The 112,401-nt window shown below is 72.8% G+C and carries 103 protein-coding genes, 2 tRNA genes and 1 pseudogene; 43 read left to right on the plus strand and 63 right to left on the minus strand.

The window, feature by feature from the left end:
• Positions 1 to 156: 156 nt before the first annotated feature.
• Positions 157 to 492 carry a hypothetical protein gene (locus tag AC07FV_RS20185; protein ID WP_479088763.1) on the minus strand — a complete coding sequence of 112 codons (336 nt, stop codon included), beginning with the start codon at positions 490 to 492 and terminating at the stop codon, positions 157 to 159.
• Positions 493 to 815: 323 nt separating this feature from the next.
• Between AC07FV_RS20185 and AC07FV_RS20190 the strand changes: the two genes are divergently transcribed.
• Both AC07FV_RS20190 and AC07FV_RS20195 read left to right on the plus strand, forming a co-directional pair.
• Complete coding sequence (locus AC07FV_RS20190; protein ID WP_479018451.1) at positions 816 to 1,826, plus strand: helix-turn-helix transcriptional regulator; 1,011 nt, start codon at positions 816 to 818, stop codon at positions 1,824 to 1,826.
• Positions 1,823 to 2,806, plus strand: a complete 984-nt coding sequence (locus AC07FV_RS20195) for a helix-turn-helix transcriptional regulator (RefSeq protein WP_479088764.1) — start codon at positions 1,823 to 1,825, stop codon at positions 2,804 to 2,806. Before AC07FV_RS20190 ends, AC07FV_RS20195 begins: the two co-directional genes overlap by 4 nt.
• On the opposite strand, the gene AC07FV_RS20200 is transcribed toward AC07FV_RS20195, so the two are convergent.
• The 7 genes from AC07FV_RS20200 to AC07FV_RS20230 form a co-directional block, all read right to left on the minus strand.
• Positions 2,769 to 3,803, minus strand: a complete 1,035-nt coding sequence (locus tag AC07FV_RS20200) for a helix-turn-helix transcriptional regulator (RefSeq protein WP_479088765.1) — start codon at positions 3,801 to 3,803, stop codon at positions 2,769 to 2,771. The two genes, AC07FV_RS20195 and AC07FV_RS20200, sit on opposite strands and share 38 nt — an antisense overlap.
• Positions 3,804 to 4,354: 551 nt before the next feature.
• Positions 4,355 to 5,473 carry a sugar ABC transporter substrate-binding protein gene (locus tag AC07FV_RS20205; protein ID WP_479088766.1) on the minus strand — a complete coding sequence of 373 codons (1,119 nt, stop codon included), beginning with the start codon at positions 5,471 to 5,473 and terminating at the stop codon, positions 4,355 to 4,357.
• Between the two features lie 163 nt (positions 5,474 to 5,636).
• Positions 5,637 to 6,092 (minus strand): heat shock protein transcriptional repressor HspR, encoded by a 456-nt coding sequence (locus AC07FV_RS20210; protein ID WP_356602387.1) that lies wholly within the window; start codon positions 6,090 to 6,092, stop codon positions 5,637 to 5,639.
• A gap of 5 nt (positions 6,093 to 6,097) precedes the next feature.
• The gene (gene dnaJ / locus AC07FV_RS20215; RefSeq protein WP_479088767.1) at positions 6,098 to 7,294 is read right to left on the minus strand and encodes a molecular chaperone DnaJ; all 1,197 of its coding nucleotides are present in this window, start codon (positions 7,292 to 7,294) and stop codon (positions 6,098 to 6,100) included.
• A 33-nt stretch (positions 7,295 to 7,327) separates the two neighbouring features.
• Positions 7,328 to 8,005, minus strand: coding sequence for a nucleotide exchange factor GrpE (gene grpE, locus AC07FV_RS20220; RefSeq protein WP_479088768.1), 678 nt, complete (start codon positions 8,003 to 8,005; stop codon positions 7,328 to 7,330).
• The gene (dnaK, locus tag AC07FV_RS20225; protein WP_356602393.1) at positions 8,002 to 9,858 is read right to left on the minus strand and encodes a molecular chaperone DnaK; all 1,857 of its coding nucleotides are present in this window, start codon (positions 9,856 to 9,858) and stop codon (positions 8,002 to 8,004) included. Before dnaK ends, grpE begins: the two co-directional genes overlap by 4 nt.
• Positions 9,859 to 9,953: 95 nt before the next feature.
• Positions 9,954 to 11,177 (minus strand): MraY family glycosyltransferase, encoded by a 1,224-nt coding sequence (locus tag AC07FV_RS20230; protein ID WP_479088769.1) that lies wholly within the window; start codon positions 11,175 to 11,177, stop codon positions 9,954 to 9,956.
• Positions 11,178 to 11,432: 255 nt separating this feature from the next.
• Here AC07FV_RS20230 and AC07FV_RS20235 point away from each other — a divergent pair, with 255 nt between their 5' ends.
• The 3 genes from AC07FV_RS20235 to AC07FV_RS20245 all read left to right on the plus strand — a co-directional run bounded on the left by AC07FV_RS20235 (position 11,433) and on the right by AC07FV_RS20245 (position 16,377).
• Complete coding sequence (locus tag AC07FV_RS20235; RefSeq protein ID WP_479088770.1) at positions 11,433 to 13,715, plus strand: (Fe-S)-binding protein; 2,283 nt, start codon at positions 11,433 to 11,435, stop codon at positions 13,713 to 13,715.
• Between the two features lie 233 nt (positions 13,716 to 13,948).
• Positions 13,949 to 15,283, plus strand: a complete 1,335-nt coding sequence (locus tag AC07FV_RS20240; protein WP_479088944.1) for an FG-GAP repeat domain-containing protein — start codon at positions 13,949 to 13,951, stop codon at positions 15,281 to 15,283.
• Between the two features lie 83 nt (positions 15,284 to 15,366).
• Positions 15,367 to 16,377, plus strand: a complete 1,011-nt coding sequence (locus AC07FV_RS20245) for a Yip1 family protein (protein WP_384689881.1) — start codon at positions 15,367 to 15,369, stop codon at positions 16,375 to 16,377.
• An 85-nt stretch (positions 16,378 to 16,462) separates the two neighbouring features.
• On the opposite strand, the gene AC07FV_RS20250 is transcribed toward AC07FV_RS20245, so the two are convergent.
• Both AC07FV_RS20250 and dcd read right to left on the minus strand, forming a co-directional pair.
• A complete protein-coding gene (locus AC07FV_RS20250) occupies positions 16,463 to 16,960 on the minus strand; it encodes a phosphoribosyltransferase (protein ID WP_479088771.1) in 498 nt (165 codons plus the stop codon).
• Between the two features lie 13 nt (positions 16,961 to 16,973).
• The gene (gene dcd, locus AC07FV_RS20255; protein ID WP_479088772.1) at positions 16,974 to 17,549 is read right to left on the minus strand and encodes a dCTP deaminase; all 576 of its coding nucleotides are present in this window, start codon (positions 17,547 to 17,549) and stop codon (positions 16,974 to 16,976) included.
• A 513-nt stretch (positions 17,550 to 18,062) separates the two neighbouring features.
• Here dcd and AC07FV_RS20260 point away from each other — a divergent pair.
• A tRNA-Gly gene (locus AC07FV_RS20260) sits at positions 18,063 to 18,136 on the plus strand.
• A 547-nt stretch (positions 18,137 to 18,683) separates the two neighbouring features.
• Here the strand turns inward: AC07FV_RS20260 and AC07FV_RS20265 are convergent.
• From AC07FV_RS20265 to AC07FV_RS20275, 3 genes are read right to left on the minus strand one after another with little or no spacing between them, the layout of a single operon-like run.
• Positions 18,684 to 19,106, minus strand: a complete 423-nt coding sequence (locus AC07FV_RS20265) for an arsenate reductase ArsC (RefSeq protein ID WP_479088773.1) — start codon at positions 19,104 to 19,106, stop codon at positions 18,684 to 18,686.
• Positions 19,099 to 20,199, minus strand: a complete 1,101-nt coding sequence (gene arsB, locus AC07FV_RS20270) for an ACR3 family arsenite efflux transporter (protein WP_479088774.1) — start codon at positions 20,197 to 20,199, stop codon at positions 19,099 to 19,101. Before arsB ends, AC07FV_RS20265 begins: the two co-directional genes overlap by 8 nt.
• Positions 20,196 to 20,603 (minus strand): ArsR/SmtB family transcription factor, encoded by a 408-nt coding sequence (locus tag AC07FV_RS20275; RefSeq protein WP_479088775.1) that lies wholly within the window; start codon positions 20,601 to 20,603, stop codon positions 20,196 to 20,198. Before AC07FV_RS20275 ends, arsB begins: the two co-directional genes overlap by 4 nt.
• Positions 20,604 to 20,682: 79 nt before the next feature.
• On the opposite strand from AC07FV_RS20275, the gene AC07FV_RS20280 reads away from it, so the two are divergent.
• Both AC07FV_RS20280 and AC07FV_RS20285 read left to right on the plus strand, forming a co-directional pair.
• A complete protein-coding gene (locus AC07FV_RS20280) occupies positions 20,683 to 21,153 on the plus strand; it encodes an ArsI/CadI family heavy metal resistance metalloenzyme (protein ID WP_479088776.1) in 471 nt (156 codons plus the stop codon).
• A 405-nt stretch (positions 21,154 to 21,558) separates the two neighbouring features.
• Positions 21,559 to 22,392, plus strand: a complete 834-nt coding sequence (locus AC07FV_RS20285) for a PIG-L family deacetylase (RefSeq protein WP_479088777.1) — start codon at positions 21,559 to 21,561, stop codon at positions 22,390 to 22,392.
• Positions 22,393 to 22,399: 7 nt separating this feature from the next.
• Here the strand turns inward: AC07FV_RS20285 and AC07FV_RS20290 are convergent, their stop codons facing one another.
• Positions 22,400 to 22,984 carry a hypothetical protein gene (locus AC07FV_RS20290; RefSeq protein ID WP_479088778.1) on the minus strand — a complete coding sequence of 195 codons (585 nt, stop codon included), beginning with the start codon at positions 22,982 to 22,984 and terminating at the stop codon, positions 22,400 to 22,402.
• A gap of 236 nt (positions 22,985 to 23,220) precedes the next feature.
• On the opposite strand from AC07FV_RS20290, the gene AC07FV_RS20295 reads away from it, so the two are divergent.
• Positions 23,221 to 23,994, plus strand: a complete 774-nt coding sequence (locus AC07FV_RS20295; RefSeq protein WP_479088779.1) for a polysaccharide deacetylase family protein — start codon at positions 23,221 to 23,223, stop codon at positions 23,992 to 23,994.
• A gap of 28 nt (positions 23,995 to 24,022) precedes the next feature.
• On the opposite strand, the gene AC07FV_RS20300 is transcribed toward AC07FV_RS20295, so the two are convergent.
• Together AC07FV_RS20300 and AC07FV_RS20305 are read right to left on the minus strand one after the other, a co-directional pair.
• A complete protein-coding gene (locus tag AC07FV_RS20300) occupies positions 24,023 to 25,447 on the minus strand; it encodes a phosphatase PAP2 family protein (RefSeq protein WP_479088780.1) in 1,425 nt (474 codons plus the stop codon).
• Between the two features lie 147 nt (positions 25,448 to 25,594).
• Positions 25,595 to 26,227 (minus strand): glyoxalase, encoded by a 633-nt coding sequence (locus AC07FV_RS20305; RefSeq protein ID WP_479088781.1) that lies wholly within the window; start codon positions 26,225 to 26,227, stop codon positions 25,595 to 25,597.
• Positions 26,228 to 26,681: 454 nt separating this feature from the next.
• On the opposite strand from AC07FV_RS20305, the gene AC07FV_RS20310 reads away from it, so the two are divergent.
• The 3 genes from AC07FV_RS20310 to AC07FV_RS20320 all read left to right on the plus strand — a co-directional run bounded on the left by AC07FV_RS20310 (position 26,682) and on the right by AC07FV_RS20320 (position 29,051).
• Entirely contained in the window at positions 26,682 to 26,885 is a 204-nt protein-coding gene (locus AC07FV_RS20310; protein WP_003975209.1) for a cold-shock protein, read from the plus strand.
• Between the two features lie 277 nt (positions 26,886 to 27,162).
• Positions 27,163 to 28,689, plus strand: coding sequence for a DEAD/DEAH box helicase (locus AC07FV_RS20315; protein ID WP_479088782.1), 1,527 nt, complete (start codon positions 27,163 to 27,165; stop codon positions 28,687 to 28,689).
• 47 nt (positions 28,690 to 28,736) lie between these two features.
• On the plus strand, positions 28,737 to 29,051 hold the full coding sequence (locus AC07FV_RS20320; protein WP_356602422.1) for an SCO5918 family protein: 315 nt from the start codon (positions 28,737 to 28,739) through the stop codon (positions 29,049 to 29,051).
• A gap of 113 nt (positions 29,052 to 29,164) precedes the next feature.
• Here AC07FV_RS20320 and AC07FV_RS20325 read toward each other — a convergent pair whose 3' ends face one another.
• The 10 genes from AC07FV_RS20325 to AC07FV_RS20370 form a co-directional block, all read right to left on the minus strand.
• Entirely contained in the window at positions 29,165 to 29,518 is a 354-nt protein-coding gene (locus AC07FV_RS20325) for a DUF952 domain-containing protein (RefSeq protein ID WP_479088783.1), read from the minus strand.
• A complete protein-coding gene (locus AC07FV_RS20330) occupies positions 29,515 to 30,021 on the minus strand; it encodes a hypothetical protein (RefSeq protein WP_479088784.1) in 507 nt (168 codons plus the stop codon). The genes AC07FV_RS20325 and AC07FV_RS20330 overlap by 4 nt, the downstream gene beginning before the upstream one ends.
• Positions 30,005 to 30,496, minus strand: coding sequence for an RNA polymerase sigma factor (locus AC07FV_RS20335; protein ID WP_053134308.1), 492 nt, complete (start codon positions 30,494 to 30,496; stop codon positions 30,005 to 30,007). Before AC07FV_RS20335 ends, AC07FV_RS20330 begins: the two co-directional genes overlap by 17 nt.
• Positions 30,497 to 30,537: 41 nt before the next feature.
• Positions 30,538 to 31,164, minus strand: coding sequence for a class F sortase (locus AC07FV_RS20340; protein WP_479088785.1), 627 nt, complete (start codon positions 31,162 to 31,164; stop codon positions 30,538 to 30,540).
• The gene (locus AC07FV_RS20345) at positions 31,161 to 31,535 is read right to left on the minus strand and encodes a sortase-dependent protein (protein ID WP_479088786.1); all 375 of its coding nucleotides are present in this window, start codon (positions 31,533 to 31,535) and stop codon (positions 31,161 to 31,163) included. Before AC07FV_RS20345 ends, AC07FV_RS20340 begins: the two co-directional genes overlap by 4 nt.
• A gap of 233 nt (positions 31,536 to 31,768) precedes the next feature.
• Entirely contained in the window at positions 31,769 to 31,972 is a 204-nt protein-coding gene (locus tag AC07FV_RS20350) for a cold-shock protein (protein ID WP_003975194.1), read from the minus strand.
• A 235-nt stretch (positions 31,973 to 32,207) separates the two neighbouring features.
• The gene (locus tag AC07FV_RS20355; protein WP_356602432.1) at positions 32,208 to 32,561 is read right to left on the minus strand and encodes a MerR family transcriptional regulator; all 354 of its coding nucleotides are present in this window, start codon (positions 32,559 to 32,561) and stop codon (positions 32,208 to 32,210) included.
• Between the two features lie 154 nt (positions 32,562 to 32,715).
• Entirely contained in the window at positions 32,716 to 33,252 is a 537-nt protein-coding gene (locus AC07FV_RS20360) for a hypothetical protein (protein ID WP_479088787.1), read from the minus strand.
• Between the two features lie 65 nt (positions 33,253 to 33,317).
• Positions 33,318 to 34,340 carry a hemolysin family protein gene (locus tag AC07FV_RS20365; protein WP_479088788.1) on the minus strand — a complete coding sequence of 341 codons (1,023 nt, stop codon included), beginning with the start codon at positions 34,338 to 34,340 and terminating at the stop codon, positions 33,318 to 33,320.
• Positions 34,337 to 35,677 carry a hemolysin family protein gene (locus AC07FV_RS20370; RefSeq protein WP_383647262.1) on the minus strand — a complete coding sequence of 447 codons (1,341 nt, stop codon included), beginning with the start codon at positions 35,675 to 35,677 and terminating at the stop codon, positions 34,337 to 34,339. The genes AC07FV_RS20365 and AC07FV_RS20370 overlap by 4 nt, the downstream gene beginning before the upstream one ends.
• 285 nt (positions 35,678 to 35,962) lie before the next feature.
• On the opposite strand from AC07FV_RS20370, the gene AC07FV_RS20375 reads away from it, so the two are divergent.
• The 3 genes from AC07FV_RS20375 (at position 35,963) to AC07FV_RS20385 (ending at position 37,751) form a co-directional block, all read left to right on the plus strand.
• Complete coding sequence (locus tag AC07FV_RS20375) at positions 35,963 to 36,823, plus strand: sporulation protein (RefSeq protein WP_479088789.1); 861 nt, start codon at positions 35,963 to 35,965, stop codon at positions 36,821 to 36,823.
• 118 nt (positions 36,824 to 36,941) lie between these two features.
• Positions 36,942 to 37,397, plus strand: coding sequence for a tellurite resistance TerB family protein (locus AC07FV_RS20380; protein ID WP_384689814.1), 456 nt, complete (start codon positions 36,942 to 36,944; stop codon positions 37,395 to 37,397).
• Between the two features lie 75 nt (positions 37,398 to 37,472).
• Positions 37,473 to 37,751 carry a twin-arginine translocase TatA/TatE family subunit gene (locus AC07FV_RS20385; RefSeq protein ID WP_479088790.1) on the plus strand — a complete coding sequence of 93 codons (279 nt, stop codon included), beginning with the start codon at positions 37,473 to 37,475 and terminating at the stop codon, positions 37,749 to 37,751.
• A gap of 99 nt (positions 37,752 to 37,850) precedes the next feature.
• Here AC07FV_RS20385 and AC07FV_RS20390 read toward each other — a convergent pair whose 3' ends face one another.
• Entirely contained in the window at positions 37,851 to 38,546 is a 696-nt protein-coding gene (locus tag AC07FV_RS20390) for a TetR/AcrR family transcriptional regulator (protein WP_479088791.1), read from the minus strand.
• Between the two features lie 129 nt (positions 38,547 to 38,675).
• On the opposite strand from AC07FV_RS20390, the pseudogene AC07FV_RS20395 reads away from it, so the two are divergent.
• The 5 genes and pseudogenes from AC07FV_RS20395 to AC07FV_RS20415 form a co-directional block, all read left to right on the plus strand.
• Positions 38,676 to 38,945: pseudogene (locus AC07FV_RS20395) on the plus strand (cytochrome P450); the annotation flags it as partial.
• A gap of 121 nt (positions 38,946 to 39,066) precedes the next feature.
• A complete protein-coding gene (locus tag AC07FV_RS20400; protein WP_391970860.1) occupies positions 39,067 to 39,438 on the plus strand; it encodes a DUF6479 family protein in 372 nt (123 codons plus the stop codon).
• Positions 39,439 to 39,536: 98 nt separating this feature from the next.
• The gene (locus AC07FV_RS20405) at positions 39,537 to 40,514 is read left to right on the plus strand and encodes a nucleoside hydrolase (protein ID WP_479088792.1); all 978 of its coding nucleotides are present in this window, start codon (positions 39,537 to 39,539) and stop codon (positions 40,512 to 40,514) included.
• 112 nt (positions 40,515 to 40,626) lie between these two features.
• The gene (locus AC07FV_RS20410; protein ID WP_479088793.1) at positions 40,627 to 42,297 is read left to right on the plus strand and encodes a glycoside hydrolase family 13 protein; all 1,671 of its coding nucleotides are present in this window, start codon (positions 40,627 to 40,629) and stop codon (positions 42,295 to 42,297) included.
• Between the two features lie 136 nt (positions 42,298 to 42,433).
• Positions 42,434 to 43,225 (plus strand): hypothetical protein, encoded by a 792-nt coding sequence (locus AC07FV_RS20415; protein WP_479088794.1) that lies wholly within the window; start codon positions 42,434 to 42,436, stop codon positions 43,223 to 43,225.
• 54 nt (positions 43,226 to 43,279) lie between these two features.
• Here the strand turns inward: AC07FV_RS20415 and AC07FV_RS20420 are convergent, their stop codons facing one another.
• Entirely contained in the window at positions 43,280 to 43,999 is a 720-nt protein-coding gene (locus AC07FV_RS20420) for a GAF and ANTAR domain-containing protein (RefSeq protein ID WP_479088795.1), read from the minus strand.
• An 81-nt stretch (positions 44,000 to 44,080) separates the two neighbouring features.
• Positions 44,081 to 45,430: a helix-turn-helix domain-containing protein gene (locus AC07FV_RS20425; RefSeq protein ID WP_479088796.1), complete on the minus strand. Its 1,350-nt coding sequence runs from the start codon at positions 45,428 to 45,430 to the stop codon at positions 44,081 to 44,083.
• 113 nt (positions 45,431 to 45,543) lie between these two features.
• Between AC07FV_RS20425 and AC07FV_RS20430 the strand changes: the two genes are divergently transcribed.
• Positions 45,544 to 45,726 (plus strand): hypothetical protein, encoded by a 183-nt coding sequence (locus AC07FV_RS20430; protein WP_479088797.1) that lies wholly within the window; start codon positions 45,544 to 45,546, stop codon positions 45,724 to 45,726.
• A 40-nt stretch (positions 45,727 to 45,766) separates the two neighbouring features.
• On the opposite strand, the gene AC07FV_RS20435 is transcribed toward AC07FV_RS20430, so the two are convergent.
• From AC07FV_RS20435 to AC07FV_RS20455, 5 genes are all read right to left on the minus strand, one after another.
• Positions 45,767 to 47,179: an extracellular solute-binding protein gene (locus tag AC07FV_RS20435; RefSeq protein ID WP_479088798.1), complete on the minus strand. Its 1,413-nt coding sequence runs from the start codon at positions 47,177 to 47,179 to the stop codon at positions 45,767 to 45,769.
• Positions 47,179 to 49,887, minus strand: a complete 2,709-nt coding sequence (locus AC07FV_RS20440) for a substrate-binding domain-containing protein (RefSeq protein WP_479088799.1) — start codon at positions 49,885 to 49,887, stop codon at positions 47,179 to 47,181. The genes AC07FV_RS20435 and AC07FV_RS20440 overlap by 1 nt, the downstream gene beginning before the upstream one ends.
• Before the next feature lie 7 nt (positions 49,888 to 49,894).
• On the minus strand, positions 49,895 to 50,257 hold the full coding sequence (locus tag AC07FV_RS20445) for a hypothetical protein (RefSeq protein WP_479088800.1): 363 nt from the start codon (positions 50,255 to 50,257) through the stop codon (positions 49,895 to 49,897).
• A gap of 137 nt (positions 50,258 to 50,394) precedes the next feature.
• A complete protein-coding gene (locus tag AC07FV_RS20450) occupies positions 50,395 to 51,474 on the minus strand; it encodes a hypothetical protein (RefSeq protein ID WP_479088801.1) in 1,080 nt (359 codons plus the stop codon).
• A 63-nt stretch (positions 51,475 to 51,537) separates the two neighbouring features.
• Positions 51,538 to 52,779 carry a PP2C family protein-serine/threonine phosphatase gene (locus AC07FV_RS20455; RefSeq protein ID WP_479088802.1) on the minus strand — a complete coding sequence of 414 codons (1,242 nt, stop codon included), beginning with the start codon at positions 52,777 to 52,779 and terminating at the stop codon, positions 51,538 to 51,540.
• Positions 52,780 to 52,847: 68 nt separating this feature from the next.
• On the opposite strand from AC07FV_RS20455, the gene AC07FV_RS20460 reads away from it, so the two are divergent.
• The 4 genes from AC07FV_RS20460 to AC07FV_RS20475 all read left to right on the plus strand — a co-directional run bounded on the left by AC07FV_RS20460 (position 52,848) and on the right by AC07FV_RS20475 (position 55,921).
• On the plus strand, positions 52,848 to 53,327 hold the full coding sequence (locus tag AC07FV_RS20460) for a hypothetical protein (RefSeq protein ID WP_361016059.1): 480 nt from the start codon (positions 52,848 to 52,850) through the stop codon (positions 53,325 to 53,327).
• 150 nt (positions 53,328 to 53,477) lie between these two features.
• A complete protein-coding gene (locus AC07FV_RS20465; RefSeq protein WP_479088803.1) occupies positions 53,478 to 54,389 on the plus strand; it encodes a hypothetical protein in 912 nt (303 codons plus the stop codon).
• A 61-nt stretch (positions 54,390 to 54,450) separates the two neighbouring features.
• Positions 54,451 to 54,804, plus strand: a complete 354-nt coding sequence (locus AC07FV_RS20470; RefSeq protein WP_479088804.1) for an ADP-ribosylation/crystallin J1 — start codon at positions 54,451 to 54,453, stop codon at positions 54,802 to 54,804.
• A 109-nt stretch (positions 54,805 to 54,913) separates the two neighbouring features.
• The gene (locus AC07FV_RS20475) at positions 54,914 to 55,921 is read left to right on the plus strand and encodes an endonuclease/exonuclease/phosphatase family protein (protein WP_479088805.1); all 1,008 of its coding nucleotides are present in this window, start codon (positions 54,914 to 54,916) and stop codon (positions 55,919 to 55,921) included.
• A gap of 26 nt (positions 55,922 to 55,947) precedes the next feature.
• Here AC07FV_RS20475 and AC07FV_RS20480 read toward each other — a convergent pair whose 3' ends face one another.
• Positions 55,948 to 58,026, minus strand: coding sequence for a PhoX family protein (locus AC07FV_RS20480; RefSeq protein ID WP_479088806.1), 2,079 nt, complete (start codon positions 58,024 to 58,026; stop codon positions 55,948 to 55,950).
• A gap of 265 nt (positions 58,027 to 58,291) precedes the next feature.
• Between AC07FV_RS20480 and AC07FV_RS20485 the strand changes: the two genes are divergently transcribed.
• The 3 genes from AC07FV_RS20485 (at position 58,292) to AC07FV_RS20495 (ending at position 62,224) form a co-directional block, all read left to right on the plus strand.
• Complete coding sequence (locus AC07FV_RS20485; protein ID WP_479088807.1) at positions 58,292 to 60,031, plus strand: VWA domain-containing protein; 1,740 nt, start codon at positions 58,292 to 58,294, stop codon at positions 60,029 to 60,031.
• A gap of 110 nt (positions 60,032 to 60,141) precedes the next feature.
• Positions 60,142 to 61,758 (plus strand): methionine--tRNA ligase, encoded by a 1,617-nt coding sequence (metG, locus tag AC07FV_RS20490; RefSeq protein WP_479088808.1) that lies wholly within the window; start codon positions 60,142 to 60,144, stop codon positions 61,756 to 61,758.
• A 100-nt stretch (positions 61,759 to 61,858) separates the two neighbouring features.
• Positions 61,859 to 62,224: a PH domain-containing protein gene (locus tag AC07FV_RS20495; RefSeq protein WP_356602496.1), complete on the plus strand. Its 366-nt coding sequence runs from the start codon at positions 61,859 to 61,861 to the stop codon at positions 62,222 to 62,224.
• A gap of 65 nt (positions 62,225 to 62,289) precedes the next feature.
• Here the strand turns inward: AC07FV_RS20495 and aspS are convergent, their stop codons facing one another.
• Positions 62,290 to 64,053, minus strand: coding sequence for an aspartate--tRNA ligase (gene aspS / locus AC07FV_RS20500; protein WP_383650517.1), 1,764 nt, complete (start codon positions 64,051 to 64,053; stop codon positions 62,290 to 62,292).
• Between the two features lie 176 nt (positions 64,054 to 64,229).
• Here aspS and AC07FV_RS20505 point away from each other — a divergent pair, with 176 nt between their 5' ends.
• Positions 64,230 to 66,413, plus strand: a complete 2,184-nt coding sequence (locus tag AC07FV_RS20505) for a SpoIIE family protein phosphatase (protein ID WP_479088809.1) — start codon at positions 64,230 to 64,232, stop codon at positions 66,411 to 66,413.
• On the opposite strand, the gene AC07FV_RS20510 is transcribed toward AC07FV_RS20505, so the two are convergent.
• From AC07FV_RS20510 to AC07FV_RS20520, 3 genes are all read right to left on the minus strand, one after another.
• Entirely contained in the window at positions 66,323 to 67,429 is a 1,107-nt protein-coding gene (locus AC07FV_RS20510; RefSeq protein WP_479088810.1) for an AI-2E family transporter, read from the minus strand. The two genes, AC07FV_RS20505 and AC07FV_RS20510, sit on opposite strands and share 91 nt — an antisense overlap.
• A gap of 101 nt (positions 67,430 to 67,530) precedes the next feature.
• Positions 67,531 to 68,508, minus strand: a complete 978-nt coding sequence (locus tag AC07FV_RS20515; RefSeq protein ID WP_356602504.1) for a pirin family protein — start codon at positions 68,506 to 68,508, stop codon at positions 67,531 to 67,533.
• 142 nt (positions 68,509 to 68,650) lie between these two features.
• Positions 68,651 to 69,118 (minus strand): SseB family protein, encoded by a 468-nt coding sequence (locus AC07FV_RS20520; protein ID WP_479088811.1) that lies wholly within the window; start codon positions 69,116 to 69,118, stop codon positions 68,651 to 68,653.
• Between the two features lie 162 nt (positions 69,119 to 69,280).
• Here AC07FV_RS20520 and AC07FV_RS20525 point away from each other — a divergent pair, with 162 nt between their 5' ends.
• From AC07FV_RS20525 to AC07FV_RS20540, 4 genes are all read left to right on the plus strand, one after another.
• Positions 69,281 to 71,107, plus strand: coding sequence for an acyl-CoA dehydrogenase (locus tag AC07FV_RS20525; RefSeq protein ID WP_383650512.1), 1,827 nt, complete (start codon positions 69,281 to 69,283; stop codon positions 71,105 to 71,107).
• Positions 71,108 to 71,205: 98 nt separating this feature from the next.
• Positions 71,206 to 72,504 carry a M18 family aminopeptidase gene (locus tag AC07FV_RS20530; protein ID WP_479088812.1) on the plus strand — a complete coding sequence of 433 codons (1,299 nt, stop codon included), beginning with the start codon at positions 71,206 to 71,208 and terminating at the stop codon, positions 72,502 to 72,504.
• A gap of 125 nt (positions 72,505 to 72,629) precedes the next feature.
• Positions 72,630 to 72,875 (plus strand): DUF6458 family protein, encoded by a 246-nt coding sequence (locus AC07FV_RS20535; protein ID WP_356602510.1) that lies wholly within the window; start codon positions 72,630 to 72,632, stop codon positions 72,873 to 72,875.
• A 173-nt stretch (positions 72,876 to 73,048) separates the two neighbouring features.
• Complete coding sequence (locus tag AC07FV_RS20540; RefSeq protein WP_479088813.1) at positions 73,049 to 73,576, plus strand: LURP-one-related/scramblase family protein; 528 nt, start codon at positions 73,049 to 73,051, stop codon at positions 73,574 to 73,576.
• A 76-nt stretch (positions 73,577 to 73,652) separates the two neighbouring features.
• Here the strand turns inward: AC07FV_RS20540 and AC07FV_RS20545 are convergent, their stop codons facing one another.
• Positions 73,653 to 74,447: a carbon-nitrogen family hydrolase gene (locus tag AC07FV_RS20545; RefSeq protein WP_479088814.1), complete on the minus strand. Its 795-nt coding sequence runs from the start codon at positions 74,445 to 74,447 to the stop codon at positions 73,653 to 73,655.
• A gap of 182 nt (positions 74,448 to 74,629) precedes the next feature.
• On the opposite strand from AC07FV_RS20545, the gene AC07FV_RS20550 reads away from it, so the two are divergent.
• Positions 74,630 to 75,454, plus strand: coding sequence for a maleylpyruvate isomerase family mycothiol-dependent enzyme (locus AC07FV_RS20550; RefSeq protein ID WP_479088815.1), 825 nt, complete (start codon positions 74,630 to 74,632; stop codon positions 75,452 to 75,454).
• A 68-nt stretch (positions 75,455 to 75,522) separates the two neighbouring features.
• On the opposite strand, the gene AC07FV_RS20555 is transcribed toward AC07FV_RS20550, so the two are convergent.
• Both AC07FV_RS20555 and AC07FV_RS20560 read right to left on the minus strand, forming a co-directional pair.
• The gene (locus AC07FV_RS20555; RefSeq protein WP_479088816.1) at positions 75,523 to 76,821 is read right to left on the minus strand and encodes an MFS transporter; all 1,299 of its coding nucleotides are present in this window, start codon (positions 76,819 to 76,821) and stop codon (positions 75,523 to 75,525) included.
• Positions 76,818 to 77,468, minus strand: coding sequence for a GntR family transcriptional regulator (locus AC07FV_RS20560; RefSeq protein WP_479088817.1), 651 nt, complete (start codon positions 77,466 to 77,468; stop codon positions 76,818 to 76,820). Before AC07FV_RS20560 ends, AC07FV_RS20555 begins: the two co-directional genes overlap by 4 nt.
• Positions 77,469 to 77,686: 218 nt before the next feature.
• Between AC07FV_RS20560 and AC07FV_RS20565 the strand changes: the two genes are divergently transcribed.
• On the plus strand, positions 77,687 to 78,658 hold the full coding sequence (locus tag AC07FV_RS20565; RefSeq protein ID WP_479088818.1) for a D-alanyl-D-alanine carboxypeptidase family protein: 972 nt from the start codon (positions 77,687 to 77,689) through the stop codon (positions 78,656 to 78,658).
• Positions 78,659 to 78,724: 66 nt separating this feature from the next.
• Here the strand turns inward: AC07FV_RS20565 and AC07FV_RS20570 are convergent, their stop codons facing one another.
• The 3 genes from AC07FV_RS20570 to pdhA (AC07FV_RS20580) are packed head-to-tail and all read right to left on the minus strand — an operon-like array spanning position 78,725 to position 82,404.
• On the minus strand, positions 78,725 to 80,173 hold the full coding sequence (locus AC07FV_RS20570) for a dihydrolipoamide acetyltransferase family protein (protein ID WP_479088819.1): 1,449 nt from the start codon (positions 80,171 to 80,173) through the stop codon (positions 78,725 to 78,727).
• A 10-nt stretch (positions 80,174 to 80,183) separates the two neighbouring features.
• Complete coding sequence (locus AC07FV_RS20575; protein WP_479088945.1) at positions 80,184 to 81,149, minus strand: alpha-ketoacid dehydrogenase subunit beta; 966 nt, start codon at positions 81,147 to 81,149, stop codon at positions 80,184 to 80,186.
• A 16-nt stretch (positions 81,150 to 81,165) separates the two neighbouring features.
• Positions 81,166 to 82,404, minus strand: a complete 1,239-nt coding sequence (pdhA, locus tag AC07FV_RS20580; protein ID WP_383650502.1) for a pyruvate dehydrogenase (acetyl-transferring) E1 component subunit alpha — start codon at positions 82,402 to 82,404, stop codon at positions 81,166 to 81,168.
• Between the two features lie 323 nt (positions 82,405 to 82,727).
• Between pdhA (AC07FV_RS20580) and AC07FV_RS20585 the strand changes: the two genes are divergently transcribed.
• Positions 82,728 to 83,384, plus strand: coding sequence for a response regulator (locus AC07FV_RS20585; RefSeq protein WP_479088820.1), 657 nt, complete (start codon positions 82,728 to 82,730; stop codon positions 83,382 to 83,384).
• 120 nt (positions 83,385 to 83,504) lie between these two features.
• Here the strand turns inward: AC07FV_RS20585 and AC07FV_RS20590 are convergent, their stop codons facing one another.
• Positions 83,505 to 85,142: a protein kinase domain-containing protein gene (locus tag AC07FV_RS20590; protein WP_479088821.1), complete on the minus strand. Its 1,638-nt coding sequence runs from the start codon at positions 85,140 to 85,142 to the stop codon at positions 83,505 to 83,507.
• Positions 85,143 to 85,486: 344 nt separating this feature from the next.
• Here AC07FV_RS20590 and AC07FV_RS20595 point away from each other — a divergent pair, with 344 nt between their 5' ends.
• Entirely contained in the window at positions 85,487 to 87,145 is a 1,659-nt protein-coding gene (locus tag AC07FV_RS20595; RefSeq protein WP_479088822.1) for a protein kinase domain-containing protein, read from the plus strand.
• A gap of 74 nt (positions 87,146 to 87,219) precedes the next feature.
• On the opposite strand, the gene AC07FV_RS20600 is transcribed toward AC07FV_RS20595, so the two are convergent.
• Entirely contained in the window at positions 87,220 to 87,762 is a 543-nt protein-coding gene (locus AC07FV_RS20600) for a bacterial proteasome activator family protein (RefSeq protein WP_383650496.1), read from the minus strand.
• Positions 87,763 to 88,592: 830 nt separating this feature from the next.
• On the opposite strand from AC07FV_RS20600, the gene AC07FV_RS20605 reads away from it, so the two are divergent.
• Positions 88,593 to 88,826, plus strand: a complete 234-nt coding sequence (locus AC07FV_RS20605) for a hypothetical protein (RefSeq protein WP_479088823.1) — start codon at positions 88,593 to 88,595, stop codon at positions 88,824 to 88,826.
• 512 nt (positions 88,827 to 89,338) lie between these two features.
• Here the strand turns inward: AC07FV_RS20605 and AC07FV_RS20610 are convergent.
• Entirely contained in the window at positions 89,339 to 90,322 is a 984-nt protein-coding gene (locus tag AC07FV_RS20610) for an NAD(P)H-quinone oxidoreductase (RefSeq protein ID WP_479088824.1), read from the minus strand.
• A 229-nt stretch (positions 90,323 to 90,551) separates the two neighbouring features.
• Here AC07FV_RS20610 and AC07FV_RS20615 point away from each other — a divergent pair, with 229 nt between their 5' ends.
• On the plus strand, positions 90,552 to 91,598 hold the full coding sequence (locus AC07FV_RS20615) for an ATP-binding cassette domain-containing protein (RefSeq protein WP_479088825.1): 1,047 nt from the start codon (positions 90,552 to 90,554) through the stop codon (positions 91,596 to 91,598).
• The gene (locus AC07FV_RS20620; RefSeq protein ID WP_479088826.1) at positions 91,595 to 92,443 is read left to right on the plus strand and encodes an ABC transporter permease; all 849 of its coding nucleotides are present in this window, start codon (positions 91,595 to 91,597) and stop codon (positions 92,441 to 92,443) included. Before AC07FV_RS20615 ends, AC07FV_RS20620 begins: the two co-directional genes overlap by 4 nt.
• Positions 92,444 to 92,470: 27 nt before the next feature.
• On the opposite strand, the gene AC07FV_RS20625 is transcribed toward AC07FV_RS20620, so the two are convergent.
• From AC07FV_RS20625 to pdhA (AC07FV_RS20650), 6 genes are all read right to left on the minus strand, one after another.
• On the minus strand, positions 92,471 to 93,568 hold the full coding sequence (locus AC07FV_RS20625; RefSeq protein WP_356602544.1) for a potassium channel family protein: 1,098 nt from the start codon (positions 93,566 to 93,568) through the stop codon (positions 92,471 to 92,473).
• A complete protein-coding gene (locus AC07FV_RS20630; protein WP_479088827.1) occupies positions 93,565 to 94,980 on the minus strand; it encodes a molybdopterin molybdotransferase MoeA in 1,416 nt (471 codons plus the stop codon). Before AC07FV_RS20630 ends, AC07FV_RS20625 begins: the two co-directional genes overlap by 4 nt.
• Positions 94,980 to 95,945 (minus strand): NTP transferase domain-containing protein, encoded by a 966-nt coding sequence (locus AC07FV_RS20635; RefSeq protein ID WP_479088828.1) that lies wholly within the window; start codon positions 95,943 to 95,945, stop codon positions 94,980 to 94,982. Before AC07FV_RS20635 ends, AC07FV_RS20630 begins: the two co-directional genes overlap by 1 nt.
• Positions 95,946 to 96,025: 80 nt before the next feature.
• Entirely contained in the window at positions 96,026 to 97,459 is a 1,434-nt protein-coding gene (locus AC07FV_RS20640) for a dihydrolipoamide acetyltransferase family protein (protein ID WP_479088829.1), read from the minus strand.
• A complete protein-coding gene (locus AC07FV_RS20645) occupies positions 97,459 to 98,463 on the minus strand; it encodes an alpha-ketoacid dehydrogenase subunit beta (RefSeq protein WP_384689674.1) in 1,005 nt (334 codons plus the stop codon). The genes AC07FV_RS20640 and AC07FV_RS20645 overlap by 1 nt, the downstream gene beginning before the upstream one ends.
• The gene (gene pdhA / locus AC07FV_RS20650; protein ID WP_479088830.1) at positions 98,460 to 99,611 is read right to left on the minus strand and encodes a pyruvate dehydrogenase (acetyl-transferring) E1 component subunit alpha; all 1,152 of its coding nucleotides are present in this window, start codon (positions 99,609 to 99,611) and stop codon (positions 98,460 to 98,462) included. The genes AC07FV_RS20645 and pdhA (AC07FV_RS20650) overlap by 4 nt, the downstream gene beginning before the upstream one ends.
• A gap of 153 nt (positions 99,612 to 99,764) precedes the next feature.
• Here pdhA (AC07FV_RS20650) and AC07FV_RS20655 point away from each other — a divergent pair, with 153 nt between their 5' ends.
• Positions 99,765 to 100,304 carry an Lrp/AsnC family transcriptional regulator gene (locus tag AC07FV_RS20655; RefSeq protein WP_383650478.1) on the plus strand — a complete coding sequence of 180 codons (540 nt, stop codon included), beginning with the start codon at positions 99,765 to 99,767 and terminating at the stop codon, positions 100,302 to 100,304.
• A gap of 183 nt (positions 100,305 to 100,487) precedes the next feature.
• Here AC07FV_RS20655 and AC07FV_RS20660 read toward each other — a convergent pair whose 3' ends face one another.
• Both AC07FV_RS20660 and AC07FV_RS20665 read right to left on the minus strand, forming a co-directional pair.
• Positions 100,488 to 101,090 (minus strand): TetR/AcrR family transcriptional regulator, encoded by a 603-nt coding sequence (locus AC07FV_RS20660; protein ID WP_356602556.1) that lies wholly within the window; start codon positions 101,088 to 101,090, stop codon positions 100,488 to 100,490.
• Positions 101,087 to 102,628, minus strand: a complete 1,542-nt coding sequence (locus tag AC07FV_RS20665; RefSeq protein WP_479088831.1) for a 3-hydroxyacyl-CoA dehydrogenase — start codon at positions 102,626 to 102,628, stop codon at positions 101,087 to 101,089. Before AC07FV_RS20665 ends, AC07FV_RS20660 begins: the two co-directional genes overlap by 4 nt.
• Before the next feature lie 158 nt (positions 102,629 to 102,786).
• Here AC07FV_RS20665 and paaN point away from each other — a divergent pair, with 158 nt between their 5' ends.
• A complete protein-coding gene (gene paaN / locus AC07FV_RS20670; protein WP_479088832.1) occupies positions 102,787 to 104,478 on the plus strand; it encodes a phenylacetic acid degradation protein PaaN in 1,692 nt (563 codons plus the stop codon).
• Here paaN and AC07FV_RS20675 read toward each other — a convergent pair.
• From AC07FV_RS20675 to AC07FV_RS20700, 6 genes are all read right to left on the minus strand, one after another.
• Positions 104,475 to 105,260 carry a TrmH family RNA methyltransferase gene (locus AC07FV_RS20675; RefSeq protein WP_479088833.1) on the minus strand — a complete coding sequence of 262 codons (786 nt, stop codon included), beginning with the start codon at positions 105,258 to 105,260 and terminating at the stop codon, positions 104,475 to 104,477. The two genes, paaN and AC07FV_RS20675, sit on opposite strands and share 4 nt — an antisense overlap.
• On the minus strand, positions 105,257 to 106,567 hold the full coding sequence (locus AC07FV_RS20680; RefSeq protein WP_479088834.1) for an HTTM domain-containing protein: 1,311 nt from the start codon (positions 106,565 to 106,567) through the stop codon (positions 105,257 to 105,259). Before AC07FV_RS20680 ends, AC07FV_RS20675 begins: the two co-directional genes overlap by 4 nt.
• The gene (locus tag AC07FV_RS20685; RefSeq protein WP_479088835.1) at positions 106,564 to 107,505 is read right to left on the minus strand and encodes a DUF5819 family protein; all 942 of its coding nucleotides are present in this window, start codon (positions 107,503 to 107,505) and stop codon (positions 106,564 to 106,566) included. Before AC07FV_RS20685 ends, AC07FV_RS20680 begins: the two co-directional genes overlap by 4 nt.
• A gap of 242 nt (positions 107,506 to 107,747) precedes the next feature.
• Positions 107,748 to 108,077 (minus strand): rhodanese-like domain-containing protein, encoded by a 330-nt coding sequence (locus tag AC07FV_RS20690; protein WP_366766528.1) that lies wholly within the window; start codon positions 108,075 to 108,077, stop codon positions 107,748 to 107,750.
• A gap of 50 nt (positions 108,078 to 108,127) precedes the next feature.
• Positions 108,128 to 108,943, minus strand: coding sequence for a hypothetical protein (locus AC07FV_RS20695; protein WP_479088836.1), 816 nt, complete (start codon positions 108,941 to 108,943; stop codon positions 108,128 to 108,130).
• A 75-nt stretch (positions 108,944 to 109,018) separates the two neighbouring features.
• The gene (locus tag AC07FV_RS20700; RefSeq protein ID WP_479088837.1) at positions 109,019 to 110,452 is read right to left on the minus strand and encodes a DUF2252 domain-containing protein; all 1,434 of its coding nucleotides are present in this window, start codon (positions 110,450 to 110,452) and stop codon (positions 109,019 to 109,021) included.
• 410 nt (positions 110,453 to 110,862) lie between these two features.
• On the opposite strand from AC07FV_RS20700, the gene AC07FV_RS20705 reads away from it, so the two are divergent.
• Positions 110,863 to 111,717, plus strand: a complete 855-nt coding sequence (locus tag AC07FV_RS20705) for a dioxygenase family protein (RefSeq protein ID WP_479088838.1) — start codon at positions 110,863 to 110,865, stop codon at positions 111,715 to 111,717.
• A 95-nt stretch (positions 111,718 to 111,812) separates the two neighbouring features.
• Here the strand turns inward: AC07FV_RS20705 and AC07FV_RS20710 are convergent.
• Positions 111,813 to 111,899: transfer RNA gene (locus AC07FV_RS20710), tRNA-Leu, on the minus strand.
• Between the last annotated feature and the right edge of the window lie 502 nt (positions 111,900 to 112,401).

Here is a 112,401-nt window from a genome sequence, read left to right on the forward strand (position 1 = left end):
CCCCCCCCCCCCCCCCCCCCCCCCCCCCCCCCCCCCCCCCACCCCCCCCCCCCCCCACCCCCCCCCCCCCCCCCCCCCCCCCCCCCCCCCCCCCCCCCCCCCCCCCCGCTGCCGGGGGGAAGCACCTGAGCGATTTGTTACGACGGGGGAATCGCGTCAGGCACTGCGGGGGGTGGCCGAGATGGTCCTCACTTCAGGGTCCTCCGACGACACGAGCCGGTGGTCCCTCTGGTCCAGGTTCACAAAGATCATTCCGTACCGGATGGCACACCGCACGGGCTGCGGAGCACCTCGCGGCCGCCGCAGGCACCGGTACGCCCGCACGTCACCGTCCTCGTCCAGCGTGACGACGACCGGCTCGCCGAAGACGGTCACCATCAGGGAGTCACCGGCGTGGGGGATCGCGGTGACCAGGTCGATGAAGTGCCAGCCGGAGCGGTAGGCGGTGGCCATCTCTCGGCGGAAGGAGCGGTCGTCTGGTGGCGTCGTCATGTCAAGACCACGCACTGTCGTCGGTGACAGCTTCTCCGTCTCCGCCGGCAGGCGAGGCGGTCACCGCTGCCAGTGACCAGGCGCTGTCCGCTCGTGCGTCACCCTTCTCCACGGAGAGGCCACTCAGAGTCCCGAAGGCCGCAACGGCGGAGAAGGCGGCGACAAGCACCGAGCGAAGCATTCTCTTAGACATAGTCGGCTTCGTCCTCACTTGAAGGTCCCTCTTCCCCCGTCGGATAAGACGATGGCTCATTCAGGCACGTCATGGCCACACAATCGGTGCATCATGTTCCTGCACGTTCAGGACCCTGGGGGGTGGAGATTTGACAACAAATCAGACCGAAGCGACACATCCCCACGCTATTACTGAACTGTGCGAGGAGGGTGCGCACCTCTACGCGAACGCCCTGCGGACTGGCCGTATCGCCCGTGGGGAGGCCGAGCACGTCCCCTGCCTGGGAGAGTTCGCTCTCCTCCACCCGGACCCCGACGACGCCAACTGGCTGCTCCCCGTGTCTCCCGCCGTCGCCCTCGCGCGACGGCTGAATCCGATCGAGCACGAGATATCCGAGCGCAGGCGCACGTCGATCGAGCTGGCGGCGGCCTTCGAGCCCTTCATGGCCCTGAGCGCGCAAGGCGCGGCACCGACCCACTCGATCAGCGTGCTGGAGGGCCTCGACCGCATCAACTCCGCTCTCGACCTGGCCACGGACCAGTGCCACAGCGAGATGCTCACGGTCCAGCCGAGTGCACGGCACCCCGAGCGCCGGCTCATCGAAGCCCTGGAGCGCGACCGGACGCTGATCGAGCGCGGGGTGCGCATCCGGACTCTTTACCAGCACACGGCGCGGTACAGCCCCGAGCGCCTGGCCTACGTGGACCAGTTCCCGAACGGGAAGGCCGAGTACCGCACCATCGACGAGCTGGTCGAACGCCTCATCATCTGCGACGAGGCCGTGGCGTTCATCCCCATCAGTGACGACCGCCAGGTTGCCCTGGAGATCCGGCACCCGGGTCTGGTTCGCTACCTCATCAAGGTGTTCGAGTTCATCTGGAGCCGAGCGGTGCCGCTCACCGCCGGTGCCCCCTACGAGACGGCCCCCGACGGCATCACCGACATCCAGCACTCGATCGCCAAGCTCCTCGTGGAGGGACACGTCGACGAGGCCATCGCCAGGCGCCTGGGCATGAACGTGCGCACCTGCCGCGCCCACATCGCGAAGCTGGCGACCGTCCTGGGCAGCGGAAGCCGGGCCCAGCTGGGCTACCTGATAGCGCAGTCGGGGATCCTGGAACAGGATTCTCCCGGCCTCGGCGTGGACAGCCGCCCGTGACCGAGGAGAAGCACCGGCACGGTGACGAGGACCTGTGCGAAGCGGGTATCGGCCTCTACGCCCGCGCGTTGCGTGAGGGCCATGTGGGCAGCGCCGCGGCCACAGCGGCGCCGTGCCTGCTCGACACCGGCCTCCTGCACCCGGCCATCGAGGACCTGGGCCGGCTGGAACCGACCGCGCCGACCGTCGCCCTGCAACGACTGCTGCGCACGTCGGACGACCGCATCGCCCGCGAGCGACGGCGTGGCGAACGCCTCGCGGATGTCTTCGAACCCCTCATGCGCCTCGGTACGCGAGCGGCGACCGGCGAGGACACCACGGCGCTCAGAATCCTCAGCAGCAAGGAACGCACAGGGCAGGCCATCGAGGAAGCCATGGCCGAGGGCGAGCACGAGTTGCTGGCGATTCAGCCCTACGATTCGAAAAGCACCAGGCGCCCCGACATCCTCGAAGACGCCATCAAGCGCGACCAGGCCTTCCTCGACCGCGGCACTCGCATGCGCGCGCTCTACCAGCACACCGCACGCCACACCGCATACCCACAGGCCCGCTACGAGCGACTGACCGGCGACGTGGAGGCCCGCACCCTCGACGAGGTCACGGAGCGCCTCATCGTCGTGGACCGCACCGTCGCCTTCATCCCCGCCAACCAGGACCGCTCCCTCGCCCTCGAAGTCCGCCACCCCGCCCTGATCGCCTACTTCGTCAACACCTTCGACCGGCTCTGGCGCCTCGCCACCCCCATGCACCCCCAGGCCGTGCAGCCACCGACGCTCAACGGCGTCAGCCCCCGCCAACGCGCCATAGCCGCTCTCCTCGTCGAAGGCCACACCGACGCAGCCATAGCCGACCGCCTCGGTATGAACGTCCGCACCGCACGCGTCCACATCGCCAAGCTCGCCGCGACCCTGGGCAGCGACAGCCGGGCCCAGCTCGGCTACCTCATCGGGCGGTCGGGGATTCTCGAGCCGGAGGGATGACGGGGGCCGGCGGCGGCGGGGAGCCGTCCAGGCCCGCCTGGGCGATGCGCACCCCCAGCTGTGTGCGGCTCGTCGCGCCCAGGGTCTCCGAGAGGCGGGCGATGTGGGCGCGGGCGGTGCGGACGCTTATGCCGAGCCGTTCCGCGATCACCGCGTCCTGGTGGCCCTCCGCCAGCAGCGCCGCGATGGACTGCTCGCGGTGCGAGATGCCCTCGATGCCGGTGTCGGGAAGCGGGGCCGTGAGGGGGACCGCGAGGCGCCACAGGCGTTCGAAGACCGTGACCAGGTAGGCGATCAGGGCCGGGTGGCGCAGTTCCAGGGCCACCGTGCGGTCGGTGTTGGCGGGGATGAAGGCGACCGTGCGGTCGAAGAGGATGAGCCGGTCGATGACCTCGTCGAGGGTGCGGGCCTCCACCGTGTCGCCCATCAGCTCCAGATAGGTGAGCAGGCCCTGCCCGTGCCGGGCGACGTGCGTGTACAGGTCCCGCATCCGCACCCCGCGCCCGCGCAGTGCCAGCGCCCGGTGCAGCCCCTCCGACAGCTCGTGCTCGCGCCGGATGCCACCGGGCTGGACGGTGAGCACCTCCGTCGTGCACGCCTGCGTCGCCTCGTCCATGGCGGCCTGGATGCGGGACAGGCCGTCCAGGACCCGGATCGCCGTGCCCTCCGTGCCGGCCGGGGTCTGGAGCTGACGGCCCAGCCCCGCGTACCACTCGAAGGCCTCCACCGCCGAACCCACCCGCCGCTGACTCGCGCTGACCTCGTCGTGGACCCCGCGCAGCAGCCGGGTCATGACCTCCTGCGGGGAGGTGGGCACCAGCCAGTCCATGTCGTCGGGGTCGGGGTGCAGCAGGGCCAGTTCGAGGAGGCAGGGGACCGGCTCGGCGTCCCGGCGGGGCACCCGGCCTCGTCGTACGGCCCGGGAGTACAGGCGATCCCCGGCCGCGCACAGCCGGTCGGCACCGTGTGGATGCTCCTGAGCCCCGTGCCCGGCCATCGCCCATCCCACCCCCGGTTCCGGCACTTTCCGCAGCGCAACTATGCGCGGCCCGGACCGGGTCCGCAACACGGCTCGTCCACTACCGGCAGCGGTATTGCACCAGAATCAGCGCTTACGCACACCCCCCACCTCTCCTCGTTGCAACAAGCTGGAGGTGTCGAAGGAGTGTACGCAGCGTGCATGCTGGGTGACGGCGGGACTGACCGGCCCGTCCGTTGCGTCAGGGCGGCGATGGGGGGACGGAGATCGTGATACGCGTGGGAATTCTCGGCCGGGAACCGCTTGAACGGGCCGACGTCAGACGCGTGTTGGAGGACGACGGCAGGACCCGGGTCGTGGGCGAGGCCTCGGACGCGGCGTCGCCCATGGTGCGTACGACCCGCCTGGACGTACGGGTCAGCAGCCACCGCGACCCGGACGAGGCGCTCGACGTCCTCCGGTCGCCGTACAGCACCGTGCCCGACTCCCAGCCTGCTTCGAGACGATCAGGGGGAAATCCACCTGTCGGGGGGATGTGAGAGGACCCACCCCGAAGAGGGGAGGCCGGACTACTTCAGCCCCATCTCCGCGCAAGCCGCCTCGTACTTGGCCGTGCAGATGTCGGAGACCTTGTAGAAGCCGTCCGCGATGATGGTGCCCTTGATGTTGGCCTGCGTGAGGGCGACCACGGGCACCAGCTGGGCGGGGATGCCCTTGTGGGTGGGGCTGTCGACCTTCTCGCGGGCGAGCGCGTCGAACTGGATGTCCCGGCCCTGGACCCGTGCCACGGCCATCTCCGCGGCGTTCTCCGCCTCCTGCGGGTAGGACTTGTACACGCTCATGTACTGCTCGCCGGTGACGATGCGCTGCACCGCGGCGAGTTCCGCGTCCTGGCCGGTGACCGGGGGCAGGTCGGTGACGCCCGCGGCCTCCAGGGACTTGATGATGCCGCCGGCCATGCCGTCGTTGGCGGAGTAGACGGCGGCGATGTTGTCCTTGCCGATCTTCTGGATCGCCTCGGTCATGTTCGCCTCGGCGTTCTCCGGCTTCCAGTCCGCGGTGTCGAAGGACTGGGCGATCGTCACCTTGCCGTTCAGCTCGGACATCGCGCCCGCCTTGAACTGCTTGGCGTTCGGGTCGGTGGGCGAGCCGTTCATCATGACGATCTTGGCGGAGCTGTCCGCACTGTCGCCGAGCGCCTCCACCAGGGAGCGGCCCTGGACCTCGCCGACCAGCTCGTTGTCGAAGGAGATGTACGCGTCGATCGGGCCCTCGGCCAGGCGGTCGTAGGCGATGACCGGGATACCGGCGTCCTTGGCCTTCTGGACGCTCTCCCCGGCGGCCTTCGCGTCGACCGCGTCCAGGACGATCACGTCGACCTGGTCGTCGATCATCTCCTGCATCTGGTCGGCCTGCTTCGACGCGCTCGCCTCGGCGTTGGCGTACTTGACGTTGCCCTGGTCGCGCGTGAGTTCGGCGACCTTCGCCTTGAAGTAGGGGTAGTCGAAGAGGTCGTAGCGCGTGTTCGCCTTCTCCGGGAGCAGCAGGCCCACGGTGATGTCGTTGCCCTTGGTCGGGCTCGCCTTGTCACTGCTCTCCGACGCACCCAGCACCCCGCAGCCGGCCATCGAGAGGGTCATCACGGACGCTGCCACGGATATGGCGATACGACGGGCACGGCTGTTCACTGCGCTTACCTTCCGACACACGGGCGTTGTGGTGACCCAGGTGAAGGAAGCCAACGCTGTCTTCACTAAATCGTCAAGAAGTACTGGACCAATGAGACAGCAACGTTGCGAACGGGCCCGGAGGCCACTCGACCACCGGGCCCTCGCCGCCTGCGCGAGCCGGTCAGTCCGGGGACTGTCCGTGCCGCTTGGGCCGCCACACCACCAGGGCGCTGGTCTGCTGGACCTCCTGGTAGGGGACCAGGTCACGGCGGTACGACGCGTGCACCGCCGCCTCGCGCTGGCGCATCGCCGTGGCCGCGCCCTCCAGGGCGTCCTGCATCTCGGCCATGCGGGCCTGGAGCGCGGCGACCTGGTTCTCCAGTTCGATGATGCGCTTGATTCCGGCCAGATTGATGCCCTCGTCCTGCGACAACTGCTGCACCTGGCGGAGCAGTTCGATGTCGCGGGCCGAGTAGCGCCGGCCGCGCCCGGCCGTGCGGTCCGGGGAGACCAGGCCGAGGCGGTCGTACTGGCGCAGGGTCTGCGGGTGCAGACCGGAGAGCTGGGCCGCCACCGAGATGACGTAGACCGGGGTGTCCTCGGTCAGTTCATACGGATTGCGTCGACGACCGTCCATTCCCGTCAAGCTCCCTTCGCGGCCTGGAACAGCTCCGCCCGCGGATCCTCCTCCGCGGTCGCCTCGCGATACGCCTCGAGCGCGTCACGAGCCTTCCCCGTCAGGTCCTTCGGAACACTCACCTCCACGGTGACCAGGAGGTCACCGCGGGTGCCGTCCTTGCGGACCGCTCCCTTGCCCCGGGCGCGCATGGTGCGGCCGTTGGGGGTGCCCTCCGGCAGCTTCAGCGTGACCGGCGGCCCGCCCAGGGTCGGGACCCGGACCTCGCCGCCGAGGGCCGCCTCGGCGTACGTCACCGGGACGGTGACCGTGAGGTTGTCGCCCCGGCGGCCGAAGACGGGGTGGTCCTTGACGTGCACGACCACGTACAGGTCGCCCGCCGGTCCGCCCCGCTCGCCCGGTGTGCCCTTGCCGCGCAGCCGGATGCGCTGCCCGTCGGAGACCCCGGCCGGGATGCGGACCTGCATCGTCCGGGAGGACTTGGCCCGTCCGGAGCCCTTGCAGACGTCGCAGGGGTCCTCCGCGATCAGACCGCGGCCCTTGCAGTCGGGGCACGGGTCGGTCAGCGAGAAGCCGCCGCCCGAACCCCGGGCGACCTGCCCGGTGCCGACGCAGGTCGGGCACACGCGGGGTGTGCCGTTCTTGTCGCCGGTGCCCGAACAGGCCTTGCAGGGTGCCTGCGAGGACATCCGCAGCGGGACCGTCGCGCCCTCGATGGCCTCGGTGAAGCTGAGGGTGACCTCGGACTCGATGTCCTGGCCGCGGCGCGGCTGGGTCCGCGTGCCGGTGCCGGGGCCGCCGGCACCGGTGCGGTTGAACAGCCCGCCGAAGACGTCGCCCAGGCCGCCGCCGAAGCCGCCGGCGCCCTGGCTCCCGCCCTGGGCGCCGCCTCCGAAGAGGTCGCCCAGGTCGAAGTTGAAGGTGCCGCCGCCGCCCGCGCCCGGCCCCGGGCGGAAACCGCCGTTGCCGAAGAGGGCGCGGGCCTCGTCGTACTCCTTGCGCTTCTTGGGGTCACCGAGGATGTCGTTGGCCTCGGAGATCTCCTTGAAGCGCTCCTCCGCCTTGACGTTTCCCTTGTTGGCGTCCGGGTGGAACTCGCGGGCGAGCTTCCGGTACGCCTTCTTGATCTCGGCCTCGGTGGCGTCCTTGGGGACGCCGAGGACCTTGTAGTAGTCCTTCTCGATGAAGTCCTTGGTGCTCATCCCCGACGTCCCTCCTTCCTCGTCGTCTCAAGCTCAGCCCTCGTCCGGGCCACCGCTCTCCTTGTTCTCCACGGCGTCGGAGCCTTCCTCGGCCTCGGTGCCCTCCTCGGCCGGCTTGACCGTCTGCGCACCCGGCTGCGGCTCGGCCACGGCCACCCGCGCGGGGCGGATGGTGCGCTCGCCGATCCGGTACCCGGGCTGCAGGATCGCCACGCAGGTCGTCTCGGTGACGTCCGGCGCGTAGGAGTGCATCAGGGCTTCGTGGATCGTCGGGTCGAAGGGCTCGCCCTCCTTGCCGAACTGCTGGAGGCCCAGCTTGGCCACCGTGGTCTCCAGCGACTCCGCGACGGACTTGAAGCCGCCGACCAGTTCGCCGTGTTCCCGGGCGCGACCGATGTCGTCGAGCACGGGAAGCAGCTCGGACAGGAGGTTCGCGACGGCGACCTCCTTGACCGCGACGCGGTCCCGCTCCACCCGGCGGCGGTAGTTCTGGTACTCGGCCTGGAGGCGCTGGAGGTCCGCCGTGCGCTCGTTGAGCGCGGTGCGCACCTGGTCCAGCTGGGCCACCAGGCCCGCGTTCTCGCTCGCGTCCCCGGCCGGGGCCGCGGCCTCCTCCGAAGAGGGGGCGGCGGCCTTCGGCTCGGCGTCGTCAGGGCTGGCGCCGGAGGGGACGTCGGGCTTCTCCTCGAAGCCCGGGGTCTCCTCCGTCACGCGGCACCGTCCTTGCGCTCGTCGTCCACGATCTCGGCGTCGACGACGTCGTCGTCCCCGCCCTTGTCACCGGCCTGGGCACCCTCGCCGGGAGCCTCGCCGCCGGCGGCCTGCGCGCCCTGGGCGTCGGCGTACATCGCCTGGCCCAGCTTCTGCGAGACGGCGGCGACCTTCTCGGTGGCGGTGCGGATCTCGGCGGTGTCCTCGCCCTTGAGCTTCTCCTTCAGCTCGGCGACGGCGCCCTCGACCTCGGTCTTGATCTCGCCGGGGACCTTGTCCTCGTTGTCCTTGAGGAACTTCTCCGTCTGGTAGACGAGCTGCTCGCCCTGGTTGCGGGACTCGGCGGCCTCGCGGCGGGCGTGGTCCTCCTCCGCGTACTTCTCGGCCTCCTGGCGCATCCGGTCGACCTCGTCCTTCGGCAGCGAGGAGCCGCCGGTGACGGTCATCTTCTGCTCCTTGCCCGTGCCCAGGTCCTTCGCGGTCACGTGCATGATGCCGTTGGCGTCGATGTCGAAGGCGACCTCGATCTGCGGGACGCCGCGGGGCGCCGGCGGCAGACCGGTCAGCTCGAACATCCCGAGCTTCTTGTTGTACGCCGCGATCTCGCGCTCGCCCTGGTAGACCTGGATCTGCACGGAGGGCTGGTTGTCCTCGGCGGTGGTGAAGATCTCCGAACGCTTCGTCGGGATCGTCGTGTTCCGCTCGATCAGCTTGGTCATGATGCCGCCCTTGGTCTCGATACCGAGGGACAGCGGGGTGACGTCGAGGAGCAGGACGTCCTTGACCTCGCCCTTGAGGACACCGGCCTGGAGGGCGGCGCCGATGGCGACGACCTCGTCCGGGTTGACGCCCTTGTTGGCGTCCTTGCCGCCGGTCAGCTCCTTGACCAGCTCGGCGACGGCGGGCATGCGGGTGGAGCCACCGACGAGGACGACGTGGTCGATCTCGGACAGCTGGATGCCGGCGTCCTTGATGACGTTGTGGAACGGCGTCTTGCAGCGCTCCAGCAGGTCGGCCGTCAGCTGCTGGAACTGAGCGCGCGTCAGCTTCTCGTCCAGGTGCAGCGGGCCCTCGGCGGAGGCCGTGATGTAGGGGAGGTTGATCGAGGTCTCGGTGGACGAGGACAGCTCGATCTTCGCCTTCTCGGCGGCCTCGCGCAGGCGCTGGAGCGCCATCTTGTCCTTGGAGAGGTCCACGCCGTGGCCGGACTGGAACTGCTTGACCAGGTAGTCGACGACGCGCTGGTCCCAGTCGTCACCACCGAGGTGGTTGTCACCGTTGGTGGCCTTCACCTCGACGACGCCGTCGCCGATCTCCAGCAGCGAGACGTCGAACGTACCGCCACCGAGGTCGAAGACCAGGATGATCTGCTCGTCCTTGTCGAGGCCGTACGCCAGCGCGGCGGCCGTCGGCTCGTTGACGATGCGCAGCACGTTGAGGCCCGCGATCTCACCGGCCTCCTTGGTGGCCTGGCGCTCGGCGTCGTTGAAGTACGCCGGGACGGTGATGACCGCGTCGGTCACCTTCTCGCCCAGGTAGGACTCGGCGTCCCGCTTCAGCTTCTGCAGCACGAAGGCGCTGATCTGCTGCGGGTTGAAGTCCTTGCCGTCCAGGTTGATCTTCCAGTCGGTGCCCATGTGGCGCTTGACCGACCGGATGGTCCTGTCGACGTTCGTGACCGCCTGGCGCTTGGCCACCTCGCCGACCAGCACCTCGCCGTTCTTGGCGAAGGCGACGACGGACGGCGTGGTCCTGGCGCCCTCGGCGTTGGTGATGACGGTGGGCTCGCCGCCCTCCAGAACGCTGACGACGGAGTTAGTCGTGCCCAGGTCGATGCCGACCGCACGTGCCATGGTGAATAACCTCCAGCTGACTTGAGTGGAACAGGCTCAAGTGTGCAGGACGCATTTCGCTGCGTCAACAGAGGTGAGTCGAACAGGCTCAACTCTTATCCGTTCCTTACACGCAACGCCTCGCTGACCTGCGCTTCCTCCGGCCGCCGGGTCTGACGAACCGGGAAAATCGTCCCCCGGGAGGACGCCTCGCCCGGGGCTCCGGTTGCGCCGGGAGACGTCCGAGACCCCTGGGTCTGCGTCGGGCGCCGCCGGGACGGCACGTCCGCCCCCACCCTCCGGGACCCGCCCCCGCCCTCCCGCCGCGCCTCGTGCGGCCGCGCCCGGCGCTCCCCCGGAGCCGGCGTCCCCCGCGCCCCGTACACCCGTACCCGCAACAGCGCCGCCGACCCGGCCGCCGCCCCGACGGCCACCCAGAGCACCGCCACCCGACCGGCCCAGCCGGTGTGCACGAGTACGCCCACGAGCACCCCGCAGAAGGAGGACACCGCGAGCACCACCACCGCACCCTGCGGGGTGAGGCCCAGTCGGCGCAGCCGGTGGGCGAGATGGTCGGGCCCGCCGCGCAGCAGGGGCCGTCCGGCGAGCCGGCGGGAGAGGAGGACGAGGACGGCGTCCACCCCCGCGAGCGCCGTCAGCGCGAACGCCACCCCCGCGCCGGCCAGGGGCTCGTGCCCCGCACGGGTGAACACGGTCGCCCCGGCGAGCAGGAAGCCCGCGAAGAGCGACCCGCAGGCCCCGAGGGTGATCCGCGCGGGGTGCCAGTTGTGCAGCAGGAAGCCGGTCAGCGCGGCGGCCAGGGCGAGCAGCAGCACCGCCAGCCCGTCCATCAGCTCCGCCGCCGCGCAGGCGCCGACCCCGAAGGCGGTCACGACACCCACCGTGCCGGCCACCCCGTCGGCGTGGTCGAGCCCCCGGAAGGCCACGGCGACCACCGTGATCCAGCCCGCCGCGAGCCCCCCGGCCACCGGCCCGGTCTCGCCGTACGGCACCGCGCAGGCCGCCGCGACGGCCGTACCGGCGAGCAGCCACCGCCGCCGCAGCCGCCAGACGTCGGCGGCCAGACCGAGCGCGCCGACGGCGACCCCGGCCGCGAGCAGCCGTCCGACGCCCGAACCGAGCGGCACGACACCCGTCCGGTCCCCCGTCCACGCGACCGCGCCGGTGACGAGGACGACGGCCGCACCGCCCAGCAGGGGCACGGGCCGCTGCCGCCGCCGGTCGACGAGGGCGAGGCGCAGGGCGGGCGCCCTCAGCAGCGCGGCGAGGAGGGCGGCGAGAAGGAAGGAGGCGGTGGCTGCGGCGATCCCATAGAGCACGGGCCCAAGCTATGCCCGAACCAGGTCGAATATCATGATTTGGGACGAATGGCGCGTCCGCGCCCCGAAGCCCGCCCAGCCGCCCCCCGGCCGCACCGGACGCCACCCCCGTGGTCAGGGTTGCCTCAGCGACGCAGATCACCGCACGTCCGACTACAGTGCGGCGCAGGATGGGGGTAGTCTCGAACGGACTGCCTAAGTTACCGCTTAGTAATACCGCCCCCTCGTCACCTCGCAGGCCCGAGGAGCCCCCAAATGCAACTCGCCGCGATCATCGTGTCGCTGGTCCTGATCGTGGTCGGCGTGGCACTGTTCGGCCGCGCCGTCCTCCAGATCGTCAACTACATGCGGCTGGGCCAGCCGGTGCCGGCCGGACTGCGGACCAATGCCCCCGTGGCCCGCACCGTCACCGTGGTCCGGGAGTTCCTCGGCCACACCCGGATGAACCGCTGGGGCATCGTCGGGGTGGCGCACTGGTTCGTGGCGGTGGGCTTCTTCTCGCTGCTGCTGACGATCGTCAACGCGGTCGGCCAGCTCTTCCAGGCCGACTGGATCCTGCCGGTCATCGGCGACTGGGCGCCGTACAACGTCTTCGTCGAGTTCATCGGCACGATGACCGTGCTCGGCATCCTGGTCCTGATCGCGATCCGGCAGCTGAGCAAGCCGAACAAGCCGGGCCGCAAGTCCCGCTTCGCCGGCTCCAACTTCGGCCAGGCGTACTTCGTCGAGGCCGTCATCCTCATCGTCGGCGTCTGCATCTTCATGCTGCACGCGCTGGAGGGCGCCCTCCACCACGTGGACGGCTACGAGGCCTCGTTCTTCATCTCGTACCCGGTCGTCTCCGCACTCGGCGACCTGGACGTCTCCACGCTCCAGAACCTCGTCTACCTCTTCGCCGGCCTGAAGATCGCGACCTCGTTCATCTGGATGATCACGGTCGCCCTCAAGACCGACATGGGCGTGGCCTGGCACCGCTTCCTGGCCTTCCCGAACATCTGGTTCAAGCGCAACGCCGACGGCGACGTCTCGCTCGGCGCCCTGCTGCCGATGACCTCCGGCGGCAAGCCGATCGACTTCACCGACCCCGGTGACGACGACGTCTTCGGCGTCTCCCAGGTCGAGCAGTTCTCCTGGAAGGGCCTGCTGGACTTCTCCACCTGCACCGAGTGCGGCCGCTGCCAGTCGCAGTGCCCCGCGTGGAACACCGGCAAGCCGCTCTCCCCCAAGCTCCTGATCATGTCCCTGCGCGACCACGCGCACGCCAAGGCCCCCTACCTGCTGGCCGGCGGCGGCAAGACCATGGAGGGCGAGGAGAAGGCGTCCGAGGAGCAGCTGAAGGACGTCCCCGCGGCCGCCCTCGCCGAGGCCGAGCGCCCCCTGATCGGCACCCTCGAAGAGAACGGCGTCATCGACCCGGACGTCCTGTGGTCCTGCACCACCTGCGGCGCCTGCGTCGAGCAGTGCCCGGTCGACATCGAGCACGTCGACCACATCGTCGACATGCGCCGCTACCAGGTCATGATCGAGTCGGCGTTCCCGTCCGAGGCGGGCACGATGCTCAAGAACCTGGAGAAGAAGGGCAACCCCTGGGGCCTGGCGAAGAAGCAGCGCCTGGAGTGGCTCAAGGAGCTGGACTTCGAGGTCCCGGTCGTCGGCAAGGACATCGAGGACCTCACCGAGGTCGAGTACCTCTACTGGGTCGGCTGCGCCGGCGCCCTGGAGGACCGCGCCAAGAAGACCACCAAGGCCTTCGCCGAGCTGCTGCACATCGCGGGCGTGAAGTTCGCCATCATGGGCGGCGACGAGAAGTGCACCGGTGACTCGGCACGGCGCCTGGGCAACGAGCCGCTCTTCCAGGAACTGGGCATGGAGAACGTCATGTCCCTCAACGCCGCCTTCGGCGAGGAGATGGACGACGACGGCAAGGTCACCGACGAGTCCCGCAAGCCGAAGTCGGCCAAGAAGATCGTCGCGACCTGCCCGCACTGCCTCAACACCCTGGGCAACGAGTACCCGCAGCTCGGCGGCGACTACGAGGTCATCCACCACACCCAGCTGCTCCAGCACCTCGTCGACGAGGGCAAGCTGCTCCCGGTGACCCCGGTCGAGGGCATCATCACGTACCACGACCCCTGCTACCTGGGCCGGCACAACAAGATCTACACGCCGCCGCGCGAGATCATCGCCGCCGTCCCGGGCGTCCGCAACGAGGAGATGCACCGCCACAAGGAGCGCGGCTTCTGCTGCGGCGCCGGCGGCGCGCGGATGTGGATGGAGGAGCGGATCGGCAAGCGCATCAACAACGAGCGCGTCGACGAGGCCCTGTCGGTCAACCCCGACATCGTCTCCACCGCCTGCCCGTTCTGCCTCGTGATGCTCACCGACTCCGTCAACGGCAAGAAGAACGACGGCAAGGCCAAGGAGTCCATCCAGGTCGTCGACGTCGCCCAGCTCCTGCTGGACTCCGTCAAGACCCCGGCCGACCCGGCGGGCGAGCCGGAGCCGGAGAGCGAGCCGACGCCGGAACCGGTGAAGTAGCCGCCGGCCGCGCATCCTCACGAACGACACCCCCAGGTTCCGTCCGGACCTGGGGGTGTCGCCGTATCTCGAACACGTGCATCATTAGCCGGTCGTTGCCGGAGCCACGTATGCCTACGGCCGAGACCGACGATGCGGGCGGTACGACCGAGACGGTCGATACCCGCGAGACGACCGAGACGGGCTGTACGGGCGAGACGGGCTGTACGGGCGAGACGGGCAAGGCGGACGAGATGGCCGAGACGGACGAGGTGAGCGGTACGGTGCGCGTGCGAAGAAGCACCCTGACCAGCACGACAGCCGCCCTCGGTTGCCTGCTGCTGGCCGCCTGCGGCCAGGGAGGGACGGCACCCACCGCGGAGGACACCGCTCCCACCCCCGTACGCGCCGCCCAGGCCCCCGCCCCCGCCCCGCTCCCCGTCCCGCGCGGCGACGGCAGCGAGGTCCCCGATGACTTCAACGGCGACGGCCACCGCGACCTCGTCCTGGACGACCTCGTCAAGGCGCAGAGCCACGCGGACGACGCCGGCATCGGCATCGTCTACGGCTCCTCGCGCGGACCGGTCCCCGGCACCCGGCAGTTGCTCACCCCGAAGAAGTACGCGGCGCCCACCGACGGGCAGTTGCCGGCCGTCTTCGAGGCCGAGGCGAGCTGCGACCTCGACGGCGACGGCTTCACCGACCTGGTGGTCACCACCGACCCGCCCTACGACGGCCAGGGCCGCCCCCCGGTGCCCCTCCAGCTCCTCTTCGGCTCCCCCTCCGGCCCGGCAGGCCGCGCGGTCCCGCTGACCGTCCCCGAGCGGGCCCGCTACGGCAACGACTGGCCCGAACGCCCGGTGTGCGGCGACTTCGACGGCGACGGCGCCCAGGACCTGGTCCTCCACGCCTCGGCCGGCCGGCTCAGCTACCTGCGCGGCCCCTTCACCCGAGAGGGCGCCCCCAGCGCGGCCGGCGCGCCCCTCGCCTCCCCGGGCGAGGCGCCGACCGGCCCCGCCGCCGACGTGGACCGGGACGGGTACGACGACCTGGTCGTCCGCGCCTCGGCGGGCCCCGGCAAGGCGGCCGTCGTCCTGGGCGGCCCGGCGGGCCCCGCCCGCACCGGCGTAGCCCTCCCCGCCGGCGACGACATCGCCCTGGGCGCCTTCGGCCGCGGCAAGGCACTGGACGCGGCCGTGGGCACCGCGGGCGGCACCGCGATGCGCTACGACCTCCCCACCGCCGCCCGCAGCACCCTCGACCTCCCCGGCTCGACGCTCGACGCCGCCGACTTCGACGGCGACGGCCTGAGCGAGCTGGTCTCCAGCGGCAACGGGGTGCGCATCCTCCCCGGCCGCGCCACGGGCCCCACGACGGCGGGCGCGGTCACGGTGCGGCCCGCGGCGACCGGCACCACGCAGGTGCTGACGACCGGCGACTTCGACGGCGACGACCTGGCGGACCTGGTGGTGCGGACGTACCGCGGCGACACGCAGGACACCGTCGCGGTGTACCGGGGCGCGGAGCGGGGCCTGGTGGCGGCGGAGGCGGCGGTCGCCTTCTCCACGTCGGCGTTCCTGACCCCGTAGGGAACGGACCGTCCGGCCGTACGCGGACGCCGCGGGAGTCCCCGGGGAGCCCTCAGGGAGTTCTCGGGGCTGTCCCGTAAGGGATGTCACAGCTCGGCCGCAAAGGCCGCCCCGAAAGGCCGCGCCCCGCACGTCACTCTCCGGGACCAGGTACGTTCGAAGGCGTGGCTGGATTCAGGATCGGACGCGGCCGGGACAACGGCGCTCCGCACGCGCGACCGCAACGCCCACCGTACGGACAGCAGGCGCCCCAGGGACCGTCGTACGGCGGTCCCGCGACGCCTCGGCAGCCGTACCCGCAGCAGCCGTACGGGGGTGGCGCCCCCGGCGCGGGCGGCTCACCGTGGCCACAGCCGCACGGCGGCGGGCACGGTGAGCCGGAGTACTTCGGCGACGGCGGCCACCCCCAGGGCGGCCCCCACGGGGGACAGCCCCCGTACGACCCGTACGCCGCCAACAACCCGGGCCACACCCAGGCGTTCACCGTCGACGACCCCTACAACCAGGGCGAGACCTACCGCGCCGGCTCCGCCGCGCCGCCCGGCCCGGTCGGCCCCCGCCTGCACTGGAAGGCACTGCTGAAGGGCGTCGTCCTCGCCCCCAACCAGACCTTCCTCCAGATGCGGGACTACGCGATGTGGGCCCCGGCGCTCATCGTGACCTTCCTCTACGGCCTGCTGGCGGTCTTCGGCTTCGACGGCGCCCGCGAGGAGGCCATCAACGCCACCCTCTCGAACGCGGTCCCGATCGTCCTGACCACGGCCGTGGCGATGGTGCTGAGCGCGTTCGTCCTGGGCGTGGTCACCCACACCCTGGCCCGCCAGCTCGGCGGCGACGGAGCCTGGCAGCCCACGGTCGGCCTCTCCATGCTGATCATGTCCCTCACGGACGCCCCGCGCCTGGTCGTCGCGCTCTTCGCCGGCGGCGACGCGCCCTTCGTCCAGATCCTGGGCTGGGCCACCTGGGTCGCGGCCGGCGCCCTGCTGACCCTCATGGTCAGCCGCTCCCACGACCTGCCCTGGCCGAAGGCGCTGGGCGCGTCGGCGATCCAGCTGATCGCCCTGCTGTCGATCGTGAAGCTCGGCACGTTCTAGCGGCCGTCCCCGGCACGCAGAAAGGGCCCGCGGCGCAACGCCGGGGGCCCTTCTCCATGTCCTCACGCACCGCGCGTCCCGACGCTCAGGCGTCGAGCACCTGCCCGGTCCTGCGCACCACCGGCGGTTCCACACTCCACGGGAAGTTGATCCACTCGTCGGTCCGCTTCCACACGTACTCGCACTGGACGAGCGAGTGGGACTTCTCATAGATCACGGCGCTGCGGACCTCGGCGACGGTGTCCAGGCAGAAGTCCCGCACCAGCTTCAGCGTCTTGCCGGTGTCCGCGACGTCGTCCGTGATGAGGACCTTCTTGCGGGAGAAGTCGATGACGTTGGGCACCGGCGCCAGCATGACCGGCATCTCCAGGGTGGTCCCGACCCCGGTGTAGAACTCCACGTTCACGAGGTGGATGTTCTTGCAGTCGAGCGCGTACGCCAGGCCGCCGGCGACGAAGACCCCGCCGCGGGCGATCGACAGCACTATGTCGGGCTCGTAGCCGTCGTCGGCGACGGCCTGAGCCAGCTCGCGCACCGCGACGCCGAACTGCTCGTAGGTCAGGTTCTCCCGTACTTCACTCATGCGCGCGTCCTGCTCATACCTGGGTCCGATGGAAGTTGATGAAGGACCGGGAGGCGGTCGGCCCCCGCTGCCCCTGGTAACGGGACCCGTACCGCTCGCTCCCGTACGGGTGCTCGGCCGGCGACGTGAGCCGGAACAGGCACAGCTGCCCGATCTTCATCCCCGGCCACAGCTTGATCGGCAGGGTCGCGAGATTGCTCAGTTCGAGCGTCACGTGCCCGGAGAACCCCGGGTCGATGAACCCGGCGGTGGAGTGCGTGACCAGCCCGAGCCGCCCCAGCGAGCTCTTCCCCTCCAGCCGCGAGGCGAGGTCGTCGGGCAGCGAGACGACCTCGTACGTGCTGGCCAGCACGAACTCGCCGGGATGCAGGATGAACGGCTCGTCCCCCTCCGGCTCCACGAGCCGGGTCAGATCCGTCTGCTCGACGGAGGGGTCGATGTGCGGGTACCGGTGATTCTCGAACACCCGGAAATAGCGGTCGAGACGTACGTCGATGCTCGACGGCTGCACCATGGAGTCGTCGAAAGGATCGATACGCACCCGCCCGGAATCGATCTCGGCCCGGATGTCCTTGTCTGAGAGAAGCACGCACCGAGGATACGCAAGGCGCGCGGAGCTGCGACAACCGCCGCCGCGCCGCGCGCCCGAACCTCACCCGGGGTGTGTGCTACCGCTTCACCGCACCCACCACCGGCACGGCACTCCGCAGCCGCGCGCACCGCGGACATCGGACGAGCCGACCGGGGCCGAGTCGCTCGGCCTTCTGCATCGGGAACGAAGCGGCGGTGAACACGTGCCCATCGGCACAGCGGAGGACGGTGTGATCCAACAAGTCCTTCAAGTCCCTTCCCCAAGAGCCTCGTCCGGCTGACTACCCTGACGACAAAAGCCACAGTACGGGATCAAAGGAACGACTCTCCAGGCGGCACTCCGGCCCCTCCCGGCTCCTTCGCGGGGGCCCACCGTACGCCCCAACTCCGTCTGCCCGCAGCCGCGTCCCGCACACCTCCACGCACGTCGGCCCCACGGCGCGAACACCGGGGGCCGACGATGGGGTAGAGTGACCGAGCGTCCAGGCACCGACCTCGGTCGGCGTCTTACGCGGGTGTAGTTTAATGGTAGAACATCAGCTTCCCAAGCTGAGAGCGCGAGTTCGATTCTCGTCACCCGCTCCATACAAAAGGCCCAGGTCATCGACCCGGGCCTTTTCTCTGTTCTTGGTGATCACTCGTCGCGTGCATGAAAGCACCTCGATGATGTCCTCCGCCTCCATCACAGCGTCCGCTCCCTGTGTCCAACCACTCCGGGGCATGTCTCACCGGACACCGCACCGTGCGCCACCGATCGGACAGGGATCGTGGTGACGCGATCCTGCGCGTCCAGGCCGCTGGGACCGTCTTCCTCCGCGCCTTGGCTGCCAACTACGCCGTCACGGTGGCAGTTGAGCAAGTCTTCTGGTGGGAGACGGGCTTCGAGAGGCAGGCGTCTCTGGCGCCTCCGGTCAGCCGGGCACGCTTGGCCGCCACGGCCTCGGAGGCCAGGCGCTCCAGTGGTACGGGCCGGCACCCGGCAAATGAACCCAGGAGGGCGGACGTTCGGCTGGGTCGTGGAAGCCTCGGCCACCGGACTGAGCCCCTGCCTTTCCCGGAGAGGGGACCGCTGCACCGCGCCGGTGGCGTCCGCGTCCACCCCGGGGTAGGTCCATACAGCAGAGCGCCGTGCTCACGCTCGGCTCGCCGGGGCGATCTCGTCGATCAGGCCGCGGATGCGCTTCTCGATCTCGTCGCGGATCGGGCGGACCGCTTCGATCCCCTGCCCGGCCGGGTCGGGCAGCTCCCAGTCGAGGTAGCGCTTGCCGGGGAAGACGGGGCAGGTGTCACCGCAGCCCATCGTGATCACGACGTCGGACGCCTGGACGGCTTCGGTCGTGAGCACCTTGGGTACCTCGGCCGCGATGTCGATGTCCACCTCGGCCATGGCCGCGACGACGGCCGGGTTGACGGTGGCGGCGGGGGCGGAGCCGGCGGAGCGGACCTGGACGCGGTCGCCCGCGAGGTGGGTGAGGAAGGCGGCGGCCATCTGCGAGCGTCCGGCGTTGTGGACGCAGACGAACAGGACGGACGAGGCGGCGGCGGTGTCAGGCATGGGCGGTGTCTTCCTGGGGTGCGGGAGTGGCGGCCGGTGCGGGGAAGCAGCGGCGCGCGCGCAGGGCGACGTACACGAGGCCGATCAGCACGGGCACCTCGATGAGGGGGCCCACGACGCCGGCGAGGGCCTGGCCGGAGGAGGCGCCGAAGGTGGCGATGGCGACCGCGATGGCCAGTTCGAAGTTGTTGCCCGCGGCGGTGAAGGCCAGCGTCGTCGCACGGGGGTGGTCGAGGCCGACGGCACGACCGAGGAACATCGATCCGGCCCACATGATCGCGAAGTAGGCCAGCAGCGGCAGGGCGATGCGGGCGACGTCGAAGGGCTGCGAGGTGATGGCTTCGCCCTGCAGGGCGAAGAGGATGACGATCGTGAAGAGCAGGCCGTACAGGGCGAAGGGGCCGACGCGCGGGATGAACTTGGCTTCGTACCAGGTGCGGCCCTTGGTCTTCTCGCCGATGCGGCGGGTGAGGTAGCCGGCTGCGAGCGGGATGCCGAGGAAGACGAGCACGCTCCGGGCGATCTCCCACACCGAGACGTCCAGACCGGTCTGTTCCAGGCCGAGCCGGCCGGGCAGGAACGAGAGGTAGAACCAGCCGAGCGCCGAGAACGCGATGACCTGGAAGACGGAGTTCAGGGCGACCAGGACGGCCGCGGCCTCACGGTGGCCGCAGGCGAGGTCGTTCCAGATGATGACCATGGCGATGCAGCGGGCCAGGCCGACGATGATCAGGCCGGTGCGGTAGGCGGGCAGGTCCGGCAGGAACAGCCAGGCCAGGGCGAACATCAGCGCCGGGCCGATGATCCAGTTGAGCAGCAGAGACAGCAGCAGGAGGCGGCGGTCGCGGGTGACGGTGTCGAGGCGGTCGTAGCGGACCTTGGCCAGCACCGGGTACATCATCACGAGCAGGCCCAGGGCGATCGGCAGGGACACCCCCGTCACGGTCACCTCGGCCAGCGTGTCACCCAGGCCCGGCACCAAGCGGCCCAGGCCCAGCCCGGCAGCCATGGCGGCAAGGATCCAGACGGCGAGGTAGCGGTCCACGAAGGACAGACGCCCCGCTACGTTCTGCTCGGGAGCAGCAGTACTCACGAAGCAGCTCCGGCCGGCGTGCCGCGGTCGGGCAGAGGCGCACCCATGGGGCGGGTCAGGATGCTCGCCAACCGGTCGGTCATCTCCGGGACCAGCCAGTAGTAGACCCAGGTGCCGCGCCGCTCGCAGTCGATGAGACCGGCCTGCCGCAGCAGCTTCAGGTGATGCGAGATCGTCGGCTGGGACAGGTCGAAGGCCGGGGTCAGGTCACAGACGCACACCTCGCCGCCCGACCGTGAGGCGATCATCGACAGCAGCCGCAGCCGCACCGGATCACCCAGTGCCTTGAACACCTTCGCCAGCTCCACGGCCTGGCCCTCGTCCAGGGGAGCGGTCAGCAGCCCCGGGCAGCAGGTCGCGGACTCGTCGGTCCGGCCGAGCACCACCATCTCTTGATTCGACATGCCTCTATGTTGACATCCTTCGATTCAGCGCGCAATGTTGCATCGAAGGACATCGAAACAACCGGATGGGAGCCCTGCCATGTCCCGCGCTCAGCTCGCCCTGCGTGTCAGTGACCTGGAAGCGTCGATCACCTTCTACTCGAAGCTGTTCGGCACCGACCCGGCCAAGCGGCGCGAGGGCTACGCCAACTTCGCCCTCACCGAGCCCCCGCTCAAGCTCGTCCTCATCGAGGGCGAGCCGGGCGAGGAGACCCGACTGGACCACCTCGGCGTCGAGGTCGCGTCCACCGACCAGGTCACCGCGGCCACGAACCGGCTCAAGGACGCCGGCCTGGCCACCTTCGAGGAGAACGACACCTCCTGCTGCTACGCACTCCAGGACAAGGTGTGGGTGCACGGCCCCGGCAAGGAGCCCTGGGAGGTCTACGTCGTGAAGGCCGACGCCGACACCCTCGGCAAGAGCACCGGCCCCCACGCCACCGGCGACGGCTGCTGCACCGGCCAGGCCGCAGAGGAGGCGCCGAGCGCCGCGGGCTGTGCCTGCGGCTGAGGGAGTGCGAGGAAACGGGTGAGAACGGGCCCCGGCTACGGTCGGGGCCTCCTCGCGTCAGCGCGCCCCGCGACAGTCACAGGGCCCTCCGCCGGGCTGGGGCGACTGCGCGGATCAGGCCGGAGTGTCCGTCGCAGATCGGAGGGCATGCCCGAGGTGGGTGACGGCGCGAAGGGCTGCCGCCCTCGCTCGGCGTTCCGCCCGACCGGGCATCATCGCGCCCTCCTGCCCTTCGAGAACCGTCATGGACGGGAACAGGCGGTCCGGGCGGTGCTGTTGCATCGACCGGGGCACCGGCACCGCGGGGCACCAGGCTGCCCGTCGCACCAGGGGCCGGGTGGCAGGGTCGCGGTGTGCCCGCCACGCCAGTGGACCACGACGTATCTCCGCAGGAGGACTGTTTCCATGACCGACCGGCCCTTGACCCTCATGGCTGTGCACGCCCACCCCGACGACGAGGCCACCGGCACCGGAGGGGTCCTCGCGCGGTACGCGGCGGAGGGCATCCGCACGGTGCTCGTGACGTGTACCGACGGCGGTTGCGGGGACGGGCCGGGGGGCGTGAAGCCGGGTGATCCCGGGCATGATCCGGCGGCGGTCGCCTCGATGCGCCGGCGTGAACTCGAGGCGAGCTGCGAGGTGCTGAAGATCAGCGACCTGGAGATGCTGGACTACGCCGACTCCGGGATGATGGGCTGGCCCAGCAACGACGCCCCCGGGTCCTTCTGGCGGACCCCCGTCGAGGAGGGCGCCGCCCGGCTCGCGGAACTCATGCGGCACTACCGACCCGATGTGGTCGTCACCTACGACGAGAACGGCTTCTACGGTCACCCCGACCACATCCAGGCCCACCGCATCACGATGGCGGCGCTGGAGATGACCGGGCTGACGCCGAAGGTGTACTGGACCACGATGCCCCGCTCGGAGATGCGCCGGTTCGGCGAGATCATGCGCGAGATCGACCCCGACATGCCCGAGCCGGACCCCGCCGAGACCGCCGCGATGGCCGAGATCGGTCTCCCCGACGACGAGATCACCACGTGGGTGGACGCCACCGCGTTCAGCGGGCAGAAGTTCGACGCGCTGGCCGCGCACGCCAGTCAGGGCGAGAACATCTTCTTCCTCAGGATGGGCAAGGAGAGGTTCGGCGAGCTGATGGGCACGGAGACCTTCGTGCGGGTCCAGGACGCGACAGGCGCCGCCCTGCCCGAGAACGACCTCTTCGCCGGACTGCGCTGATCCGCACCTAATGGGGTCGCCGCCGGGACCAGAGGGTGAGGTCGCTGCTGGTGGCGACGGCCAGGGTGAGGCCGGAGGGTGAGAACCCGGCGGTACGGAGTTCCGAGTACTCGGAGTGGAAGACGTGCCACCAGGTCTCGCCCGCCGCGCCTCCGCGGGTCCCGCCGGCCGCGGACAGGATGACGCGGTCGTGGGGCCATTCCGGGCTGACGACGTCCAGGGACCAGCCGTCGGGGGTGGTGCGGTGCAGGCCGCCGCCGAAGAGGCCGGCTATGCGGACCTGGGTGCCTCCGATCGGCCCGAGGCCGGGGCAGGAGAGCTCCGGGTGGGCGTCGGGGGTGCTGGTGTCGGGGTCGGGGTCCCGATCGCGGGCGATCTTCTCGCCGGTGACGGCGTCGAAGAGCCCGTGGCCGTCGCTCGAGACGACCATGACGAGGTCGTGGCCGTGGTCGGGGTGGACGGCGAAACCGATGCCGAGCAGGCCGCCGATGGGGGTTCGGCGGTCGAGTACCGGCCGCCACGGCCCCGGGGCCGGCATGACGGGGGCGGCGAGGTAGCGCTCGCGCAGCCGCTGCTGGTACTCGGTGATCAACTCGTCTCCTCGGGGTGACGCGCGTCGAGGTGCGGGCCGCCGGGCGGCGGGGCGCCGTCCGTGGGGCCGACGTTCCTCGACACGCCCTCCAGGGCGCGGGATCGGGTCGTCGCGCGGCTGGTTGTCCGGGTACTTCCCCCAGATTGTCCGTGGTCGGTAACGGACGCATCCTCGGGGGGCCGTCCCTCGTCCTGCCAGGTGGATCGGATGACGGACCGGGTGAAGGCGGGGCGGGCATGGCGCGGCACGGTGGTGGGCGGGGCTGGTACGGCAAGGTGGTCGGGGCGGCGCTCGGGGTGACGGTGCTCGCCGTCGGCGCCTCGGTGTGGACGGCACAGGCCGAGTCCGTGGGGGCCGCGTCCCCGAGGGCGACCGCGTCGGCCACGCCGGGCGGCGGCGTCCGGGCGGTCGACGCGGCCATCGCCCACGCCTCGGACGCGGGGGCGCGCGGCGTGAACATCACCATCGACGACGGTCCCGACCCCGCGTGGACGCCCCAGGTGCTCGACCTGCTGCGCGAGTACGGGGTGAAGGCCACGTTCTGCGTGACGGGGACGCAGGCGCAGGCCCACCCGCAGCTCGTGAAGGACGTGGTCGCGGCCGGGCACCGGCTGTGCGACCACACCGTGTCGCACGACACCACCATGGACCGGAAGCCCGAGGCGTACCAGTCGCGGGAGATCCTCGACGCCGAACGCATGATCATCGAGGCGTCCGGCGGTGTGCGCCCGATGTACTACCGGGCTCCCGGCGGGGCCTTCACCCCGTACAGCCGCAAGCTGGCCGCCTCCCACGGGATGCGTCCGCTGGGCTGGAACGTGGACACCAAGGACTTCGAGCGGCCGGGTGCGGACGCCATCGTCGCCACCGTCGAACGGGAGTTGTCCAACGGTCCGACGCTCCTCTTCCACGACGCGGGCGGCGACCGCTCGCAGACGGTCGAGGCCCTGCGCCGCGTCCTCCCCTGGCTCCGGGACCAGGGCTACTCCTTCGGCTTCCCGGTGCGCTGAGCCCGCGGCGGCCGCCCCGCGGCCGTGGTCACCCGGGCTCGGCCACGGGGACCGCCTTGTCCGGCAGGTCGGCCTGGACCGGGACGAGGGGCGGTTGCGAGCGCTGCGCCGGTACGACGGCCCGCGGCCGCCAGCCCCTGGTGGTCCGAACGTAGCCGAGGACCACCGAGGCCATCGCCAGCAGGAGCAGCGGCCCGAACAGCCACGGGCGCGCGGCCATCTCCGTCGACAGGTAGCGGGACGACAGCAGGAGCGCGGCGAAGACCACCGCCCCGTAGGACACCAGCCGGACCCCCGCGCGGTCCCAGCCCCGGTCGTACGTGCGCAGCGCCACCTCGACGGTGACCGCGAAGACCACACCGGCGACGAGGTCGATGCCGTAGTGGTAGCCGAATCCCAGCGTCGCGGCGAGCGTGGCCACCAGCCAGAACGTTCCTGCGTAGCGGAGGAGCCGCGGGCCTCCGCGGGAGTGGATGAAGATCACGACGGCCCAGGCCGTGTGCAGGCTCGGCATGCAGTTCCGGGGGGTGATCTCGTCGTACGTCATCGACTGCGGGGGACCCGACGGCAGCGGCATGTCCGGCCACAGGAGGGCCACCGCCCACTGCTCGCCGCCGGTGCCGAAGGCTCCGGTGCCGTAGGCGAAGACCGGTCCGACCACCGGGTAGATCATGTAGACGGCCGGTCCGAGGAGACCGATCAGCAGGAAGGTGCGGACCAGGTGGTGCCTCGGGAAGCGGCGCTCGGCGGCCACCCGGCGCAACTGGTACAGGGCGACGACGACCGCGGCCACCGCGAGCTGGGTGTAGACCCAGTCGAGCAGGTGGGCGCCGCCCGGGCCGGCGGCCTCGATGATCCGGCCCGCCAGCCAGGACGGGTCGCCCAGCGCGTGGTCCGCGGTCGCGACGTACTGGTCGAGCACCGCCGGGCGGGTCTTGGACGTGATCAGCAGCCAGGTGTCGCCCGTCTTGCGCCCGGCCACCAGCAGCAGGCCGAGACCCACGCCCTTGAGCAGCAGGAGGCGTTCCGGGCCGGTGCGCCGCGTGACGGCGAGGACCGCGCAGCCCAGCATCACCCACAGCGCGCCGTTGCCGAAGTGCGAGCCCTCGGTCACCTCGGCGTCGGCCGCCCAGCGCACCAGCGCGAAGACGACGTCGACGCCGATCGCGAGACCGGCCGCGAGGAACCGTTGCCGCCAGGTCAGCACCACCATCATCAACGCCATGCTGGCGTAGAGGAGCGGCCCCGACTTGGGGGCGAAGACGACCTCTTTCGCCTGGGTGGTGATCGGTCCCGGCAGGCCGTAGCGACGTGCGGCGATCTCCAGCGCGACCAGGAAACCGAGGGTCACCACACCCGCCGCGGCCCACAGTCCCGCCCGTGACCGAAGCTCAGCAGAAGGCTCGGTTCCGCTGGTTATTCGCGAAAACACCCGTGATGGCATGCGTCTCATTCTTTATTCGTTTTGCTCTTTTTGAGATGAATTATTCCTATTGCGGCTCATGCGCATTCTCCACCCGTGGACCACTTCGGCAGAGAAGACGGAATGATTACATTGCGGGTTCCGGGCGCGTAAGTCGAGGTGAATACGGATTCCCCGTCAGCCGGCGGCCGGCGCCTGCGCCGCGGGCTCCCACACGAAGCCGTCCGGGTCGCTGAACGGGCCGTCGCCGCCGGACAGGACGAGCCGGTGGGAACCGGTGCCCTCGGGGGAGACGCCGGCCACCTTGGCGAGGCCGCGGCGCTTGTACAGGGACAGCTTGACGGCGCCCGTACCCGCGTCGAACTCGACGTACTTGCCGCCGAAGCTCTTCGCCACGGTGAGACCGCGCTCGACGTAGAACCGCTTGACGGCCTTCACGTCCTCGACCCCGAGGAGGAGCACGAGGTCGTCGACGTCCCGGGTGACCGGGCCGGTGTCCTTCTTCGCCGAGGTCGCGATCTGCCAGACCGTGCCGTCCGGGGCGCTCACGACGCCGCCGTATCCCCACAGCGACTTCGAGGCGGGCTTGAGCGCGGTGGCACCGGCGTCCAGGGCGGCGCCCATGAGCGCGTCGACGTTGCCGGGCTGGGACACCACGAGCGACAGCGTGAAGCCGCGGAACCCGGTCGAGGGGGCGTCGGAGGCCCGTACGCGCACCCGTGACGGGTCCAGCCCGAAGGCGTCGGAGTAGAAGCGGGCGGCGGCCCGGGGGTCGGCCACCTCGAGGATGACGGAGTCGATGGCGTTCATGTCCGCGACGTTAGGGGCGGTCGGGCCGCCGGTGCTTCTCGAAAACTGACCGTCCGCGCGTCCGTACGGCCGACGTGGGCTTTGTCTCCCTCGGCCGGTACGCCGTCCGTGGCGCCCTCCCTCCTCCCGGGAGGCGCCGACAGCCGCGCGGGAGGCCGTCCTGCGAGGTCATGACGGTGCGGCGAGCCGGGGCGGGCGGCGATCCTGTGGTCGGTGCGGAGCAATATCTGACGCCATCGCGTGAGAAACCAATGGCACGCCCGGGGAATATTCCTCATCCCGTCCGGTCGGTCCGTGCGGGGCAACTCTATTGCAAGCGACCGGGCGATCACGGCGTGCTAGTGTCGTGGGAAGTTGCAGTTGTGGTTGCCTGAAGGTGTTTTTCCGACGGGGTGATCACGGCGACCGGAGTCCACACAGGGTGAACTCCGAGCACCGTACCGAAGGAGAAAACATGGCTTCCGGCACCGTTAAGTGGTTCAACGCGGAAAAGGGCTTCGGCTTCATCGAGCAGGACGGCGGCGGCCCCGACGTCTTCGCCCACTACTCGAACATCAACGCCCAGGGCTTCCGTGAGCTGCTCGAGGGCCAGAAGGTGACGTTCGACATCGCGCAGGGCCAGAAGGGCCCGACCGCCGAGAACATCACCCCGGCCTGACGCACACCACGCGCACGCGTACTTCGCAGCTGGGGCCCGCACCTTGGGGTGCGGGCCCCAGCTCGCCGCTTTTCCGGGCGCCGAGCGCCCCGCGGGGTTCTGATCTCCGCCCCGCGCATCGCCCCGCGCTCTCGAATTTCCCGTTTCCCTCGTTTCTCCCGGTCCGATCGGCGCCTCACGCCGAGATCGACCGGGGCCGGCTCGTTCTTGCGATTCCCTGCGCTGCTCCTCCGCTGCGGGTCTCCCTTGATACGTGCCATATCAAGGAAGGTTCCGCATGAACCGCGTACGCACCAACGACCGCCGACGCTCGGGTGGCGGCGGCCCCCGCCGTTCCCAGACCTCCGGGCGCCGACCGGCCGCCCCGCAGGGCGAGTTCGCCCTGCCGAAGACCATCACCCCGGCGCTGCCCGCCGTCGAGTCCTTCGCCGAGCTGGACATGCCCGCCCGGCTGCTGGCCGCTCTCGGCGCCGAGGGCGTGACCGCGCCGTTCCCGATCCAGGCGGCCACCCTGCCGAACTCCCTGGCCGGCCGCGACGTGCTCGGCCGCGGCCGCACGGGCTCGGGCAAGACGCTCGCCTTCGGCCTCGCCCTGCTGGCCCGTACGGCCGGCCGGCGCGCCGAGCCGAAGCGGCCGCTCGCCCTCGTCCTGGTGCCCACCCGTGAGCTGGCCCAGCAGGTCACCGACGCGCTCGCCCCGTACGCCCGCTCCGTGGGCCTGCGGTCGGCCACCGTGGTCGGCGGCATGTCGATCGGCAGGCAGGCCGGCGCGCTGCGCGGTGGCGCCGAGGTCGTCGTCGCCACGCCCGGGCGGCTCAAGGACCTCATCGACCGCGGCGACTGCCGCCTGGACGACGTGACCATCACCGTCCTGGACGAGGCCGACCAGATGACCGACATGGGCTTCATGCCCCAGGTCACCGCGCTGCTCGACCAGGTCCAGCCCGACGGCCAGCGGATGCTGTTCTCGGCCACCCTGGACCGCAACGTCGACCGGCTGGTCCGCCGCTACCTGTCGGACCCGGTGGTGCACTCCGTCGACCCGTCGGCCGGTGCCGTCACCACGATGGAGCACCACGTGCTGCACGTGCACGACGAGGACAAGCAGCGCGCGACGGTCGAGATCGCGGCCCGCGACGGCCGGGTGATCATGTTCCTGGACACCAAGCACCGGGTGGACCGGCTCGTGAAGCAGCTGCTGAAGAGCGGCGTGCGCGCGGCCGGCCTGCACGGCGGCAAGTCCCAGCCGCAGCGCACGCGGACCCTCGCCCAGTTCAAGGACGGGCACGTCACGGCGCTGGTGGCGACCAACGTCGCGGCGCGCGGCATCCACGTCGACAACCTCGACCTGGTCGTCAACGTGGACCCGCCCAGCGACCACAAGGACTACCTGCACCGGGGCGGCCGCACCGCCCGCGCCGGCGAGTCCGGCAGCGTCGTCACCCTGGTCACCCCGGACCAGCGGCGCGACATGACCCGGCTGATGGCCTCGGCCGGCATCACCCCGCTGGTCACCCCGATCCGGTCGGGCGAGGACGAGCTGTCCCGCATCACCGGGGCGCAGACGCCGTCCGGTGTCCCGGTCGTCATCACCGCACCGGTCGTGGAGCGCCCCCGGCGTGCCGCGTCCGGCGGGGGTTCCTCGTCCCGTGGCCGGCGCGGCCGCTCCGCGCAGGGCCGCACCGGTCAGGGCACTCCCACGCAGGGCCGCGGCGGCCAGGGTCGCAGCGGCCAGGGCCGGCCCGTCGGCGAGGCCCCGCGCCGCAGGCCGCGGCACCAGTCCGCCGGTGGCTCGGCCGCCTGAACCCCAGCGAACAGCAATCCACGTCCCCTCTCCCCTGTGGAGGCATCATGCGCTGTGTCATCGCCCGGTACCCGTTCGACCTCACCAAGGACGGCGTGCTGGACTCGATGAAGGGCATCACGCCCGAACCCGTCACGGGTGAGTCCGTGACCATCGGCCGCCGCCGCTACCCCGTCAAGCAGGTGGGCGAGGTCGTCACCCGGCAGGACCGCCGCGACTTCTCCGGCGGCGAGGTCACCCGGGCCATGGCGCGCCTCGGGTTCACCTGCCACGCGGCCCCCGACGCCACCCCGGCGCCCGCCGCCACGCCGGTGGAGACCGCGTCCGCGCTGCTCGGCGGCACGACGTCCCCGGACGCCTGAGAGACACCTGAGACACGCCTGAGAAGAGGGCGGGGCCACGAGCGCGAGCTGGTGACCCCGCCCTCTTTCCGTAGGGCCCCGCCCTCTTTCCGCTTTCCGTTTTCCGTTTTCCGTCAGGACAGTTCCGTGGCCCGGCCCTCGTCGTCCCACCGGACGTGCAGCTCGCGCCGGACGGCCTCGCGGTCGAGGGGTCCGAACACGTGCGGGAAGAGGGTGCCGTCGGGCACCCCGGGCGGTGGCGCGGGATCGGCCGCCTCCCAGACGCACCGGGCGGTGAGCCGCCGCTCGTCGAGGGCCAGCGCCAGCAGCGGCCGGGGCGCGCCGCGGTAGAAGGCGTTGACCACGGCGAGCGTGGTCTCCTCGTCGGGCGAGCAGTGGACGAACCCGTCCTCGGCCAGGGAGGCGGGGGCGTACGGCCGGCCGGGATCGGCGGTCCAGTCGGCGAGCGGCACCACGTGATAGATCATCGTCCCGTTGTAGCAGCGGTCCCCTCGCCGGACTCCGACGGGCCGTCGGCCTCCGACGGGGTGGGCGTGGTGCTCGGCGCGGCCGACCGCTCGGTGGGCACGGTGCTCGGCGTGGCCGTCGGCGGCAGTGCCGGGGCGGAGGAGACGGACGCCTCCGGCACGGGACTCCGCGAGGAGTCGCGGGGCGGCGCTGGAGTCGGCGGGGCCGGCGGTGTGGACGCAGCGGGAGGCGGGGCCAGCGGAGCCGTCGGACGGGTGGGCGGCGCGGGAGCGGCCGCCCGGTACAGCGGAAGCACGATCAGGGCGGCGGCAGCGGCGGTCGCGGCGGCACCGGCCGCGGTCCGCAGCAGGCGCCGGCGGGACGCCACCCGGCGGATCGCCTCGTAGCGCCCGGGCGGCGGGCCCAGGCAGTCGGCGCCCGGACGCAGCACGACCAACAGCGGGTCACTCTCCCCCCGTTCGAAGCCCGGCTCGTCCGGGTCGTCGTCAAGGCGTGTGGTCAAGGCTTCTCCTCAGGTGGACGCGGAGCAGTTCGCGGGCCGCGTGCAGGTCGGCCTTGACGGTTCCTTCCTTGCGCCCGGTCAGCACGGACACCTCCCGGATCGGCATGTCAGCGTAGTAGTGCAGGAGGATCGGCACGCGCAGCCGCTCGGGCAGGGACTGCACCAGCATCCGCACCGAGGGGTCGGACTGCTCGGGGTGCGGGCGCACGGCGACCTCCGCGGTGACCCGGCGCACCGCCCGCCGCTCGCGCTCCAGCTTGCGCCAGTGGTCGCGGACCAGGTTGGCGGCGGTGACGTAGAGGAAGCCGCGCGGTTCCTCCACGGACGTCCAGCGGGCCCAGAGCCGGGTGAACGCCTCGGAGGCGATCTCGTGGGCCGTCTCGTCGTCGTCGACGAGCCGGCGGCACCAGCCGGCGAGGCGCGGGTACAGGGCGGCGAACAGTTCGGAAGCCGCCCTGTCACGGGACCGTTTCAACGCTCTCCAGGGTGGTGAGGGGCTGTGGTGCGCACGGTCGGTCAGGAGTGCGCGCCGGAAGCGGGGTTCAGCTCGGCGAAGGCGATCACGTTGTCCCGGTACTCCTCGCCGACGCGTGGTCCGCCGCAGGTGATGAGGCGCAACTCCGGTCCGTCCACGTCCCCGTAGACGTCCCGCGTCGGGAAGTCGGCCTTCGGCACCGTCCGTACGGCGGTGACCGTGAACCCGGCCGTCGTGCCGTTCTCCAGGCGTGCCTCGATCCGGTCACCCCGGTGCAGACGCGCGAGGTGCCGGAAGACGCCGTCCCCGTGGGTGCCGACGGTGACGTGGCCGAGGACGACCGACGGCCCCACCTGACCCGGGGTCGGCGAGTGCCGGTACCAGCCCGCGCGGTCGTCGGCCGTGACCGGCGGGACCTCCACCGTGCCGTCCGCCGCCAGGCCCAGCCGCATCACCGGTGTGTCGACGCCGATCGCCGGGATGCGCAGGCCGACGGGGACCGAACGTTCCAGGGGCCGCGCCTTCTCGCCGGAGGGACGCGCGAGCGGCGCCGTGGTCGCGGAACGGGCGGGCGCGGCCCTCTCGTCGCCCGGCCCGGCGGCGCAGCCCACGAGGAGGACCGCGGCCGGCACGGCGGTGGCGAGGGCGCGCCCGGACCGGATCGTCATGCCCGGGTCGCCGCCCGCCGACGGCGCACGACGAGGAGGACGGCGCCGCCCGCGGCGAGCGCGGCACCGGCGCCCGCGGCGAGCGCCCCGTCGCCGGCTCCGGAGGGGGCCGGTGCGGCGACGCCGGTGTCGGGCGCGCCCTCGGGCACGGTGGAGACCTGGCGGTCGGCCGGTGCCTCGGTCGGCTCGGCCGCCGGGGCCGGTGAGCTGACGGAGGGAGACGGTGCCTCGCTCGGCTCGGTGCGAGGGCTCGGGGTGGCGGACGCGGGGGCGGCGGGGGCCGGGGTGGGGTCGTCGGCGAACGCGGGTGCGGTGCCGGCCAGTACGGCGGTGCACGCCAGGGCCACGGCGGTGAGGATGGTTCGGCGCATCGGGTCGCTCTCTCTCGTCGGATTCCGGGTGCGCGCGGGTCGCGCGGGTGGTGGATCGGACGGAGAGACGAGGCGGCGGCGGGGCGGGTTGCAAAGAAAGGGCAAAGCCGTCCCGCGGAGGGCTGGTGCGGTGCGGGGCACGGGAGCCCGGGCGGGTGACCGCCGCGTCATGACGAAGCAGGGCCCGCACCGTGCGGTGCGGGCCCTGCTCAGTGATGCGTGATGCGCGCGCGTTACGCGGGAACGATGTTCTCCGCCTGCGGGCCCTTCTGGCCCTGCGTGACGTCGAAGTTGACGCGCTGGCCCTCCTGGAGCTCACGGAAGCCCTGGGTGGCGATGTTCGAGTAGTGGGCGAAGACGTCGGCGCCGCCGCCGTCCTGCGCGATGAAACCGAAGCCCTTTTCGGCGTTGAACCACTTCACGGTACCGGAAGCCATGTTTTTTCTCCTAGGCAGTGTTGAGGCCCGCACTTCGCGGGCCTTCACATCGCTGCGGCGATCACCTGCCCGGAAAACCGGTAACACAAATGGCAACCACAACTGCAACTGACGTCCAGCCTAGCACGTAATGAATCGCCACCCCCGGAAATGAAACGCCGGGAGATGCCGGGAGATTCGGCACGGAATGTTTTTCCGGTGTCCGACGCATATCTGTTTCATCGGGGTCAGTTTTTCACTCGTCGCGCCGCTCGGCCTCGCGGCGCAGCTCCTCGTTCATGCGCAGCGCCACCTCCAGGTCGTCCTCCAGGCGGACGATGCGGCAGGCGGCCTCGATGGGCGTTCCCTGGTCCACCAGTTCACGGGCGCGCGCCGCGCGGCGCAGTTGCCGGCGTGAGTAGCGGCGGTGCCCGCCCTGCGAACGCGTCGGACTGACCAGACCCGCCTCACCCAGAGCGCGGAGGAAACCGGGCGTGGCGCCGATCAGCTCGGCCGCCCGGCCCATGGTGTACGCCGGGTACTGGTCGTCGTCGAGCCGGTCGGCGGCCTGCGGCCGACCTGCGGCGTTCAGCCTGCTCTCCGGGGTCATGCAGTGCCTTCCCGCGGACCGCATCGGACACGGGCCGCCGCGGGGGACCGGTTTCCCCCACACCCGAACTCTAGTCGCGCCTGCCGGAAAGCTGCCGCGGCGAACGTACATCCGGGGCGACGTCGGGCCGACCCGGCCGTCCGGGCCCCCCACCTCAGGCGGGGGCGGTCGTCCAGCGGCGGAGCAGCGCCAGGCGCTCGTCGCCGGTCGGGGCGGCCGCGCCGAAGTGGTCACGGCGCCAGGTGAGGAGGTCCTCCACGGAGGTGTCGCCGTCGGCGAGCCGGGTCAGCAGGGTGCGGGAGAGCCGGTACTCGTCCGGGGTGTGGATGCCGCCGGGGGCGGCGGCCAGAACGCTCGCCCCGACCGTGCCGTCGGACTCGGTCACCACCTCGACGGTGAACGCCGGGGGCTGGTCGCCGTCTCCGCTGATCAGCACGAGGGCGGAGTCGAACGCCATGGAGAGCAGGCGTCGTGCGGCGGACCGCACGGCGACGTCCCGTACGCCGATCTCCCGGACCTCGTCCCAGCCCCAGCGGCGGCCGCCCTGTCCGAGTCCCAGGGTCTCGACCCCGTCCTTGGTCAGCCGCACGCCCGGCGCGGTGCCGGTGGGCTCGGCCCCCACGTACACGCAGTCCTCGGTGATCCAGAACAGGCCGACCATGGCCATGAGCGCCTCCCCCAGCGGTGTCACCGGGGGAGACGACCGCGGGCACCCGGGAGTTCCCGGGTGCCCGCGCGTCCTTGGTCCGGGTCAGGTCACGACGTGACCGCGGCCGGGCCCACCAGCTCGGTCAGGACGTCCTCCATCGTCACGAAGCCCAGCACCGCGCCCGTCTCGCCGGTGACCGCCGCCAGGTGGCTGTCCTCGGCGCGCAGTGCGGTGAGGGTGTCGTCCAGCGGGGTGTCGATGCGGACCCGCGTGACGCGGTGCAGCGCCGCGCGCGGGAAGGGCGCCTCGCGGTCGGTGATGCCCAGGGTGTCCTTGATGTGCAGGTAGCCGAGGACGGCGTTGCCCGGGCCGGTCACCGGGAAGCGGGAGAAGCCCGCCTCGGCGGCCAGTCGCTCCAGCTCGGCCGGGGTGACCGTGTGGGTGACCGTACGCATCTTCGGCGCCGGGACCAGGATCTCGCCGACCGGGCGGGTGCCCAGCTCCAGCGCGTCGCGCAGCCGCTCCCCGTCGGCCGGGGAGAGCAGTCCGGCCTCGCTGGCGTCCACCACCATGCGGGCGAGCTGGTCGTCCGTGAAGACGGCGTCGACCTCGTCCTTCGGCTCCACCCGGAGCAGCTTGAGCAGGGTGTTGGCGAAGGCGTTGATGCCGAAGACGAACGGCTTGAGCGCGCGGGTCAGGGCGACCAGCGGCGGGCCGAGGACCATCGCGGTGGTCGCCGGGGCGGCCAGCGCGATGTTCTTCGGGATCATCTCGCCGATGAGCATGTGCAGGTACGTCGCCAGGGCCAGGGCGATCGCGAAGGCGATCGGGTGGACCAGCGCGTGCGGCATGTGCACCGCCTCGAACACCGGCTCCATCAGGTGCGCGATGGCCGGTTCCGCGACCGCGCCGAGCACCAGCGAGGAGACGGTGATGCCCAGCTGGGCGGTGGCCATCATCGCGGAGATGTGTTCCAGGCCCCACAGGGTCATCCGGGCGCGCTTGTCGCCCGTCTTCGCGCGCGGCTCGATCTGGCTGCGGCGTACGGAGATCATGGCGAACTCGGCGCCGACGAAGAACGCGTTGGTCAGCAGGGTCAGCGCGCCGATGAAGAGCTGTACGGCGGTCATCGGGCCACCTCCGGCTCACGGTCGGCCGACGGGACCGGCGCGGGCGCGGTGACCCGGAGGCGGTCGGCGCGGTGGTGGTCGACGTCGAGGACGTCCAGGCGCCAGCCGTCCAGGTCGATGACGTCGCCCTTGGCCGGGATGCGCGCCAGGTGGGTGGCGACCAGGCCGGCCAGGGTCTCGTACGGCCCGTCCGGGGCGGTCAGGCCGATCCGGGCGAGCCGGTCCAGGCGGAGCGAACCGTCGGCCTCCCAGGCCGCGCGGCCGTCCGACTCCGCGGGGGCGGGCAGCAGGTCCGGTATCTCGACCGGGTCGTGCTCGTCGCGGACCTCGCCGACGACCTCCTCCACGATGTCCTCGACGGTCGCGACGCCCGCCGTGCCGCCGTACTCGTCGATGACGACGGCCATGGTGCGGGTGGAGCGCATGCGCTCCAGGAGGCGGTCGGCGGGCAGGCTGTCCGGCACCAGCAGCGGCGCGGTGGCCAGCTCGGTGACGGGGGTGGAGGCGCGCCGGTCCGGCTCCAGGGCCAGCACGTCGCGGATGTGCACGGTGCCGATGACCTCGTCGAGGCTGTCCCGGTAGACCGGGAAGCGGGAGAGGCCGGTGGCGTGCGAGAGGTTCGCGGCGTCGGCGGCGGTGGCGTGGGCCTCCAGCGCCTTGACGTCCACGCGCGGGGTCATGACGTTCTCCGCGGTCAGGTCGCTCAGGTGCAGGGTGCGCACGAACAGCTCGGCGGAGTCCGCCTCCAGGGCGCCCTCGGCGGCCGAGTGCTGGGCGAGGGCGACCAGTTCCTCGGGGCTGCGGGCGGACGCCAGCTCCTCGGCCGGTTCCAGGCCGAAGCGGCGTACGAAGCGGTTCGCCGTGTTGTTCAGGTGCCGGATGAAGGGGCCGAAGGCGGTGGTGAAGCCGCGCTGCGGGCCCGCGACCACCTTCGAGACGGCCAGCGGGCGGGAGATCGCCCAGTTCTTCGGGACCAGCTCGCCGACGACCATCAGGACGACGGTGGACAGGACCACGCCGAGCACGGTCGCCACCGTCGAGGCGGCACCGCCCAGGCCGAGGTCCGTCAGCGGGCCGCGCAGCAGCACGGCGATCGACGGTTCGGCCAGCATGCCGATGACCAGGGAGGTCACGGTGATGCCGAGCTGGGCGCCGGAGAGCTGGAGGGTCAGGGACCGGACGGCCTTCAGGGCGCCGTCGGCACCGCGCTCGCCCGACTCCGCCGCACGCTCCAGGTCACCGCGCTCGACGGTGGTGAGGGAGAACTCGGCGGCGACGAAGACGGCGCAGGCCAGGGTGAGCAGGAGGGCCAGCAGGAGCAGCAGGACCTCGGTCACCGTGCCACCCCGCTTCCCTCACGCGTGTACCGGGGGAACTGCGGGCCGGCCGTGGCACGGCCGGTACTGGGAGGCTCCATTACGGAACGGGACTCCTTAACGGGGTCGGCGGGCGCCGGTACCTGCCGGGCGCCCGAGGGTTCTTCCTCATGGTAAAGGACGAGCAAAGCGTTGAGGAGTCCTCGGACGCCTAAGCTTCTACTCGCCTGTAGAGAACAGTCGGATGCCTCCGGTTGTTCCCCGCACGGACGTTCCCCACACCGATGTGAAGGAGTGCACGCCTCGATGGTGTTCAAGCGGTCACCCGGTCCCCTCGGCGCGGGCGGGCCCACGGCCGTCCCGGTCCTCGATCCGGGCACCGTCCGGCCGGGGGGCGTGCTGTCGGGCCGGGTCGACCTCGTCGGCACCGCCGCCGGCCGGGACGTCGAGCACGTCGCGCTGGAGCTGGTGGCCCACGTCGGGGTCGGGCACGCCGAGGCCGGTGACGGGGACGCGCGCCGGGGCCCCGGGGATGCGGTCGTGTTCGAGCGCCATGTCGTCGGCGGGCCCTTCCGGCCGGCCGCGGGAGAGCGGCGGGGCGTGCCCTTCTCGCTGCCGCTGCCCTGGGAGACGCCGGTCACCGGACCCCACGGCCGGCACCCGGGCGCAGCGCTCGGCGTGCGCGCCGAGCTGGTGGTCGCCGGTGCCGCGGACACGGGGGACCCGGTCCCGCTGGCCGTGGCGCCCCTGCCGGCCCAGGAGGCCGTCCTGGACGCCCTCGGCCGGCTCGGCTTCGACGTGCGCTCCGCCGGTCTGGAGCACGGCCGCGTCGGCGGCACGGGGCAGCGGCTGCCCTTCCGCCAGCGGATCGAGCTGGCCGCACCCCGGGGCCGCGCCGAGATCGAGGAGGTCGAGCTGACCTTCCTCGCGGTGCCCGGCGCCCTGGAGGTGGTGCTGGAGGCGGACCGGCGCGGCGGCGCGGGCTCAGGCGGCCACGACGCCCTCAGCCGGTTCACCGTCCCGCACGACGGGCCGGCCGGGTCGCGGAGCTGGACCGCCCTGGTCGACGGCTGGATCCGGGAGCTGGTCGAGCACCGGGCGTCGTACGACCTCCAGGCCGTGTACGGCCATGGGCCCGGGCAGCCGTCCACGACGCGGACCAGGTGACCCGGCGAGCTGGTAACTTCTACAGACGTGTAGAGGGAACGGATTCGCGGGGGACCGGACTCCCGGGTCCGCACCCCTCCGCCCGCCGATTCCTCCTCCCGACCCGTACGGAGTGCTCATGGCCCTGTGGGACCGCTTCAAGGAGTCCGCGTCGCAGATGCAGACGCAGCTCGTGGCGAAGAAGAACGACCTCAAGAGCGGCGCCTTCCGCGACGCGAGCATGGCGATGTGCGCGCTGGTCGCCGCGGCCGACGGAAGCGTCGACGCGTCGGAGCGGCAGCGGGTGGCCCAGCTGATCTCGACCAACGAGGTGCTGGGGAACTTCCCCGCCGACGATCTGCGCCGCCGCTTCGAGGACTGCCTGGACAAGCTCACCGCCGACTTCGCCTTCGGCAAGGTCGGCGTCCTCCAGGAGATCGCCAAGGCGAAGAAGAAGCCCGCCGAGGCACGGGCGGTGGTGCAGATCGGGATCGTGATCGGCGGCGCCGACGGCGACTTCGACAAGGACGAGCGGGCCGTGGTGCGCGAGGCCTGCTTCGCGCTGGGGCTGCCGCCGCACGAGTTCGACCTCTGACGTGCGCCGGCCGTGCCGTAGATTCCGTGGGGGCCCGCGCCGCGGGCCCGACCGTACGTCCACCAGGGAAGTGCCGTGTTCGGACTGAGCGAGCTCGCGATCATCCTCATCGTCGTCATAGCCGTCCTCGCCGCCAGGAAGCTCCCCGAGCTGACCCGCTCGGCGGGCAGGTCGGCCCGCATCCTCAAGGCCGAGGCCCGGAAGACGAAGGACGGGGAACGGGAGCCGGAGGGGGACCGTGAGGGCCCCCGGGTCATCCGGGGCGAGGCGGTGCGGCGCGAGGACACCGGGGACGGCGGGACCACCGGGGACGGGGGTCCGGCGGCCGGAGAGCGGGGCGCCCCGCGGGGCTGACGGCATCCGCCGGTCCGGCGGCCCGGCGGCACGTCAGCCCATCCGCCGGTCCGCCCTCCTGCTACCCGTCAGCCCGTCAGCCCGTCAGCCGTACGAACCTCACCCGCCGGTCTCCCCGTCGCCGCCCCGGGTGCGGTGCGGGCCCAGTTCCCGCAGGGCGTCGCCGAGTGCGGCGGCGGTGAGTGCCGGTGCGGGCAGGGGGTGCGCGGCCGGCTCGGTGCGCAGCCCGGCGAGGAGCAGGGCGAGGGGGCGGCGCCAGGCGTCCGGGGCCGTCGCGGCGGTCAGGGCGGGGACGGCGCGGCCGAGGGCCGCGAGCGCGAACAGCACGTCCTCGGTGGTGACGTCGGGGCGGACGGTCCCCTCGTCGCGGCAGCGGGACAGCAGCGCGTCCACGGTCCTGCGGTTGTGCTCGTGCACGGCCTCCAGGCTGTCGACGCCCCGCAGCCTCGTGGTCATGAGGTCGTTGGTGCCGCGGTCGGCGGCCAGGGTGGCGAAGACGACCTCCAGGTAGGCGGTGAGGCCCGCCCACGCGTCCGGCGCCTTCCTGGCCCGCTCGCCGGCGTCCGTCGTGCCGGTCAGCGAGTCCCGGAACACGGCGTCCACGAGCGCGGCGCGGGTGGGGAAGTGGCGGTAGAGCGTCGCGTTGCCGACCCCCGCCCGGCGGGCGATCACGTCCAGCGGCGCGTCCAGCCCCTGCTCGGTGAACACCTCGTGGGCCGCCCCCAGCAGAAGCTCCCGGTTGCGCCGCGCGTCGCGTCGCTGCCGGGGAGCCCCGTCGTGTGCGCCGACGGCCATCCTCACGCTCCTGATCCGCTCGATCCACTGGTCCGGTGAACCGGGGACTGCTCCCCGCGCTCCGGGAGGCGATGCTATCGTCGGCCCCACAAACGGGGAGTGGTCCCCGTTTGAAGCGACGGGGAGGCCGCCCTCGCCGCCACCTCCCGCGACCCCCACCACTTTCCCGACCCCGACCGCTTCGACATCGGCCGCCGGGCCGCGGGCCACCTCGGTTTCGGGCACGGTCTCCACCACTGCCTCGGCGCCCCACTGGCCCGCGTCGAAGCCGCCGTCGCCGTACGGTCGCTCCTGCGGCGGCACCCCTCGCTCGCCCCGGCCACCGACCCGGCGACGCTCACCTGGCGCACGGGCACCCTGCTGCGGGGCCTGGCGGAGCTGCCGGTGCGCCTCGGCTGAGACGCACCGGCGGCCGGGATCAGGACGGGTCGCGGCCGGCGGGACCTGAGCACGGCGGAGCCTCGGGGAGCAATCGGGCATTCCTGGCGCTTTATCTCATTTGGGGGTACATAATCAGAACATGAGTACGGCAACGTATGAACTGCTGGCCGCGTCCTCGCACGCGGTGAACATGACGGTGGCCTTCATCGGCGGGCTGGTGATCGTGGGAGCGCTGATCTGGGCCGTACGCATGGGTCTGAGCGTCATGGAGCGAGAACCCGAACGCCCCCACGCCGACGAGCACGGCAAGCTCCCCGAGACCGGCGCCGTCCACGAGGAACGGGAGATGCGGGAGCCGGACGAGATCCCGCTGGCGGCCGACGGGAGCCCGCGGCTCATGCCGTACGAGCTCCACCACTCGGGCAGCCGCCGGGGCGAGGACCAGAACCGCCGACGCTGGCTGCCGGGGTCCAGCGGCGCCTTCGGCAGCGGCGGATCGGGGCACGTGTGAGCCGGGCCGGTGGCGCGGGACCGGACCGGGGGAAGGCGCGGGAGCCCGCGTAGGGTCGCGGGGACCCCCGTCCCCGCCGACCCCGAGGAGCCCCCACCGTGACGACCGACTCCGGCCGGCCGCCCGTCCCGGTGATCGTCGACTGCGACACCGGCATCGACGACGCCCTGGCCCTGCTGCTGGCGGTCCGCCACCCGGGGCTCGACCTGCGCGCGGTCACCTGCGTGGCCGGCAACACGGACGTGGCGGGAGTCGTCCGCAACACCCTGACCGTGCTGGAGCAGGCCGGCGCCCCCGACGTCCCCGTCGCCCGGGGCGCCGGACGGCCGCTGATCGAGGGCGTGCGCACCGCCCGGCACGTGCACGGGCACGACGGCATGGGCGACCTCGGGCTGCCCGCGCCGACGCGCGCCCCGGTCGACCTGGACGCGGTGAGCCTGCTGCGCCGGGAGATCCTCGCCTCCCCCCGGCCGGTGACGCTGATCCCCACCGCCCCGGCGACCAACATCGCGCTGCTGCTGCGCACCCACCCGGAGGTGACCGGCAACATCGAGCGGATCGTGTTCATGGGCGGCGCGGTGGCCACCGGGAACGCCACTCCGGTCGCCGAGTTCAACGTCTGGCACGACCCGGAGGCCGCCGCGATCCTGCTCACCGCCGGGGTGCCGATCACGATGTACGGGCTGGACGTGTTCCAGCGGGTGATCGTCCCGGGGCCGGACGTGCGCCGCCTGCGCGCGAGCGCCGAGCCCGGCACCCGGCTCGCCGGCGAGCTGCTCGCCCACCGCGGTCCGGCCACCGACGAGACGGACCCCGGGGGCGGGCTCGGCGACGCGGGCGCGGTGTGCGCGGTGATCGACCCGGAGGGACTGACCACCCACCGGCTGCCCGTCGAGGTGTCCCTCGCGCCGGGTCCGGCCCGCGGGCAGACCCTCGTCGACCGCCGCGTCCGCCCCGGCGAGTCCGAACTGCACGAGGGCACCCGCGAACAACCCCTGGTGGACGTGGCGTTGGACGTGGACGTGGCGCGGTACGTGGAGCTGTACCTGAGCGCTGTCGAACACAAGGACGAGTGACGAGCAGGGAGGCGCGCGGGAGACGGCGCGTCGCTCCTTCGCGCGGGTTCACTTTTCGGGTGATGTGGACAGACCTGTTCGTGTCGCCCGCACGCATCGCGAAGGAGACCGCGTGACCGTCCGCCCCACCACCAGCACGCCCGACCTGTCGTCCAAGGACCCCAACTGGTGGCGGCAGGCCGTCATCTACCAGGTCTACCCCCGCAGCTTCGCCGACGCCGACGGAGACGGGCTCGGCGACCTGCGCGGCATCACCCAGCGCCTGACCCACCTGGCCGCCCTGGGCGTCGACGCCCTGTGGCTCAGCCCGTTCTACCCCTCCGAACTCGCCGACGGGGGCTACGACGTCGACGACTACCGCGACGTCGACCCGCGCCTGGGCACCCTGGACGACTTCGACGCGATGGCCGCCGAGGCCCACCGGCTGGGCCTCAAGGTCATCGTCGACCTCGTCCCCAACCACACCTCGCACCGGCACGCCTGGTTCCGCGAGGCCCTGGACGCGGGCCCCGGCTCCGCCGCCCGCGACCGGTACGTCTTCCGGGACGGCCGCGGCGAGCACGGGGAGCTGCCGCCCACCGACTGGCAGTCCGTCTTCGGCGGCAGCGCCTGGAAGCGGGTGCCCGACGGGCAGTGGTACCTGCACCTGTTCACCCCCGAGCAGCCCGACCTGAACTGGGACAACGAGCAGATTCGCGCCGACTTCCGCACCACGCTGAAGTTCTGGTGCGACCGCGGGGTGGACGGCTTCCGCGTCGACGTGGCGCACGCGCTGGTCAAGGACCTGGCCGAGCCGCTGCGCGACCTCGGCTCCCCCGAGCTGAGCAGCGAGGCCGCGCTCGCGGAGTTCGCCCCGGGCACCCACCCGTTCTACGACCGCGACGACGTGCACGAGGTGTACCGGGACTGGCGCAAGATCCTGGACGCCTACACCCCGCCCCGGATGGCGGTGGCCGAGGCCTGGGTGCCCGGCGCCCGGCGCGCGCTGTACGCCCGTCCGGACGAGCTGGGGCAGGCCTTCAACTTCGAGTACCTCCAGGGCGGCTGGGACGCGGCCGAGCTGCGCGAGATCATCACCGGCTCGCTGGCCGACGCCCGCGCGGCCGGCGCCTCGGCGACCTGGGTGCTCTCCAACCACGACGTGGTCCGGCACGCCACCCGCCTGGTCCTGCCGCCCGGCACCGACACCGACGCCTGGCTGCTGTCCGGCGGCCACGCACCGGAGGCCGACCGGCGGGCCGGGCTGCGCCGGGGCCGCGCCGCCACGCTGCTGATGCTGGCGCTGCCCGGATCGGCGTACGTCTACCAGGGCGAGGAGCTGGGGCTGCCCGAGGTGGCCGACCTGCCCACCGAGGTGCTCCAGGACCCGATCTGGGAGCAGACCGGGCACGTCCGCAAGGGCCGCGACGGCTGCCGGGTGCCGCTGCCGTGGACGACCGGCGGACCGTCGTACGGCTTCGGCTCGGGCGGGGCGTGGCTGCCGCAGCCCCCGGACTTCGCGTCGTACGCCGTCCAGGCCCAGGACGGGGTGGAGGGCTCGACCCTGGAGCTGTACCGCACGGCGCTGCGCCTGCGCCGCAAGCTGCTCGACGGCGAGGAGCTGACCTGGGCGGACGACGTTCCGCCGGGGGTGCTGCAGTTCGACCGCACGGACACCTGGCGCTGCGTCACCAATCTTTCCGGTACGACGGTCGACCTGCCGGCCGGGGAGGTCCTGCTGAGCAGCGCGCCCCTGGACGGCGGCCGCCTGGGCCCGGACACGACGGTGTGGCTGGGCCGCTAGGCGCTCCCCCGGGCCCGGCCGCCCCCGCCTCACCCGGACGGCCCAGCACGCTGGTGGCGGGGCGGGGGCGGTGGTGCCGTGGAGGGTGCGACCGGTCCCGGAGGGCCGCTCGCCCGGCCCCCCAGGAGGCACGCCCATGCAGCACGCCGCCCGCCCCCCGCTCGCGTGCGCTCTCTCGGCGGCGCTGGCGCTGACGGCGGCCGCCTGCGCCGGCGGCGGGCGGCACGGGGACCGGCCGGCCGGCACCGCGCCGGCGGCCACGCGGTCCCCGGCCGCGCTCCCCTCGCCCTCCGTGCCGCCCGTGCTCACCCCGGGGCAGGCCCGGGAGGCCCTGATCACGGAGGCCGACCTGGGGGAGGCCTGGGAACCCACGCGGGGCGCCGCGACCTGGCGGGACGGGGTCCTCAAGGCCACCACCGAGCGGGCCGACTGCCGGCGGCTGCTGGACGTGCTCTACACCGAGGAGCTGTTCGGCTCCGCCACCGCCGCGCGGGCCGCGGCCGCCCTGGACGACCCGGTGGGCGGGGCCCAGCTGCACTACCGGATCACCTCCCACCGCGCGGCCGACATCGACCGGGCGCTGGCCTGGCTCGGGACGCTGCCGGACGCCTGCGGGCACTTCACGGCACGGCCCGCGCGGGGCGCCGCCCGGGACGTGCGGGTCACCTCCCTGCCCCTGCCGGAGCGGGGGGACGCCCGGCAGGGCCTGCGGGTGACGGTGCGCGTGCCGGCGGCGGACACCGGGGGCGCGGACGCCGCGGGTGCCGTGCTCACCGTGGACCTCGCCGCCGTGCGCGTCGGCGACGACGCCGTCAGCCTCACCAACGGCACCCTCGGCGCACCCGACGACGACGCCACCTGGACGGCCGCCGAGGTCGGGGCCCGGCGGCTGGCGGAGGTCCGGCGGCAGGGGCGGGCGCAGGTCTGAGCACCGCCGCTCCCGGGCGGCGGGTGCCGGGGGCGGGGGGCCGGGGGTTCCGCCCTAGCCGTCGGGGTCGAAGCGGTATCGGTGGGTGGTGATGTCCCGGGCCGCCTCGTATGCGCTGCGGCCCCGGGTGAACGCGTCGGCGCGCAGCCGGGCCAGGGCCTCGTCCGCGCCGACGCCCAGCCGGGCCATGATCATGCCGACGGCCCGGTACACCTCGTCGTGCTCGCCCGCCAGCTCGTCCAGCCAGGCGCCCTCCCCGCACGGCAGCGCCATCAGCGCCGCCGTCATGGCGCCGGCCACCAGGCGTGCCGTGGCCAGCTGCGGGCCGGTCAGCCCGCCGGGGGAGTCGCGGTACAGGTCGAGGGTGCCCAGGCACGCCGAGTCGCTGCCCAGCGGCAGCGCGTAGACCGCCCGGACGCCGACCGCCGTGGCCTGCTGCGCGTAGACGGGCCAGCGGCCGGCGTCGGCGCCGGCCGTCAGGTCACGGGCCAGCACCGGCGCGCCCGACTCGGCGGCGCTCACACACGGCCCGTCCCCCAGCGTGGTCTGGATCTCCGCCAGGTACGACGCCCGGTCGCCCGTGGCACACAGCCGCACCGGCACGCCCGCACTGCGCAACGACGCGCTGGCGCCGCTCACCGGCAGCAGCCCCAGCACCGCCTCGCACAGCCGGCCCGGCACCTCGCCGGGCGGGGCGCCCCGCACGTGTGCGGCGATCACCTCGGCGGCGCCCGAACCGTCCGGGGACCACCATGCTCCGTCACTGGGCCGCACACGCACCGCCTCCTTCGCCCGAAAGCGGCCGGAGACCCGGTTACCCCTGCGTGACCGGGCAAAACCGAGGCCCCGGCCCCGCTACAGGGGCGGCTGGGCGGGGGCCGGCCCGAGCGTGGTCGTGCCGGGTGCCGTGCGGTGCCCGAGGCCGGTGCGGTAGGCGTCGAGGGCCGCCTCGACCCGGCCGGTGCGCCGCAGCAGATCGCCCAGCAGCCGGCACAGGTCGGCCAGGTCGCCGGCGGCGCCCGCGCGCTCCAGCAGGCTGAGGGCGCGGACGTAGTGCTCCTCGGCCGCCTCGGTGTCCCGAGCGTCCTCGGCGATGATGCCGAGCAGCCGGTGCGCGCCCGCGGCGTGCACGGCGCCGCGTTCGGAGGAGAGGTCGTCCAGCACCCCGTGCAGCAGCGCGGCGGCCTCCTCGGACTTGCCGCGCCGGTGCAGTACGTCGGCCAGTTCGACGGCGACCTGGCTGCTGTAGAGGGCGGCGCGGGTGGCGGAGAGCATGCCGAGGGCCTCTCGCATCTCCTCCTCGGCGCGCGGGAGTTCGCCGTTCTGCGCGCAGACGTAGCCGCGCATCCAGTGGCAGTTGGCCAACTCGGTGCTCAGTTGCAGCGTGCGGTACAGCTCGGCGGCCTTGGCCAGCGAGGCGTCGGCCTCCTCCAGCCGGCCCTCGGCGAGCAGGGTGCGGGCGACGGAGCGGTGCATGCGGGCCACCAGCGCCGGGTCGCCGGCCCGCGGCGCGAGGGCGAGGGCCAGCTCGGCGGCCTGGGCGGCGCGCGCGTGCGCGCCCATGTCCATGTACGGGCCGATGGCACTGGCGTAGAGCAGCAGCAGCGCGTCGGGGTCGTGCAGGCCGCCGCGGTTCAGCTCGTCGAGGGTGGACTCCAGCAGGTAGACGGCGTACCGGAGTTCACCGGCGAGGTAGTGGGCGACGGCCCGTCCGCGCAGGGCGGGGACCCGGGCGGGCAGGGGGGCGCCCGCGTCGGTGAGGCACTCCTCGGCCCGTTCGAAGTACTGCCGGGCGCCGACCAGCTCACCGGTCTCCACCGCGCACTCGCCCAGTCCGAGCAGGGCGTCGGCCCGCTCCTCGGGCAGGGCGTACGCCTCGGCCTCGGCGAGCAGCTCGGCGTACTGCCCGGCCGCCTGCTCGGCGCCCCCGCCGGCGAGCGTGCGCCGCGCCTCGGTGAGCCTGAGCCGCAGCCCGGTGACGAGCCGCGCCGGACGCCCGGTGGCCAGCTCCTCGTAGCCGACGCCGAGCCGTTCGGCGAGGTGGCGCAGCGCGTCGTCCGAGGGGCGGACGCGGCCGGCCTCCAGGGTGGAGATGTACGCGGGGGTGTACGCCGGTTCCGCGAGCTGGCGCTGGGTCATCCCCCGCTCGGCCCGCAGCCGCTGCACGCGGCGTCCTATGGTCTCCCGGTCGTCGCGGTCCGCCATGCCAACTCCCCCTGCGGCTCTTGCCGTTCGACTCCGCCGGCTCTAGGTTAAACCGCGGATTAAGCGCGCTTGACCGCGCTCGGCAACATCCCGTACCACCCGCAGAGGACACCGTGCCCGATCGCACACGCACCGCCGGACGCTACGGCAGAGCCCTCGCCGCCGCCGTGGCCGCCATGGCCTGCCTGCTGCTGGCCGCGAACGCCGGACCGGCGGACAACGGGCGCCCGCCGGCCCCCGCGACGGAGCCGGGCACGGTCCCGGTGACGGACTCGCTGGTCACCGTCACCCGCTGAAGCCGGCGTGCCGGCCGGGCCGGTCTTCCGGGGCCGGGGGTCAGTCCGGCAGGGCCCGCCGCAGGGCCTTGGCCAGGCGCCGGGCCAGTTCCGCGTCGCCCGGCGGGTCGTCGGCGAAGAGGTCGTCCAGCGCGGTGGTGAAGGTCTGGGTGAAGGCGCCGTACAGCGGGGTGCGGGGGCGGTGGGCCGCCTCCTGGAGCGCCGGCAGCAGGACCTCTGACGCGTACTCGGGCCGTCCGGCCGCGTCCCGGGGGACGGTGTCGGCGCCCTCCCCGGTGGGGGCCGGCGAGGGGGTCGCGGCGCCCACCGCGCAGGTCACCGCGGAGTCCGTGTACGCCGAGACGCGCGTCGCCGCGAAACCGGCGTCCAGCAGGCAGCGTTCGCTCTCCTTGCCGGTCAGGAACCTGATCAGCTCGGTCGCCTTGTCCGCCCGCCGGGAGGTGGCGGCCACCGCGAGGTTCTGGCCGCCGAGCACGGCCCGGCCCGGCAGCGCGGTCACGCCGAGCCGTTCGCCGTGCCGGTCCTTCGGGAAGGTCTCGTGCAGGGCGGGATACACGTACGGCCAGTGCCGCAGGAAGGCGGTGCGGCCGGCGGCGAAGGCGCCGAGGGAGGCCGCCTCGTCGGAGCCGAAGGCGTCCGGCAGGACGGAGGCCGCCTCGGTGCGGCGGCGCAGCTCGGTGATGCCCTCGGTCAGCTCCTCGACGGTCGCGTCGTAGTGGCCGTCCTCGTCGGTGAGCGTGAAGTCGGGCACCGCCGACGCGAACGCCTCCATGGCGTTGACGGTGCGTCCCTCGTAGGCGGCGAGCTGGGTGGTCCAGCCCTTCTCGTAGCCGTCGGGCCGGTGCTCGTCGAGCGTGGTGATCAGCTTCTTCAGTTCCGGCCACGTCAGACCGGCTTCGAGGTCGGGGCGTTCGACGCCCGCCCGGCGCAGGTGGTCGCGCCGGTAGTAGAGCAGGCCGACGTCGCTGTTGAAGGGCGCGGCGTACACCTCGCCGTCCCAGCGGGCCGTGCCGGCCACGGGCGCGATCACGTCGTCGTCGAGCAGCGTCCCCGGCAGCGGGCTGATCAGGCGCGCCTCGGCGAACTCCGGGACCCAGGTGACGTCGAGGTTGACCACGTCGTAGGCGGCGCTGCCGGACTGGAGGGCGCCGAGCAGCTGGCTGCGCTGCTCGTCGGCGTTGCCGGGGAGTTCGACCAGCCGGGCGCGGTAACCGGTGCCGGCCTTGTCCTGCCCGGCGTTCCACACGTCGATGAGGCGCTGGCGGATGCCGTTCTTGCCGGTGACGTCCCGTCCGCTGGCGACCACGATGTCGCCGGGCACGTCGGCGGTGGGCGTGGCCGCGGGCCCGTTCCCCCCGCTCCCGACGCAGGCGGTCGGCAGGAGCAGGAGCAGCGGGGCCGCCAGGACCGCGAGGCGTCGTCCCGGTGCCCTGGGCAGCCGTCGTCGGAGCATCACGTCTCTCCCGTTCCGATGCGTGCCACCTCGTCGTGCAGGGCCGCGCCGAGGTCGTCGGCGGCGTCCAGGCATCGCCCGCCGCTCGCCCTGGAGATGAGGGCGTCCGGCTTCCCCTCGTCGCAGGCACCGCCCTTGAGGGAGACCATCGCGACCGGCGTCTCGCCCTCGCCGGCGAGGGCGAGGAGGCGCACGAAGCGGTCGCCGGAGGGGCGGCCCGCGTCCTCGTCGTCGGTGACGAAGACGATCAGGCCGGGCCGCTCGTCGTCGGCGCCCCACCGCTCCATGGCGCCGAGCGCGTCCCCGAGCGCCCCCACCGGGTCGGCCGCGGCGTCCCGGACCCGGGCCTCGCGGTCGACGGCGCGTTCGGCGTCCTCGCGGTTGTGCCGGTCGAGGGACAACAGCACGTCGTAGGCGTCCTCGCCCGTGCCCGAGACCGCCCACACGCCGTACTCGTCCTGGTCGCCGAGTCCGCCGAGGGACTGTTTCAGCAGGCCGGGGCCGCCGCTGGCGCCCTCCCACTGGCCGCTCATCGAGCCGGAGCTGTCGAGCAGGAACAGCACGCGGCCGGGGCCGCCCGCGCCCCGGTAGCCCGCCAGGGAGGCCTCCATCGCGTTCCGTCCGGCGGACTCGGTCAGCGGCGACGGTGCCCGCAGGACGGCGGCGGCCACCTCCTCGGTGTCCAGCAGGGCCCGGTCGCCGGTGGGCGCCCGGAAACCGTCCCGGGCGAGGGCGTCCCGGCCGCCCTCGCCGGTGAGCCACCGCCGGAAACCGTCCGCCGCCCGGTCCCGTTCGGCCTCGTCGCGGTCGGCGCCCTGCCAGCGGACGCGGACGAAGAGCGGCTCCAGGCCGGGCACGTCGCCGGGGTACTGCGCCATGCGCGGGGTGCGGCGGGCGCTGTCGCAGCCGACGCCGCTGCGCAGCAGGAACTCGGGGACGAGGGCCGCGGTGCGGTTGTCGACGGCGTCGTCGTCGGGCAGCGCGCACAGCAGCTCGGCGGCGGTCGGGGAGGGCGGCCCGGGCTGGGCCACCCGGGCCTCGGCGCGGCGGGCGTCGGGGGTGCCGGTGGCGCCGGCGCCCCGGTGCAGGCCGATCGTGGCGAGCAGCCCGGTGTCCGTGAACTCGGGGTCGGGGCGGCGCACCTCGGCGTCGTCGCGCCGGTCGCGCAGGTCGTCGATCATCCGGGTGAGCGGGAGTCCGGTGCGCTCCCCGAGCCGGTCGGCGGCGATGTCCTGCGGGACGGCGAGCACGATCGGGGAGTACGCGAAGGGCTCCTCGTCGGGGTCCAGGGCCGCCACGGCGTCGGTGTCCTGCCCCTCGGTGACGCGGGCGGCGTCGGCCGGGGAGCCGGGTATCCACACGTCGGGCTGCGGGCCGACGTCGCGCTGCGGGTTGGTGTCGTCGTCGGAGGGTTCGTGCCAGGCGCGGGTCTGCTTGAGCAGGGCGGTGACCGCGTCGGCGGCGCCCGCGCTGTAGACGGTGATGCCGCTCGAGCGGCAGCCGTCGGCGGTGTTCTCCTCCGAGGTCAGGTACGCCTCGGCGGCGGCCCGGACGGTCGGCTCCAGGTCCGGGTCGGTGAGCACGCGCAGCTCCAGGGGCGGGCGGCAGGCCGAGGGGGCACCGTCCGTGGCGGCGAGACGGTACGAGCCGATGCCGACGACGGTCAGGAACAGCAGCACCGCTGCCCCCGCGACCATCCGCCGCGCCAGGGCCCCGGAGTGCGGTCCGGCCTCGCCGAGACGCCGGAGCAGCCCGCCCACGGCCCCGGCCGCGACCTCGCCCACCACCCGCGGCACACCCGTCAGGCCGGTCCACGTCCGGCGGACGGCCACCGCCCACCACCGCGGCGCGGAGTCGGCGGTCCCGCCACCGCCCGGACCGCCCGGACCACCCGGGCCCGGCGCCTCAGTCGCCGCAATCGCCGCGGTCGCGCCCCCCGGTAACCCCGGGCCGGAAGGGCCTCCCCGCGGCGAGCGGGCCGCGAGGAGCACGTCCTCCCCCGGCTCGGTGCGGCTCTGGGGCTCCCAGGGATCGCCCCGCAGCGTCCGTCGGCCGCTCGCGGACATCCGGGCCCGCAGCGCGTCCACGAGATCGCCGAACCACACCTCGCCGTCGCGCTCCAGCAGCTCCGCCAGCTCGGCGGTGAACGGCGTCGGACTCCCCGGATCGCCCGCGTCGATGCGGTGGTTGGCCTGCACGCTCATCATCAGCAGCAGGCGCCGCTTGTCGCGGGGGTCCGGGCGGATCCAGGCGGCGTTGCCGGCGAAGCAGCAGTCCAGGACGATGACGATCCGCTGGGCGGGGCCGGCGGTCAGCATCGCCTGCGCGACGCTGAACAGCACCGCGCCCGGGAAGACCGCGTGCCCGCCCGCGACCACGCGCGCCTTGCGCATCTGGAGGAACAGCTCGTCGCCCGCGTTGGGGATCGCCCCGTGCCCGGCGAAGTACAGCAGCAGGAGGCCGTCGGCCTCCTTGGCGGCCTTCCACAACTCCTGGTCGAAGGTGCCCTGGTCGGGGGAGCGGCACACCGTGATCCCGCGCTCGCCGAACACGTCGCCGTGCCGCAGCGCCTCCTCCAGGCGGTTCAGGTTGTGCTTGACCGCGGGCAGGTCGCCGGGCACGCCGTCCGGTCCAGCCGTGTGGTCGTACTCGGACACTCCGACCAGCAGCGCCCGGTTCGCCTTCCCCCGAGGGTCGTAACCGGTCACCGGCGGCCTACCTGCCGTCGGGTCGCACCGGTTCGACGCTCGCCTCGGGCGGTTCGCCGTCCTCCACCTCGCGGCGGTTGGCCCGCCAGGCCTCCACGGACCGTCTGACCTGGTCCACCACCGACTGGAAGATCGCGCCCGCGGCGCCCCCCAGCACCGCCACGACGATGTCCATGCCGGTGCCCATCGGAGCGCCCGTCTCGTCGGCCCGGCTCCGTTCGTCGATGCGGAGCTGGTCGGTGCGGGCCAGGTCGGCGAGCGGTTTCTCGCGTTCCAGCCACTTGTGCAGTGCGCCGATGTCGCTCTCGCTCGCGGTCCCGTCCAGCCGGACGCGGATACCGTGCGTCGCCACTCCGTCCCCCTCAGCCATAACTCACCATCATGGCACCGCCGTTGCGCGCAGGGGAGGGTCTGTGCGCCGCTCTCGCCATGCGCACGCGGGCGTGCACACGGGCCGGGGGCCCGGGCCGCCGCGACACCGGGCCCGCACACGGGCCCGGGGCCGCCTCAGCCCTGTGTCTGGAGGCGGCTCAGCTCCCGCTGCACGTGGTCCAGCGCGCCCTCGCGCCGGCCGGGCACCCGGCCCCGCAGCACGGCGAGCGCCGCGCCCAGTTCCCGGGCGGGCGCCGCGTCGCGGATCTTCCCCCACTGATGGTGGGCCCGGTCCACGGCCGCCTCCACCGCGGGTGCCCCGGGCGGCTGTCCGGCGCCCAGCCGGGCCTCGGCCACCCTCAGCCAGGCACGGCAGCTGCGCACCGGGTCGCCCGCGAACATCGCCAGGTCCGCCCGGACCTCCGCCCAGTGCAGCGCGTCCGCGGAGGCGGGCCCGTGCGCGAGGGCGGCGGCGTGCTCGTGCCGGGCGGCGAGCGCGTCGGCGTCCGCGTGCCGCCCGGACCGCACGGCGTCGGCGATGACGGCGTGCGGATCGCCCGCCTCCGGCCCCGGCGCCGTCAGCACCAGGTCCGCACCGGGCGCCGCACCGCCGGCCGCGCTCTCGGCGGCCGTCCGGGCCAGTGCCTGCTGGTGCAACTGGTCCGGCGGCGGCCGGTGCCCGCTGCGCAGGATCGTCGCGACCGCACGCATGTACGAGGGGGTGCCCACCGTCCGCCGCGAGGGCGGCGGCGCGACCCGGCCGTAGACGGCGTTGTTGCGTCCACAGTCCAGCGGGCTGGTCCGCAGCCACTGCCAGGTCTCCTGGTCGGCGTGCAGGTCGAGCAGGAGCGTCGTCGCGCCGCTCGGCCGCAGCCGCAGTTCCTCGCGGATCCAGTGCCAGGGCAGGGCGGTGTAGCGGACGGTCGCCGGCGTCGTCCGGGCCAGCGCCAGGTGGGGCAGGCGCTGGCGCCGGTCCAGCTGGAGCTGCCCGGCGACGTACACCGTCAGCGGGCCGGGAGCCGCCGCCGCGGCGCGCAGCCGGGTGAGGACGGCCTGCGGCTCCAGCGGGTCGGCGAGTTCGACGACGTTCGCGGTGTCGGTGCCGGCGAGCACCGCGGGCGGCACGGCCGCGAGCACGGGGAGCACGGAGGCGGCGTCCACCAGGCATCCCCTGCCCACGGGCGAGGCCGCGAGCAGCAGCACGGTTCCGGGCATGTCCCTCCCCCTGTCGATCACGTACGGCAGCACCGTAACCGTTGCGGCCGCACAGCGGGGCGCCTACCAGTCCGGCGGCCGCCCCCATCGCCGTACCGCGAAGACCGTCGTGTCGTCGGCCAGCCGCCCCCGGCAGTGCCGCAGGGTGCCGTCCCGGACCAGCGCCACCAGCCGCCCCGGTGCGGCGCCCGAGGGGTCGGCGGCCACCGCCCGGGCGACGGCGTCGGCGTGCCGGTAGAAGCAGCCCTCGGGGTCGCGCGCCTCGGTCACCCCGTCGGTGACCAGCAGCAGCGTCTCCTCGCGGGCGAGGGCGGAGCGGTGCACCGGCGGCACCGGCGGGCCCGCGACGAGGTCGTTCATGCCGAGCGGCAGCCCTCCGGCGACCGCCAGGGTCCGTACGCCCCGCGGACCGACCGCCAGCGGGGGGTCGTGGCCGAAGACGACGACGTCCACGGCGTCCGGCAGGCGCTCCGAGAAACCGATGAGGACGGCGGTCGCGAACCGGTCGCCGTCGGACCGGCCGAGCGCCGCGGTGTGCGCGCGGTGGCGGCGCATCCGGATCTCCAGCCGCTCGGCGACGGTCGCGAGGTCCGGCTCGTGGTAGGCGGCCTCACGGAAGGTGCCGAGCAGCGCGGCCGCCGCCTCCACCGCGCCCAGCCCCTTGCCCTGCACGTCACCGACGAGGACGCGGGTGCCGTGCGGGCCGGGCTGGATGTCGTAGAAGTCGCCGCCGACGCGGGCCTCGGTGTCCGCGGAGAGGTAGACGGCGGCGTGCTCCAGGCCGCCGAAGCCGACCGGCAGGGGCCGCAGCACGGTGCGGCGGGTGGTGTCGGCGATGTCCCGCATGTGCATCATGCGCTGCTCGCCGCCCACCCTGAGCGCGGCGGCCACCACGGCGATCACCCCGCCGAGGGCGACCAGGACCAGCCCGGGCAGCCCGGTCTCGGCACGGTGCTGCCAGACGGTGTCGGCCATGACGTAGACGGCGACGGCGACCGCCGCGTACACGGCCGTGGACCGCACCCCGCAGATCGCGGCGGCGACACCCGGGACGAGCACCGTCCAGGAGATGATCTCGAAGGCACCGGTGGTGGTGTCGGCCGCGGTGATGGCGACGAGCAGGAGCAGCGGGAACATCCAGGCGACGCTGTGACCGCGGACGCTGAGCAGTTCGTGCCGGGACACGGCGTCGCCCCGGCCGGCGGCCTGCACGAGCCGGCCGACCAGCCGCCACCGGCCGCGCACCGGACTGCGGTAGCGAGCCTCCACGGGCCTCAGCGAAGCACGCTCCCCGGCGGCCCGCATCCTGACTTGCCGACGGGCCCGCCCAGGTGTGCGCTGGTAGACGGGGGCGAGGTGAGAGGAGTGCGCTCATGGCTCATGCGGTACCGGCACGCGGCACGTCCGCCCAGGCACCCACCGGAGCGCCCGGCGGGCCGGGCACCCGCGGCCGTACGACGACACCCGACGTCTTCGGCGCGCGGACGCACAGGATGGCGAAATGGGCGGTGCCCGTCGGGATCGGGCTGGTCTACGGCTACTGGGCAGCGTCCATCAGCCGCCGCGGCGGCCCCGTCACCGGCTGGAACGTCCTGTTCGGCTTCCTGACCGTGCTCGCGTTCGTGGTCCTCTTCGCCGTGGTCCGGGCGGTGGCCGCCCGGCTGCCGCGCGAAGGACACGCGGCGCTGTGGGCGGCGTTCGCGGGCAGCGCGCTGGGGTTCCTGTACTCCCGCAGCGGCGTGGCGGTGTTCACCTGCGTCGTCGTGTCCCTGCTGCTCGCGGCGGCGGTGTTCGCCTCCCTCTTCTACCGCTACTACACGCACGAGGACGCACAGGGGCACCGCGCCGCCTGAGGCCCGCCGGCCGCCCGCCGCCCGGGCGCCCTGCCGTGGGGGCGGGTGCCGGTGCCCCGGGCGTGCCGGACCGCCCGATCGGCTCGTCCCGGGCGTCCGAATGCAGTCACGCCGGTCGCCCCGGCCGCCGCCGGGACCTTGCCTGGAGGGGTGTCCCCACGACTCCGGACCGCCCTGTCCACCGCCCTGATCGCCCTCGCCTGCCTGCTCGCGCCGTGCGGCACGCTGGCGGCCTGGGCGGTGCACGGACCGGCCGACACCGGGCGCTACGTCGCCGCCGTGACGCCGCTCGCCGACGACGCGGACGTGCGCGAAGCGGTCGCCGCCGCGGTGGGCGACCGCTTCTCGGACCAGGTCGCGGCCGGCCCCCTGCACGACAGCGTGCGGCTGTTCGCGCGGGACGCGACCCGGTCCTTCACGCGCACCGAGGCCTTCCGCGAGGGCTGGGAGACGGCGAACCGGACCGTCCACGAGGCCGTCCTGCGCGCACTGCGGGACCACCGGACGCACGGCCGCCCGGTCACCGTCGACCTGGCCCCGGTCACCCGACGCGTCAAGGAGCGGCTCACCGAGGACGTGCCGTTCGCGCGGCGCATCCCGGTCCGGCCCACCGCCGTCACCGTGCTCCCGGCCCACGAGGTGGACCGGCTCAGGAAGGGCTACCACGTGCTCGACGTCGCCGCCTTCTGGCTGCCGCTCGCGGCCGTCGTCTTCGCGGTCACCGGCATCGCCGTCGCCGCGTGCCGCCGGCGCGCCGTCACCGCCGCCGGGGTCGGCACCGCTCTCGGCGGGGCGCTGCTCGCCCTCGCCGTCGTCCTCGGCCGCCGGCTCACCGTCACCGAACTCCCCGGCGCGGTGGACGGCGCCGTGGACGGACCGGCCGCGGGCGCCGTCTACGACGCCCTCACCGAGACCCTGCGCACGGCCTCCTGGCTGCTGGTCGGCCTCGGCCTCGCGGTCGCCCTGGCCTCCTGGCTCGCGGGCCGCTACGGACGTCCGCGCCGCCGCCGGGCACCCACCGCCACCACCGTCGACCCCGCCCCGCCCCGGGCCCGTCTCTGAGCCGCCCGGCGCCGGCAAACCCTTGGCCCACCTCCCGCAGCGGTCGGTAGGGTCACCGCCCATGTCCGAGACGACGACCCTGTGGCGCCCCACCGGCCCCGAGGAGCTGGCCCTGGTGGCGGCCTCCGGCTGGACGGCCTGGCCACCGCGCCTGCCCGAGCAGCCGATCTTCTACCCGGTCCTCAACGAGGACTACGCCGTCCGCATCGCCCGCGACTGGAACGTCCCCGCCTCCGGCTCGGGCTACGTCACGCGCTTCGAGGTCGAGACGGACCACGTGGAGCGCTACCCGGTGCGCCAGGCCGGCGGCGAGACGATCCTGGAGCTGTGGGTCCCGGCGGACGAGCTGGCCGAGTTCAACCGGCACATCGTGGGGCGGATCGAGGTGGTCCGGGAGTTCCACGCCGGGGCCTGAGGCCGCACGGGCCTCCGCGGGGCAACTTCCCGGCCGCCGTTCCCGTCTTCGAGGGAGGCTGCGGGCATCGCAGAGGCAGGCAGCGCACCCGCGAGGGAGAGACCGGGACGTGGACACCGACACGGCGACCGACCAGGCGACGGACTCCGGCGGGCGTCCGGCGCCCCACCGCGCCGGACGGCGGTTCGCGGGCTGGTGCGCGGGGCTGCTGTTCGCCGGGGTGAGCGTGGTCGTCGGCTGCCGTCTCGCCGACAGCGACGGGATCACGCCCGTTCCGCAGCTGCTCGCCTTCCTGCCCTGGCTGCTCGTGCCGGCCGGGGCCGGGCTGCTCCTGACACTGCTCGCCCGGTGGTGGACCGGGGCGGTGTGGGGCGTCGCGCTGCTCGGGCTGCTGGCATGGTTCATCGAGCCGTACGGCAGGACCGGCGAACCCGCCGGGCCGCCCGTCGCCGAGCTGCGGGTGCTGACCTCGAACGTCGAGTTCGGACAGGGCACCGACGAGCTGGTCGGCGCCGTGCGGCGGACCGAACCCGACCTCGTGTTCGTACAGGAGTGCGAATACACGTGCGACGCGACCCTGCGCCGCGAACTCGCCGCGAGCCTTCCCCACCGGCGGGCCGTCGAGGGCGGCGGCTCCGAGGGGTCGGTCATCCTGAGCGCCTTCCCGCTGGAGCCCGCCCCCGCCGCCCCCGGCACCATGGGCATGCCGGCCGCCGTCGCCGACGTGCGCGGCCACTCCGTACGGCTCCAGCTCGCCCACCCCATGCCACCCCTGCCGGACCAGGTCGGCCTCTGGCGCGAGGAGCTGGACGCCCTGCGTGACGCCGCCGCCGAGAACGGCGAGACCCCCACCGTCCTCGCCGGCGACTTCAACGCCTCCCAGGACCACGCCGCCTTCCGCCGCATCCTCGACACGGGGCTGAGCGACGCGGCCCGGCTGGCCGGGGCCGACCGTACGGCCACCTGGCCGGCCCGGACCGCCCCGACCTTCGGCGTGCAGATCGACCACGTCCTGGTGTCGGACGACTTCACCGCGCACCGCGCCCGGTTCCTGGACCTGGCGGACACCGACCACCGCGCGCTGGTCGTCGACCTCACGCTGCACGAGGCCGGCTGACGCCGGCCCCGGGCAGTCCGGCGTTCTCAGACGCCGATGTCGCGGCCGTCCGCGCGCCACACCGCCACGACCGACGGGCGCACGATCTTGCCCGGTCCGTCGGGCCAGGTGCTGGCCGGCTTCTCCACCGAGGCACCGTCGACCTCGCCCGGGTGCTGCACGGCGACCAGTACGCGCCGGTCCTGGATGAGCGGACCGCAGGTCTCCGCGCCGGTCGGCACGGTCAGGAACTGCTTCAGCTCACCGCGCCGGTCGCCCTTGGTCGCGACCCCGAAGAGGCCGTCGTGGCTGCCCAGCGCGTTGCCGTCGGTGGACAGCCACAGGTTGCCGTGGTCGTCGAAGGCGACGTTGTCCGGGCAGGAGATCGGGCTGACCCGGTCCTTCGGGAAGCCCGCGAAGTAGGTCGCCGGGTCCTCCGGGTCGCCGGCGACGAGGAACAGCGACCACGCGAAGGACGTCGCGTCGGCCCGGTTCCAGCGCTCGGTCAGCTCCAGGACGTGGCCGTGCTTGTTGGCGTTGCGCGGGTTGGCCTCGTCCGCCTTGGCGTTGGAGCCGACCCCGCGGTTGGAGTTGTTGGTGAGGGCGACGTACACCTTGCCGGTGGTCGGGGACGGCTCGATGTCCTCGGGGCGGTCCATCTTCGTGGCGCCGACCTTGTCACCGGCCAGCCGCGTGAAGACGCACACCTCCTCGGCGGTCATGCCCTCGACGTGCGAGACGGCACCGCGCTCGGTGGCGGTGACCAGCGGGATCCAGTGGCCGCTGCCGTCGAACTCGCCGTCGCCGGGCAGCTTGCCCGTGCCGTCGATCTCGATCGCCGGGGAGTCGCCGCTGAGCTTGGCGACGTAGAGGGTCCCCTCGTCCAGCAGCGACAGGTTGTGCTCGCGCGCCCAGCGGCTGTCGCCGTGCCGCATCCGCTTGCTGCCGACGAACTTGTAGAAGTAGTCGAACCGCTCGTCGTCACCCGTGTAGACGACGGGGCGCCCGTCGTGGGTCAGCCGCACGGTCGCCGCCTCGTGCTTGAAACGGCCGAGGAGGGTGTGCTTGCGCGGGGTGGACTCGGGGTCGTAGGGGTCGAGTTCGACGACGTACCCGAAGCGGTGCACCTCGTTCGGCTCCTGGGCCACGTCGAAGCGCTTGTCGAACCGCTCCCACTTGCGCTCGGTGGCGCCGGTGCCGATGCCGTAGCGCTTGTCGGTCGCGCGGCTGCTGTTGGCGAAGTACTGGTTGAAGTTCTCCTCGCCGTGCAGCGTCGTGCCCCACGGGGTGGTGCCGCCGGCGCAGTTGTTGAGGGTGCCGAGCACCTTGCGGCCACTGCGGTCGGCGGAGGTCTTCACCAGGTCGGAGCCGGCGGCGGGCCCGGTCAGCCGGAACTCGGTGGTCGCGGTGATCCGCCGGTTGAGCCGGTGCCGGGAGACGGGCGTCAGATTGCCGTTCCCGCGCTCCTCCTGCACGGCGACGACGGACAGCCCGTGCGCGGCCCAGGCGATCTCGACCTGCTCGCGCGTCGGGTTCGCGGGGTCGTAGCCGCGGAACATGAGCACCTCGTCGGTGTACTCGTGGTTGGCGACGAGGATCTGCCGGCCGCGCTCACCGCGCAGCGGCAGCAGTGCGAGGAAGTCGTTGTTGTACCCGAACTGCCCGGCCTGCGCCCTGGCGGTCTGCTTCTCCGGGTCGAAGGCGGGCGCCCCGCGCAGGATGGGCTCGCCCCAGCGGATCACGACGTCCTGCCGGTACCCCTGCGGGACGGTGACGGCGTCGTTCCTGTTCGGGGCGACGGGCGTGAACCGCAGCCCGCGCGCACCCTCCTCCCGCCCCGGTTTCCCGTGGCCCCGGCCGGTCGCCGGCGCGGCCTGCGCCGACGGCGCCCCGGCCACGCCCACCGCACCGGCGCCCGCGGCCGCCACGGTGACGACGGCGGCGGCCCGCATCATGGAACGGCGGCTGAGCGCGCCGGCGATGACGTCGCCGACGTACTCGTTGGAGCTGGTGTTGGGCACCTCGTGGAAGCAGGCGTCACCACACCGGAAACGACAGGTCATGGCGGACCGGCCGCCGGGATGCGAACCGGACGGCGTTCCGATCAACGGCAGCAGCTTGCGCACTGTGTTCTCCCCTGAGAAGCCCTTGGATGCCCTTGGTGTCAGCGCGACCGTAGGTGCACATACGTGCGGGAGACGGGCGCCGCGGTGAACGACGGGTGAACCCGTGGAAGCGGGCAGGGAATTGCCGCGGCGTCTCGATCCCACCTTGACGCGCCCAGGGTTTCATGGCAGACCCTGCACAAGATCACAATCCAGGGCCGCTAACCTTACGTGTCCGTCCTGGCCAGGGATTGACGGGCATCAACTCACGCGAAGGGTTGCGCACATGGGCATTCTCACCTCTCTGCGGAACGTGTTCGGCCGGTCACGCAAAGACCGGACCGCCCAGGCGGAGGGTGTGACGCAGGAGACGGCACCGCCGGCCACCGCGCCGGAGCCGAAGCTCCCGTCCCAGCCCACCGCACCCCCGGAGCCGGCCGAGGCCCCGGAGCAGGCGGAGACCGCGCAGGTCCCCGAGCCCCGCACGGCGGACCTCTCCCCCGACGAGCACGAACTCGTCAAGGCCGCCTTCGCCAACGTCACGGTCCCCAAGCCCACGGAGTCCCCGGACCCGACGGCCGACCCCACCCCCGAGCCCCCCCAGGCCCAGCACCCCACCCCGAAGCCGACCCCGAAGACCGAGACCGAGCCGGAGACCGAGCCGAAGGCCGAGGCCAAGCCGGAAGCCGAGGCCAAGCCGAAGACCGAGGCCAAGCCGAAGACCGAGCCGAAGCCGAAGACCGAGGCCAAGCCCGAGGCGGCCCCGAAGCCGAAGACCGAGGCCAAGCCCGAGGCGGCCCCGAAGCCGAAGACCGAGGCCGAGGCGAAGCCGGAGCCGGAGCCGCAAGCCGAGGCACAGCCCGACCCGAAGTCGGAGGCCAAGGGGAAGTCCGAGCCCGAGCCGACGCCGGAGGCCGAGGCGCAGCCCGAGCCGGAACCGAAGGCCAAGCCGAAGGCCAAGCCGAAGGCCAAGGCACAGCCGGAGGCCAAGGCGCAGGCCGAGCCGGAACCGAAGGACGAGCCGAAGGCCGAGGCCAAGCCGGAACCGAAGGCCAAGCCGAAGGTGAAGCCGGAGGCCAAGGCACAGCCGGAGGCCGAGGCGCAGCCCGAGCCGAAGCCGGAACCGAAGGACGAGCCGCAGCCCGAGGCCAAGGCCAAGCCCGAGCCGAAGGCCAAGGCGAAGCCGAAGGCCGAGCCCGAGCCCGCTCCGGCCTCCGCCCCGGCCCCCGCAGCCGCAGCCACCCCCGAACCCGCGGCCGCCGACGGCGAGGAAGCCCCGCAGGGGCCACCCGCACCCGACGACGAAAGCGGCATGGGTGGTGCGGGTGGGAACACACACGCCGAAGGCGAAGCCGAGGCCCCCGAACCCGCCACCCCCGCCACCCGCATCCGCGCCACCGCCCCCGGCCTCACCACGGCCTACAAGGCCGCCGCCACCGCCCTCGAGAAGCACGACCTCACCGGCGCCCGCGCCAAGGTCCACCTCGTCCTCGACCGCTCCGCGTCCATGCGCCCGTACTACAAGGACGGCTCCGCCCAGGCCCTCGCCGAGCAGACCCTCGCCCTCGCCGCGCACCTGGACCCCGAGGCCACGGTCCACGTGACCTTCTTCTCGACGGAGCTGGACGGCACCGGTCAGCTCACCCTCACCGACCACGAGAACAAGATCGACGAGCTGCACGCGGCACTCGGCCGGATGGGCCGCACCAGCTACCACGCCGCCGTCGAGGCCGTCCTCGCGCACCACGAGAAGGAGGCCCCCGGCACCCCCGCCCTGGTGGTCTTCCAGACCGACGGCGCCCCCGACGCCAAGACCCCGGCCACCCAGGCTCTGACGGACGCCGCGGCGAACCACCCGCACGTCCACTTCTCCTTCGTCGCGTTCGGCGACCCGGAGAACAAGGCCTTCGACTACCTCCGCAAGCTCAAGACGGGCAACGCGTCGCACTTCCTGGCCGGCGAGACCCCGCGGGAGCTGACGGACAGGGAGCTGTACGAGGGCGTACTGGCCGCCTGGCGGCCGTAACCGCACCGCGCCACCACGCACATCCTTTCGGGGGGTGGGCCGGGGAACCCCCCGTCCACCCCCCGAAACGCGTGTGAGCCGATCTCCGACGGACCAGTAGGATTTCGCCCATGGCGGCCACTGGAAACGAGAAGCAGGGGGCGAAGGCGTTCTACGTCTCGACCCCCATCTACTACGTCAACGACGCTCCTCACCTGGGCCACGCCTATACGACCGTCGCAGGCGACGTGCTCACCCGCTGGCACCGCCAGCGCGGCGAGAAGGTGTGGTACCTCACCGGCACGGACGAGCACGGTCAGAAGATCATGCGCACGGCCGAGGCGAACGGGGTCACCCCGCAGGCCTGGGCCGACAAGCTCGTCACCGAGGCCTGGAAGCCCCTGTGGGAGCACCTGGAGATCGCGAACGACGACTTCATCCGCACCACGCAGAAGCGGCACACCGACCGCGTCCAGGAGTTCGTGCAGGACCTGTACGACAAGGACGAGATCTACAAGGGCGGCTACGAGGGCCCGTACTGCGTGGGCTGCGAGGAGTACAAGCTCCCCGGCGAGCTGCTCGACGGCGAGGGCGAGTACGCGGGCCAGAAGCTCTGCCCGATCCACAAGAAGCCGGTGGAGATCCTCAGCGAGGAGAACTACTTCTTCAAGCTGAGCGCGTACAGCGAGAAGCTGCTCGCCCACTACGAGGCCAACCCGGGCTTCATCCAGCCCGAGTCCGCGCGCAACGAGGTCGTGAATTTCGTCCGCCAGGGCCTCCAGGACCTCTCCATCTCCCGCTCGACCTTCGACTGGGGCGTGCCCGTCCCCTGGGACGACAAGCACGTCATCTACGTGTGGGTCGACGCCCTGCTGAACTACGCCACCGCGGTCGGCTACAACGAGAACCCGGAGAAGTTCGAGGCCACCTTCCCCGCCGACGTGCACCTCGTCGGCAAGGACATCCTCCGCTTCCACGCGATCATCTGGCCGGCGATGCTGATGGCGCAGGGCCTCCCGCTGCCCGGGAAGATCGCCGCGAACGGCTGGCTGATGGTCGGCGGCGAGAAGATGAGCAAGTCCAACCTGACCGGCATCAAGCCGCAGGACCTGACCTCGCACTTCGGCGTGGACGCGTACCGCTGGTACTTCCTGCGCGCGATCGCGTTCGGCCAGGACGGCTCCTTCTCCTGGGAGGACTTCTCCGCCCGCTACACCAGCGAGCTGGCCAACGACTACGGCAACCTCGCCTCCCGCGTCGCCGCCATGGTCGGCAAGTACTTCGGCGGCGAGCTGCCGGCCGCCACGGCCGACGGGGACGCGGAGCGGGCGATCCACGACGGCCTGACCAAGGCGGTCACGGAGGCCGACCGGAAGATCGGTGAGGAGCTGGACTTCCAGGGCGGCATCCTGGCCGTCTTCGAGTTCGTGAAGCAGGTCAACGGCTACATCACCGAGCAGGAGCCCTGGAAGGTCGCCAAGGACAACTCGCCGGAGGGCAGGGCCCGCCTGGCGACGATCCTCTACACGGCCGCCGAGTCGCTCCGCGCCGTCGCCGTCCTGCTGAACCCGATCATGCCGGACACCTCCCAGAAGCTCTGGGACTCCCTCGGCGCCGAGGCCTCCCTCGGCGGCCTCGCGGACCAGAGGGTCCAGGACGCGGCGGACTGGGGCCGGCTGCCCGCCGGTTCCACGGTCACCAAGGGCGCGGTGCTCTTCCCCCGTCTCGAGGAGAAGCCGACCGCGTAACGCGCTCGCCACAGCTCGGGGCCCGGGAGGGGCGGACCTTCTCCCGGGCCCCCCGCTTTTGCGAGGATCGGACCCACGGCACGCTCACGTGGGGGGAACCATGGCACTGTTCGGCAACGCGCACAGCATCGACCCGGCCCAGGCGCAGCACGAGTACGCCCGCCTGCTCGGCCACGGCGAGCAGATCCACGCCGCCTACCTGCTGATCCGCGACACCATCCTGTTCACCGACCGGCGGCTGATCCTGGTCGACAAGCAGGGCATCACCGGCAAGAAGACCGAGTACCACTCGATCCCGTACCGCAGCATCACGCACTTCGCGGTCGAGACGGCCGGCACCTTCGACCTCGACGCCGAGCTGAAGATCTGGCTCTCCGGCTCGCCGGCCCCCATCCAGAAGACCTTCACCAAGGGCGTCGACATCTACGAGGTGCAGGCGATCCTGACCCAGTTCGTGGCCCGGTAGACCCACGACGGAACGCGCGCGGGGCCCGGCATCGGTGTCGATGCCGGGCCCCGCGCGTCTGCCGCCTACTTCGGCTGCGGCTTGCGCACCGAGAGGTGCAGCTCCCTCAGCCGGGACTCGTCCAGCTCGGTCGGCGCGCCCATCATCAGGTCCTGGGCGTTGCCGTTGAGCGGGAAGGCGATGGTCTCGCGGATGTTGGGCTCGTCGGCCAGCAGCATCACGATGCGGTCGACGCCCGGGGCGATGCCGCCGTGCGGCGGGGCGCCGAAGCGGAACGCGCGCAGCATGCCGGCGAACTCGCGCTCGACGGTCTCGGCGTCGTAGCCCGCGATCTCGAAGGCCTTGAGCATGATGTCCGGCTCGTGGTTCCGGATGGCGCCGGAGGACAGCTCGACACCGTTGCAGACGATGTCGTACTGCCACGCCAGGATGTCCAGCGGGTCCTGGTTCTCCAGGGCGTCCATGCCGCCCTGCGGCATCGAGAAGGGGTTGTGCGAGAAGTCGATCTTCCCCGTGTCCTCGTCCTTCTCGTACATCGGGAAGTCGACGATCCAGCAGAAGCGGAAGACGTTCTCCTCGAAGTGCCCGGCGCGCTTGGCGGCCTCGACCCGCACCGCGCCCATGATCTTCGAGACCTCGTCGAACTCGCCCGCGCCGAAGAACACCGCGTGACCGGCGGCCAGGGAGAGGCGCTTGGTCAGCTCGGCGACGTTCTCCTCGGTGAGGAACTTCGCGATCGGCCCGCTCAGCGTGCCGTCCTCACCGACGCGGACCCAGGCCAGGCCCTTGGCGCCCTGCGAGACGGCGTAGTCACCGAGCTGGTCGAAGAACTTGCGCGGCTGGCCAGAGACGTCCGGGACGGCCAGCGCGCGGACGTGCTTGCCGGCGAAGGCCTTGAACTCCGAGCCCTCGAAGACGTCGCTGATGTCGACCAGTTCCAGCTTGGCCCGCAGGTCCGGCTTGTCGGAGCCGTACTTCAGCATCGCCTCGCGGAACGGGATGCGCGGGAAGGGCGAGGTCACCTCGCGGCCGCCGCCGAACTCGGTGAACAGCTCGGTCATGAGCCGCTCGACCGGCTGGAAGACGTCCTCCTGCTCGACGAAGCTCATCTCGACGTCGAGCTGGTAGAACTCGCCCGGCGAGCGGTCGGCGCGGGCGTCCTCGTCGCGGAAGCAGGGCGCGATCTGGAAGTACCGGTCGAAGCCGGAGATCATCAGCAGCTGCTTGAACTGCTGCGGGGCCTGAGGCAGGGCGTAGAAGCGGCCCGCGTGCAGGCGCGAGGGCACGACGAAGTCGCGGGCGCCCTCGGGGGAGGTGGCGGTGAGGATGGGCGTCGCCATCTCGTTGAAGCCGAGCGCCACCATCTTGTGGCGGATGGCGGAGATGACCGCCGTGCGCAGCATGATGTTGCGGTGCATGCGCTCGCGGCGCAGGTCGAGGAAGCGGTACTCCAGGCGCCGCTCCTCGTTCACCCCGTCCTCGGTGTTGATGGTGAAGGGCAGCGGCTGGGCGGCGCCCAGCAGCTCGACCTCGCCCACCTCGACCTCGACCTCACCGGTCGGCAGCTCGGAGTTGATGTTGTCGGCGCCGCGGGAGACGACCTTGCCGTCGACCCGGACGGTCGACTCCTTGGTCAGCTTGTCCAGCGCCTCGTAGGCCTCGGTGCCCGGACGGGCGACGAGCTGCGTGATGCCGTAGTGATCGCGCAGATCGATGAAGAGGATGCCGCCCAGGTCGCGCCGATTGTGCAGCCAGCCACTCAGTCGGACGTCGGTACCGACGTCAGAGGAGCGGAGCTCGCCGCAGGTGTGGGACCTGTACCGATGCATCGTCGTTCATCCAGCCTTCGTGGATCGGGGATGGTGTTTCGCGTTTCACGTGAAACAACCCCAGCGTACCGGGGACCCACCGCTGCGTTCCTCCCCATAGTCGGCGGGACGGCGGCGGGAGGGGGCCGGGACGGCACCGGTGGCAGTCTGCGATCACCTGTTCTTACAGTGGGGCAATGCGCACTGGTGACCCCCTGCCCGAGGTGGGGGACCTCCTTGCCGCTCTCGCGACCGGTCTGTGGCAGTGGGACACCGCCACGGGGGAGGTCACGGTCGACGCGGAGGCCGCCCGGCTGCTCGGACTGCCCCCGCGGTGCGCCGTGCACACCGAGGCCCGGGTGCGGTCCCGGCTGCATCCGGTGGACTGGAACGAGATCACCGGGGTCGTCGCGCTGGCCGCCACCGAAGGCACCCTCGCCGAGGTGCGCATCCGCGTCATGGACGAGCAGGGCCACGTCGTCCGCATGGTGCGCAGCCGCTCCAGGCCGTCCTTCGACCCCGTACGCAAGGCCTACAGGCTGATCGGCACCCTCCAGGAGGTCGCCGAGCCGGCCCCGGGCACCCCCGCGGGACGCCGCGCGGTCACCGGCGACTGGCGCCGCTCCCGGGAGGCCTTCCTGCTGGACGCCGGCCGGGCACTGGCCGAGGCGCGGTCCACCGAGGAGGTGCTGCGGGTCGCGGCAGGCCTGTCGATGCCGGGGTTCTCGCCGGACGGACTCGCGGTCTTCGGCGTCTCGGGCGACCGCCTGACGGTCATCGGCCACCACGGGCAGCCCGAGAACGACATGAACCCGTTCGTGAACATGCCCTTGGAGACGGACTACCCGGCCGCCGAGGTGGTCCGCGCCGGGCGGGCCGTGTACCTCTCCTCCCCCGAGCAATACCGCGCCCGCTACCCGCTCACCTGGCCGCTCGCCGAGCGCTTCGGCCGCCGTTCCTGGGCCTTCCTGCCGCTGACCGTCGCGGGACGCACCATGGGGGCGTGGATGGCGGCCTTCGCCTACCCGGTCGCGTTCACGCCGGACGAGCGGTCGGTGCTGACCACGGTGGCGCGGATGCTGGCGCAGGCGCTGTCCCGGGCGGGTGCCGCCGAGACCCAGCGGGAGCTGACGGAGGGGTTGCAGCGCTCCATGCTGCCGGTGCTCGCCCCGGAGATCCCCGGCATGACGGTCGCGGCCCGTTACGTCCCCACCGGCGGCGGCCTCCAGGTGGGCGGTGACTGGTACGACATGATCCCGCTGCCCGGCGGCCGCTTCGCCCTGGTCATCGGCGACGTCCAGGGCCACGACGTACGCGCGGCGGGGCTGATGGGCCAGTTGCGCATCGCCCTGCGCGCCTACGCCGCCGAGGGGCACCGGCCCGACGCGGTGCTCTCCCGCGCCTCCCACTTCTTCCACGGCCTCACCCAGGCCGACGACCCCGGCGACCTGCGCTTCGCCACCTGCTACTACGCCGAGGTGGATCCGGCCACCGGCACCCTGGAGAGCGCCCGCGCCGGGCATCTGGACCCGGTGGTGCGCATGGCGGACGGGACGGCGCTGATCCGGGCCACGGCGGGCGGGCTGCCGCTCGGTATCGACCCGGACTCCGACTACCCGACCACGCGGCTCGCCCTGGAGCCCGGGGACACCCTGATGCTGTGCACGGACGGCCTGGTCGAGACCGGCGGCCACGACCTGCACTCCGGCTGGGACCGGCTCCGCGTCATCCTGGAGGAGCACGAAGGGGCCCTGGAGGAACTGGCCGACGCGTTGGTGCAGGCCGTGCACGGACCCTCCTCGCACCACACCACGGGCCCGCTCGCCGACCGGCGGGAGGACGACATCGCCCTGCTGCTGCTCTGCCGGGAGGGCGGCGGCTGCGGATGCGGGGACAGCCCCGTGCTCCGGACGCCCCTGCGCCGCACCATGCTCACGGTCGCGCAGGCCGAGCCCGAGCGGATCGCCACCGCACGCCAGCACCTGCGGGACCTGCTGCACGACTGGCCCAGCGAGGAGCAGCGGGACGCGGCGGTGCTCCTGCTCTCCGAGATGCTGACGAACGTCCTGGTGCACACGGACGCCGACGCCCTGCTGGTCGCCGAGCTGACCGGTGCGCCGGGGGAACGTCGCATCCGGGTCGAGGTGACCGACAGCGGCGACGACCTGCCGCACAAACGCAGGCCGGGGGAGATGGCCTCCTCCGGGCGCGGCCTGATGCTGATCGAGCTGCTCGCCGACGAGTGGGGCGTCGCCCCGCGCGGCGAGGGCAAGAGCATCTGGTACGAGGTCTACGAGTCCACGGACCCGGAGGACGGCTTCGGCCCTGACCCCGGCGGCGGCTTCGGCCCGGAGGCGGAGGGCGGCCCCGAGGCCGCGTAGAGGCCCTGGAGCTCGTGCACGACGCCGAACGCGGCCGCGGTGAGCGGCACGGCGAGCAGCATCCCCAGGATGCCCGCCACCGACGCCCCCGCGGTGAGCGCCAGCAGCACGATCGCGGGGTGCATCTGCACGGTCCGGCTCTGGACCATCGGCTGGAGCACGTGCCCCTCCAGCACCTGCACGGCCAGCACCACGCCGAGCGCCCACAGCGCGATGACGAACCCGCGGTCGGCCAGCGCGACCAGGACCGCCACGGTCCCGGAGATGAAGGCGCCGAGGTAGGGGATGTAGGCGCCGACGAAGACCAGCGCGCCGAGCCCGACGGCGCCGGGGACGCGCAGGACGAGCAGCCCGACGGTGATGCAGACCGCGTCGATGAGGGCGATCAGCGTGGTGCCCCGCATGAAGCCCTCGACGGCGCCGTAGGCCCGCCGTGCCATGGCCTCCACCGTGTCCGCGCTGTGCGGCGGCGAGAGAGCCCGCACCGTGCCGACGGCCCGGTCGGAGTCGCGCAGGAAGAAGAAGACGAGCAGCAGCGCCAGCACGGCCATGGCGATCATCTCGCCGACGACGCTGATGCCGGTCACCACGCCGGAGGCGGCCGTACCGCCGAACTTCCCGAGCAGCTCCCGCGCGTTGGACGCCATGTCGTCCAGCGAGGTCCCCGCCGCCCCGAAGTGGTCGGCGATGTCCCGGGCCGCGCTGCGTACCGAGGCGACGATCTGGTCCCCGGTCTCGATGAGCGCGGAGACGACGATGTACACGGCCCCGCCGACCACCGCGACGACGGCGACGCAGGTGAGTCCGGCGGCCAGCGACCGCTGGACGTGCGCCTTCACCATCCGCCGGTGCAGCGGCCGGAGCAGGGCGGTGCCGAGCAGCGCCAGCAGCGCCGATGTCACGGCGGTGCGCAGCTCCACGCAGAGCCGGACCGCGACGTAGCCGACGCCGGCGGCGAGCAGGATGACGGCGCACCAGGCGGCGAACCGACGTACCGGACCGGGAAGCAGCTGCACCCCACCAGCCGACCACGCACCGGGCGGGCTGTCCTGTGCGGACCGCCCGCCCGGGTGACGCGGTGTCAGCGTGACGTGCTGTCAGCCGGGGACCTTCGGTGTCAGGCGTCCGGTCCCGCCGCCGACATGCCGTGCACGGCCGGGACCGTGCCGAGCCGGCCCTTCTGGAAGTCCTCGAAGGCCTGCATCAGCTCGTCCTTGGTGTTCATGACGAACGGACCGTAGTGCGCCATCGGCTCCCGGATCGGCTGTCCGCCGAGGAGCACGACCTCCAGGTCGGGGGTGTGCCCGTCCTGCTTCTCGTCCGCGCGGACGGTCAGCGAGCCCCCGGCGCCGAAGACCGCGGTCTGCCCCAGGTGGATCGGCCGCCGCTCGGCGCCCACCGACCCGCGGCCGGCCATGACGTACGCCAGTCCGTTGAACTCCTCCCGCCACGGCAGGGTGATCTCGGCGCCCGGCGCGAGGGTCGCGTGGACCATCGTGATCGGGGTGTGCGTGATGCCGGGGCCCTCGTGGCCGTCCAGCTCGCCCGCGATGACGCGCAGCAGCGCGCCGCCGTCGGGGGAGGTGAGCAGCTGGACGCTGCCGCTGCGGATGTCCTGGTACCTCGGGGCCATCATCTTGTCCCTGGCCGGGAGGTTCACCCACAGCTGGAGGCCGTGGAAGAGCCCGCCGGACATGACCAGCTGCTCCGGCGGCGCCTCGATGTGCAGCAGGCCGGAGCCCGCCGTCATCCACTGGGTGTCGCCGTTGGTGATGGTGCCGCCACCGCCGTTGGAGTCCTGGTGGTCGAAGATCCCGTCGATGATGTAGGTGACGGTCTCGAAGCCGCGGTGCGGGTGCCAGGGCGTGCCCTTGGGCTCCCCGGGCGCGTACTCCACCTCACCCATCTGGTCCATCATGATGAACGGGTCGAGGTGGCGGTAGTTGATCCCGGCGAACGCGCGGCGCACCGGGAAGCCCTCGCCCTCGAAACCGCTGGGCGCGGTCGTGACGGTGAGCACGGGACGTGCGACGGCGTCGGCGGGCGCGGATACGCGGGGCAGCGTCAACGGGTTCTCGACGGTCACGGCAGGCATGTCGACCTCCTCGGGCGGTGTGCGCCCCACTTTAGTTGAGCATTGAACTTCTTGTCACCTCGAACCACGAAAGCCCGGAGGGCATTCCCTCCGGGCTCACGGTGTCGGCGGTCACGTCCGACCGCCCGCGGGGTGATGGCACCTAGCCGTACATCCGGCGCATGGCGAAATCGACCATCTGTTCGACAGCCTTGGCGTCGAACACCATCCGGTGCTCCCCCTCCATGTCCAGCACGAAGCCGTAGCCGGTGGGCAGCAGGTCGATCACCTCCGCGCCGGTGATCACGAAGTACTTGGACTCCTTGCCGGCGTAGCGGCGCAGTTCCTTGAGGCCGGTGAACATCGGGATCACGGGCTGCTGGGTGTTGTGCAGCGCGAGGAAGCCCGGGTTGTCGCCGCGCGGGCAGTAGACCTTCGAGGTGGCGAAGATCTGCTGGAAGTCCTCGGCGGCCATCTGGCCGGTGGTGAAGGCGCGCACCGCGTCCGCGAGCGAGGGCGGGGACGGCTCGGGGTACAGCGGCGGCTGCTGCCCGTACCCACCGGACATCGGCTGCTGCGGCGGCGCGTACTGCTGCTGCTGAGGACCCGCGGTCTGGTCGTAGCCGTACATGCCGCAAAGACTAACGAGTAACGAGTCACAGATGACCGACTCGGGGTTGCTTCTTATTACCGACGGGTAGCATCATCGTAGCTACTGCTTGGTACGCGCAGTCGGTATGTGTACAGATGCGAGGAGTCAGTGCCTCGCCCCTCTCTCAACGGAGCCGTCGCCATGGGGCACTACAAGCCGAATCTCCGGGACATCGAGTTCAACCTCTTCGAGGTGCTCGGCCGCGACAAGGTCTACGGCACCGGCCCGTTCGCGGAGATGGACACGGACACCGCCAAGAGCGTCCTGGAGGAGCTGACCCGCCTCTCGGAGAACGAGCTGGCCGAGTCCTTCGCCGACGCGGACCGCAACCCGCCGGTCTTCGACCCGGAGACCAACACCGCGCCGGTCCCGGCGTCCTTCAAGAAGAGCTACCAGGCCTTCATGGACTCCGAGTACTGGCGTCTGGGCCTGCCCGAGGAGATCGGCGGCACCACCTCGCCGCGCTCCCTGATCTGGGCCTACGCGGAGCTGATCCTCGGCGCCAACCCGGCCGTGTGGATGTACTCCTCCGGCCCGGCGTTCGCCGGCATCCTCTTCGAGGAGGGCAACGAGGTCCAGAAGCACATCGCCTCGTTCGCCGTCGAGAAGCAGTGGGGCTCCACGATGGTCCTCACCGAGCCGGACGCGGGCTCGGACGTGGGCGCCGGCCGCACCAAGGCCGTGCAGCAGGAGGACGGCTCCTGGCACATCGAGGGCGTCAAGCGCTTCATCACGTCCGGCGAGCACGACATGTCGGAGAACATCCTCCACTACGTCCTCGCCCGCCCCGAGGGCGCCGGCCCCGGCACCAAGGGCCTGTCCCTCTTCCTCGTCCCGAAGTACGAGTTCGACTTCGAGACCGGCGAGCTGGGCGAGCGCAACGGCGTGTACGCCACCAACGTCGAGCACAAGATGGGCCTGAAGGCCTCCAACACCTGCGAGATGACCTTCGGCGACCGCCACCCCGCCAAGGGCTGGCTGATCGGCGACAAGCACGACGGCATCCGCCAGATGTTCCGCATCATCGAGTTCGCCCGCATGATGGTCGGCACGAAGGCGATCTCCACCCTCTCCACGGGCTACCTCAACGCCCTGGAGTACGCCAAGGAGCGCGTCCAGGGCCCCGACCTGGCCAACTTCATGGACAAGTCGGCCCCCAAGGTCACCATCACGCACCACCCGGACGTCCGCCGCTCGCTCATGACGCAGAAGGCGTACGCCGAGGGCATGCGCGCCCTCGTCATGTACACCGCCTCCGTCCAGGACGAGATCCAGCTCAAGGAGGCGAACGGCGAGGACGCGGCCACCGAGCACGCCCTCAACGACCTGCTCCTGCCGATCGTCAAGGGCTACGGCTCGGAGAAGGCGTACGAGCAGCTCGCCCAGTCGCTCCAGACCTTCGGCGGCTCCGGCTTCCTCCAGGAATACCCGATCGAGCAGTACATCCGCGACGCCAAGATCGACACCCTGTACGAGGGCACCACGGCGATCCAGGGCCAGGACTACTTCTTCCGGAAGATCGTCCGCAACCAGGGCGCCGCGCTGAACTCCCTCGCCGAGGACATCAAGAAGTTCCTGGCCCTCGCCACCGGCGGCGAGGAGCTGGCCGGCGCCCGCGAGCACCTGGCCAAGGCCGCCGTCGAGCTGGAGGCCATCGTCGGCGTCATGCTCACCGACCTGGCCGCCACCGAGCAGGACGTCAAGAACATCTACAAGGTGGGCCTCAACACCACCCGCCTGCTGCTCGCCTCCGGCGACGTGATCGTCGGCTACCTGCTCCTCAAGGGCGCCGCCATCGCCGCCGAGAAGCTGCCGACGGCGAGCGCGAAGGACAAGGCGTTCTACACCGGCAAGATCGCGGCGGCGAAGTTCTTCGCGGCCAACGTCCTGCCCGGCCTGACGCTGGCCCGCAAGGTCGCCCAGGGCGTCGAACTGGACCTGATGGAGCTGGACGAGGCGGCCTTCTAGCCCCCCGCGAGGCCCCTCCACCATTCCCACACACGCTCACGAGGGCCCGCTCCCGCCATCCGGGGAGCGGGCCCTCGTACGTCGTTAAGGTGAACCCCATGAGCGCACCGTCCCGCTTCCACCGCGGCCACACCGACGACCTGATGACCTTCCTGGCGGCCAGTCCGACGCCGTACCACGCCGTCGCGAACGCCGCCGAGCGGCTGGAGAAGGCCGGCTTCCGCCGGGTCGCCGAGACGGACGCCTGGGACGGGACCACCGGCGGCAGGTACGTGCTGCGCGGCGGCGCGATCGTGGCCTGGTACGTCCCCGAGGGCGCCGCGCCGCACACCCCGTTCCGCATCGTCGGCGCGCACACCGACTCCCCCAACCTGCGGGTGAAGCCGCGCCCCGACACCGGCACGCACGGCTGGCGCCAGGTCGCCGTGGAGATCTACGGCGGCCCGCTGATGAACTCCTGGCTCGACCGGGACCTGGGGCTGGCCGGGCGGCTGACCCTGCGCGACGGCTCCACGCGCCTGGTGAACGTGGACCGCCCGCTGCTGCGCGTCCCGCAGCTCGCCATCCACATGGACCGCAACGTGACGGCGGAGGGCCTCAAGCTCGACAAGCAGCGCCACCTCCAGCCCGTCTGGGGCCTCGGCGACACCGTCCGCGACGGCGACCTGATCGCCTTCCTGGAGGAGGAGGCGGGGCTGGACCGCGGGGAGGTCACCGGCTGGGACCTGATGACCCACTCGGTGGAGCCCCCGGCGTACCTGGGGCGCGACCGGGACCTGGTGGCCGGCCCCCGCATGGACAACCTCCTCTCCGTGCACGCCGGAGTCGCCGCCCTGGCCTCGGTCGCGTCTGCCGGCACCGACCTGCCGTACATCCCCGTGCTCGCCGCCTTCGACCACGAGGAGACCGGCTCCCAGTCGGACACGGGGGCGGACGGCCCGCTGCTCGGCAGCGTGCTGGAGCGCTCGGTGTTCGCCCGCGGCGGCTCGTACGAGGACCGGGCCCGCGCCTTCGCCGGCACGGTCTGCCTCTCCTCCGACACCGGCCACGCCGTCCACCCCAACTACGCCGAGCGGCACGACCCGACGCACCACCCGCGGGTCAACGGCGGCCCCCTCCTCAAGGTGAACGTCAACAACCGCTACGCCACCGACGGTTCGGGCCGCGCGGTGTTCGCCGCGGCCTGCGAGAAGGCGGAGGTCCCCTTCCAGACCTTCGTCTCCAACAACTCCATGCCGTGCGGCACGACCATCGGCCCGATCACCGCGGCCCGGCACGGCATCAGCACCGTCGACATCGGCGCCGCCATCCTCTCGATGCACAGCGCCCGGGAGTTGTGCGGCGCCGACGACCCGTACCTGCTGGCGAACGCGCTGGTGGCCTTCCTGCGGCCGTAGTCCCGCCGCCCGGCCGTGGCGTGGAACGACACGCCACGGCATGGGGGTTGACAGCCGGGGTACCCGAACGGAACCGGATCGACCGGAAACCCGGAGCCGACCGGATCTACAGGGAGGCAACACTCATGGGCCTCGGCGGGTGCATCATCCTCATCGCCGTGGGAGCCATCCTCACGTTCGCGACCGACTGGGACATGCAGGGCGTCAACCTCGACCTGGTCGGTGTGATCTTCATGATCGTCGGCCTGATCGGTGTCGCGACGTTCAGCAGCATCGCCCGACGCCGCCGCGTCATGATGCCGCCCACGACCCCGGTCGTCGAGGAAAGGCCCCACATGCGCGACGGCTACAACAACGGCTACGGCGCCTGACCGGGCGTACCGGGCGTACCGGGTGTACCGGGGTTTCCCCGGCCGACCGGGCGGGCGGGTGACGAGCGGGGGCGGGCGGCCGGACCCGTGGGGCACCCCGCCCCGCGTACGGCACTCGGCCTGTCGGCCTACCGGCGGCGTTCGGCGACGCGCCGCGGGGAAGCGATCACGGCATGAGATTCCTCGTGTACGACCGGCTCCTCGGCTTCGGTGACGACTACTGGATCGAGGACGGCAACGGCAACAAGGTGTACCTCGTCGACGGCAAGGCGATGCGTCTGCGGGACACCTGGGAGCTGAAGGACACCCAGGGGCGGGTGCTCGTCGACATCCACCAGAAGATGTTCGCCCTGCGCGACACGATGGTGATCGAACGGGGCGACGAGCCGCTGGCCCGGATCAGGCGCAAGCGGCTGTCCCTGCTGCGCAACCACTACCGGGTCTCCCTGGCCGACGGCACCGAGCTGGACGTCAGCGGCAGGATCCTCGACCGGGAGTTCGCCATCGAGTACGACGGCGAGCTGCTGGCCGTCGTCTCCCGGCGGTGGCTGACCCTGCGGGACACCTACGGCGTGGACGTCGTACGGGACGACGCGGACCCGGCCCTGCTGATCGCGCTGACGGTGTGCGTCATCCACCTCGCGGAGAAGGAACGCGAGAAGGACGACGGGGCGGACCGGACGGACGGGTCGGACGACTGACGGGGCGGACGACTGACGGGCGGCGCGGCCGGCCGTCACCGGCGCGGCGGACCCGTGGGCGCGTGCGCCGGTGCCGTCACCGGCGCGGCACCGGCAGCCCCAGCATCCGGTCCTTCAGGGCCGGGAACTGCTCCCGGGTCCGCGCCACCCTCGCCGGGTCGAACTCCACCGTGAGGACCTCCTCGTCCCCTCCGGCCCGCGCCAGCACCTCGCCCCAGGGGTCGACCACGATCGAGTGACCGGCCTGCGGAACCCCGGCATGCGTCCCGGCCGTTCCACAGGCGAGGACGAACGCCTGGTTCTCCACCGCCCGTGCCTGCGCCAGGAGCGTCCAGTGGGACCGGCGGCGCTCCGGCCAGCCCGCCGGGACCACCAGGGTCTCGGCCCCGGCGTCGACGAGACCGCGGAACAGCTCGGGGAAACGGAGGTCGTAGCAGGTCGCCACACCGAGGGTCGTCTCCGGCAGACGGACCGTCACCAGCTCGTCGCCGGCGCCCATCAGCACGGCCTCGCCCTTGTCGAACCCGAACCGGTGGATCTTGCGGTAGGCGGCGGCCAGGTCGCCGGAGGGGGAGAGGACGAGAGAGGTGTTGTAGAGGTGTCCGTCGGGGCCGCGCTCGGGCACGGAGCCCGCGTGCAGCCACACGCCCGCGTCACTCGCCGCCTTCGCCATCGCCTCGTACGTCGGCCCCTGGAGCGGCTCGGCCTCCGTGTCGAACGCCTCGAAGGCGAAGGCACCCGTGGTCCACAGCTCCGGCAGGACCACGAGATCGGCGCCCGCCTGCTCGCGGACCAGCGCCGCCGTCCGCCGGCGGCGCGCTTCCACCGATTCGTCCTCGTTCACGGCGATTTGGATCAAAGAGGCGCGCACACTACCACCGTCCTGGCATTCGAGCCGTCCACTCGGGCCTACGATCGTCACACGAAAGCACTGCCGGGGTGCCGCACAGCAGCGTAACTTAGCGATCCAAGACGCCCGCCGACCGCAGCCACCTCCCACTGGCACCGCCGCCGCAAACCGCCCGTGTACCGACCGCCGAGGGGTCCCGTTCCGTGAGTCTGCATCCCACCCTCCAGCCCTACGCCGACGCCTGGACTCACTCCATCGAGGCGATATCCGAGCTGGTCCAGCCCCTCGTGGAGGCAGAGTGGAACCGCCGCACCCCCTGCCCGGGGTGGTCGGTGCGCGACATCGTCTCCCACGTCCTCGGCCTGGACTCGGAGATGCTCGGCGACCCGCGGCCCATCCACACGCTCCCGCGCGACCTCTTCCACGTCACCAACGACCACCAGCGCTACATGGAGATGCAGGTCGACGTCCGCCGCCACCACACGGCGCCGGAGATGACGTCCGAGCTGGAGTACATGGTCATCCGGCGCAACCGCCAGCTGCGGAACGAGTCGCGGGACCCCGGCACGAAGGTGCGCGGCCCGCTCGGCACGGAGCTGACCCTGGAGGAGGCGATGCGCCGGCACGCCTTCGACGTGTGGGCGCACGAACAGGACCTGCGCACGGCCCTCGGCCGTCCCGGCAACCTCGACTCCCCCGGCGCGCACGTCGCCCGTGACGTCCTGCTCGCCGAGCTGCCGGCCGTCGTCGCCGAGCGCGCGGACGCGCCCCGCAGCTCCGCCGTCGTCTTCGACGTGCACGGCCCGGTGGAGTTCCTGCGCACCATCCGCGTCGACATCCAGGGCCGCGGCACCCTGGAGACGGCCCCCGCCCTCGGGCCCGCCGCCACCCTCACCCTCGACTGGGAGACCTACGTCCGCCTGGCGTGCGGCCGGGTGACCCCGGAGGGGGCGGCGGACCGCATCAAGACGGAGGGCGACCCGGACCTGGCGGCGGCCATCCTGCGGAACTTCGTGGTGACGCAGTAGCACGGAGCAGACGCCCGGCCCGGGGGCAGCGGCCCCCGGCCCGCCGCCCGCCACCGGGTGCCAGGCGCCTACACCGGCACGTGCACCGTCTCCACCCGGCTGGCGACCAGCCGCTCCCGCTCCCTGCGCGCCGCCCGCCTCCGCAGCCGCATGATCTGCGTGACACCGAGCGCCTGGAGCACGAAGACCGAGGAGAACGCGACCCGGTAGTCGTCCCCGGTGGCGTCCAGCAGCACGCCGATCGCGAACAGCGTGGTCATCGACGCCACGAAGCCGCCCATGTTCGTGATCCCGGACGCGGTCCCCTGCCGCTCCGGCGGGTTGGCCGGCCGCGCGAAGTCGAAGCCGATCATCGACGCCGGTCCGCACGCCCCGAGGACCGCGCACAACACGACGAGCAGCCACATCGGCGCCCGGTCGGCCGGGTAGGCGAGCGTCGCCGCCCACAGGAGGGCCGTCGCGCCCACCGTGCCGAGCGCCAGCGGGAGCCGCGCCGCGTGGTGCCGGGCGATGACCTGGCCGTAGACCAGGCCGACCGCCATGTTGGACAGCACCACGAGGGTGAGCAGCTCGCCCGCCGTCCCCCGGGACAGCCCCTGCGCCTCGACCAGGAACGGCATCCCCCACAGCAGCAGGAACACCATCGCCGGGAACTGGGTGGTGAAGTGCACCCACAGGCCGAGCCGGGTGCCCGGCTCCCGCCAGGAGGTGGCGATCTGCCGCCGCACGTACGCGGCGCCCTGGTGCGGCAGCGGCTGCGGCTCGTGCCCCTCCGGGTGGTCCTTGAGGAACAGCAGCAGCAGGACGAACACGACCACGCCCGCCAGCGCGCTGCCCGCGAACGCCGCCGTCCACCCGATGCCGTGCAGCAGCCGGGCGAGGACGAGGGTGGAGACCAGGTTGCCCGCCATGCCGACCAGCCCGGCGAGCTGGGCGACCATCGGCCCGCGCCGGGCCGGGAACCAGCGGGTGCCCAGCCGCAGCACGCTGATGAACGTCATCGCGTCCCCGCAGCCGAGCAGCGCCCGGGAGGCGAGCGCCATGCCGTACGACGGCGAGAAGGCGAAGCCGAGCTGCCCCGCCGTGAACAGCACCACGCCGATGCCCAGCACCTTCTTCGTGCCGAGCCGGTCGACCAGCAGGCCGACGGGTATCTGCATCCCGGCGTAGACCAGCAGCTGGAGGATGGAGAAGGTGGACAGGGCCGAGGCGTTGACGTGGAAGCGGTCGGCGGCGTCGAGGCCGGCCACGCCCAGGGAGGTGCGGAAGATGACGGCGACGAAGTAGACGGAGACGCCGATCCCCCACACGGCGATCGCGCGCCGGCCGCCCGGAGGGTCGCCCGGCAGTGCCGACGAGCCGCTCATCGGACCTCACCCCGGGCCAGGTGCGAGAACCAGCCCACGTGCCGGTGGACCACGCCGACGGCCGCCTCCGCGTCCCCGGAGCGCAGCGCGTCCAGGATCTCCTCGTGCTCGGAGAGGGTCTTGGCGATCCGGTCGGGGTGGGAGTGCATCACGGCGACACCCATCCGCAGCTGGCGGTCCCGGAGCTGGTCATAGAGGCGGTTGAGGATCTCGTTGCCGCCGCTGCGGACGATCTCCGCGTGGAAGCAGCGGTCCGAGACGGCGGCGGCGGCGAAGTCACCGGCGGCGGCCTCCTCCCGCTGCCGGGCGAGCAGGCCCTCCAGCCGCTCGACGAGACCGGGCGGCGCGGGCACCGCCTTCCTCGCCGCGTGCTCCTCGACCAGCAGCCGGGTCTCCACCACGTCCGCGATCTCCTGCGCGGAGACCGGCAGCACCATGGCGCCCTTCTTCGGGTAGAGCCGCAGCAGCCCCTCGACCTCAAGCCGGAGCAGCGCCTCGCGCACCGGCGTGCGGGAGACGCCCACCGCTTCGGCGAGCTCTCCCTCGGTGAGCAGGGTCCCGCCCTCGTAGCGGCGCTCCAGGACACCTTGCTTGACATGGGTGTAGACGCGGTCCGCCGCGGGGGGCTGCTTCACTGCCGTGGTCATGCCGACAGGATAGATACAACAGGGACGCAAGAGGGGGAGGGTCCACGATGCGGACGCGCGGCCACCCGTGCGGGGGGACCCGGCCCTCTCTCCCTGCCGCCGTACAACCATCCGTGCTATTCACGAGTCGCACAGACGCGACCGAAGCCGGATCGACCACAACTCGGGCGCGTCTCAGGGGATTTCAGACAATCGGGGTAATTGACTTGATAAACGACATGAAGCGCGCCCGTCTCCGCAGAGCCACCGCCGTCGCCGTGACCGGCGGTGCCGTGCTCGCGGCCGGCGCCCTGTCCGTAGCGCCCGCACAGGCGGCCCCCACGTATCCCGGGGACTACCGGGCGGTCGGCAAGGGCCTCGAAGCGCGGCACCTCACGGCCAACGCCAAGCCCGCTCCCGCCGTGCCCTCGATCGTGGCCAAGGGCGGCTACGTGATGAACGACGCGAACGGGGCGTCGCTCTACACCAAGGCCGCGGACACCAAGCGCTCCACCGGCTCCACGACGAAGATCATGACCGCCAAGGTCGTGCTCGCGCAGCCCAAGCTGAACCTGGACGCCAAGGTCACGGTCCAGATGGCGTACAGCGACTACATCGTGTCGAAGAACGCCTCCTCGGCCCGCCTGATCGTCGGCGACAAGGTGACCGTCCGCCAGCTGCTGTACGGGCTGATGCTGCCGTCCGGCTGCGACGCCGCGTACGCGCTGGCCGACAAGTTCGGCACCGGCAGCACCCGGGCCGCGCGGGTGAAGTCGTTCATCGGCAAGATGAACTCCACCGCCAAGAGCCTCGGGCTGAAGAACACGCACTTCGACTCGTTCGACGGCATCGGCAACGGCAAGAACTACTCCACGCCGCGCGACCTGACGAAACTCGCGAGCAGCGCGATGAAGAGCTCCACCTTCCGCACGATCGTGAAGACGAAGAAGTACACGGCGAAGACGGTCACCAAGTCGGGCGGCACCCGCACGATGGCGCCCTGGACCAACACCAACACGCTGCTCGGCAGTTACAGCGGCGCGATCGGTGTGAAGACCGGGTCCGGCCCGGAGGCCAAGTACTGCCTGGTCTTCGCCGCCACCCGGAAGGGCAAGACCGTGATCGGCACGGTGCTGACCTCCTCGTCGTCGACGCAGCGCGCCACGGACGCCACGAAGCTCATGAACTACGGCTTCGCCAAGCTGGGCTGACCCAGGCCGCCCCACGCACGGGAAACGGGCCCGCCGCTGTCGCGGCGGGCCCGTTCGCGATCGTGCCTACGCCCAGGTCAGCAGGCGCTTGGGCTGCTCCAGGACCGCCGCCACGTCGGCGAGGACCTTGGAACCCAGCTCGCCGTCGACCAGGCGGTGGTCGAAGCTCAGCGCCAGGGTCGTCACCTGACGCGGCTTCACCTTGCCCTTGTGCACCCACGGCTGGAGCTTGATCGCGCCGACCGCGAGGATCGCGGACTCGCCGGGGTTGAGGATCGGCGTGCCGGTGTCGACGCCGAAGACGCCGACGTTGGTGATGGTGACCGTGCCGCCCTGCATGGCGGCCGGGGAGGTCTTGCCCTCCCTGGCCGTCGACACCAGCTCACCCAGGGCGCCCGCCAGCTGCGGCAGCGTCTGGGCGTGGGCGTCCTTGATGTTCGGCACGATCAGGCCGCGCGGGGTCGCGGCGGCGATGCCCAGGTTCACGTAGTGCTTGACCACGATCTCCTGCGCCGCCTCGTCCCAGGACGCGTTGACGTCCGGATGACGCTTGATCGCGACCAGCAGCGCCTTGGCGATCAGCAGGAGCGGGTTCACCCGCAGGCCCGCGAACTCCTTGTCCTGCTTCAGCTCCTCGACCAGCTTCATCGAGCGCGTCACGTCGACCGTCACGAACTCGGTCACGTGCGGCGCCGTGAACGCCGAACCGACCATCGCCGCCGCCGTCGCCTTGCGGACGCCCTTGACCGGCACGCGGGTCTCGCGTGCCGTGTCGTACGACGCCGCCGCCGGGGCCTTTGCGGGAGCCGCGGGGGCGGTGGCGGCGGGGGCCGCCGGGGCCGCCTCGGGTGCGGGGGCCGGTGCCACCGCCGCGTGCACGTCCTCGCGGGTGATGACGCCGTCCGGGCCGGTCGGGGTGACCGTGGCCAGGTCGACGCCGAGGTCCTTGGCGAGCTTGCGCACCGGGGGCTTGGCGAGCGGACGGTCCCGGGTGACCGGGGCGGCCGGCCCGTGCCCGTTCATCTCCGTCTGGATCGCGGCGGACGCCGGTGACGCCGCCGGGGCCTGGGCGCCCTTGCGGGGGCGGCGGCGGGTCGCGGAGGTGGACACCCCGTACCCGACCAGGACGGGCTGGCGGGCCTCCGGCTTCTTCTCCTCGGCAGCGGCAGCGGCAGCGGCCGGCGCCGACATCGGCGCCGGTGCGGCAGCGGTGTCCTCGGCGGGAGCCTGCGCCGGTTCCCCGGCGGACGCCGCGTCGCCGACGGCCACCGCGATGATCGAGGTGCCCACGTCGACCGTGGTGCCCTCGGGGAAGTGCAGCGCGTGGACCACGCCGTCGTAGGGGATGGGCAGCTCGACGGCGGCCTTCGCCGTCTCGACCTCGCACACCACCTGGCCGTCGGTGACCCTGTCACCGGGCTTGACATACCACTTGAGGATCTCGGCCTCGGTGAGTCCCTCGCCCACGTCGGGCATCTTGAACTCGCGTACGGACCCTTCGGTCATCGTCGTCACGACCCTCTCCTCAGTACGCCAGCGAGCGGTCGACGGCATCCAGCACCCGGTCCAGGTCGGGCAGGTAGTCCTCCTCGATGCGCGCCGGCGGGTACGGCGCGTGGTATCCGCCGACCCTCAGCACCGGGGCCTCCAGGTGGTAGAAGCAGCGCTCCGTGATCCGGGCCGCGATCTCCGCGCCCGAGCCCAGGAACACCGGCGCCTCGTGCACCACGACCAGGCGGCGGGTCTTCTCCACCGACGCCTGGATCGCGTCGAAGTCGACCGGCGACATGGACCGCAGGTCCACCACCTCCAGCGAGCGCCCCTCCTCGGCCGCGGCGTCCGCGGCCTCCTGGCAGAGCTTCACCATCGGGCCGTACGCGACCAGCGTGAGGTCGGTGCCCTCGCGCACCACGCGCGCGGCGTGCAGCGGGCCGGGGATGGCCTCGGGGTCGACCTCGGCCTTGTCCCAGTAGCGCCGCTTGGGCTCGAAGAAGATCACCGGGTCGTCGCTCTGGATGGCCTGCTGCATCATCCAGTACGCGTCCGCCGCGTTCGACGGGGAGACCACCTTGAGACCCGCCACGTGCGCGAACAGCACCTCGGGGGACTCCGAGTGGTGCTCGACCGCGCCGATGCCGCCGCCGTAGGGGATGCGGATGACGACCGGCATCTTGACCTTGCCCAGCGAGCGGGCGTGCATCTTCGCCAGCTGGGTGACGATCTGGTCGTAGGCCGGGAAGACGAAACCGTCGAACTGGATCTCCACCACCGGGCGGTACCCGCGCAGTGCGAGGCCGATGGCGGTGCCGACGATGCCGGACTCGGCCAGCGGGGTGTCGATGACCCGGTCCTCGCCGAAGTCCTTCTGGAGGCCGTCGGTGACCCGGAAGACGCCGCCGAGCTTGCCGACGTCCTCACCCATGATCAGGACCTTGGGGTCCGACTCCAGCGCGCGGCGCAGCGACTCGTTGATCGCCTTGGCCAGCGCCATCTTTTCCGTCGCCATGTCAGACCCCCTCGGCCTCTGCGAACGACGCCTGGTAGGCGGCGAACTGGGCCCGCTCCTCGTCGACGAGCGCGTGCCCGTCCGCGTACACGTTCTCGAAGATGGCGAACCGGTCCGGGTCCGGCATGGCACGGACCACTTCGCGTACTCGCTTGCCCAACGCCTCGCTCTCCGCCTCCAGTTCCCCGAAGAATCCCTCGTCCGTGTGGTGTGCGGACTCCAGGAAGCGGCGCAGGCGCAGGATCGGGTCCTTCGCCTCCCAGGCGGCCCGCTCGTCGTCGTGCCGGTAGCGGGAGGGGTCGTCGGAGGTGGTGTGGGCGCCCATGCGGTACGTGTACGCCTCGATCAGCGCCGGGCCCTCGCCGCGCCGCGCCCGCTCCAGGGCCCAGCGGGTGACCGCGAGGACGGCCAGCGCGTCGTTGCCGTCGACGCGGACGCCGGGGAAGCCGAAGCCCTGGGCGCGCTGGTACAGCGGCACCCGGGTCTGCTTCTCGTTGGACTCGGAGATCGCCCACTGGTTGTTCTGGCAGAAGAACACCACGGGCGCGTTGTAGACGGCGGCGAAGTTGAACGCCTCGCTCACATCGCCCTGGCTGGAGGCGCCGTCGCCGAAGTAGGCGATCACGGCGGAGTCCGCGCCGTCCTTGGTGATGCCCATCGCGTAACCCGTGGCGTGCAGCGCCTGCGAGCCGATGACGATGGTGTAGAGGTGGAAGTTGTTGCTGTTGGGGTCCCAGCCGCCGTTGTTCACGCCGCGGAACATCCCGAGGAGGTTGGTCGGGTCCACGCCGCGGCACCAGGCGACGCCGTGCTCGCGGTAGGTCGGGAAGACGTAGTCGTCCTCCCGGGTGGCCCGGCCGGAGCCGATCTGGGCGGCCTCCTGCCCGAGCAGCGAGGCCCACAGGCCCAGCTCGCCCTGGCGCTGCAGGGCGGTGGCCTCGGCGTCGAAGCGCCGGGTGAGCACCATGTCGCGGTACAGACCGCGCAGCTCGTCCGGGGTGATGTCGGCGACGTATTGGGCGTACTCCGCGTAGGCGGCCGTCTCGACCCGTTCGCCCTCGGGCGTCAGCAGCTGCACCAGCTCCGTCGCGGGGCCCTTGGTGGCAGCGGTGCGGGTGGTGCGCTTGGCGCCGGTGGTGCCGGCCTTCGCGGCTGCTGCGCCGGCCTTGGTGCCGGTGGTACCGGTCGCCTTGCTTCCGGCGCTGCGTCGCGGCTTGCGCGCGGCAGTGCTCTCGGTCACGTGTGCTCCTCCGTCGGTCCGGCCCCCGGGTTCGCCGGAAGCCAGTGCGGCTCACCTGCGGCCCGGCGGACGCACGAGGGTGGGTGCGGCCCGGTCGGGAACAGGCGTGACAGGTGCCCCGGCGAGCGCCCTGCGAACTGCACGTTACCCAGTGCTCCACATTTCTGTGAAACCCCTCCTGACCTGCGTTTTTACTCGGATTTCCAAGTAAATCGGCAAAGTACGGGAGTTCTCCTGGTCACAGCCTCGCAGGGGGCCGGAACAACGGCACGTTATCCCGGCCACCCCGGGCACGGGAAGAGTCGGTGTGTGACACTGACCGCGTGCGCGAAGACGGAAAAATCCGGGTATTCCTCCTCGACGACCACGAGGTGGTGCGCCGGGGGGTGCACGACCTGCTCGCGGGCGAGGCCGACATCGAGGTGGTCGGCGAGGCCGGCACGGTGGCCGACGCGCTGGCCCGGGTCCCGGCCACCCGTCCGGACGTGGCCGTCCTGGACGTCCGGCTGCCCGACGGCAGCGGCGTGGAGGTGTGCCGCGAGATCCGCTCCCGGGACGAGTCCGTCCGGTGCCTCATGCTCACCTCGTTCGCCGACGACGAGGCCCTCTTCGACGCGATCATGGCGGGTGCCTCCGGCTACGTCCTGAAGGACATCCGGGGCGCCGAGCTGCTGGGCGCCGTACGGGAGGTGGCCGCGGGCAAGTCCCTGCTCGACCCGGCGGCCACCGCGCGCGTGCTGGAGCGGCTCCGCGACGGCGGCGCGCGGGCCGACGACCGGCTCGCCCGCCTCACCGACCAGGAGCGGCGCATCCTGGAGCTGATCGGCGAGGGACTGACCAACCGCGCGATCGGCGAGCGGCTGCACCTGGCCGAGAAGACGGTCAAGAACTACGTGTCCAGCCTGCTGGCCAAACTCGGCATGCAGCGGCGTTCCCAGGCGGCCGCCTTCGTGGCCCGGCTGCAGGCCGAGAACCGCTGAGGCGCGGGGACCGCCGCGCCGCGCGCGTGGAGCCCCCCGATGAATCAAAAAGCCGCGCGCGCGTGGAGCCCGTCTCCGGGTCGCACGCGCGCGTGGGGTGGGTTGTGCTTCAGCTCTTCGTCACTCGCCCGCAGGCTCGCCGCCGCCGCCCGGCTCGCCGGTCGCGCCGCCGTCGGTGCCGCCCGTCGCGCCGCCGTCGGCACCGCCCGTCGCGCCGCCGTCGGTACCGCCCGTGGGGTCACCCGTCGGGTCGCCGGTCGGGTCGTCCGTCGGCGTCGTCGGGTCCGTCGTCGGGTCGCCCGTGGGATCACCGGTCGGGTCCTGCGTGACGCTCTGCGACGGCGTGTACGACGGGGTGTACGACGGGGTGTAGTCGCCGCCGCCCGTGCCGCCCCCGCCGTTGCCCTGCTCGGTGCCCGGGTCGGTGGTCTCCCGCGTCTCCTCGTCGCTGGGGGACGAGGAGGCCGACTCGTTGCCGGTGCTCTGCGAGGTGGTCGCCGAGGGACTCTTGTCCGTCTCGCCGCCCTCCTTGCCGCCGTCGCCGTTGTTCAGGGCGAGCGCGACGCCGGCGGCGATGGCGATCACCGCGAGGACGGCCAGTATCCACAGCTTGCCGCGGCCGCTGCCCTTGTTGCCGCGGCCCTCGAAGCCGCCGTCGTCGCCCCCGCCGTAGCCGTTCGGCAGGATCGGCTGGGGGATCTGCTGGGTGCCGGAGGCGCCGTGGTCGGGGTGCGGCAGCACCGAGGTGCCCGCGAGGCCGGCCGCCGCGGCGTGCCGTCCGTCGTGCGCGGTGACCGGGCCGGTGTTCCAGGTGCCGGTGTGGCCGCCCTGCTCGTACAGCATCTGCAGCCCGTACTGGACCAGGCCGCGCATCTCCTCGGCGGTCTGGAAGCGGTCGTCGGGCTCCTTGGCCAGCGAGCGCATCACCAGACCGTCCAGCTCCGGAGGAGTGGCGTCGGAGACCTCGGACGGGGGCGTCGGGATGTCCTGGACGTGCTGGTAGACCACCGAGAGCGGGGTCTCGCCGGTGAACGGCGGACGCAGCGCGAGGAGTTCGTACAGCAGGCAGCCCGTCGCGTACAGGTCGGAGCGGTGGTCGACGGCCTTGCCGAGGGCCTGCTCCGGGGAGAGGTACTGCGGGGTGCCCATGACCATGCCGGTCTGCGTCATCGTCGTGGACGCGCCGTGCAGGGCGCGGGCGATGCCGAAGTCCATCACCTTCACCGCGCCGTTGTGCGTGATGATCACGTTGGCCGGCTTGATGTCGCGGTGGACGATGCCGTGCTGGTGGGAGTAGGCGAGCGCCTCCAGGACACCGGAGACGATGATCAGGGCCTGCTCGGGGCCGGGCGCCTCGGCGTTGAGGAGGAGGTCGCGGATGGTGCGCCCCTCGACGATCTCCATCACGATGTACGGCACGGACTGACCGCCGACGAAGTCCTCGCCGGAGTCGTACACGGCCACGATGGCGTGGTGGTTGAGTCCGGCCACCGACTGGGCCTCGCGCGTGAAGCGCGCCTTGGAGACCGGGTCCTCGGCGAGGTCGGCGCGCAGCAGCTTGACGGCCACGGTGCGTCCGAGGCGGACGTCCTCGGCGGCGAACACCTCGGCCATGCCGCCCCGCCCGAGCCTGCGGGTCAGCCGGTACCGGCCGTCGCCGACCAGGCCGCCGTTGCCCCAGGTCTCCGGCGCGTCAGCCATACCGCCGCCAGTCGCCTCGGGTTCGGACGGGCCCTGGGCGCGCTGCTGCTGTGCCATCAGTCCTCGCCGTCGTTTCTGCCCGCGGTGCGCGCGGTGTAGTTACGGTCTCCGTCGGCCACGCTACAGCCTCCGCGGTGGCCTCCGGTCCGAGATGGGCGCCGGGACCGGCATCGAGACGGACCGGTCATGAAACCCTGGTTCCGTACTGTCGTGCAAATTCCGTGTACCGGCAGTACGCCGGCTGTAACGCTTCCGCGACGCTTCTTTCGCGTACGGTCACGGAACGGGCACCGCGCTTGACGTGTCAGTGCCCTGGGGCAGACTTGGCCGGGAATAGCACTTTCGATCACGAGCGTGCGTGCCGCGGCCGACGGCGCCGACGCCGATGGGGGACGCAGACGATGAGCCAGGACGCCGGACAGGGCCGGTACGCGGGGCGGGCACTAGCCGGCGGCCGCTACCAGCTGCGCGACTTGCTCGGCGAGGGCGGCATGGCCTCGGTGCACCTGGCGTACGACTCGGTCCTGGACCGTCAGGTCGCGATCAAGACACTCCACACCGAGCTGGGCCGGGAGCAGGCCTTCCGCGAGCGTTTCCGCCGCGAGGCCCAGGCAGTGGCCAAGCTCACGCACACCAACATCGTCTCCGTCTTCGACACCGGCGAGGACGATTTGGGCGGTCTGACGACGCCGTACATCGTCATGGAGTACGTGGAGGGCCGTCCGCTCGGCTCGGTGCTCGACGAGGACGTCCGGCAGCAGGGCGCGATGCCCGCCGACAAGGCGCTGAAGATCACCGCCGACGTGCTGGCGGCGCTGGAGATCAGCCACGAGATGGGCCTGGTCCACCGCGACATCAAGCCGGGCAACGTGATGATGACCAAGCGCGGCGTGGTCAAGGTGATGGACTTCGGCATCGCCCGCGCCATGCAGTCCGGCGTCACCTCGATGACGCAGACCGGCATGGTCGTCGGCACCCCGCAGTACCTCTCGCCGGAACAGGCCCTCGGCCGCGGCGTGGACGCCCGCTCCGACCTGTACTCGGTCGGCATCATGCTCTTCCAACTGGTCACCGGCCGCCTGCCGTTCGACGCCGACTCGCCGCTGGCCATCGCCTACGCGCACGTGCAGGAGGAGCCGGTTGCTCCTTCGTCGGTCAACCGCGCCCTGCCGCCTGCCGTGGACGCGCTGGTGGCCCGCGCGCTGAAGAAGAACCCCAACGAGCGCTTCCCCAGCGCCGTGGCCATGCGGGACGAGTGCCTGCGCGTCGCGGCCTCCTTCCAGGCGGCCCCGCCGAGCATCGTGCCGGGCTCGCCCGCGGCGAGCGGTTCGGGCGTCGGCTCCGCGGTGTTCCCGCCGGTCGACCAGAGCGGACCGGTACCGACGGGTCCCGTCCAGACGCCGTACCAGCCGACGCCGGCCCCGGGCCCGTACGGCACCCCGGCGCCCGCCGCGCACGCGCCCGCGTACGGCTACCCCCAGCAGAGCGGCTACCAGACGCCGGCCGCCTCGCCCTACGCGCCGCAGCAGCACCAGGGCGCGTCCACGCCACCGCCGTACAACCTGACGCCCTCCGCCCCGGCCTCCGGCTCCGCGGGCGGCGGCAGGAGCAACAAGATGGTGGTCATCGGCTCGATCGCGGTCGCCGTCCTGGTGGTCGGCGGTCTGATCGGCGCGCTGGCGATGAACGGCGGCGGCGGGGACGACCCCAAGGGCGGTGACACCACCGCCAGCGCCTCCGTGTCGGACACGCAGGCGGCCGGCTACCGCGGGCCGGACAAGACGAAGACCATCGAGAAGGACGAGTGCACCGAGCCCGAGGAGTCGTACAACGACCCCGAGAAGATCCAGGTGCCCGACTTCACCTTCAAGTACATCGGCTCGGTCAAGGAGTGCTTCCAGGCCGCCGGCTGGACGATGGAGGTCGTCGAGGTCGACGAGAACACCTACGGTGAGGGCTCGATCCGGGACCAGTTCCCCACGCCCGGCACGGACGTCGACGAGGACGACATGCCGAAGATCCAGCTCAAGGTCTCGACGGGCAACCCGCCGTCGGCCTGACCTCCTCAGCGACAGGACGAAGGGCCCGGCGGCAGGTGCCGCCGGGCCCTTCGTCACCTCGGTGAGTGGGCTTCCTACAGGTAGGGACCGCCGGAGCGGCCGCCCGGGTGGGGCGGCTCCTCGCCGTCCTGGCCGACGCCCGGCGGCAGTGCGCGGCGCATCTGCTCGAGCTGGGCGCGCGCGGCCATCTGCTGGGCGAACAGGGTGGTCTGGATGCCGTGGAACAGGCCCTCCAGCCAGCCGACCAGCTGCGCCTGGGCGATCCGCAGTTCGGCGTCGGTGGGGGTCGTGTCCTCCGTGAAGGGCAGGGAGAGCCGCTCCAGCTCCTCGACCAGCTCCGGCGCCAGACCGTCCTCCAGCTCCTTCACCGAGCTGGCGTGGATCTCCTTGAGCCGGGCCCGGCTCGCCTCGTCCAGGGGTGCGACGCGTACCTCTTCCAGCAGCTGCTTGATCATGCTGCCGATCCGCATGACCTTGGCAGGCTGCTCCACCTGCTCGGTCACCGGGATCTCCCGGGACTCGTCGTCCCCGCCGCCGCTGCTGAGCGCCATACCGTCCTGGCCGACGACCAGGATCTGGGGGTTCTCCGGCGACCTGTCGTTCCTCGGCATCTCCATGGCGCCATTGTCGCGCACGCGTCCGCCCCGGACGGTTGGTGCCCCCGGGGAAGAGCGGCCCGACACGATCGGCGGCAACCGATATGCCGGTATGACGGCGGGGTGTGAGGCTTGTTCCGTCGATTTCCGCCACTGGTTCTCACCGGGAGGGGGTCACGGACGTGACTCCATGGCTGCGCACCCTGCGAACGGCGGGGCTGGTGGGGGTTGTGGGGGTGGGCGCGCTGCTGTCGCCCTTCGGGACGGGGGCGGCGTACGGGGCGGGGGTGGCTTACGGGGCGGGGTTTGCGGCGGTGGGGGGCACTGAGGTGGCGAAAACCGCGGGGGCGGTCAGGACCGCCGGGGTGGAGACCGGCGCGGTCGCGGAGCGGGGCGCGTCGGCGGACAGGGCCGCTGTGGCTCCTTCTCCCTCCGTGTCCGCTCCCGCTCCGGGGGCCGGGTCCGGCGGGGCCGGGTCCGGCGGGGACGGTTCCGGCGGGGACGGTTCCGGCGGGCAGGGGGGTCACGAGCATCCCGGGAACCATGACGACCACGGGCGACCGGGGGACCACGACGGGCAGGGCGGCTCCGGGGACGACGACGGCCGTGACGACCCGGGGGCGCGTCCCGGCTCCCCCTCGGCGGAGAAGCCCGGCTCGTCCGGCCGGCCGCCGTCCGGCCCGGCGGGCAGTGCGGACCGCGGCTCCGCGTCGCCCTCCCCCTCCTCCTCGGCGTCCGCTGCCCAGACGGCCGGCCCGGACCCCTCCCGCGCCGGGAGCCGGCCGGGCGAGGGGCGCCGGCGTCCCGGGCGGCCCGCCGACCGGGAGCCCGAGCACGGACGGGTGGACGAGGTGTCCGACCGCACCGTGGACGGCGACGACCAGGACGCCTCCGAGGATCCGGCCGGCGCCGTGCCGCCCGGGAAGGCCACCGACGTGCCGTCCGCCTCCCCGTCCCGGGACCGGACCGCCACCGACCGGGCCACCGAGCCCGCGCTGCGGGTCCTGCCCCTGGGCAGCGGCCTGGTCCTCGTCGGCCTCGGCCTGGCCCTGGGCCTCGTCGGGCTGCGCCTGCGACGCGGATAGCCGGCGTCGCCACCGGTGCCGCCCACCCGGAACCGGCGGCGCCGGTGACGCCCCCATACGGTGGCGGGCCGCGCCGAAGGATGCGGGCCCGGTCCCCCGCCGAGGGATGCGGGGGCCGCCCCCTCTGCACCGGCGCGTGTGCCACCCCTCGGAGACAGGCCTCCCGGCCTCCGACTCCGGCCGTACCTGCGGTTCCGGCCGTACCTCGGTCAAGGCCCGCTCAACCGGCTCGGGCCCTGCGTCCGGCTCGGGCCCTGCATCCGGCTCGGGCCCTGCATCCGGCTAGGGCCGTGCATCCGGCTCGGGCCCTGCATCCGGCTGCGCTGCGGCTCGAATCCGTTCCCGATCGGCAGCCTGGGCGCACTGGCCGACCCGCCGGCGGAGGGCGCAGGCGGGCGTGGATCCGCCCCACCGGAGCGTGACCAACGGCCCTCACCCCAACTGATCGCGGCCCCCGCCCTCTCGGGCCGGGGGCCGCGCCGGCCCGGCAAGGGCGGGGACCGAGCCCGCCGCTACGACGAGGTGACCAGCAGCACCTTGCCGATGTGTCCGCTCTCCTCCACGATCCGGTGGGCGGCGGCGGCCTCGCTCATCGGGAGTTCGCGGTCGACGACCGGGCTGACGTGGCCCCCGTCCAGCAGCGGCCAGACGTGCTCGCGCACGGCCGCCACGATCGCCGTCTTCTCCTCCAGCGGCCGGGCGCGCAGCGAGGTCGCGGTGACGGCGGCGCGCTTGGCGAGGAGGGTGCCGATGTCCAGCTCGCCCTTCCGGCCGCCCTGCATGCCGATGATCGCGAGCCGGCCGTTGGCGGCGAGGGCCCGGACGTTGCGGTCCAGGTACTTGGCGCCCATGTTGTCGAGGATGACGTCGGCGCCCGCGCCGCCCGTGGCCTCCCTCACCTCGGCGACGAAGTCCTGCTCCCGGTAGTTGATCAGGATGTCGGCGCCCAGTTCGGCGCAGCGCTCCAGCTTCTCCGGGGTGCCCGCCGTCACGGCGACCCTGGCGCCGACGGCCTTGGCGAGCTGGATGGCCATGGTGCCGATGCCGCTGGAGCCGCCGTGCACGAGCAGCGTCTCGCCGGGGCGGAGGTGGGAGACCATGAAGACGTTCGACCAGACGGTGCAGACCACCTCGGGCAGGGCCGCGGCCCGCTTGAGGTCGATGCCCTTGGGAAGCGGGAGGAGCTGGCCGGCCGGGACGGCGACCTTCTCGGCGTAGCCGCCGCCCGCGAGCAGCGCGCACACCTCGTCGCCGACCGACCAGCCGGACACGCCGGTCCCGACGGCAGCGACCCGCCCGGAGCACTCCAGGCCGGGGTGGGGGGAGGCGCCGGGCGGAGGATCGTAGAAGCCCTGGCGCTGCATGATGTCGGCGCGGTTGACGGCGCTGGCCGTCACCTCGACCAGGACCTCGCCCTCGCCGGGCACCGGGTCGGGGACCTCGGCCCACACCAGCGCCTCGGGGCCTCCGGGTTCGGAAATCGTGATCGCATGCATGAGGGCGACGCTACTCCTGTGCCCCCGGGCGGAGGCGTTCACCTCGGTCCACGGGCGGAACGTCCTCGGACTTTCGGACCGTCCGTGGGGAAATCCTGTGCGCGACCGATGAGTTTGCGCGATGGTAAAGGTCTCCCCATGGACAACCCAAGAAAGTACTGCCAAGGGCACGTGGCCGAGAGCACACCGCCGCGACCGCCCGACCGAGAAGGCGGAAGGACCCCCCAGCATGAGCACGCAGACGTCCGGACTGGCGATCGAAACAGCGGGGTTGGTGAAGACGTTCGGTGAGACCCGCGCCGTGGACGGGGTGGACCTGGCGGTGCCCGCCGGCACGGTCTACGGCGTACTCGGACCGAACGGCGCGGGCAAGACGACCACGGTGAAGATGCTCGCCACCCTGCTGCGGCCGGACAGCGGCCAGGCCCACGTCTTCGGCCGCGACGTCGTCCGCGAGGCCGACGAGGTACGCAGCCGGGTGAGCCTCACCGGGCAGTACGCCTCGGTGGACGAGGACCTCACCGGCACCGAGAACCTGACCCTGCTGGGCCGGCTCCTCGGCCACGGCAAGAAGGCGTCGCTGGAGCGGAGCGAGCAGCTGCTGGCGGCGTTCGGACTGACGGACGCCGCGGCGAAGCAGGTCAAGCACTACTCCGGTGGCATGCGGCGGCGTATCGACATCGCCGCGTCCATCCTCAACACCCCGGACCTGCTCTTCCTCGACGAGCCGACGACCGGCCTGGACCCGCGCAGCCGCAACCAGGTGTGGGACATCGTGCGCGCGGTCGTCGCCCAGGGCACGACCGTGCTGCTGACCACGCAGTACCTCGACGAGGCCGACCAGCTGGCGTCCCGGATCGCCGTCATCGACAAGGGGCGGGTGATCGCCGAGGGCACCAAGGGCGAGCTGAAGGCGTCCGTCGGCGCCGGCTCCGTCCACCTGCGGCTGCGGGACGCGGAACAGCGGCCCGAGGCCGAGCGGCTGCTGCGCGACCTGCTGACCGCCGAGGTCCAGCTGGAGCCGGACCCCGTGGCGCTGACCGCCCGCCTGGCGACGGCGGCGAGCGACGCGGCCGCCGAACTGGCCGCCAAGGCGCTCGGCGAGCTGGTCCGACAGGGCATCACCGTGGACAACTTCTCCCTGGGACAGCCCAGCCTCGACGAGGTCTTCCTGGCGCTGACCGGGCGCGACACCGGCCAGAACTCCGGCAACGGCAACGGCACCGACGACACCACCGGCACCGGCCCTGACACGAAGGACGAGGTGGCGGCATGAGCACGGCCACGAGCACCGAGGCCAAGGAACTCTCCACGGTCAGCACCGAGTCGCTGGCGGCCCTGCTGGTCGCCAAGGAGCGGCCGCCGCGGCCCAGCGCGCTCTCCACGTCCGTGACGTTCGGCTGGCGCGCGATGCTCAAGATCAAGCACGTGCCGGAGCAGCTCTTCGACGTCACCGCGTTCCCGATCATGAACCTGCTGATGTTCACGTACCTCTTCGGCGGTGCGCTGGCGGGTTCGCCCAGCGAGTACATCCAGTTCGTGCTGCCGGGCATCCTCGTGATGTCGGTCGTGATGATCACGATGTACACCGGGGTCTCGGTCAACATCGACATCGAGAAGGGCGTCTTCGACCGCTTCCGCTCGCTGCCCATCTGGCGGCCCTCGGCGATGGTCGGCTACCTGCTCGGTGACATGCTGCGCTACACCATCGCGTCCGTCGTCATGCTCGCCATGGGCCTGCTGCTCGGCTACCGGCCGGACGGCGGGTTCCTGGGGGTGGTCGCCGGGATCGCGCTGCTGCTGGTGTTCTCGTTCGCCTTCTCGTGGATCTGGACGATGTTCGGGCTCATGATGCGCTCCGAGAAGTCGGTGATGAGCGTCAGCATGATGGTGATCTTCCCGCTCACCTTCCTGTCCAACGTCTTCGTCGACCCGAAGACCATGCCGGGCTGGCTCCAGGCGTTCGTCAACAACAGCCCGATCACCCACCTGGCGTCCGCGGTGCGGGGCCTGATGGCCGGTGACTGGCCCGGCGCCGAGATCGCTTGGACGCTGGGCTGGGCCGGTGGGCTCCTGCTGGTCTTCGGTCCCGTCACGATGCGGCTCTACAACCGCAAGTAGTCCCTCGCGTACGCGGTCGGCGCCCCGTCAGTCGCGGGGCAGCGGGCGGGCGTCGGGCGCCACATGGGTGGCCGGCGTCGCCCGCACGATCGTGATCAGACGGTCGGCCAACTCCAGTCCGCCGACGGCCGGATCGTCGTAGCCGAGCACCCGGTGTCCGCGCACGACGCTCACCACCAGGTCGTCCGTCTCGCGCGGGCTCCGGCCCACCTCGGCCTTTATGACCGGCCGCTCGACGAGGTCCAGTCCGCTGCCCTGGCTGATGAGGTCCTCCATGACCATGCCGGCGGCCGGGCTGAGCACGGAGAGCCCGAGCAGGCGGCCCGCGGCGCTGGCGCTGGTGATCACGGCGTCGGCGCCGGACTGCTTCAGCAGCGGCGCGTTCTCCTCCTCGCGGACCGCGACGACGATCTTCGCGCCCCGGTTGAGCTGCCGGGCCGTCAGCGTCACCAGGACGGCCGTGTCGTCCCGCTGGGTGGCGATGATGATCTGCTTCGCCCGGTACACCTCGGCGCGGTTCAGCACGTCACTGCGGGTCGCGTCCCCTATCACCCCCGCGTAGCCGTGGGCCGTCGCGGCCTCGATGGCCTTGCCGCTGGGGTCGACCACCACGACCTGCTCCTTGCGCAGACCGGTCGCGCAGACGGTCTGGATCGCCGACCGCCCCTTGGTGCCGAAACCGACGACGACGGTGTGATCGCGCAAGGTGGACCTCCAGCGGTTCAGGCGCCACTCCTCCCGAGTGCGCTCGGTGAGGGCTTCCAGGGTGGTGCCGACCAGAATGATCAGGAACATCACACGCAGCGGCGTGATGACGAAGATGTTGGTCAGCCGGGCCGCGTCACTGACGGGCGTGATGTCGCCGTACCCGGTGGTGGAGAGGGTGACGGTGGCGTAGTAGAAGGCGTCGAGGAGATCGACGGAGCCGTCGGAGTTGTCGTTGTAGCCGTCCGCGTCGGCGTAGACGATGAACGCCGTCGCCAGGAGGACCACGAGGGCCAGCGACAGCCGTTTGCCGACCTGGCGGATGGGGTGCTCCACCAGCTTCCTCGGGAGTTTCACCCGATGGGTCACGAGATGCTCGTCCGCCTGACGGGCGATCGCGTCCTGGCCCGGAAGTTTCACGTGAAACACACTCCGATTCCGCCGGTGGTCCAGGGCAGGTCGAGCAGCTCGGTCTCCTGCCCGGGCCGCGCACCGCCCGGGGGTACGACGGCCAAGGCGTCGGCGGCGGCGATGCCGCGCAGCATGGCCGGTCCGTTGTAGCGCAGCGGCACGGCGCCGTCGCCCCGGAGGACGACGGGGACGAGCCGGGTGTCGTACGGGTGGCCCTGCACCGCGTCCCGCAGGGCCAGCGCGTAGGGCTCCGGGGCGGGGCGGGCGGCGAGGGTACGCAGCAGCGGCTCGGCGAGGGTGAGCAGCCCGGAGATCGCGGCGAGGGGGTTGCCGGGGAGGCCGACGAGGTGCTGCTGCTCCTTGGTCCGGGCCAGCAGCATCGGGTGGCCGGGGCGCACCTTGACGCCGTCCACGAGCAGTTCGGCACCGATCCGGCCCAGGACCGGGTGGACGTGGTCGACAGGGCCCGCGGCGGTGCCGCCGGTCGTGACGATCAGGTCGGCGTCGGAGGCCTTGAGGGTGCGGTACAGGTCTTCGGCGTCGTCGCCGATCCGGCGGACCGTGCGGACCTCCGCGCCCAGGGCGCGCAGCCAGGGGGGCAGCATCGGGCCGAGCGCGTCCCGGATGAGGCCGTCGTGCGGCAGTCCCTCGGTGAGCAGCTCGTCACCGAGGACGAGGACGTCGGCGCGAGGGCGGGGGACCGCGGTGAGGGTGTCGTAGCCGGCGGCCGCCGCGAGGCCGAGCACCGCCGGGGTCACCAGGGTGCCGACGGGCAGGAGCTGGTCGCCGCTGCGGCACTCCTGGCCCCGTGGGCGGATGTCCTGGCCCTGGGCGACGTCTCGGGTGGCCCCCAGCCGGTCCCTGCCGTCGGTGCGGCCGTGTTCGGTACGCAGGACGGCGGTGGTGTCCTGCGGGACGCGGGCGCCGGTGGCGATGCGGACGGCCTCGCCGTCGGTGAGGCGTGCGGGCTCCGCGTGCCCGGCCAGGACGCCCTCGCCGCGTACCGTCCAGGGGCCCGGTCCGGCGACGGCCCAGCCGTCCATCGCCGAGGTGTCGAAGGAGGGCAGGTCGGTGAGGGCGGCCAGCGGCGCGGCCAGGGTCAGTCCGAGGGCCGCGTCCAGGGGCGCGGAGACCGGGGCCCGGGGGGCGGCGCGCACGGCGGCGCGGGCGGCGCGCTCGGCGGCCGCGCGGGCTTCGGGCCAGGGCGTCGCGTGGTGGTCGGGGACCGGCGGCGCGTGCGGGGCGCCGTGCTGCGGGGTGCCGTGCTGCGCGTCGGGTGCGGGAGCCGCCGGGCCGGGGGCGCCGTGCGAGGGGCCGGGGGCGCCGTGCGGAGGGCCGGGCTTCTCCTTCACGAGGGCGAGCGCCTCCTCCACGTCGAGGTCTTCCGCCTCCTCGTCCGCCCGCGTGCCGGGGGAGGCCATCAGGCGTCCGGGCGGGTGTCGGGGGTGGCGTCGGCCGCCGCGTCGGGGCGGCCCGCGGCGGGGGCGGACGCGGAGGCGGCCTCCTCTGCCCAGCGTGCGGCGAGGGCCGTCGCCCGGCGGACGGCCTCGGCGACGGCCTCGGAGCTCCCCCCGGCCCGCCCGGCCGCGTATCCGACCAGGAACGTGGTCAGCGGGGCCGCGGGCCTGGCCACACCGTGGGCGGCGTCCCGGGCGAGGTCGAGCAGGAGGCCGGTGTCGACGTCGAGGTCGATGCCCAACTCGTCCTTGGCTGCGGAGATCCATTCATCCAACACGTGACCATGCTCCCTGATGCGTGCCCTTGCGGTGGCGATGTCGTCCCAGGTGTCGCAGTCGAAGGACGCGACGGCGTCCGGAACGCGGGTGAGGCGGAGGGCGCCGGTCAGACGGCGCAGCGGCAGCCCGGTGAGATCCGCCCCGCCCGCGGTGAGCGCGGCCAGTTCGCGGTGCAGCGCCTGCGCGCGGTAGGCGGCGACGAGGGGCTGGTCGCGGTCGTCGGCGTCGGTGAGCAGCACACCGTCGGCGTCGCCCGCGGTGAGCGCCGACAGCAGGTGCCCGACGGTGGGCCCGGCGAGGAAGGGCAGGTCGGCGGAGAGCACCAGGACGTGCTCGGCCGAGGTGTGGCGCAGTCCGGCGGCCAGGGCGGCGAGCGGTCCGCCGCCGGGCGGGTCCTCGCGGGCCCAGGTCACCGGGCGGGCCGTGGGCCGTGGCCCGGCGACGACGACGGTGGTCCGCGCTCCGGCGCAGGCCGCGAGCACGCGGTCCAGCAGCGCGCGGCCGCCCACGCGCAGGCCCGGCTTGTCCGCGCCGCCGAGCCGGCGGGCGGCCCCTCCGGCGAGCACGACGGCGTCGTACCCGGCGGACGCCGGGCCCGGCGCGGGTGCGGTGCCGTCGCCGGGTTCACCGGTGGGCTCGTACGCGGTCACCCCCTGAGTATGGGGCCCTGTCCGATCACAGGGAACGCGGGGGAGCCCGCGCGATCAGAGAGTGCGCGTCGGGACCGCCGTCACAGGGTGCGCAGCAGCACCGCCGGCTGTTCCACGCAGTCCGCCACGTACCGCAGGAATCCGCCCGCCGTGCCGCCGTCGCACACCCGGTGATCGAAGGTCAGGGACAGCTGGACGACCTGACGTACCGCCAGCTCCCCGTCGTGCACCCAGGGCTTGGGGACGATGCGGCCGACGCCGAGCATCGCCGCCTCGGGGTGGTTGACGATCGGTGTGGACCCGTCGACGCCGAACACGCCGTAGTTGTTCAACGTGAAGGTGCCGCCGGTCACCTCACCGGGCGTCAGCCGGCCCGCCCGGGCCGACTCGGTCAGCCGGGCGAACTCCGCGGTGAGCGCCTCGGCGTCCCGCGCGTGGGCGTCCCGGACGACCGGCACGACCAGCCCCCGGTCCGTCTGGGCGGCGAAACCGAGGTGGACCTGGTCGAGTTGGACGATCTCCCGGGCCTCGGTGTCGACCGTGGAGTTCAGCTCGGGGAAGCGGGCCAGCGCGGCCGTGCAGATCCTGGCAAGCAGGGCGACGAGGGAGATCCTCGGCCCGCCGCCGGCGTTCATCGCGGTGCGCGCCCGCATCAGCTCGGTCGCGTCGGCGTCGACCCAGCAGGTCGCGTCCGGGATCTCCCGCCGGCTGCGGGAGAGCTTGTCGGCGACGGCTCCGCGGACGCCCTTGAGGGGGGTGCGGATCCCACCGGACCGCGCCGCGGAGGAAACGGAGGACGCGCCGGCGGCCGGAGCCCGTACCGCACCCGCCGTGGACGCCCCGTCCGCCGGGACCACCGTACGGCCGCCCTGTGCGGCGGCGGCGCGCAGCGCGTACTCCACGTCCGCGCGCAGGATCAGCCCGTCGGGGCCGGAGCCGGTCAGTTCGCGCAGGTCCAGGTCGTGCTGGCGGGCCAGCCTGCGCACCAGCGGGGAGATGACGGGGACCGGGCCGTCCGCCGCCGGGTCCGCCTCGCGGTCCCGGCCGTTCGCCCGGCCGCCCGCCGCGAGGGACGCCTGCCGGTCCACCCGGACCCGGCGCCGACGGGCGGGCGCCTCGGAGGTGCCGTACCCGACGAGGACGTTGCCCGAGCCCTCGCTCCTGGACTCCCCGGCCCCCGCCTCCCCGGGGCCCGCGGACCCTCCTCGCGCCGGCTGTGCCGCCTCGCCGCCGCTGCCCGCGTCGGACGCCGGGCGGTCGGCGGCGCTCTCGCCCACCGCCACCGTCAGCAGCGGTGCCCCGACGGGCAGCTCCGCCCCCTCCTCACCGAAGCGGGCGGTGACCACGCCCCCGTAGGGGCAGGGCACCTCGACCATCGCCTTGGCCGTCTCGACCTCGACCACCGGCTGGTCGACGGCGACCACGTCGCCGACCTCGACCAGCCAGCGCACGATCTCCGCCTCGGTGAGCCCCTCACCGAGGTCGGGGAGCTTGAACTCCAGCACCTGTGCCATCAGCTTTCGGCCTCCCACTGCAGGCGCCCCACGGCGTCCAGGATCCGGTCCACACCGGGCAGGTGGTGACGCTCCAGCATCGGCGGCGGATACGGGATGTCGAACCCGGCCACACGCAGCACCGGCGCCTCCAGGTGGTGGAAGCAGCGCTCCGTGACCCGGGCCGCGATCTCCCCGCCCGGACCCCCGAAGGAGCCCGACTCGTGGACGACGACCGCGCGTCCCGTCCGCCGCACCGAAGCGCACACCGTCTCGTCGTCGAACGGCACCAGGGAGCGCAGATCGACGACTTCGAGGTCCCAGCCCTCGGCCCGGGCCGCCTCGGCCGCCTCCATGCAGGCGACCAGCGACGGTCCGTACGTGATGAGTGTGGCGCTCCGACCGGGGCGCCGCACCACCGCGCGGCCCACCGGCTCAACGGATGCCGGCTCCTCCGGGTTCCAGGCGGCCTTCGACCAGTACAGGCGCTTGGGTTCGAGGAAGACCACCGGGTCGTCGGAGGCGATGGACGCGCGCAGCAGCCCGTAGGCGTCGGCGACGGTCGCCGGCGTCACGACATGGAGCCCCGGAGTCGCCATGTAGTACGCCTCGGACGAGTCGCTGTGGTGCTCGACGCCGCCGATGCCGCCCCCGTAGGGGACGCGGATGGTCAGCGGCAGGGGCATCTTCCCGCGCGTGCGGTTGCGCATCTTGGTGACATGGCTGACGACCTGCTCGAACGCCGGGTAGGCGAAGGCGTCGAACTGCATCTCCACGACCGGGCGCAGCCCGTACATCGCCATGCCGACCGCCGTGCCGAGGATGCCGGCCTCGGCGAGGGGGGTGTCCGTGCAGCGGTCCTCGCCGAACTCCGCGGCCAGTCCGTCGGTGACCCGGAAGACACCGCCGAGGGCGCCCACGTCCTCGCCCAGGACGTGCACGCCCGGATCGGCGGCCATGGCGTCGCGCAGCGCGCGGGTGAGGGCCTGCGCCATGGTGGCCGGCCTGGCGGCGACCGTGGTCATCGGTGTCCCCCTTCGGGCGCCCCGGACTCGGCCTCCGCCGCCAGCTCGGCGCGCAGCAGGTCGCGCTGCTCGCGCAGCTGCGGGGTGGGCTCGGCGTAGACGTGGGCGAACAGGTCCATCGGGTCCGGCCGCGGGTCCTGGTTCATGCGGGCGCGCAGGTCGGCGGCCATGGTCTCGGCGGCCTCGCGGGCGGCTCCGATGCCGTCCTCGTCGAGCAGGCCGCGCTCGGTCAGCTCCCGCTGGAGCAGCTCGATCGGGTCGTGCCGGCGCCAGGCCTCGACCTCGGCGTCCCCCCGGTAGCGCGTCGCGTCGTCGGCGTTGGTGTGCGCCTCGACGCGGTACGTCACCGCCTCCACCAGGGTCGGGCCGCCGCCCTCGCGCGCGTGGCGTACGGCGTCGGTGAGCACCTCGTGCACGGCGGCCGCGTCGTTGCCGTCGACCAGGCGGCCGGGCATCCCGTAGCCGACGGCCTTGTGGGCCAGCGACGGGGCCGCGGTCTGCTTGGCGAGCGGGACGGAGATGGCGAAGCCGTTGTTCTGCACGAGGAAGACGACCGGGGCCTGCCAGACGGCGGCGAAGTTCAGCGCCTCGTGGAAGTCGCCCTCGCTGGTGCCGCCGTCGCCGACCATGGCCAGCGCGACCACGTCGTCCCCCTTGAGGCGGGCGGCGTGAGCCAGACCCACGGCGTGCGGCAGCTGGGTGGCGAGCGGCGTGGACAGCGGGGCGACCCGGTGCTCGTAGGGGTCGTAGCCGGTGTGCCAGTCACCGCGCAGCAGGGTGAGCGCCTCGACGGGGTCGACGCCCCGGGAGACGACGGCGAGCGTGTCGCGGTAGCTGGGGAAGAGCCAGTCCCGCTCCTCGAGGGCCAGCGCGGCGGCGACCTCGCAGGCCTCCTGGCCGGTGCTGGACGGGTAGACGGCCAGTCGGCCCTGCTTGGTCAGTGCCGTCGCCTGCGCGTTGTACCGCCGGCCGCTGACCAGCCGGGCGTACAGCGTGCGCAGCAGCTCGGGGTCGGCCTGTCCGGCGGCCTTCGTGCCGAGGACGCGGTACGGCTCCGCGTCGGGCAGCAGCGGCGCGGGGTCGGTACGGGGCTGCCAGGCGGGCGGCGGTGTGGGCCGGTAAGCGCCCCGCTGCTCCATGACCGTCATGACGGCACCTCCTCGTGGGAGCGGCTTCGGGCTCGCCACGGGTGTGACGGGCCTCACCTACCGATTGTTCGGTCGCCGGCACATTTTGGCTACAGGCGGCCCCAGGCTGTGGACAAACGGTTCTCCACAACCTGAGATGGACGCAGTACGTCCATGGCGGGAAGGCGGGGAGACGTGGCATCTGAACAAATGGCCGATCGCCCGCAGGACGCCGAGGGCCCGGACGGCGCCGGTGCCCCGCCGCCCGCCCGTCCGCTGGACGCCATCGACCAGGACATCCTGCGCATGCTCCAGGCGGACGGGCGCGCCTCGATACGCTCGGTCGCCGAGCGGGTGCACGTCTCGCGGGCCAACGCCTACGCCCGTATCAACCGGCTCGTCGAGGACGGTGTCATCCGCGGTTTCGGCGCCCGCGTCGACCACGAGCGGGCGGGGCACGGCACTTCGGCCTACATCACCCTGAAGATCGTCCAGAACTCCTGGCGCACCGTCCGCGCAGAGCTGCGGCAGCTCCCCGGGGCCTCCCACATCGCTCTGGTGGGCGGTGACTTCGACGTTCTGCTCCTGGTGCACACGCCCGACAACCGGGCCCTGCGCGAGCTGGTGCTCACCCGGCTCCAGGCGATCCCGGAGGTGCTCAGCACCCGCACCCTGCTGGTCTTCGAGACCGAGGACCTGGAACCGCAGAGCTGACCCCCGGGCCGGGAAGGCGGCCGGCGACCGGACCGCGGCACGCCGGACCGCAGCACGCCGGAGCGCGCCCCACCGGACCGCCGCACGCCGCAGCACGCCCTACCGGACCGCCGCCCGCCGGACCGCCGCCCACCGGACCGCCGCCCACCGGACCGCGCCCCACCGGACCGCCGCCCGCCCGGCTCAGGAAGCCTTGCGCAGGCCCCCGAAGACCAGGCGCGCCACCGCGTCGACCACCTCGCGCTCCCGCGCGCCGCCCCGGCCGCCGGGGCCCTCGGGGCGGTACCACTCCACGATCGAGTTGATCATGCCGAAGACCAGGCGGGTCGCGAGCCGCACCTCCACGTCCGCGCGCACGTCCCCCTCGGCGGCCGCCGCCTTCAGCAGGTCGGCGACCCGGTGGTCGAACTCGCGCCGCCGCTCCAGCGCCCACCGCTCGGTGTCCGTGTTGCCGCGCACCCGCAGCAGCAGGGTCACGTAGGGCAGCTCGGCCATGAGCACCTCGACCATGCGGCGCACGACGTACTCCAGACGCTCCGCGGCGGACCCCACGCACGCGTGCTCCTCGCCGAGGATGGCGAAGAGCTCGTCCAGGGCCCGGCTCACGGCCCGGCGCAGCAGTTCCTCCTTGCCCGTGACGTGGTGGTAGATCGACGACTTGGAGATGCCGGCCGCCTTGGACAGGTGCTCCATGGAGGTGCCGTCGTAGCCGCGCTCGATGAAGACCTGCACGGCCACGGAGAGGAGGGTCTCGGGCGTGTACGTGTCGCGCTTGGCGGTGGTCATGAGGGGGTGTCCTCCCCTGCGTCGGCCAGATGCGCCTGGCGGTTGAGCGCGCGGGACGGGGCGTAGCGCCCGGTGGGCTCGCGCAGGTGCAGCTCGCCGAGCAGGTCGTGCACCCACCACGGGCCGAGCCGGCGGCCCCACTCGAGGGGCCCGAGCGGATAGTTCACACCGAGGCGCATGGCCGTGTCGACGTCCTCGGCGGAGGCGACGCCCCGGGCGACCGCGTCGTGCGCCAGGTCGACGATCCGGGCGACCGCGCGGGCCACGATCATGCCGGGGACGTCGCCGATGACGCTGACCTGCTTGCCGAGCGCCTGGAAGAGGCCGGTGGCCTCGGCCAGGGTGCCGGGCGAGGCGGTCCCGGAGGGGGCCAGGGCGATGCGCGTGGCCCGCCGGTAGTCGAGGGCGAGGTCGAAGTGGACGACGTCACCCAGCTCGGTGGAGGTCTGCCCTCCGGTGAGGTGCAGCCGTCCGCCACCGGGAAGGGTGAGTGCCCCGGCCCCGGCGAGCGGCGCGAACGGCCGGTCGTCGCCGCTCTCCTCGCGGACCTCGATGCCCGCCTCGCGGATCAGCTCGACCAGCTCGGCGGCGGGCCCCAGGTCGCCCTCGGCGGTCACGTACGCGGGCCGCTCGGCGGGCTCGGCGGTGTGCGGCGCGGGCCGCCCGGCCCCGTCCCGGTAGTCGTACCAGCCCTGCCCGCTCTTGCGGCCGAGCCGGCCCGACTCGACCAGGCGGCGCTGGGCCAGCGAGGGCGTGAACCGCACGTCCTGGAAGAACGCCTCCCACACGGAACGCGTCACGGACTCGTTGACGTCCTGCCCGATGAGGTCGGTCAGCTCGAAGGCGCCCATCCTGAAGCCGCCCGACTCCCGCAGCACCGCGTCGACGGTGGCGGGGTCGGCGGCCCGCTCCTCGTACACCGCGAGGGCCTCCGCGTAGAAGGGCCGGGCGATGCGGTTGACGACGAAGCCCGGGGTGTCGGCGCAGGCGACCGGGGTCTTGCCCCAGGCGCGGGCCGTCTCGTACGCGCGCGTGGCCGACGCCTCGTCGGTCGCGAAGCCGGAGACCACCTCGACCAGCGGCAGCAGGGGCGCCGGGTTGAAGAAGTGCAGGCCGACGAAGCGGCCCGGGGAGCGGAGCGCGCCGCCGATGGCGGTGACGGACAGGGAGGAGGTGTTGGTGGCGAGCAGGCAGTCCTCGCCGACGACGTCCTCCAGGGCGCGGAACAGTTCCTGCTTGACGTCCAGCCGCTCCAGGACCGCCTCGACGACCAGCGCGCAGTCGGCGAGGCCGGCGAGCCGCTCGGCGGGCTCCAGCCGGGCGCGGGCCGCGTCCCGTTCGGCGCCCGTGAGCCGCTCCTTCTCGACGAGCCGGTCGAGCCGGGCTCCGATCGCGTCGGCCGCTTCCCGGGCCCGCCCGGCGACGGCGTCGTACAGCCGTACGGGGTGGCCCGCGACCAGCGCCACCTGGGCGATGCCCTGGCCCATGGTGCCGGTGCCGACGACGGCCACGGGGCTGCTGAGGTCGAGTGCTGTCATGTGCGCGATCCTCCCGCACGGGGTTTTCCACAGATGCGGCGGTCCCCCTTGTCCCGACCGATCGTTCGGTTACTCTAGCCGTGTCCGCCTGTTTCTGCCCAGGTTTCCCCCAGGTCACGACTCGACGGAGAGCTCGTGAGACGAGGAGTTGGTCCCGCATGGCCGCCGAACTCACCGCGCACCAGCTGATCGACCGGCACCGGCCGACCCTGGACCAGGCGCTGGAGACGATCCGCACGCGCGCGTACTGGTCCCCCCACCCCGAGCACCCCAAGGCCTACGGGGAGAACGGCAGCCTGGACATGGCCGCGGGCAAGGCCGCCTTCGACGCCCTGCTCGGCACCCGCCTCGACCTCGGCCAGCCCGGCACCGACGACTGGGTGGGCGGCGAGGTCTCCCCGTACGGGATCGAGCTGAACGTGACGTACCCGCACGCGGACGTCGACGTGCTGCTGCCCGCCATGCGGGCCGGGCAGAAGGCGTGGCGGGACGCCGGCGCGGAGCTGCGCGCGATGGTCTGCCTGGAGATCCTCAAGCGGATCGCCGACCGGACGATGGAGTTCGCGCAGGCCGTCATGCACACCTCGGGGCAGGCCTTCATGATGGCCTTCCAGGCGGGCGGCCCGCACGCGCAGGACCGCGGCCTGGAGGCGGTGGCGTACGCGTACGTGGAGCAGGTCCGCACCCCCGACACCGCGGAGTGGACGAAGCCGCAGGGCAAGCGCGACCCGCTGGCGCTGACCAAGCAGTTCACGCCGGTGCCGCGCGGCATCGGCCTGGTCATCGGCTGCAACACCTTCCCCACGTGGAACGGCTATCCGGGCCTGTTCGCCTCCCTCGCCACCGGCAACGCGGTGCTGGTCAAGCCCCACCCGCGCGCGGTGCTGCCCCTCGCGCTGACCGTGCAGGCCGCCCGCGCGGTCCTCGCCGAGGCCGGTTTCGACCCGAACCTGGTCGCGCTGGCCACCGAGCGCCCCGGCGAGGGCATCGCCAGGACCCTGGCGACCCGCCCCGAGATCCGGATCATCGACTACACCGGCTCCACCTCCTTCGGCGACTGGCTGGAGGCCAACGCCCGCCAGGCCCAGGTCTTCACCGAGAAGGCCGGGGTCAACGCGGTGGTCCTGGAGTCGACCGACGACTACAAGGGCATGCTGTCCAACCTGGCCTTCTCCCTGTCCCTCTACAGCGGCCAGATGTGCACCACCCCGCAGAACCTGCTGATCCCCCGCGACGGCATCCGCACCGACCAGGGCGCGAAGTCCTACGACGAGGTGACCGCCGACCTGGCGCGGGCGGTCGACGGACTCCTCGGCGACGACACCCGCGCCAACGCCCTGCTCGGCGCGATCGTCAACCCGGACGTCAAGGCCCGTCTGGAGGCCGCCGCCGGCCTCGGCGAGGTCGCCCTGGCCTCCCGCGAGGTGACCCACCCGGAGTTCCCGGACGCGACCGTGCGCACCCCGGTGATCGTCAAGCTGGACGGGGCCAAGCCGGAGGACGAGGCCGCCTACACCAGCGAGTGCTTCGGCCCCGTCTCCTTCGCCGTCGCCGTCGACTCCGCCGGCCACGCCGTGGAGCTGCTGCGGCACGGCATCCGGGAGAAGGGCGCGATGACGGTGGGCGCGTACACGACCGACCCGGAGGTCGAGGAGGCGGTGCGGGAGGTCTGCCTGGAGGAGGCGGCCCAGCTCTCCCTCAACCTCACCGGCGGGGTGTACGTCAACCAGACGGCGGCCTTCTCCGACTTCCACGGCTCGGGCGGCAACCCGGCGGCCAACGCGGCCCTGTGCGACGGCGCGTTCGTCGCGAACCGCTTCCGGGTCGTGGAGGTGCGCCGGGAGGCCTAGGCCCGTCCCGGGGCCGCCTCCCGGGAGGCCCGGACCGCGCCCCCGGTCGCGCTCCAGTGGTACAGCGTCATGGCCACGCTGGTCGCGAGGTTGTAGCTGGAGACCTGGGGGCGCATCGGCAGCGCCACCAGGTGGTCGGCGCGCGAGCGCAGCTCGGGCGAGAGCCCACTGCGCTCGGAGCCGAACGCCAGCAGCGCGTCGTCCGGCAGCTCCAGCCCCCGGATGTCCTCGCCCTCCGGGTCCAGCGCGAACACCGGCCCCGGCGGCAGCTGAGCGACCTCCAGCCGCTCCACCACGGTCGCGAAGTGCAGCCCCGCCCCGCCGCGCACCACCGTGGGATGCCACGGGTCGAGGGTGCCGGTGGTGACGACACCGGTCGCCCCGAAGCCGGCGGCCAGCCGGATCACCGCCCCCGCGTTGCCGAGGTTGCGGGGCTGGTCGAGGACGACGACGGGCGCGGCGCGGGGCAGGTGCCCCAGCGCCCGCAGATGGGCCTCCCGCGCGGGTCGTACGGCCAGGGCGGCCACCGCGGTGGGGTGCGGACGCGGGACGAGGGAGACGTAGGTCTCCTGCGGCACCTCGGCCAGCAGGGCGTCCAGGACCTCCCGTACGTCCGGAGCCAGCTCGTCGGCGAGGGCCAGGGCGCCCGCGCGGTCGCCGGTGACGGCCACCGGGACCTCGGCGCCGAAACGCAGCGCGTGCTTGAGGGCGTGGAAGCCGTCCAGCAGCACGCACGCACCGGCGTGCCGGCGCCAGGCGCCCAGCAGGTCGGAGTCGGTCATGCCCCGAAGCCTACGTGCGCCTGCCCGGCGTCCTTCCTGTCCCCAGCCGCGGCCCGCGCGCCGTCCCCGGCGACCGGTCCGCCCGGTCCGCCCGCCCCGTCCCGGGGGCCGGGCACCGCCGCCGCGCCGTCGCCACCGTCTCCGCGCCCGGCCCGGGCCCCGCCCGCCGGCCGGCCCGTCAGCCGGTCCCGCACCCGCACCGCCCGGTCCCCCGCACGGCGCAGGAACGAGGTGGGCAGGAAGACCGCGTCGGCGGCGATCATCGCCAGCGAGAAGAACGGCAGCCCCAACGTCACGGCGATCACCGCGTGCTCCGTCATCATGGCGGCCAGCAGCACGTTCTTGACCCGCCGGTTGAACAGCGTGAACGGGAAGGCGACCTGCACGGCGACCGTGCCGTAGGTGATGAGCATGACCATCGTGCCGTTGGCGGACAGCGCGTCGGAGAGCGCGGGCCACGGCGAGAAGTAGTCCAGGTGCAGCGGATAGTAGGCCGCGGTGCCGTCCTGCCAGCGCGAACCCTGGATCTTGTACCAGCCCGCGGTGGCGTAGATCAGGCAGGCCTCGGCCATGATCACCACCAGCGCGCCGTTGTGCACGATGTTGGTGACCACGTCCAGCAGCAGACGCGGTTCGCCGCTCCCGCCGAGGCGCCCGACGGCCCACCACAGGCCCTGCGCGACCCAGACCGCCCACAGCAGCGCCGGGACGAACCAGTCGCCGTCCAGTCCGCCCGCCAGCGTCACCGTCAGCAGCACGAACCCGAACACGCACCACAGCGCCGGACCGACCCGGTCGACGACCCGCTCCCCGCGCGCGCGTGCCTCGTCCTCCCGCCGCGCCCGGCGCGCGTCCAGCGACCACACCTGGGCGCACCGCGTGAGGACCAGGTAGATGCTCATCAGGTGCAGGACGTTGTCGCCGCCGTCCCCCATGAAGACGCTGCGGTTCTGCAGCGAGAGCACGCCGACCATGAAGAGGACGGACATGGTCCGGGTACGCCAGCCCAGCAGGAGCAGCACACTGCTCAGCACGGCCAGCGCGTAGACGATCTCGAACCAGGCCCGTCCGTCGGACCACATCAGCGCCGTGAAGGCGCCGTTGTCGGCGATCAGCTGCTCGGCGAGGTCGTGGGTCCAGGGGCTGCCGGGCCCGTACAGCTCGTCGCGGTGCGGAAGCTCGCGCAGCAGGAAGAGCAGCCAGGTGGCGCTGAAACCGATGCGGATCACGGCGGTCTGGTAGGGACCGAGGGCGGCACCGGTGACGCGGGCGATACCGCGGGAGACCGAGAGGGTGATGCCGTTCACGCGGCTTCCCCTTCCTTCTCACGGGTGGACGCCGACCACCAGGGCAGCTCGCGGTACGTCGCCCGGTCGGAGACCTTCTCGCCGCTCCACGAGGGCGGCTCCACGTTCGTGGTCCGCGAACGGTACTGGACGCGCTCGACGGCACCGCCCGGCCCGGCGGCCTCGGCACGGTCGAGGCGCAGCATCGCGATGCGCCGCAGATAGGTCTCGGACAGCGTGCCCCGCAGGCCCACCGGGCGGTTGTCGGAGTCGTGGGACGCGACGAAGAAGTCCCAGGCCCGGCGGAGTTCGTTCTGCTGGGTGTGACTCGGCAGCGGGTTGCCGTCGATGGCCCGGCCGTCCTCGGCGGACAGGTCGTACCAGCCGGTCGTGCGTATGGAGCCGTCCGCCTCGCTCACCTCGGCGCGGACCTGGACGGAGACGTTCTGCTGGAGCGGGTTGGGCGCGAAGAGCTTCCAGTTCTGCTCGAACTCCGGGAAGATCCACTCGTCGACCGCGGCACCGTGCTGCTTGGTGAGCGTGTTGGACGGGGCCACGTGCAGGAAGACCAGGCCTATGTGCGCGCAGACCGCGGCCGCGACGACCGCGAGGGCCACCACGGCCCCGACCTGGTAGCGCGGGGAGAGTGCGGCGACACCGGTACGGGGCTGCACGGCCTCTCCGGGAGACCCGACCCCGTCCCCGCCCTCGGCCTCGGACCGGGCGGGGACGTGTGACTGCTCCGGCCGGGCGGGCTCACGCAGCTCTTCGGACTGTTCGGGCTCTTCGAGCTCTTCCGGTGTTCCCGGCCGTTCGGGACGGCCGGACCCGTCCGAGCCCTTCGGATCAGGTGGACCCGAGCCCTCGCGCTCCGGGGGCTCCGAGCGCTCCTGCTCGGCCCGGCCCTCCCGCTCGTCACGCCCCTGCCGGGCGTCCGAGCCTGTGTCGTACGCGTCCATCCCGCCCCGTTCCGGTCCCGATCCGTCGTTCCACTCCCGTCCCGCCCCACCGGGCACACGGGCGCCCCTCGTGCGGCTGCTCGGCAGCGTTCGAACGGGAACGGTACTCAGGACCGTCCGCCCGCACAGCCCCCGTCGGACCGACGGCGCCGTGGCCGTCACCACATCCGCCGTCCGGAACCGGCACGCGCCGACGCGCCCGCGGTGACGCGGGGACGGACCGGACGGCCCGCCGCACGGCCCTAGAGGACGTGCCCCGGCTCGCCCTTGCCGTCCACCACGGGCCGGCCGGCCGCGGCCCACACCTGCATGCCGCCGTCGACGTTCACCGCGTCGACGCCCTGCTGGGTCAGGTACATGGTGACCTGGGCCGAACGTCCACCGGACCGGCAGATCACGTGGACCCGCCCGTCCTGCGGGGCGGCCTCGGTCAGCTCACCGTACCGGGCGACGAACTCGCTGAGGGGAATGTGCAGCGCCCCGGCGGCGTGACCCGCCTGCCACTCGTCGTCCTCGCGGACGTCCAGCAGGAAGTCGCCGTCCTTGAGGTCCGTGACCTCGACCGTGGGCACACCAGCTCCGAAACTCATGCCTTAGACGCTACCGGAGCCACCGCCCCGGCTCAGTCCTCCCCGCGCGCCGCCGCCAGCTCCGACTCCCGCTCCCGCACCTGGGTCGCCAACTGCTCGGCGATCTCCTCCAGCAGGCGGTCGGGATCGTCCGGGGCCAGCCGGAGCATGGCGCCGATCGCGCTCTCCTCCAGCTCCTTGGCGAGCAGGGTGAGCATCTCCTTGCGCCGGTCGAGCCAGTCGAGCCGGGCGTACAGCTCCTCGCCGCGGCTCGGACGCCGCTCGGGCACCGGACCCGCGGCCCACTCCTCGGCCAGCTCCCGCAACCGGTCCGCGTCACCGCGGGCGTAGGCGGCGTTGACCCGGGTGATGAACTCCTCACGCCGGACCCGCTCGTCCTCCTCCTGCGCCAGGTCGGGGTGGGCCTTGCGGGCCAGCTCGCGGTAGAGCCTGCGGGCCTCCTCGCCGGGCCGCACCCGCTGCGGCGGCCGTACCGCCTGGTCGGTGAGCATCGCCGAGGCCTCGGGGAACAGCCCGTCCCCGTCCATCCAGCCGTTCAGCAGCTCCTCGACCCCGGGGATCGGCAGCAGCGCGGCCCGTGCCTCGTCGGCCCGGCGCCGGTCCTCGGCGTCGCCGGTGCGCGCGGCCCGGGCCTCCAGGATCTGCGCCTCCAGCTCCTCGAGCCGGGCGTACACCGGGCCGAGCCGCTGCTCGTGCAGCCGCGAGAAGTTCTCGACCTCCACGCGGAAGGTCTCCAGCGCGATCTCGTACTCGATGAGTGCCTGCTCGGCGGCCCGTACGGCCTGTTCCAGCCGTTCCTCGGGACGCGGCGCACCCCCCTGCTCGGGCTCAGCTTCCGGCGTCGTCACCCGTCCAGCCTAGGCCACGATCCGCCCGCCGCCTCCGGCCCGCGCGACGGACGCCGACGCCCCGGGGGGATGCCCTCACACCCCCCGCTCCGCCGCGACCCGGCCCGCCCGCACCGCGGCGACCAGCTCGGCGTGGTCGGCCTCGGTGCGGTCGGCGTAGGCGACGGCGAAGGCGGCGACCGCCTCGTCCAGTTCGTCGTTCTTCCCGCAGTAGCCGGCGATGAGCCACGGGTCGGCGCTGTGCGCGTGGGCGCGGGCCAGCAGGGCCCCGGTCATCCGCCCGTAGTCGTCCATCTGGTCGGGGGCCAGCGCCGTGGCGTCCACGCTGCCCTTGCGGTTGCGGAACTGGCGCACCTGGTACGGCAACCCGTCGGCCGAGGTCCAACCGAGCAGATTGTCGCTGACCACCTGCATGCGCTTCTGCCCCATGACCACCCGGCGCCCCTCGTGCGCCACCTCGGCGACGTCGAAGCCCGCGGTCGCCAGGTGCGGCAGCAGCGCGGAGGGCCGGGCCTCCTTGACCTGGAGCACGAGCGGTTCGCCGCGATGGTCCAGGAGCAGCACGACGTAGGACCGCGTGCCCACGCTGCCGGTCCCCACGACCCGGAAGGCGACGTCGTGCACCGCGTAGCGGGCCAGCAGCGGAAGCCGGTCCTCGGACAGGGTCGTCAGGTACTGCTCCAGGGAGGCCGCGACCGCCGCCGCCTCCTCGTCCGTGACCCGGCGCAGCACCGGCGGGGCTTCCACGAAGCGCCGCCCGCCGTCCTCGGTGGACTCGGTGGACCTGGCGGCGAAGCGCCCGCTGGTGTTGGCCCGCGCCTTCTCCGAGACCCGCTCCAGGGTGCCGAGCAGGTCGTGGGCGTCGGTGTGGGAGACCAGTTCCTCGTCCGCGATGGCGTTCCAGGCGTCCAGCGCCGGGAGCTTGGCCAGCAGCCGCATGGTGCGCCGGTAGGCGCCGGCCGTGTCGTGGGCGGCCTCACGGCAGGTGTCCTCGTCGGCGCCGGCCTCCCGGCCCGCGAGGACGACGGAGGCGGCGAGCCGCTTGAGATCCCACTCCCAGGGGCCGAAGACGGTCTCGTCGAAGTCGTTCAGGTCGATGACCAGGTCACCGCGGGCGTCACCGTAGAGACCGAAGTTGGCGGCGTGCGCGTCGCCGCAGATCTGGGCGCCGATCCCGGTCGTCGGCGTGCGCGCCAGGTCGTACGCCATCAGCCCGGCCGACCCGCGCAGGAAGGCGAACGGCGTGGCCGTCATCCGCCCCACCCGCAGCGGGACGAGCCCGGGTATCCGGCCCCGGTTGGACGCCTCGACCGCGCTCACCGCATCCGGCCGGGAACCGTCCAGGTCGAGGGCGGCGTGCGCGGAGCGCGGGACACGCGTGCGCAGCGCCTTGCCCTCGGCCTTCGGCGAATCGGCGCAGGGCCACCGCGCGAACCCCGGCACGACCGGCACCCGCCCGCCCGCGGGCACCCCCGCGTCCGTACGCGCCCCCGGCTTCGCATCCGTCATCCCGGCCGCCTCCCCGTTTCCCTCGTACCCGACCCGACCCGACCCGACCCGAGCCGCGCTCGGGCCTCGCCCGCTCACACCGGCCCGCCGTCGTCCACCGGCGTCACCGCGCCACGACCGTACCCCCGGTCGATCCGCCCGTACACGGCCATGCCCGCCCACCCCCACCACACCCCCGCACGAGCCCGTCCACCACCCCCGCATAACGCCGGGCAAAGGGCGGAGCAGAGGGTGCCCGTGCCCTCACCGCCGCGCCTACGGTGGCCAGCGATCACCCCGGGGCGCGCCCTCCGCAGAACAGCAGCCTGCCCCGCGCCGGAGGGCGCGCTCCCGTCCCCGACGTCCCGGATGCCGTACGCCCCGTCCGCCTTCACGGGGACCACCCCCACCGAGGAGACCGAGGAACCGCCATGACCTCCGACACGCCCGCCACCCCCGACGGCCCCGCCCCCACCGGCGGCGTCAGCCGCAAGACGCTTCTGCGGGCCGCCGTGGCCGCCGGCGCGGCCGTCCCGCTGCTCGCCACCGGCTCCCTCGCGCTCGCCCGGGACGCCGCCCACTCCTCCCCCGGCGGGACGCTGCCGCCGACCCCCTTCTGCGACGACGGCGACGACCCGACGCCGGACCAGATGGAGGGTCCCTACTTCAAACCGAACTCCCCGCTCCGCACCGACCTGGTGACTCCCGGTGCCGCCGGCACCCGACTGGCCGTCAGCGGCTACGTGTTCGGCCGGAACTGCGTCCCCCTGCCCGGCGTCCTCGTCGACTTCTGGCAGGCCGACAACGCCGGCGCCTACGACATGGCCGGATACGCCTTCCGGGGCCACCAGTTCACCGACGCGTCGGGCCGGTTCACCCTCCGGACGATCGTCCCCGGTCTCTACCCGGGCCGCACCCGGCACATCCACGTCAAGGCGCAGGCCCCCGGTGAACCCGTTCTGACCACCCAGCTGTACTTCCCCGGCGAACCCCGCAACGGCACGGACGCCCTCTTCGACCCGGCCCTGCTGATGAACGTCCGCAGTGCCGGCGGCGGCAGGGAGGCCACCTTCGACTTCGTGCTGGACGTGGACGGCGCCCCCGGCCCGGACCCCACCGACCCGCCGACCGACCCGCCGAGCGGCACCTGGGCGGCCGGCCGCCCGTACGCCGCCGGCGACCGCGTCACCCACGGCGGCCGCTCCTACCGCTGCCTCCAGGCCCACACCTCGATGGCGGGATGGGAGCCGCCCCACGTGCCCGCCCTGTGGCGCCCGGAGAGCTGAGACCTTCCTCACAGCAGCACGGCGCACCGGACGAAGCCGCACCGGAAGCGGACACGCGAAAGCCCCCCAGGTCCGAGACCTGGGGGGCTTTCGACTGGTGCGCGAGGGGGGAGTTGAACCCCCACGCCCTTGCGGGCACTGGAACCTGAATCCAGCGCGTCTGCCTATTCCGCCACCCGCGCATTGGGTGTGTCCTCGGGGCCTTTCCTTGCGGTCCGGCGCCTTCCGACACGAGAACATTAGCACGCTGGAAGGGGTGGATTCACATCCCTTTCCAGGCGGGAGGCACCGGGGGACCGGGACCGGGGCGCCCGCCCTCCTTCGGGCACTCGTCCCGGCTCCTGGCCGTTCACGTATCAACCTCGTACCGGTCCGGGCCGTCTCCCCGGGAGCCGGTAGGGGTCCGCGGTCAGGTGCGGGACACTGGTCTGCGGCCGCCCCTACGATCCTGGGCATGAGTACCTGCGGGAGCGCGTCCCGTGGGGCCCCGGGAGTTCGAAGGGGACCTTCGGCGGGAACTCCGAGAGGCGTCGACACCCGTCGACCGGGCCGACAGGGGGAACCAGCCGATCGACCGGCGCGTGGATACGATCAGTAAGCAGTACCAGGTGGACAGTGCGCGGGTGAGCGGTACACATCCGGGCAGGACACAGGGCGACAGTACGCAGGGCAGCAGTACGCAGG

Source organism: Streptomyces sp. NPDC045956 (assembly GCF_056430705.1).

Bases quoted from the DNA above. Each gene is read 5' to 3' on its own strand.
- AC07FV_RS20185 (WP_479088763.1), bottom strand. From the start codon at position 492: ATGACGACGCCACCAGACGACCGCTCCTTCCGCCGAGAGATGGCCACC.
- AC07FV_RS20200 (WP_479088765.1), bottom strand. From the start codon at position 3,803: ATGGCCGGGCACGGGGCTCAGGAGCATCCACACGGTGCCGACCGGCTG.
- AC07FV_RS20210 (WP_356602387.1), bottom strand. From the start codon at position 6,092: ATGGACGGTCGTCGACGCAATCCGTATGAACTGACCGAGGACACCCCG.
- dnaJ (WP_479088767.1), bottom strand. From the start codon at position 7,294: ATGAGCACCAAGGACTTCATCGAGAAGGACTACTACAAGGTCCTCGGC.
- dnaK (WP_356602393.1), bottom strand. From the start codon at position 9,858: ATGGCACGTGCGGTCGGCATCGACCTGGGCACGACTAACTCCGTCGTC.
- AC07FV_RS20235 (WP_479088770.1), top strand. From the start codon at position 11,433: ATGCAACTCGCCGCGATCATCGTGTCGCTGGTCCTGATCGTGGTCGGC.
- AC07FV_RS20240 (WP_479088944.1), top strand. From the start codon at position 13,949: ATGGCCGAGACGGACGAGGTGAGCGGTACGGTGCGCGTGCGAAGAAGC.
- AC07FV_RS20245 (WP_384689881.1), top strand. From the start codon at position 15,367: ATGTCACAGCTCGGCCGCAAAGGCCGCCCCGAAAGGCCGCGCCCCGCA.
- AC07FV_RS20250 (WP_479088771.1), bottom strand. From the start codon at position 16,960: ATGAGTGAAGTACGGGAGAACCTGACCTACGAGCAGTTCGGCGTCGCG.
- AC07FV_RS20265 (WP_479088773.1), bottom strand. From the start codon at position 19,106: ATGCCTGACACCGCCGCCGCCTCGTCCGTCCTGTTCGTCTGCGTCCAC.
- AC07FV_RS20275 (WP_479088775.1), bottom strand. From the start codon at position 20,603: ATGTCGAATCAAGAGATGGTGGTGCTCGGCCGGACCGACGAGTCCGCG.
- AC07FV_RS20280 (WP_479088776.1), top strand. From the start codon at position 20,683: ATGTCCCGCGCTCAGCTCGCCCTGCGTGTCAGTGACCTGGAAGCGTCG.
- AC07FV_RS20285 (WP_479088777.1), top strand. From the start codon at position 21,559: ATGACCGACCGGCCCTTGACCCTCATGGCTGTGCACGCCCACCCCGAC.
- AC07FV_RS20295 (WP_479088779.1), top strand. From the start codon at position 23,221: ATGGCGCGGCACGGTGGTGGGCGGGGCTGGTACGGCAAGGTGGTCGGG.
- AC07FV_RS20300 (WP_479088780.1), bottom strand. From the start codon at position 25,447: ATGAGACGCATGCCATCACGGGTGTTTTCGCGAATAACCAGCGGAACC.
- AC07FV_RS20305 (WP_479088781.1), bottom strand. From the start codon at position 26,227: ATGAACGCCATCGACTCCGTCATCCTCGAGGTGGCCGACCCCCGGGCC.
- AC07FV_RS20310 (WP_003975209.1), top strand. From the start codon at position 26,682: ATGGCTTCCGGCACCGTTAAGTGGTTCAACGCGGAAAAGGGCTTCGGC.
- AC07FV_RS20315 (WP_479088782.1), top strand. From the start codon at position 27,163: ATGAACCGCGTACGCACCAACGACCGCCGACGCTCGGGTGGCGGCGGC.
- AC07FV_RS20320 (WP_356602422.1), top strand. From the start codon at position 28,737: ATGCGCTGTGTCATCGCCCGGTACCCGTTCGACCTCACCAAGGACGGC.
- AC07FV_RS20325 (WP_479088783.1), bottom strand. From the start codon at position 29,518: ATGATCTATCACGTGGTGCCGCTCGCCGACTGGACCGCCGATCCCGGC.
- AC07FV_RS20340 (WP_479088785.1), bottom strand. From the start codon at position 31,164: ATGACGATCCGGTCCGGGCGCGCCCTCGCCACCGCCGTGCCGGCCGCG.
- AC07FV_RS20345 (WP_479088786.1), bottom strand. From the start codon at position 31,535: ATGCGCCGAACCATCCTCACCGCCGTGGCCCTGGCGTGCACCGCCGTA.
- AC07FV_RS20350 (WP_003975194.1), bottom strand. From the start codon at position 31,972: ATGGCTTCCGGTACCGTGAAGTGGTTCAACGCCGAAAAGGGCTTCGGT.
- AC07FV_RS20355 (WP_356602432.1), bottom strand. From the start codon at position 32,561: ATGACCCCGGAGAGCAGGCTGAACGCCGCAGGTCGGCCGCAGGCCGCC.
- AC07FV_RS20365 (WP_479088788.1), bottom strand. From the start codon at position 34,340: ATGACCGCCGTACAGCTCTTCATCGGCGCGCTGACCCTGCTGACCAAC.
- AC07FV_RS20375 (WP_479088789.1), top strand. From the start codon at position 35,963: ATGGTGTTCAAGCGGTCACCCGGTCCCCTCGGCGCGGGCGGGCCCACG.
- AC07FV_RS20380 (WP_384689814.1), top strand. From the start codon at position 36,942: ATGGCCCTGTGGGACCGCTTCAAGGAGTCCGCGTCGCAGATGCAGACG.
- AC07FV_RS20390 (WP_479088791.1), bottom strand. From the start codon at position 38,546: ATGGCCGTCGGCGCACACGACGGGGCTCCCCGGCAGCGACGCGACGCG.
- AC07FV_RS20400 (WP_391970860.1), top strand. From the start codon at position 39,067: ATGAGTACGGCAACGTATGAACTGCTGGCCGCGTCCTCGCACGCGGTG.
- AC07FV_RS20415 (WP_479088794.1), top strand. From the start codon at position 42,434: ATGCAGCACGCCGCCCGCCCCCCGCTCGCGTGCGCTCTCTCGGCGGCG.
- AC07FV_RS20425 (WP_479088796.1), bottom strand. From the start codon at position 45,430: ATGGCGGACCGCGACGACCGGGAGACCATAGGACGCCGCGTGCAGCGG.
- AC07FV_RS20435 (WP_479088798.1), bottom strand. From the start codon at position 47,179: ATGCTCCGACGACGGCTGCCCAGGGCACCGGGACGACGCCTCGCGGTC.
- AC07FV_RS20445 (WP_479088800.1), bottom strand. From the start codon at position 50,257: ATGGCTGAGGGGGACGGAGTGGCGACGCACGGTATCCGCGTCCGGCTG.
- AC07FV_RS20450 (WP_479088801.1), bottom strand. From the start codon at position 51,474: ATGCCCGGAACCGTGCTGCTGCTCGCGGCCTCGCCCGTGGGCAGGGGA.
- AC07FV_RS20455 (WP_479088802.1), bottom strand. From the start codon at position 52,779: ATGCGGGCCGCCGGGGAGCGTGCTTCGCTGAGGCCCGTGGAGGCTCGC.
- AC07FV_RS20460 (WP_361016059.1), top strand. From the start codon at position 52,848: ATGGCTCATGCGGTACCGGCACGCGGCACGTCCGCCCAGGCACCCACC.
- AC07FV_RS20470 (WP_479088804.1), top strand. From the start codon at position 54,451: ATGTCCGAGACGACGACCCTGTGGCGCCCCACCGGCCCCGAGGAGCTG.
- AC07FV_RS20485 (WP_479088807.1), top strand. From the start codon at position 58,292: ATGGGCATTCTCACCTCTCTGCGGAACGTGTTCGGCCGGTCACGCAAA.
- metG (WP_479088808.1), top strand. From the start codon at position 60,142: ATGGCGGCCACTGGAAACGAGAAGCAGGGGGCGAAGGCGTTCTACGTC.
- AC07FV_RS20495 (WP_356602496.1), top strand. From the start codon at position 61,859: ATGGCACTGTTCGGCAACGCGCACAGCATCGACCCGGCCCAGGCGCAG.
- aspS (WP_383650517.1), bottom strand. From the start codon at position 64,053: ATGCATCGGTACAGGTCCCACACCTGCGGCGAGCTCCGCTCCTCTGAC.
- AC07FV_RS20505 (WP_479088809.1), top strand. From the start codon at position 64,230: ATGCGCACTGGTGACCCCCTGCCCGAGGTGGGGGACCTCCTTGCCGCT.
- AC07FV_RS20515 (WP_356602504.1), bottom strand. From the start codon at position 68,508: ATGCCTGCCGTGACCGTCGAGAACCCGTTGACGCTGCCCCGCGTATCC.
- AC07FV_RS20520 (WP_479088811.1), bottom strand. From the start codon at position 69,118: ATGTACGGCTACGACCAGACCGCGGGTCCTCAGCAGCAGCAGTACGCG.
- AC07FV_RS20525 (WP_383650512.1), top strand. From the start codon at position 69,281: ATGGGGCACTACAAGCCGAATCTCCGGGACATCGAGTTCAACCTCTTC.
- AC07FV_RS20530 (WP_479088812.1), top strand. From the start codon at position 71,206: ATGAGCGCACCGTCCCGCTTCCACCGCGGCCACACCGACGACCTGATG.
- AC07FV_RS20535 (WP_356602510.1), top strand. From the start codon at position 72,630: ATGGGCCTCGGCGGGTGCATCATCCTCATCGCCGTGGGAGCCATCCTC.
- AC07FV_RS20540 (WP_479088813.1), top strand. From the start codon at position 73,049: ATGAGATTCCTCGTGTACGACCGGCTCCTCGGCTTCGGTGACGACTAC.
- AC07FV_RS20555 (WP_479088816.1), bottom strand. From the start codon at position 76,821: ATGAGCGGCTCGTCGGCACTGCCGGGCGACCCTCCGGGCGGCCGGCGC.
- AC07FV_RS20560 (WP_479088817.1), bottom strand. From the start codon at position 77,468: ATGACCACGGCAGTGAAGCAGCCCCCCGCGGCGGACCGCGTCTACACC.
- AC07FV_RS20565 (WP_479088818.1), top strand. From the start codon at position 77,687: ATGAAGCGCGCCCGTCTCCGCAGAGCCACCGCCGTCGCCGTGACCGGC.
- AC07FV_RS20575 (WP_479088945.1), bottom strand. From the start codon at position 81,149: ATGGCGCTGGCCAAGGCGATCAACGAGTCGCTGCGCCGCGCGCTGGAG.
- AC07FV_RS20590 (WP_479088821.1), bottom strand. From the start codon at position 85,142: ATGGCACAGCAGCAGCGCGCCCAGGGCCCGTCCGAACCCGAGGCGACT.
- AC07FV_RS20595 (WP_479088822.1), top strand. From the start codon at position 85,487: ATGAGCCAGGACGCCGGACAGGGCCGGTACGCGGGGCGGGCACTAGCC.
- AC07FV_RS20600 (WP_383650496.1), bottom strand. From the start codon at position 87,762: ATGGAGATGCCGAGGAACGACAGGTCGCCGGAGAACCCCCAGATCCTG.
- AC07FV_RS20610 (WP_479088824.1), bottom strand. From the start codon at position 90,322: ATGCATGCGATCACGATTTCCGAACCCGGAGGCCCCGAGGCGCTGGTG.
- AC07FV_RS20615 (WP_479088825.1), top strand. From the start codon at position 90,552: ATGAGCACGCAGACGTCCGGACTGGCGATCGAAACAGCGGGGTTGGTG.
- AC07FV_RS20620 (WP_479088826.1), top strand. From the start codon at position 91,595: ATGAGCACGGCCACGAGCACCGAGGCCAAGGAACTCTCCACGGTCAGC.
- AC07FV_RS20630 (WP_479088827.1), bottom strand. From the start codon at position 94,980: ATGGCCTCCCCCGGCACGCGGGCGGACGAGGAGGCGGAAGACCTCGAC.
- AC07FV_RS20640 (WP_479088829.1), bottom strand. From the start codon at position 97,459: ATGGCACAGGTGCTGGAGTTCAAGCTCCCCGACCTCGGTGAGGGGCTC.
- AC07FV_RS20645 (WP_384689674.1), bottom strand. From the start codon at position 98,463: ATGACCACGGTCGCCGCCAGGCCGGCCACCATGGCGCAGGCCCTCACC.
- pdhA (WP_479088830.1), bottom strand. From the start codon at position 99,611: ATGACGGTCATGGAGCAGCGGGGCGCTTACCGGCCCACACCGCCGCCC.
- AC07FV_RS20655 (WP_383650478.1), top strand. From the start codon at position 99,765: ATGGCGGGAAGGCGGGGAGACGTGGCATCTGAACAAATGGCCGATCGC.
- AC07FV_RS20660 (WP_356602556.1), bottom strand. From the start codon at position 101,090: ATGACCACCGCCAAGCGCGACACGTACACGCCCGAGACCCTCCTCTCC.
- AC07FV_RS20665 (WP_479088831.1), bottom strand. From the start codon at position 102,628: ATGACAGCACTCGACCTCAGCAGCCCCGTGGCCGTCGTCGGCACCGGC.
- paaN (WP_479088832.1), top strand. From the start codon at position 102,787: ATGGCCGCCGAACTCACCGCGCACCAGCTGATCGACCGGCACCGGCCG.
- AC07FV_RS20675 (WP_479088833.1), bottom strand. From the start codon at position 105,260: ATGACCGACTCCGACCTGCTGGGCGCCTGGCGCCGGCACGCCGGTGCG.
- AC07FV_RS20685 (WP_479088835.1), bottom strand. From the start codon at position 107,505: ATGGACGCGTACGACACAGGCTCGGACGCCCGGCAGGGGCGTGACGAG.
- AC07FV_RS20700 (WP_479088837.1), bottom strand. From the start codon at position 110,452: ATGACGGATGCGAAGCCGGGGGCGCGTACGGACGCGGGGGTGCCCGCG.
- AC07FV_RS20705 (WP_479088838.1), top strand. From the start codon at position 110,863: ATGACCTCCGACACGCCCGCCACCCCCGACGGCCCCGCCCCCACCGGC.